The sequence below is a fragment of the Actinoplanes aureus genome, assembly GCF_015704865.1.
Taxonomy (GTDB): Bacteria; Actinomycetota; Actinomycetes; order Mycobacteriales; family Micromonosporaceae; genus Actinoplanes; species Actinoplanes aureus.
In genome coordinates, this window is sequence record NZ_JADQTO010000004.1 from 74,755 (window position 1) to 187,405 (window position 112,651).

A 112,651-nucleotide genomic window follows, 5' to 3' on the forward strand; every position below is an offset into this window, starting at 1 on the left:
CCCGGGGGGGGGGGCCGGGGGGGAGTCTCGCCCCGGGGGCGGCCCGGGGGGGTTGCCGGGGGGCCTCGACGTGTCTCAGGGGCGGCGTTCCGGATCCCGGCTGACGATCTCGCCCTTCTCGTCCACCCAGCCCCGGGGGCGGGCGGGGTTGCCGGCGACCAGCTGGTACGGCTGCACATCCTTGGTCACGACCGAGCCGGCCGCGATCATCGCGTACTCGCCGACCTCGATGCCGCAGATCAGGGTGGCGTTGGCCCCGATCGACGCGCCGCGCCGGACCAGGGTCGGGGTGATCGTCCAGTCCGGGTTCTGCGCGCGCGGTCGCAGGTCGTTGGTGAAGACCGCGCACGGGCCGACGAAGACCTCGTCCTCGATCGTGACGCCCTGGTACACCGAGACGTTGTTCTGGATCTTGACGCCGCTGCCGACCACGGCGTTCGCGTCGAGGTAGACGTTGCGGCCGATGACACAGTCGTCACCGACCACCGCGCTGGACCGTACGTGCGCGAGGTGCCAGATCTTGGTGCCGGCGCCGATCTGGGCGCCCTCCTCGACGTCGGCCGAGGGGTGCACGAACGGTGGCCGATCGCCTGCCGAGGGCTGGTTGGTTTCGGAATTCATGCAGCCAGTGTCGCTGGTCGCCGACCCCGAGTCGCAAGGAGCCCGGTGCTACCCTTGCGCTCTCCTCGACGACGTCACACGGATGGTCTGCGTCCATACATGCCGAACTTTCTGAGCGTAATCGTGCCCGCGTGGAACGTGCAGGGCTACCTCACCGAGTGTCTGGACTCCGTGCTTCGGCAGCAGCGGGTCACCGAGGTGGAGCTCGTGGCGGTCGACGACGCCTCACCCGACCACGTCGGTGAGCTGCTGGACGAGCGCGCCGCCGCGGACCCGCGGCTGGTCGCGCTCCATCTCGACAGCAACGGTGGCCCGGGTGCCGCGCGCAACGCCGGCCTGGATCGTGCCACCGGCGAGTACGTGTGGTTCGTCGACGGCGACGACCGGATCGTCCCGGACTCGCTCGCGGTGATCGAGGCGCGGATCCTCGAGGAGAAACCCGACGTCCTGGTGGTCGGTGTGGCGCGGGAGCGGTGGAACCGCAAGGTCTCGCGCTGGCTCACGCCGTCCGGCCCGCGGACCGGTGCCGAGGCGCTGACCGTGGCCGCCCCGCCGGTCGGCGCGCTGCTGGTGCGCCGGCAGTTCCTCGTCGACTCCGGGATCCGCTTCGAGCGCGGGCTGTACGAGGACGTGTCGTTCGCGTACGCGGTGCTCGCCGCGACCGACAACGTGGCGACCGTGGAGCCGGCCTGCTACGTCCACCGGCTGGACCGGCAGGGCTCGTCGCGGTCCGGCCGTTCCGCCCGGCACGCGGACGCGGTGACGCAGTACGACCGGGCGCTGAGCCTGCCCGTGCTGGCCGCGGCCAGTCCCGAGGTCCGCCGTCGTGCCGTGCACCACGCGGCCGGTGAGCTGTACAGAATCCTGGACAAGGTGCCGGCTAAAGCCCGGCGCGGGATGTTCGACAGGATCTCCGAGCTGCTCCGCAAGCACGAGGCCGGGAGTCCTGCCGCCGGCTCGTACCCGGCCTATCGGGTGTTGCGTGCCGGCCGCAGGCTCGCCGGCGGGCTGATCCGCAAGCCGCGCCGGGCGCTGCGGTCCGGCCGGGTCACGCTGCGCAAGGCCGGCCTGCGGGCGTACTACCACTGGCAGCTGCGACTGCCGATCGACGAGAACCTCGCGGTCTACGGGGCGTACTGGTACCGGGGTTACTCCTGCAACCCGGCCGCCATCTACGAGAAGGCCCGGGAGCTGGTCCCGCAGGTGCGCGGGGTCTGGGTGGTCAAGCCCGGCGCGCAGGCGGTGCCCGCGGACGTGCCGACGGTCGCTCCGGGCACGCGGGCCTATTTCCGTACGCTCGCCCGCGCCAAGTACATGATCAACAACGCGACGTTCCCGCCGTACGTGGTGAAGCGCCAGGGCCAGATCCAGGTGCAGACCCACCACGGCACGCCGCTCAAGACGATGGGCCTCGACCAGCCCCGCTTCCCGGCTTCGCTGAAGAACTTCAACGCCGAGCGGATGCGCCGCAACCTCGACAAATGGGACTTCAGCGTCACGGCCAACCGGCACACCACCCTGCTCTGGGACCGGCAGTTCCCGATCAAGGGGGAGACGCTGGAGACCGGGTACCCGCGCAACGACCGGCTCGCCCTGGCCACCGACCGGGACGTCGCCGCGGCCCGCGCCGAGCTCGGCATCGAGCCGGGTGAACAGGTCGTGCTCTACGCACCGACGCACCGGGAGTGGCACTCCACCTTCACCTCGTTGCTGGACGTGGACGCCCTCGCCGAGGCCCTCGGGCCGAACGCCCGGATCCTCCTGCGCGGCCACTACTTCTACGACTCGCTGGGCTTCCCACCACAGCACCCGCGGGTGCTCGACGTGTCCACCCACCCGTCGGTGGAGACGCTGGCGATCGCCTCCGACGCGCTGATCACCGACTTCTCGTCGGTGATGTTCGACTACGCGGTCCTGGACCGGCCCGTGATCATCTTCGCGCCGGACTGGGAGATCTATCAGGCGGTCCGTGGCGTCTCGTTCGACCTGGAGGCCGAGCACCCCGGTACGTTCGTGCGGACCTTCGACGAGCTGGTCGACGCCTTCCGCAGCGGTGCGATCGACGACGAACCGGCCCGGCGGGCGCGGACCCGCTTCCGGCAGCGGTTCTGCTCGCTGGAGGACGGTCATGCCGCCGAGCGGGTGGTCCGGCGCGTGTTCCTGAACGAGAAGATCGATGGCTGACCTGGTGCCGGGACTGATCAGCGTGATCGTCCCGGTCTACAACGTCGAAGCGTTCCTCCGGGACTGCCTGGACTCGCTGCGAGCGCAGACCTATCGCGAGCTGCAGGTGATCCTGGTGGACGACGGGTCGACGGACGGCTCGGCCGCGGTCGCCGAGGAGTTCGTCGCGGCGGATCCGCGGTTCCAGCTCGTCCGCCAGGCGAACGCCGGCCTCAGCGCGGCCCGCAACGCCGGCATGCCGGTCGCGACCGGGGAGTTCCTCGCCTTTGTGGACAGCGACGACCTGCTGGCCGCGCACGCGTACGAATTGCTGATCGGCGCGCTGGCGGGTGGCGCCGACTTCGCCTCCGGTGGGGTGCTGCGCCTCAATTCGCGCGGTACCCGCAAGGGCTCCCCGCACCGGCACGCCATCACCCGGACCGACCTGGCGGCGCACGTCTCCACAACGGACAGCCTGCTCGCCGACCGGACGATCTGGAACAAGCTGTTCCGCCGGGCCTTCTACGACCGGCACGGATTCGAGTTCCCGGTGGGCCGGCTCTTCGAGGACGCACCGGTCACCGTCCCGGCGCACGCGCTGGCCGAGCGGGTCGCGGTGGTGAACGAGCCGATCTACTTCTGGCGGCAGCGTGAGGGCGCGGCGCTGTCCATCACGCAGACCGGCAAAGACCGGCGCAACATCGTGGACCGGTTCCACTCCATCGACCTGGCCGCCCGCAAGCTGGCCGAGGGCGGTCAGGACCAGCTGCGGAAACGCTTCCTGGAACTGTCGATCGAGGATCAGCTCAGCAACTACTTCAGATACCTGCCGTCCGCTCCGCCGGAGTCCCGGGCGACCTACATGGAGCTGGCCCGGGCGTACCTGGAGCAGGTCGACGAGACGCTGGTGGACCGGCTGCCGGTCAAGATCCGCCGGCACTGGAAGCTGATCCGCGAGGGCCGGACCAGCGACCTGATCGAGCTCATCGACCACGGCTTCCGGTCACCGGCCAAGGCGGTCAAGGCCGGTGGCCTGGAAGCGACCGTACGATCGGTGCGCTGGCAGGACGGCAAGCTCCTGCTGACCGGCGCGGTCCGTTCCCCGGCCGACCCGGGCAGCCGGGTGGGCCGCCTCAAGCTGTTCTGGGCCTCCGGACCGGCCGGCACCCGGCGGATCCCGCTCTGGGCTCGACCGCATCCGGACGGCTTCGCCATCACCCTGCGGCCCGACTCCCTGCGTTCCGGGAAAGGCTGGCCCAAGGGCGACTGGGTGATCTCGGCCGCCATGACCCACGGCTTCAACGTCCGGCGGACCAGGCTGCGGATGCCGCCGAACTGGGCCGAGCCGATGCCGCGTCATCTGGTCGCCCCCGGCGTCTACGTGTTGCCGGCCGTGGTCAACGGTGCTCTGCGGATCTCGGTGGTGAAGGCCGACGGCTGGCTCACCGCGAGCCGGCGTGAGGGCGACGACCTGGTCCTGGTGGGCCGGCTGCGCCGCCCGGCGGAGTCGGCGCGGATCCAGATGTCCCGGGTGCCGGGCGTGGTCGCCGGCACTGTGGAAGCGGAGATCGCCGGGGACGGTCACGAGTTCAGCGCGCGGTTCCCGCTGGACCGCATCGCGCTGGACGTCCGCGACGACAACCACGCGGACGGCCGGTACGCCCAGCGGCTCTTCGTCGAGCTGGTCACCGGCCGGCCGTCCCGCCTGCTCGCCGCCGACGGTTATCGGCCGATCCGGACGGCTCACGGCACCGACGAGGTCTACACCGCCCTCTCCGCGAGCGGCGCGGTCTCGGTCTGCACCCGCCCGCAGGGCCCGGTGATCACCGGCGCCCGGTGGCGGGACGACGGCGTCCTGGAGCTCAGCGGCGACAGCCCGGTGCCGGCGGAGGGCGAGTTGCTGCTGCGCCTGCGCGGCCGGCGCAAGGACCTCGGCCTGCCGCTGCGAGTCGAGGGCGGCCGCTGGGAGGTGGCCGTCGACCCGGCTGCCGTGCCGACGCTGGCCGGCCCGCTGCCCCTGGTCGGCGGTGTCTGGGACCTGACCTTCCGGGCGGCCGGGCGGCACCACGACACGATCGCCCCGCTGGACCTCGCCGGCACCCTAACGCCCGGCCTGCCGCTGGACGGGCCGGAGGTCGACGGCGTACGGGGCCGGCTGCGCTGGGGCCAGCACGAGCACGCGGTGCTGGAACTGACCGTCCCGGAGACCACCCCGGAGGAGCACGCCGGCCTGCTGGCCCGGCACTTCCCGGAGACCGGGCGGGCCGCTCTGCGCGACGTCGTACTGCTCGACGCCGCACCCGGCCGGCGCTTCTTCGACGATCCGGCGGCCGTACTGGCCGAGCTGAACTCCCGGCCGGACGCGCCGCCGGTGCTGTGGACGGTCGACCGCGGCCAGCCGCTGCCGGACGGGGCCGAGCCGGTCGCCCTGGGCAGCGACGCCTGGTACGCCGCGCTCGCCACCAGCCGCTGGGTGGTGGCCAACGACAACCTGCCGCTCTGGTTCCGGCCGGCGCCGGGACAGGTGGTGCTGCGGCTCGGCGGCGGCTGGCCGGTGGCCCGGTCCGGCGCCCTCGCCACCGGCCATCCGCTCGGCCAGAGCCTGGTCGACCAGTTGCGGTCGGACGCGGCGATCTGGACGGCGGTGGCATCGCCGAGCCCGACCGCCACTCCGGTACTGCGCCGGGAGCTCTGCTTCGACGGGCCGGTCCTGGAGTACGGGCGACCGGCCAACGACCTGCTCGCCGCCACGGACCGGGAGGCCGCCCGCACGCAGGTGCTGAACCGGCTCGGCCTGCCCGCCGACACCCGCCTGGTGCTGTACGCACCCACCCGTCGCCCGTCGGACCTGCGCCGGCGCGGCAGCAGCGATCCGGGCCGGCTGCTGGACCTGCTCGGCGTGGTTGCCGGGTTGCCACCGGGTCACCGGTTGCTGATCCGCCGCCATCCCGGCGTGCCCGACGACGTGGCCGACCTGGTTTCCGGCGTCCTGGACGTGACCGCGTATCCCCGGGTGGGCGAACTGCTGCTCGCCACCGACATGCTGATCACCGACTATTCGGCGCTGCTCGCCGACTACGCGGGCACCGGCCGCCCGGCTCTGCTGTACGTGCCGGATCTGGAGGAGTTCGAGGCCTCGCCCGGGCTGAACGTGGACCTGGCGAAGGAGGCCCCCGGGCCGCTGCTGCGTACCTCCGCCGAAGTCGTGGCCGCGTTGCGGGACATTCCCGCGATCGTCGGCGCGCACCGGGCGCGGGCTGCGGGGTTCGCCGCCACACACGGCTCCGGTAGCGAAGGGGGAGCAGCTGCGAAGCTGGTCGACTGGCTGCTGGCGGCTGGGCGTTGAGCCACTATCGTTGCGAGATATGACCCCCATTCCGCTCGCCGAGGAACTCCTCCTCCTCGCGTACGACGATCAGACCGGCAAGGCGTCCGGCTCCCGCATCGGGCTCGATCTGGGCATGGCCGCGGCCGTGCTCATCGACCTGGCGCTGGCCAACCGGATCGCCTACGCGGCCGACGGCTACCTCAAGGTCGTCGATGCCACTCCGCTCGGCGACCCGGTCGCCGACGCCGTCCTGGAGAAGGTGGCGGCGGACGAGCCGCACACCCCCGCGCAGTGGCTTCAGCGGCTCCGGCACCGCCTGCGCATCCGGGTCCTGGAGGACCTGTGCGCCCGGGGCGTGGTGCAGGACGTGGACGAGACCCAGCTGGGCGTCATCCACGTGCACCGGTACCCGACCTCCGACCCGGCCTACGAGGCCGAGATCCGGCAGCGGCTGACGGCCGCGCTCACCGGTGACTCGCTGCCGGACGAGCGGACCGCCGCGCTGGTCACGCTGCTGGTCGCGGCCCGGATGGAGCCGGCCCTGAAGCTGCCGCCGGAGGAGGCCATCCGCGCGCACGAGCGGCTCGAGGAGATCGCCAGCAACGCCGGCTTCCTCGGCGACGTGAGCCTGGAGGACTCCATCGTGCGGCCGAGCGTCGCGCTGGTGGTGGCCACCCTGGGCAAGGCGATCACCGCCGCGCTGGGCGCGCCCAAGCCTCTCTGATCTACGGGGTCGTCCGAGGAGAGCAGTTGCCGCTGCTCTCCTCGAAGCCTTTGGGTCGCGGTGAGCTGTTCACTTTCGGCCTTTGGGGGTACGCCTCCGCGGTCACGCCGAATCGGGGCCGTCCCTCGGCTCCCGCGCGAGCCAGTCGCCCATGCCGGGCCCCGACGCGACCGCCGGGCTTGAGCAGGCGGCCGGTCGGGTCGCCGGCTCAGGTTGGTCGCGGCGGGTTGTCGTTGCTGAGCGCGACCAGCCCCCGCTCAGACGCCCAGCACCGCGGCGATCTCCGTGCGCAGCGTGGCCAGCCCGGCCGCGGCGCGCTGCCGGGCCGCTTCCAGCCCGTCCTCGGCGACCGGTTCGACCACTTCGAGGTACGCCTTGAGCTTGGGTTCCGTGCCGGACGGCCGGATCACCACGCGCACCGCCGCGGTCCGGAACGTGAGCACGTCGTTCTCCGGGAGCAGGTCGATCGCCTCGGTCACCGGAGCACCGAGCAGGGTGGCCGGTGGCTCCCGCCGGGCCCGTCCCATCGCCCGGCCGATCTCGGTCAGATCCTCGACCCGGACCGAGAGCTGGTCGGTGGCGTGCACGCCGAACTCGGTCGCCAGCTCGTCGAGGCGGTCGGCGAGGGTGCGACCGGACGCCTTCAGCTCGGCCGCGAGCTCGGCCACGGTCAGCGCGGCGGTGATGCCGTCCTTGTCGCGGACCAGCGCCGGGGCGACGCAGTAGCCGAGCGCCTCCTCGTAGCCGAACGCCAGCTCCTCGGCGGCCCGCACGATCCACTTGAAGCCGGTCAGGGTCTCCGCGTACGGCACGCCACGGGCGGCACACAGGCGGCCCAGCAGCGACGACGAGACGATCGTGGTCGCGTACGTCCCGGTGGTGCCGCGCCGGATCAGATGGTCGGCCAGCAGCACGCCGAGCTCGTCGCCGCGCAGCGGGCGCCATTTGCCGCCCGGCCCCGGGATGGCCACCGCGCACCGGTCGGCGTCCGGGTCGTTGGCGACGGCCAGGTCGGCACCGGTCGCGTCGGCGAGCGCGAGCAGCCGGTCCATCGCACCCGGCTCCTCCGGGTTCGGGAACGACACCGTCGGGAACTCCGGGTCCGGCTCGGCCTGGTCACCGACGACGGCCGGGACGGCGAATCCAGCGGCGGCGAAGGCGGCGGCCACCGTACCCCCACCCACCCCGTGCAGCGGCGTGTACGCGATCCTCAGGGCCCGGGAACCGCCCTCCGAGAGAACGCCGGCGGCGCTTCGGACGTACCCCTCAAAGATCGTCTCGTCGAGAAGCGTGCCCGGCTCGCCCAGCGGGACCACCGCGAGGCTGCCGACGGCCCGGATGGCCGCCTCGATGCCGGCGTCGGCCGGCGGCACGATCTGCGCGCCGTCACCGGCCGGTCCGCCGAGCTGCCGGCCCAGGTAGACCTTGTAGCCGTTGTCCTGGGGCGGGTTGTGACTGGCGGTGACCATCACGCCGGCCACCGCGTCGAGGGCGCGTACCGCGTACGCGAGCACCGGGGTGGGCAGCGTGCGCGGCATCAGCAGGGCCGGCCGGCCGGCACCGGTGGCGATCCGCGCGGTCTGCTCGGCGAACTCCAGGGAACCGTGCCGGGCGTCGTACCCGATCACCAGCGGTCCCTCGCCGCCCTCGGCGGCGAGCCAGGCGACCAGCCCGGCCGCCGCCTGGGTGACCACCGCGAGGTTCATGCCGTTGGGGCCGGCGCGGAGCCGGCCGCGCAGGCCGGCGGTGCCGAAGGTGAGCGGGCCGGAGAACCGGTCGCGCAGTTCGGCCGCCGTGGCCGGCAGGCCGTCGATCAGCTCGCGCAGTTCGGCCCGGCTCGCCGGATCGGGATCATCGGCGAGCCAGGCCTCGGCCCGGGCCGTCAGGTCAACATCAACTTCGGACGCCATCAGAGTTTGATAGCACAACCGAGCAGCTCTCACTGCTCCAGTTGGTAGGTCTCCAGCATCTTGTCGAAGATCGGCTTGCTCTGCTCGAACTGGCTCTCCTGGGCGGTCAGGTAGAACGAGTAGGCCTTCCCGTCCGTCACGATCGCACCCCACAGGCCGTGCCGGGCGGTGTCGCCCTCGCCGCAGGTGTATTCCAGGACCGCGCCGGAGCGCCCGTCGATCGTCGCCTTCGTCAGCCCGACCCGGTTGTACGGCTTGGGGCAGCTGGTCGCACGCTTCTTCAGACCGTCCTCGGCGACGCCCAGGAAGCTGGTCGGCGTGCCCTTGGAGGTCTCGACGAGGATCCGGACCTTGTGCTTGCCGTCGGCCGGGTCGGCATAGTCGACCCAGTTCCCGGAGGCGTTGCGCTTCCACTCCTTCGGCACCTGCACCGTGATGCCGCGGTCGTTGTACTCCTGCGTCTCGGGCGCGGCCTGGGCGGGCGGGGCGGACGCGGACGGCTGGGTCGCGGCGGATGTCGACGGCTCGCCACCGCCGGTCAGCGAGAACACCAGGATCAGCGCGAGCGCCGCGGCGAGCCCGCCACCCCCGACCGCCAGCTGCTTGTTGCGCGGCCAGGACCGGAATGTGGTGACCGCCCGGCCGGTGACGTCCCGGGCGGTCCGCGTCACGTTCTCCAGCGCCATCCGGCGCTTCGCCGCCGGGGCGGTCACCACTCTGCCCGGGGCGGGCGCGGCGTTCCACGGGTTCTGCGGCGGGATGACGCTCGTCGGGTCGGCGGACGGGATCTGGTGCGCGGGCATGGCACCGGTCGGATAGTGGGCCGCGTTCTCCGGCTCCGGGACGCGCCGCCGTCCGGCCGGCGAGTTCTGCTGCTCCAGTTTCGCCAGGTGGTCGGTGAGCGACTCGCCCGGCGCGAGCATGGCCCGGCCGCCGATCTGGCCGCTGGGCTGCGGCGGGATCTGCTGGGTCTCGGCCGGCGCCGGGCTGACCGGCCGGGGCCCGGACACCACCGAGTACGGGTCGGTCGTCATGTGCGGCGGGCTCGTGCTGGCCAGCGGTCCGGCGAGCTGCTGGCGCAGCATGGTCCGGGCGGTCAGCACGTCCATCCGCTGCGCCGGGTTCTTCTCCAGCAGGCCCATCAGCACCGGGGTCAGCGAGCCGGCCCGCACCGCCGGAGCGGGCGGGTCCTCGACCACGGCGTGCATGGTCTCGATCGGGTCGCCCTTGTCGAACGGCGGACGGCCCTCGATCGCGGTGTAGAGCGTGACGCCGAGCGAGAACAGGTCGCTGGGCGGGCCGAAGTCGTGGCCCATGGCCCGCTCCGGCGAGATGAAGTGCGGTGAGCCCAGCACCATGCCGGGCGTGGTCAGCTGCACGTCGGTCGGCATCCGGGCGACGCCGAAGTCGGTCAGCACGCAGCGGCCGTCCTGGCAGATCAGCACGTTCGCCGGCTTCACGTCGCGGTGCAGCACGCCGTGCGCGTGGGCCACCTCGAGGGCGCCGAGCAGGGCTATCCCGATCTTGGCGACCACCCGGGGGGAGACCGGGCCGTCCTCGATCACCATGTCGGCGAGGCTGCGGGCGTCGAGCAGCTCCATCACGATCCACGGGCGGCCGTTCTCGTGCACCACGTCGTAGACCTGCACGACGGCGGGGTGCTGGAGGGCGGCGGCCGCACGGGCCTCGCGCATGGTGCGCTCGTACATCGCGTCACGGTCGCTCGGGGCCAGGCCGGGCGGGAGGATGACCTCCTTGATCGCCACGTCGCGGCGCAGCAGCGTGTCCGCCGCGCGCCACACCGTTCCCATGCCGCCGTGACCCACCGCGGCGCGCAGCGTGTACCGCCCGCCGATGAGCGTGCCCGGGGCTGCACGTCCGCTGGGGGGAGCGCTGTTGCCACCGCTCCACGTCGGAATCTGAGTCACTGAGGATGCCACCGAGGGGGTATAGGGGCTGTCGACCAACCCCGCTATCTTGCCCGCTGGTGGCCTCTCAACAAAAGTCGCGGGCGGAGTGTTAACCACACTTCCACCGTGGGTAGCCGCAGGGTGGCCCAGGGTTGATCGGTATGAACAGTCAGTGCAAAATCCCTCACTCTGGGCGGCCTGAACGAGCCTTAGGATCATTCGAGTGAATGCAGAGTCGGGGTTCCCCATCCAGCCGGTGTACGGCCCCAGCGACGTGCCTGCGGACGCCGGAACCGATCAGCCCGGTGAATATCCGTACACCCGCGGGGTCTACCCGACGATGTACACGAAGCGGCCGTGGACCATGCGGCAGTACGCGGGCTTCGGCACCGCCGCCGAGTCCAACGCCCGCTACCACCAGCTGCTGGCGGCCGGGACGATGGGCCTCTCGGTCGCGTTCGACCTGCCCACCCAGATGGGGTACGACTCGGACGACCCGATCGCGCACGGTGAGGTCGGCAAGGTCGGTGTGGCGATCGACTCGATCGACGACATGCGCCGGCTCTTCGACGGCATCCCGCTGGACCAGGTGTCCACCTCGATGACGATCAACGCTCCGGGCTCGGTGCTGCTCCTGCTCTACCAGCTCGTCGCCGAGGAGCACGGGGTGCCCGGGACGGCCCTCTCCGGCACGATCCAGAACGACATCCTGAAGGAGTACATCGCCCGCGGGACGTACATCTTCCCGCCGAAGCCGTCGCTGCGGCTGGTGGCGGACACATTCGCCTACTGCCGGGCCGAGATCCCGAAATGGAACACCATCTCCATCTCCGGCTACCACATGGCCGAGGCCGGTGCGACGCCCGCGCAGGAGATCGCGTTCACCCTGGCCAACGGCATCGAGTACGTGCGTGCCGCGATCGCCGCCGGCCTGGCGGTCGACGACTTCGGGCCCCGGCTGAGCTTCTTCTTCGTGGCCCGGACCACGCTGCTCGAGGAGATCGCGAAGTTCCGGGCGGCGCGCCGGATGTGGGCCCGGATCATGCGCGACGACTTCGGCGCCAAGGACCCGAAATCGATGATGCTGCGGTTCCACACCCAGACCGCGGGCGTGCAGCTCACCGCGCAGCAGCCCGAGGTCAACCTGATCCGGGTGGCGATCCAGGCGCTTGGCGCGGTGGCCGGCGGCACGCAGTCGCTGCACACGAACGCGTACGACGAGGCGATCGCGCTGCCCACCGAGAAGTCGGCGCGGCTGGCCCTGCGCACCCAGCAGGTCCTCGCCTACGAGAGCGGCCTCACCGGCACCGTCGACCCGTTCGCCGGCTCGTACGCGGTGGAGGCTCTGACCGACGCCGTGGAGCGCGAGGCGACCGCCCTGATCGACCGGGTCTTCGAGTACGGCTCGGCGGTCGACGCCATCGAGCAGGGTTTCCAGAAGGGCGAGATCGAGACGTCCGCGTACCGGATCGCCAACGAGATCGACAGCGGGGAACGGGTGGTGGTCGGGGTCAACCGGTTCGCCGCCGAGTCGGAGGAGAAGTACGAGCCGCTGCGGGTCGATCCGGCGATCGAGGCGGCCCAGGTGGCCCGGCTGGCGAAACTGCGGGCCGAACGGGACGAACCGGCGGTACAGGCGGCGCTGGCAGATCTGGCGAAGGGCGCCGCCGGAAGTGCGAACGTCTTACCGTTGATGAAAGCCGCGTTGCGCCTCCGTGCCACCGTTGGGGAGGTCTGCCACACGCTGCGCGGTGTCTGGGGCGTCTACCGACCGGTCGAACGCTTCTGAACCGCGAAACGTACTCGTAGTGTGTCGCGTCACCTGCGCGATCCACTACCCGTTGACAACAGGGCGGGCCGGGGCGATCTCCCGTGCGCTTTTACCTGACCGTTACACACGGTGATCAGAAACGGATTAAGCTGTCGCGCGTTGCGAAACCCGACATACCTCGAGAGTGAAGACGGAAGCCGACGTGACTACTGCTCTGACGGCGCCCGAGGGCGTCGAAAAGGCGTGGCCCGGGCCGACACCCGGTGCTGATCCGCTCCCTGGCCAGCTCGACCGCTGGCTTGCCGCGCGGGGTGCCGAGCTGGTAGCGATTCGCCGGCACATTCACGCCCACCCGGAGCCGTCACATTCGGAATTCGAGACCGCCGCGCTGATCGCCCGCGAGCTGGCCGTCGCCGGTCTGAAACCGCGCCTGCTGCCCCGCGGGAACGGAGTGGTCTGCGACATCGGCGAGGGTGACCGGGTCGTCGCGTTCCGGGCGGACATCGACGCCCTGCCGCTGCAGGACCTGAAGGACGTGCCGTACCGCAGCACGGTCGACCGGATGGCTCACGCCTGCGGGCACGACGTGCACACCACCGTGATGCTCGGCCTCGGTCTGGCCCTGGCCCAGCTCAACGAGCAGGGCGAACTGCCCGGCCGGGTGCGGCTGATCTTCCAGCCCGGCGAGGAGGCGATCCCGTCCGGCGCGCCCGAGGTGATCGCCGCGGGCGCTCTCAAGGACGTCGCCGCCATCTACGCGCTGCACTGCTACCCGCAACTGCCGGCCGGGCTGGTCGGGGTCCGCTCCGGCCCGTTCACCGCGGCCGCGGACACCGTCAAGGTCGAGCTCTCCGGCCCCGGCGGGCACACCGCGCGCCCGCACCTGACCGCCGACCTGGTGCACGCGCTCGGCCGGGTCATCGTCGACGTGCCGGCCCTGCTGGACCGCCGGATCGACCCGCGCGCCGGGGTGTCGCTGGTCTGGGGCGCGGTGCACGCCGGCCAGGCGTTCAACGCCATCCCCGGCACCGGCGAGGTGCTCGGCACCGTCCGGATCCTGAACCGGGACGCCTGGCAGCAGGCCCCCGAGATGGTCACCAAGCTGATCCACGACGTGGTCGCGGCCACCGGCGCCGAGGTCAAGGTCACCTACACCCGCGGCGTGCCGCCGGTGATCAACGACCGGATGGCCTCGGCCGTCGTCGCCGGCGCGGCGGGTGCCGCGCTCGGCGCCGACCGTGTGGTCGAGGCCGAGCTCAGCATGGGCGGCGAGGACTTCTCCTTCTACCTGGAGCACGTCCCCGGCGCCATGATCCGGCTCGGCACCGGGGTGCCCGGCTCGGACGTCCGCCTCGACCTGCACCAGGGCGATTTCGACGTGGACGAGCGGTGCATCGGATACGGCGTGCGGGTGATGGCGCACACCGCCCTGGCCGCGCTTTCCACGGGCGCTTTCTAAAACCTTCATCGGGTACGCGTTTCGAACAGTCCCGCCGCCACCGCGCGAGGTGACTGCCACTCCAGCCCGGCGGCGCGGCCGCCGGGCTGATGCGGTGGGTCAGGGCGCGGCGTCCGGCGTGGCCGGTGCCGGCTGGACCGGCGGCTGCCGGCGGCGGAGCCGCCGGATCGTGTAGAAGATCGCCCACGCCGGCACGCCGAGCGCGATGATCCAGGGCAGGAGCGCGCCGAGCACGGTCAGCAGGACCGCCAGTGACGCCTTCAGGGCCTTCCAGCCACCGCTGAGGCCGGCCAGGAAGCCCGGCGGCTCGTCGTTGGGGTCGTTGGCCTGGGTGGCCTCCGGGTCGAGCAGCACGACGGTGATCGTGGAGAGCGCGGTGAGGTCGGCCAGTCGCCGCTTCTTCGCCTCCAGCGACGCCAGGTCCGCCTCCCGGGTCGCCACCTCACGCTCCAGCATCACCAGATCGTTGAGCGACTTGGCCTGGCTGAGCAGCTTCTTGGCGCTGTCCACCCGGGCCTTCTGCACCGAGATCCGGGCGTCCAGATCGACGACCTCCTCGGTGACGTCCTGGGTGTTGATCCCGCGGACCTCCTCGGTGCCGAGCTTGGCGAGCTGGTCCACCACCGAGCTGAACTTCGCGGCCGGCACCCGCAGGGTCAGATTGGCGGTGTCCGAGCCGGTGCCGCTGTGCCGCTCGTCGGCGCCGATGAAACCGCCGGCCGCCGAGGCGATGCCGGTGGCCTGGGCGGCCGCGGCGGTGACGTCCTCGACCCGCACCGTGATCGAGCCGGTGTAGATGATCGAGCGCTGGTCGACGCGCAGGTCCGGCGCCTGAGCGCCGGTGTCCTTGCCCTGGCTGGCGCTGCCCTCGGCCGCCTGGTCCTCGGCGGTGCCGACGGCGGGCGCGGCGGCCGGCGCTCCCGCGCCGGTGCTGGAATCGCTGTCGTCGGCCCCGCAGCCGGCCAGCAGGAGCCCGGTCAGCAGCCCGGCCGCGATGAGCTTGGTGGTTCCCCGTTTATTCATCGGTGCTCCGATCTCGTCGTCTGACCGGTGGGACGTGCGGCACACCTCACCCGGTTCCGGCAGACTGCGAGGTGACCGGTCACGATTCAGCAGCGGAGGGGTCCCGTGCGCGTCACGAAGTTCACGCATTCCTGCCTACGGATCGAGGGTGCCGGGGTCCTCGTCGTAGATCCCGGCGAATTCTCCGAGTCGTCCGCATTGGACGGAGCGGATGCCGTGCTCGTCACCCACGAGCACGTCGACCACCTGGACGTGAAGGCGGTGACCTCGGCGGTGTCCCGGCGGCCGGATCTGCGGATCTTCGCGCACGAGGCGGTGCTGCCGCTGCTCGCCGACGTCGCGCAGGCCACCACCGCCGTCGCTGCCGGCGAGGAGTTCGAGGCGGCCGGGTACCGGGTGCGGGCGTACGGCGGGCAGCACGCCGTCATCCACCCGTACGTCCCGGTCTTCGCGAACCTGGGGTTCCTGATCGCCGGGGACGGCACGAACCTCTACCACCCGGGTGACTCGTTCGCGCTTCCCGATCAGCCGGTGGAGACTTTGTTCGTGCCGTTGAACGCGCCGTGGACGACGATCGCCGAGTCGCTCGAGTTCGTGCGCACGGTCCGGCCGGGCCGGGCCTACGCCCTGCACGACGGGCTGCTCAACCAGCGCGGTGCGGCCATCTACGACAAGCATCTGGAGAGCTTCTCCGATACGAAATATCAGCACGTCGCGCCCGGAACCGTCGTTGACTGACGTGCGCGACGGCACCGAGGTGATCCGGCGGCTCTACGAGGAGCCGCCGGAGGGGTTCGTCGCGACCAGGGCGGCTGCCGTCGAGGAGGCGCGCCGCGGCGGCGACCGGGAGACGGCCAAGCGTCTCGCCGCGCTGAAGAAGCCCACCGTGGCCGCCTGGATGGTCAACCTGCTCGCGCTCAAGCGCCCGGAACTCATCGGCGAGCTGGTCGAGCTGGCCACCGCACTGCGCGCCGCTCAGCGTGACCTCCAGGGCGAGCAGCTCCGAGAGCTCTCCAACCAGCGCCGGCAGTTCGTCTCGGCGCTCGTCGCGGCCGCTCGCAAGCTCGCCGTCGCGGCCGGCGTACCGACTGGGAAGCTGCCGCTCGCCGAGGTCGAGGCGACGCTCACCGCGGCGCTCGCCGAACCGGAGATCGCCGAGCAGGTACGGACCGGCCGGCTGATCCGGGCGGCCACCTACGCCGGCTTCGGTGAGGTGCCCCGGCCGAGACTGCGCCTGGTGACCGGCGATGCCGACCAGGACGACCTGGCGGAGCCGGGCGAGCCGGAGGAGCCGGACGAGCAACCGGAGTCGGAGGTCCCGCGGATCTCGGCCCGGGAGCGGGCCGCGGCCGAGCAGCGTCGCCGGGAACGCGAGCGGAAGCGCCGGGAACTGGACCGGGAGCTGTCCGTCGCGATGGCCGCCGAGCGCCGGGCGGACGACCAGCTGGAACGGGCCGAGGCCGCCGAGCGGGACGCCGGTCACCTGGTCGAGGATCTGGACGCCGAACTCGCCGAGCTGGAACGCCGCCGCACCGAGGCGGTCGCCGACGTGGCCCGGCGCAAGCTGGCCCGGCGTACCGCCGAGCGGGAGTCGGCGGCCGCCCGCCGGCGGGTCGGCGACGTGCAGGCCGCCCTGGACGACCTGGCCGCGGACTGAGCCGACTAACCACTTCGGACGGACGTCGAACGCGGGAGCGTTTTCCTTCGGCGCCCGAGGAGAGCAGAATCTGGCAGGTGACCCCGGAACAGGCAGCGGCCAACGCCAAAGCGGGACTCGCCACGATCGTGGGCGCCTTCGCGGAATCGCCGCAGACGCTGCGCCGTGCCCGGTTGCTGGGCCTCTCCGGCTGGGCGTACCACGTCTCGGCCCGGGCCGGCGCGCTCGGTGACGTCCGCCCGGAGACGGTGGCCGCCGCGCTCGCCTTCATCGCGCCGGAGGCGGTCACCGACGGCTGGGAGGCGACCGCGAAGACGTCCGCCCCGGTCGAGGTCGCCAAGTGGCACCTGCACGAGCTCTGCACCTGGGGCACCGAGCAGCTCGGCGGCTTCCCCCGGCTCTCCCGCCTGCTCGACCTCGCCGCCCGGCTGGTGGACGCGGTGGACCCGGCCGGGCTGCCGCTCTTCGCCGCCTGGCGGGCGATGCCGGTGCCGGACACCGAGCCGGGCGCGCGGGCTGCCGTGCTGCTGCATCTGCTGCACGAGCACCGGCAGGGCATCCACGTGATCGCGGTACGGGCCGGCGGCCTCACCCCGATCGAGGCGATCATCGCCGGGCCGGACGGTGAGACCGGTGCCGTGGCGTTCGGCTGGCAGCCGCCGTACCCGCCGGCCGGCCCGCTGGTCCGGCGGCTGATGTGGGCCGAGGCGGTGGCGAACTCGCTGGCCGGCCAGGCGTACGCGGTGCTGGACCGAGCCGAGCGGGTGGAGTTCGCCGGCCTGCTGGAGTCGCTGAGCCACCGCCTGACCCGCTGAAATTCCGTTGGCAGCCGGACCGGGCGCATGGTCAGATGCCCGGATGAGTGAGCTGCCCACCGGCTGGACCATCCGCCGGCCCACCCTCGACGACGTTCCGGCGATCCTCGAGATGGTGCATGCCAGCGACATCGCGGCGGTGGGCGAGCCCGACTTCACCCTCGACGAGGTGCGCGAGGAGCTGACCGGGCCGAACACCGACATGTCCCGGGACTCCTGGGTGGCCCTCGACGCCACCGGCCGGATCGTCGGCTGGGCGTACCCGCGTAATCCCACCGGCAAGGCCCGCGACTTCATCGAGGTCTACGTCTGGCCGGAGATCGGGCTGGCGGTCCAGCGGCCGCTGCTCGACCTGATCCTGCGACGGATGCCGGAGCGCGCCGCCGAGCTGGGGCACCAGGTCTATGCCGTGCGGGCCGCGGCGATCCCGAACGAGACGGTCTACATCGAGGCGCTGGGCGACGCCGGCTTCACCTTCCTCAAGCAGCACGCCCGGATGCAGATGCCGCTGGACGGTGTGTCCCCGGTCGCGCCGGAGCCGCCGGCCGGCGTGGTCGTCCGGCCGGTCCGCATCGACGACGAGGCCGAGACGCGCCGGTTCCACGCCGTCATCGAGGAGTCGTTCCAGGATTCCGACCACCCCGCCATGGCGTACCAGGACTGGCGTGAGCAGTACGAGGCCGAGTCCGGGGTGGCCTTCGACGAGTGGTTCGTCGCCGAGGTGGACGGCGTCATCGCCGGTGCGCTCCAGTCCGGTGGCAGCGGCGGCGACGAGGAGAACGACGAGGGCTGGGTGAAGTTCCTCGCCGTGCTCCGGCCGTACCGTAAGCGGGGTGTGGGTGAGGCGCTGCTGCGCCGCGCTTTCGCCACCTACGCGGCGAACGGCCGCGCCAAGGCCGGGCTCGGCGTCGATCTGGCGAACCCGACCGACGCCGCGAGCCTGTATCGCAAGGTCGGCATGACCCCGCTCTACCAGGCGAACGTGTACCAGACCACGGTGACCGCGGCCTGAGTCAGACCTCCGGCGACGCGGTCCCGGTCGGGCGCCGGCGCAGCTCCTCGACGTAGTCGTCGGGCGCGCCGGCCTTCTCGGCCGCGTTGGCGATCTCGGAGAGATACCACGCGGTCGGCAGGCCGCCCTCGTAACCGGCGAAGACGTAGACCCAGGCGGAGATGTCACCGTCGAGCGTCGATACACGCACGGTGACCTTCTGGTACGCCCCGGCGGTCACCCCCTCGACCTCGTCGAGCTGTGCCGCGTCCCATGGGTGCACGTCGTACAGCGAGACGAAGACGCGGTCACCAGGCGACTCGACGATCGTGGTCACGGCCCCTTCCCAGCCGATTTCTCCCTCACCGGCGAAGGTGAGGCGCCAGCCTTCGATCCACCCCACGCCGACCATCGGCGAGTGCGGACAGTAGGCCCGCATGCGGGCGGGATCCAGGTTCGAGCCATACGCGGCGTAGTGACGCACGGCGACGACGATAGTCGTAGCAGCGGGTGGTGAGAATATGGAACGTGCGTGTCGGCATGCCTAGTCGGTTTTGCATCGGTTTTCCGCCGCGGAAAAAGCACAGTTCCTGCTTATTGGGAGGGTTTCAGTCGTGAGTCGGATCGTGATCATCGGTGGGGGACCGGGGGGATACGAGGCCGCCCTGGTCGCCGCGCAGCTCGGCGCGGACGTCACCCTCGTCGAGGCGGACGGTCCGGGTGGTGCCTGCGTCCTGACCGACTGCGTGCCGTCCAAGACGTTCATCGCCAGCTCCGAGGTGATGACCGGATACCGCCACAACGAGCGGTTCGGGATCCGGTCGAGGGGCCTCGACGGGGTCAGCGTCGACGCGGTCGCGGTGAACGAGCGGGTCAAGAAGCTCGCCCTGGCCCAGTCGGGTGACATCCAGACCAAGCTGGTCAAGGCCGGGGTCGACGTGGTTCGTGGCCGGGCGCGGCTCGGCGAGGATCGGCTCGGGCACACCCACCAGGTCCTGATCACTCCGGACGGTGGCGAGGAGTACGCGGTGGAGGCCACCACCGTGCTGATCGCGACGGGCGCCACTCCGCGAGTGCTGCCGACCGCCCGCCCGGACGGCGAGCGGATCCTCGACTGGCGCCAGGTGTACGACCTGACCGAGCTGCCCAGTCACCTCGTGGTGATCGGCTCGGGTGTGACCGGTGCCGAGTTCGCCAGTGCCTACCTGGCGATGGGCGTACAGGTGACCCTGGTCTCCAGCCGCGAGCGGGTCATGCCGCACGAGGACGCGGACGCCGCGATGGCGATCGAGCGGGTGTTCCGGGACCGCGGCATGACGATCCTCAGCCAGGCCCGCGGCAAGTCGGTGGTGAACACCGGGGACGGCGTACAGGTCACCCTCTCCGACGGCCGGGTGATCGACGCCTCACACGCGCTGATCGCGGTCGGCGCCATCCCGAACACGGCCGAGCTGGGTCTCGCCGAGTACGGCGTGGCGGTCGGCGACGGCGGTTACGTGACCGTGGACCGGGTGTCCCGGACCAACGTGCCGGGCATCTACGCCGCCGGTGACTGCACCGGTGTGCTGCCGCTGGCCAGTGTGGCCGCCATGCAGGGCCGGATCGCGATCTGGCACGCCATGGGTGAGGCGGTGGCGCCGCTGCGGCTGCGGACCGTCTCGGCGAACGTCTTCACCGATCCGGAGCTGGCCACGGTCGGTGTGTCGCAGAACGAGGTGGACTCCGGGCGTACCCCGGCCCGGCAGGTGATGCTGCCGCTGACCGGCAACGCCCGCGCCAAGATGGCCGGCCTCCAGGACGGGTTCGTCAAGCTCTTCTGCCGCCCGGCGACCGGCCAGGTCATCGGTGGCGTGGTGGTCGCGCCGAAGGCCAGCGAGCTGATCCTGCCGATCACCATGGCGATCGAGAACAACCTCACGGTGGATCAGCTGGCCCACACGATCACGATCTATCCGTCGCTCTCCGGCTCGATCGCGGAGGCCGGCCGGCAGCTCATGCTGCACGAGATTCAGTGAACCTTGTCAACCTGGCCTCGGGCCGGAGGCATCCGGGCCGTTGGCCGGCGCCGGCTGGTGCGGCCCCCACGTTGAGAACGGTTCGGTAGCGACGTCCGTCTTGTCGCCCTCTTCGGTGTTCTTGCCGCCGAAGAGGGCCAGGATCCACCCGGCTGTGCCGAAGATCACTGCGGCGGTCGCCGCGATGGCGAAGAGCCGCCAGGCCGACTGGGTGATCGCGGTGCCGCCCAGGTGCCCGACCAGCCCGCCGTAGCAGGCCCAGCTCAGCGCGGCCGCGCCGTCATAACCGACGAAGAACTTGATCGGATAGCCGGTACGCCCGGCGTTGTACCCGGAGGCCATCCGCCCGCCGGGCACGAACCGGCAGAGCAGCACCACCAGCGGCCCGGGGCGGCGCAGGCCACGGGTGAAGCGTCTCGCCGCCCGCCGGGTCTTGGAGGTGTCGCCGTCCTCGTTCCTCGGGGCGAACCGGTCCCGCAGCGCGCTCAGGCGGCCTCCGGTGGAGCGACCCAGCACGAAGGCGATGGCATCGCCGGTGAACATGCCCAAAGTCCCTACCGCGATGACTGCGGCCAGATCAAGATTGCCGTAGACAGTCAGGGCCCCAGAGGTGATCATGATGGCCTGAATGGGTACCACCGGAATGAGAGCGTCCACCGCGAGGAAGCCGAACAGAGCCAGGTACGCCCAAGCCGGCGTTGCCAACATGGTCAACAGTTCGGTCATCGGCGGGCCACCTCGAGGCTCGGGTCTCTCGGCATTCTGCGTGGGCGTAGCTGAGAGTGCGCTGTGCTCAGCATGCTCCCCGGGTGGTCCCACGCGCGGTGATGACCGACACGCTACGTCCACGTGCCGTTTCCGCGCGCTCCCTTTTCGATCGTTTGGAATCGGCGGGCGTACCGTGGGGGTGCCCGCGCCACCGGGGCCCCTGTTTCCCGGCGACGCGGTCGCGGGCCGCCGGTAGGTCCCGTATCGGCGGCCCGCCCCTTGATCTCCCAGCCAGTGCCGGGTTACTCGATCAGTGCCGGGTTACTCGATCGAACACAGCACCGTGCCGGCGGTGACGGTGGCTCCCGCCTCGACAGTGAGTCCCGCCACAGTGCCGGCTTTGTGCGCCTGAAGCGGCTGCTCCATCTTCATCGCCTCGATGACCACGATGGTGTCGCCCTCGGCCACCTCGTCGCCGTTCTGCACGGCGACCTTGACGATCGTGCCCTGCATCGGGGCGGTGAGCCCGCCGCCGGTCGCCGCGGCCGTGGCCCCCGAGCCGCTCCGCGAGCGGCCCGACGGGCGTTTGGGGGTGCTTCCCGGCGTACCGGAGAAAAGGGTTTTGGGGAGGCGCACCTCAATGCGTCGCCCACCGACCTCGACCACGACGGTCTCGCGTTCGCCGGCCTCGTCAGAGGCCGTGGCGGGCGCGCTGAACTGCGGCACCTCGTTGACCCACTCGGTTTCGATCCAGCGGGTGTGCACCGTGAACGGCTCGCCGGTGAACGCCTCGTCGCGGACCACGGCGCGGTGGAACGGCAGCACCGTGGCGATGCCCTCGATCACGGTCTCGTCCAGGACCCGCCGGGAGCGCTCCAGTGCCTCGGCCCGGGTCGCTCCGGTCACGATGATCTTTGCGAGCATCGAGTCGAAGTTGCCGCCGATCACGCTGCCTGCCTCGACGCCCGAGTCGACTCGCACGCCGGGGCCGGAGGGCCAGGTCAGTGCGGTGACCGGGCCGGGAGCCGGCAGGAAGTTGCGGCCCGCGTCCTCGCCGTTGATCCGGAACTCGATGGCGTGCCCGCGCGGCTCCGGATCCGCGGTGATGGCCAGCGGCTGGCCGGCGGCGATCCGGAACTGCTCGCGCACCAGGTCGATGCCGGTGGTCTCCTCGCTGACCGGGTGTTCCACCTGGAGGCGCGTGTTGACCTCGAGGAACGAGATCGTCCCGTCCTGACCGACCAGGTACTCCACCGTGCCGGCGCCGTGGTAGCCGGCCTCCGTGCAGATCGCCTTGGCGCTCTCGTGGATCTTCTTGCGCTGCTCGTCGCTGAGGAACGGCGCGGGCGCCTCCTCCACCAGTTTCTGGTGGCGGCGCTGCAACGAGCAGTCCCGGGTGCCGACCACCACGACATTGCCCAGCGTGTCGGCCAGAACCTGCGCCTCCACGTGCCGCGGCCGGTCCAGGTAGCGCTCGGCGAAGCACTCACCGCGTCCGAACGCGGCGACCGCCTCCCGGGTGGCGCTCTCGAACAGCGCCGGGATCTCCTCGATCGTGCGGGCCACCTTGAGGCCACGGCCGCCGCCGCCGAACGCGGCCTTGATCGCCACCGGCAGGCCGTGCTGCTCGGCGAACGCCACGATCTCGGCGGCATCCGCCACCGGCTCGGGGGTGCCGGGCACCAGCGGCGCGCCCGCGCGCTGCGCGATGTGCCGGGCGGTGACCTTGTCGCCCAGGTCGCGGATCGCCTGTGGGCTCGGCCCGATCCAGATCAGGTTCTCGTCGATCACGGCCTGGGCGAAGCCGGCGTTCTCGGAGAGGAAGCCGTAGCCCGGGTGTACCGCGTCGGCGCCGGATCGCTTCGCGATGTCGATCAGCTTGTCGATGCGGAGGTACGTGTCGGCGGCGGTATCGCCGTCCAGCGCGTAGGCCTCGTCGGCCTGGCGCGCGTGCAGCGCGTCCCGGTCGCTGTCGGCGTAGACGGCGACGCTGGTGAGGCCGGCGTCCTTGCAGGCCCGGATGACCCGGAGGGCGATCTCGCCACGGTTGGCGATCAATATCTTCCGCACGGCTATGAGCCTAACGGTCGTTCTACTCTTGGGTAGTGTCCGCGACTCGCATGATGATCCTCGGTTTGGTCCAGTGGATGCAGCCGGTGCACGGCTACGACGTGCGCCGCGAGTTGCTGAGCTGGAGTGCCGACAAGTGGGCCAACATCCAGCCCGGCTCGGTGTACCACGCGTTGCGCAAGCTCGCCGACGAGCAGCTGCTGCGCGCGGTGGCGACCGAGCAGGTCGGCGCGCGGCCGGCGCGGACCACGTACGAGATCACCGAGAAGGGCGCGGCGGAGTTCCAGTCCCTGCTGCGTACGTACTGGTGGAACCTGACCGCCACCACCGACCCGTTCATGGCGGCGTTCTCGTTCCTGCCGGCAATGCCCCGGGAGGAGTCGTCGGCCGCGTTGCGTAACCGGGCCACCCAGCTCCAGGGCGGTGTCGAGCAGCTCCGGGCGGCTCTGGGCGCCGACTGGGCGAAGGAGAAGCCGGCCTTCGTGTCGTGGATGTGGGAGCTCGGGATCGCCCGGGCCGAGGCGGAGATCGCCTGGTGCTCGCGGATCGCCGGCCTCATCGAGTCCGGCGAGGACTTTCGTGTCAGCTTTAATAATCAAGTTTGACTAGCTAGATCGATGGTCGTAGGTTGGCCGGATGATTGAGACTCGCGGGCTACGCAAGTCCTTCACGTCCCGCCGGGGACCGACCGTGGAGGCCGTCCGTGGCATCGACCTGGACGTCGCCGAGGGCGAGATTTTCGGTTTTCTAGGCCCCAACGGGGCCGGCAAGACCACCACACTGCGCATGCTGGCCACTCTGATCGAGCCCGACGGGGGCGAGGCCACCATCGCCGGCGCCGACTTGCGGCGCGCACCCGGCGAGGTCCGGCGCCGGATCGGGTACGTGGCACAGGGCGGCGCCACCTGGGACGACTCCACCGCCGTCGAGGAGCTGGTGCTCCAGGCCCGCCTCTACGGCGTGTCCCGCGCCGACGCGCACGCACGCGCCACCCGGGTGCTCGACGCTTTCCAGCTGTCGGAGTACGCGGACCGCAAGTGCCGCACCTACTCCGGTGGTCAGCGGCGCCGCGTCGACATCGCGCTCGGGATCATCCACGAGCCCCGCCTGCTCTTCCTGGACGAGCCGACCACCGGGCTCGACCCGCAGAGCCGGGCGCACATGTGGGGCGAGATCCGCCGGCTGCGCGACGAGGGGATGACCGTCTTCATCACCACGCACTACCTGGAGGAGGCGGACGCGCTCTGCGACCGGATCTCCATCATGGATCACGGGGACATCGTCGCCTCCGGGACGCCGGCGGCCTTGAAGCGCTCCATCGCCGGTGAGGTCGTCCGCGTCTCCCTGCTGCCGGAATTCGTCTCCGCGGCGGCCACGGTGCTGGCCTCGTACAAGACCGACTCCTTCGAGGACTCTCTCCGGCTCCACGTCGACGACGGTGCCGCCGCCATCCCGGACATTCTTCGTCTTCTGGATGCGGCTTCCGTGCCGCTGGCCGGGATCGAGTTGCACCGGCCGAGCCTCGACGACGTCTTCCTCACCAAGACCGGCCGATCCCTGCGGGAGAGTGCGGAATGAAGTTCGTACGCGACACGTGGCTGATCTTCGAGAACCAGATGCGGCTCCTGCTGCGCAACCCGGTCTGGGTCCTGGTCGGCGTCTTCCAGCCGGTGATGTACCTGCTGCTCTTCGCCCCGCTGCTGCGGCCCGCGCTGCAGGTGTCCACCGACGCCGAGGCGTACGAGATCTTCGTGCCCGGCATGCTGGTCATGCTCGCCATCTTCGGCGGCCTGTTCCAGGGCTTCGGCCTGATCGCCGAGCTGCGGGCCGGCGTGATCGAGCGATCCCGGGTCACCCCGGTCAGCCGCCTGGCCCTCCTGCTCGGCCGCACCCTGCGCGACGTGGTCTCGCTGGTCGCCCAGGCGGTCATCATCACGCTGCTGGCGCTCATCTTCGACCTGCGGGTGTTCCTGGGAAACCTGCTGCTGGCGTACCTCATGCTGGCTCTGATCGCGCTGATGACCTCGGCGCTCAGCTACGGCGTGGCGCTGCGGGTCCGCAGCGAGGACGCGCTGGCGCCGCTGATGAACACGGTGGCACAGCCGGTGCTGCTGCTCTCCGGGATTCTGCTGCCGCTCACGTACGCGCCCGGCTGGCTGCAGAACGTCGCCGAGTGGAACCCGTTCTCCTGGGCGGTGGACGGAACGCGGGCGTTGTTCCGCGGCGACCTCGGTGCGCCGGAGGTGTGGCAGGGCCTGGCCATCACCGCGGTGCTCGCCGTGCTGGCCGTGGTGTGGGCGGCCCGGGAGTTCGCCCGCAGCGTCCGCTGACGGCTTGATAGGCAGCCATTTGGCTGCCTATAATGCTTCCTGTGGACGAGGTATTCCGGGCACTCGCCGACCCCGGCCGCCGGCATCTGCTGGACAGCCTGAACCAGACGAACGGTCAGACGCTGCGGCAGCTCTGCGACGGCATGGGCATGGCCCGGCAGTCAGTCAGCAAGCACCTGGCGGTCCTGGAGGCCGCCGGCCTGGTGACCACGGTGCGGCGCGGCCGGGAGAAACTGCACTACCTCAACGCCTCGCCCGTCAACGCGATCGCCGACCGCTGGATCAGCCGATACGACCGGCCACGGATCCGGGCGCTCGCCGACCTGCAAGACGCATTGGAGGGGCCCGGGATGGGGTTCAGCTATACGACGTACATCGCGACCACGCCTGCGAAGCTGTGGGAAGCGTTGACGGATCCCGCTTTCACCAGGCAGTACTGGGGGGTCGAGTTCGAGACGGACTGGAAGCCCGGCTCGGTGATGACCTGGAAGGAGAAAGGTGTCACCATCGCCGACCCCGAGCAGGTCGTGCTGGAGGCCGAGCCGGGGCGGCGGTTGTCGTACACCTGGCACACCACGACGCCGGAGTTCGCTGCCGCTTACGGCTTTGATGACGAATGGCTGGCGGCGGCGGTGCGGGGGAGCCGGTCGAAGGTGACCTTTGATATCGAGAAGCAGGGGGCGGTGGTGAAGTTGACCGTCGTCCATGACGATTTCGGGCCGGAGGATGTGGCGTTTAGGGATGTGGGAGAGGGGTGGGTGTCGTTGTTGGCCAGCTTGAAGACGTTGCTGGAGACTGGGTCGCCGCTGCCCATGCCCTGACCGGTCGGTGCCGCTTTAGCGCGGCGCTGCTTCGGTGGCTGCTCCGCTTTCAGTGGCCGCTTTCAGTGGCTGCGCCGCTTTCAGTGGCCGCGCCGCTTCGGTGGCTGCGCCGCTTTCAGTGGCCGCGCCGCTTCGGTGGCTGCGCCGCTTTCAGTGGCTGCGCCGCTTCGGTGGCTGCGCCGCTTTCAGTGGCTGCGCCGCTTCGGTGGCTGCGCCGCTTTCAGTGGCCGCGCCGCCTCAGTGGTCGCGCCGCCTCAGTGGCCGCGCCTCTTTCACTGCGGCGCCTCTTTCAGTGTCGCGCTGCTCTTGAGCGCGGCGCGATGTCGTCGTTGTCGCGGCAGTGCCGTGCGCGGGCCGGTCAGCGGCGCCAGAGGGCCGTGATCGGGACGCCCATCTCGGCGAGGAGGTTGCGCAGCAGCGGTAGCGACAGCCCGATCACGTTCCCCGGGTCGCCCTCGATCCGTTCCACGAACGCACCACCGCGGCCGTCCAGGGTGAAGGCCCCGGCCACCTGCAACGGCTCACCCGACGCCACGTAGGACTCGATCTCCGTATCGCTAACATCCGCGAAATGCACCACCGTGGTGCCGACCGCCTCCGCCTGCAGCCCGCTGACCAGCCCGGTCAGATGATGCCCGGTGTGCAGCACCCCGGACTTGCCGCGCATCGCCATCCAGCGCTTGGTGGCCTCCTCAGCGTCGGCCGGCTTACCGAATACTTCCTCCTCGAACGCCAGCACCGAATCACACCCGAGCACCAGCACCCCCGGATCGGCCGGCAGTTGGGCCGCCACCGTACGCGCCTTCATCCGCGCCAGAGCGAGGCTCATCGTGTAAGCGTCGTCGGCGTCGACGACGCTCTCGTCCACCCCGCTGACAATGACCTCGGCGTCGATCCCGGCCCCAGTGAGCAGCGCCCGCCGGGCAGGGCTGGCCGAGGCAAGAACCAAGCGGTACGCGATGTCGGTCTGCACGAAAAACGAGACTACAAGCCCCAGGCGGGCAAAAGTGCCCGCAAGCGGCATGTTTCAGCCTGGATCTCACACAAATCGCCGATCCTAGACCTCGCATTGCCGTAGAACTGAGCTGCTGATCGCCGCGCCGATCCTCGGATCAGGATGTGATCTTGCGGTATCCAACTATGCGCATGCCGGGGATCCCGCAGGCGCGGTCCCGGGGTAACTACGGGCGCCGACCCAGCGTCGCGCCGCGCATCCTGTGCGCCTGCAAACCGATCCGAGCGACCTTGGGTGCTTGTTCACCCATGGGCGTGCTCAACCGCCCAAGATCTGTCTGCGCCCGGCAGCGGAAGGTTAGGAATGCTCGCAAAGGGCGTTGATTCCGCCCAAACTTGCGCGAGCGCGCACCCCACCTGGCCAGTTGTCAGCTTGTGCGAGGGGTAGCGCTCAGGCGGAATTCTTTTCAATGGACGCCTGGCGGTCCCTGTGGGCGGCGCCTTCGGGAAACCAGAAACGCAAGAAGGGTCCCGATCGCGATAATTGCTCCACCCCCGCCAAGGACCGCCACCAGTGCGGTGCCACCCTTTTCTGGACGGGGAGGAGCAGCGACATCCTTAGAAGCCGATGGCGTCGCCGTCTCGGAGGATCTTGCACTCGGATTCGCGTTGGAAGTCGCCGGGGGCACATCAGCGGTCAGCGCCTTGACGACGTTCAACACACCAAAGCCACACTCGTCGTCCCGCCCCGGCGGTCCAATATCCGTCGCGGTAAAGGTGAGTCGATAGATAACTTCCTTGGCCGAAAGGTCAGGGAACTTGGATCGCACAAGTGCAGCCGCGCCCGAAACGATAGCGGTGGCTACTGATGTTCCTGCGGTCTTTATGTAGCGATTATTGAGTGCGGTGGTTACTATCTCAGATCCTGGTGCGCAGATATCCACCTCTGGTCCAGTGACTGAGAAGTCGGCATGTTGGCCAGTCCGCTCGATGGCGCCTACCGCTAGAACGTCAGGTATTGCGGCAGGATAGCCCAAAAGTGTGCTCTGGGTGGTATTTCCCGCCGCCGCGACAATGACCGAGTCGGATCGTCCGGCCGCGCTGACTGCGCGGTTTATTGAGAGTGATTGAGGTGCTGCCGCGGACACATTTATGACCTCAGCGCCGTGGCTGGCTGCCCACTCAATTCCAACTGCCAAGTCGGTCCCGCCCTCGTCGGCGCTCGAAGTTCTAATCGGAAGTATCTTGGCCGCGGGGGCAACGCCGAGCACGCCCTCTTTTGCCCCGTGGCCATGTCCAGCTATGGCCCCTGCCATGTGAGTACCGTGACCCGAGCTGTCTGTTTGCCCTGTGCCGCCGCCATCGGCAAGCAAGTCGGTGCCAGGAACAAGGTTCTTCTCAAGATCGCGATGCCGTGAGGTGCCGCTATCGGGAACGCCAACAGTTATGCCAGTACCGGTGGATATCTGGTGCGCTTGGTCGATATTGAGGTATTCGAGAAACCATTGTGCGGCTCTGGTGTTATCTGCGCGAGCAGAATTCCCGGGTGCAATAATCATGGCAGCCGAAATTATGCCGATGCTTACAGCTGCAACTTTGGATCTCATTGGTCGTGGAGACCAATGACGGGGCCAGGATCGATCTTCGCTGGCGGTGCGGGTCGAATGATCGGCGCAATTCCCTGGAGGGTCTCCCAAGGTGTGTCTGGATCCCGACGAGTTGTTCGGTCGTGATCCGTGGCCTTAGGTCCGAGAGGCCTTGGGCTGGGTGCTCCGTGGCCAATAAGGCCTCCGACCGGATTCACCCGCTGTATGCCGGCGCGGCCCGGCGCAGGTTGTCGCGGTGGAGAGGTCGGCATGCTGCCGATGATTCCGTTATGGGGAAAGGGCCGAGCTTTGGTCGCAGGGTCGGGCGCGTAGCTGCCGATGGCCTTGCCTCGAGCAGGCAGCTGACTGAACGCTGAATCGTTGGACCGGGTGGGTGGCGGCGTTGCATTCACGTCGGGCGCGGTTGTGATGGGATTTTTCGGTGACGTTGGAGGTGTGGGATCACCGTTTGGCGTTGGACCCGGGCGCACTTCGCCCAGTACTGGGCCAGAGTGGGGCGCTCGAGAGTCTGGTTTCCCGATGTTGGGCGACGGATTGCTAGGTCTGTCGGAGCCCAGCGCCTCCGCTCGGAAGCGACGCAAGCTTGATTTGCCGTTATTAGTAAGGGACGGTGTTGCGACCGGTAGCGGCGGGTTGAGATAGGCGCCGTCAGGCACAAACTCGCTGCTGATCTCGGAACTAAAAGGAGCCTTGTAGGGTTTCGGTTGGATGATCGAGACCTGGGCCAGAGCGAGCTCCGAACTAAGCGACGACATAACACGCCGAGCCTGTTCCTCAAGCTCCGCCTGCCGTCCCTCCGCGACCGGCGACTGCGGCGGCATCCCCTTGGCCTTGCCCGCACCCAATTGATAGACCCGCATCTCCTCCTCATGCCCGGCCAGCAAAACCTCATTGCCCGCATGCTCACGCTGAATCCCCGCCATCCTCTGGCGGGCCGAGTCCAGCGCCCCCGTCGCCCCGGCCAGGGCCCGGTGGTTCTCCACCGCCGCCTCATACGTATCCCGGAGGCTGGCGATAAGAACGTCGAGCCGCTCCAGATACGCCGCCGCGGCCGGGCTCTTCTCCGGGGGCCAGGCGGCCGCCAGGCCGGCCCGGTAGCGCTCGACGCCGGACAGATGCTGGAGGACCAGCTCGTACGACCGCTTCCACGCGCCGAGGACATGCTGGTGAGTGCCCGGGTCGTGCGGCTCGATCATCGACCACATCTGGGAAACGCGCAGCGCCCACCAATTGGTGCCGCCGCTGGTGCCGCCGCTGTCCAGCATCAAGGCTCCTCGGTGGTGGGGAGGATGCCGGCGGTGCGCAGCCCGGCGTGCACGTCGGTGACCCTGGCCCGGGCGTAGGCGTCGGCGCCGCGATACTTCTCGCTTACCTCACGGGCCGCGGTGGCGAAGCCGTACGTCCCGTTGGCGTAGTTGTAGACGTTCTGCAGGGCGACGTCTTGGGCCCGCTCGTGGGCGGCCCGGAAGAACTGCAACTCCAGGAAGCCCTCGTGCGCTGGTGGCAGCGCGGTGAGCATGGTGTCGCTGACCTGGACCGCCCGTGGGGCGTAATTCTGCTCGACGTCCGCCTTCAGCCTTGCGGCGAACTCCTCCATGGCCAGGATGTCTGCTTCGATGTCGCCGAAGGTGGTGTGACCGTAATCGCGTAGCCACGCCGGACCCAGGTCCTCTTCCGGGATCATCGAGCGAGCCTCCATCGACGCCGAACGAATAATCTCTGTGAGATTAGCCGCTCACAGCGAGTATTTCCGCCCCCTGTGGACAGCGCTCGGAGGCGGCGTTCAGCGCGGCAGTGCGGAGGACCGCCAGGTGCGTGACCTGGTCGTCGGGCGGGCTGATCGGATCCAGTCCGAGGGCGGAACGACCGTCGTTCCGGAATTGACCGAAGTGGATCGAGATGCCAGGATGGCGGCCAACGCTGCCACCTCATGATCGTCTAGGCTTCCCCGTACGACGCTGACCAGCGGTTCCTCATTCATCAGCCGAGCGTACGACGGGTTACCAGAAGTTCGGTGACACGCGTCCCACACTCGGCTGATCAATTCGCGGCCGCTCGACAGAACCAGGTATTTTCTGCGTGATGTCTTCTTCTCCCCCTCTCGTAGTCGCTGATCGGTACCGGCTTGTCGCGCCGCTCGGTCAGGGCGGGATGGGGCGTGTCTGGCGGGCGACGGACGTCGTCCTGCACCGGGACGTGGCGATCAAGGAACTCGTGCCGCCACCTGGGCTGACGCCGGGCGAGCGGCAGGAGATGCGGGAGCGGTCGCTGCGCGAGGCGCGCGCGATCGCCCGGCTCAACAACATCAACGTGGTGCGCGTCTTCGACGTGCTGCGTACGGACGCCGACCCGTGGATCGTCATGGAGTACGTGGCGTCCCGCTCGCTGCAGGACACGCTGGCGGCTGACGGCCCGTTCAATCCGGTGCGCGCGGCCGAGATCGGCCTGGGCGTGCTCAACGCCCTGCGCGCCGCGCACCGGGCCGGTGTGGTGCACCGCGACGTGAAGCCGGGCAACGTGCTGCTCGGCGCCGACGGCCGTGTCGTGCTGACCGATTTCGGTCTGGCTACCGTGCCCGGCGACCCGAACGTGACTCGCACCGGCCTGGTGCTGGGCTCCCCGGCGTACATCGCTCCGGAACGCGCGCGGGACGGCACGGCCGGGCCGGCAGCCGACCTCTGGTCGCTCGGCGCCACCCTGTTCGCCGCGGTCGAGGGGCAGTCACCGTTCGCGCGCCCGTCGGCGATCGCCACCCTGGCCGCGCTGGCCACCGAGAACGTGCCTCCGTCGCGCGCGGCGGGGCCGCTCAAACCCGTACTGAACGGGTTGTTGCGCAAGGATCCCGCCCACCGCATCAATGCGGAGGAGGCCGAGCGACTGCTGTCGCGCGCCGCCGGGCGGCGCGCCCGGGTGACCTTCCCGATGAGCCCGACCATGCGCCGGCCGGGCGTCGGCCGCGAGCGGCCGTCGCTGCCGAGCGGTCCGGGTGGCCCGCCGGTGCTGCCCGGTGCCGGCTTCGCCACCGGCTCGGCGCCGGTGGTGCCCACCCCGCGTCCGCCGGTCACCGCCACCCCGCCGCCGGGCGCGCGGCCCACCTACGCCGCGGGCAAGGCATCCGTCGCCGGCCCGGCGCCGTCCGACGCTCCACCGCGCGCTTCGCGCCCGGGAAGCAAACCCCTGGACGCCACGCGCCTGGATACGCCGCCGGTTTCCGACGAGACAACCAAACTTTCCGGTACGCCCGACGGGCCCCCCAGCCCGGTAAGAGGCGGCCACGGCCACCCGGCGACGCCGGCTGCTCCGCGGTCCGGCGCGCTGCCACCGACCGCCCCGGTCAGCCCGGCGCGGGTCGGCTTCACCGCAGCGGACGTCGCCGCCAACCGGCGCAAGCAGGCCGCACCGGAGCACGAACGGTCCCTGGCTGCCGCGACCGGCGCGTACCCGATCATCGCCAGCCCCGACGACTCGGCGCAGGCCACCACCGTCATGCCGGCCGGCGCTGCTCCGGTGCCCGGCAGTCCCGCAACGCAGACGACCTCGGCTGAGCCGGCTGCTGCACAGGGCACGCAGGCCGAGGCCGCACCGGCCAAGCCGGCTTCCCCGCAGGATGGGCAGACCAAGGACGCGCCGGCTACGGCCGCACCCGCTCAGCCGGACTCAAGCAATGCCGCACCCGCTCAAACCGCGTCAGGCAAGACCGGAACCGCTCAAGCCGCGTCGGGCAAGACCGGAACCGCTCAGTCGAAGTCGGACACGTCCGGGCCGGCCGACGGAGAGTCGGGCAAGCCCGAGACGGCTCAGGCGAAGTCCGGGTCAGGCCCAGCCGGGGCAGCATCCGACTCGGACTCTTCGGAAGCCGAGACGGTCTCGACCGAGCCCGCCGACGCCGAGTCGGACGCTTCTACGCAGAGCAGGCAATCCGGTAAGGACGGGCAGGCCGCCGATGCGGAGTCCGCGCCCGAATCCGTCACCGAGGAAAGGGCTGACACCAAGGCCGGCCCTTCCGAAAGCGCCGACACGCCCGAAGCTGATGCGGCACCCAAGGCCGATGCAGCGACCAAAGATGCAGCGACCAAAGATGCAGCGGCCAAGGATGCAGCGGCCAAGACCGACGCCGCCGACTCCGCGAAGGCGTCAGCGGAAGCAGCCTCCGAGCCGGCCGGCGATGACTCCGCCGACAGCGCGAAGCCCACAGCCGACACCAAGGCCGACCAAAAGGCTGAAGGCGACCAAAAGGCTGAAACAGCGTCCGGCACGAAGGCTGAGCCGGCACCCGCTGCCGACCCCGACCGGACGTCGTTCATCGACCCCGACAAGACCTCCTTCGTCGACCTCACCGCGGTCGTCCCACCGCAGCCGTCCGCCGACGATCAGACCCGGGTGGTCGGCAACGTCGCCCCGGCTACCCGGTTCGCCCGGCCCAACCGCCCGGCCTGGACGCCGATGTCGCAGCGCAAAGTCGTCCGCCGTACCGGAATAACGATCCTCGGAACGACCCTGACCAGGCGGCAGGCCGCCATCGGCCTGGGCATCGTGCTCACCTTCGTCCTGCTTGTCGGCATCATCCTGGTGCAGGCGATGGGCGGCGATTCCGGCGGGCCGACCACGGACTCGGCCAAGCCCGCGGCTGCGGCGACCGGCAAGCCGGGTGCCGGAAAACCGAGCGGCGCGGTGTCGAAGCCGGCTTCCGCCTCGCCGACCGGCGGGATACCGAAGGGCTGGCACACCTACAAGGGCCGGGGCTTCAGCTTCCCGGTTCCGGACAGCGTCAAGTCCTCCGGCGGCGGCACCGGTGTCATGATCCAGTGGAAGAACCGGCTGGTCCGCGTCGACATCATGGACGGGCCGCTCAAGGATCCGGTCAAGTTCCTCCGGGAGCAGGACACCGGCCGCTACAACAGCTACGACGAGATCGGGATCACCGAGCTCGACTTCCACGGCCCGGCCGCCGACTGGGAGTTCTACTACACCACCGACAGCGGCTCCGACCAGCGCGTCGTGCGGCGGGCTTTCCAGCTCGACGGCAAGACGTGGCTGCTCAGCTGGTACACCCAGACGGAGGACTGGGAGGCCGCGAAGAAGGACTTCGCTGTCATCGCGCAGGGGTTCCGAGCGGGGTCGTAGTCACCACCATGAGTGAGATCCGGACGGCTGGGTAGTTATCCGGGATCTCAGATGGAGGTGCATCATGAACTGCCGACGACACGGCAGGAAGCCCACGATCGCACTGTGGATGCTGGTAGCGGTTGCGGACGTCGCGTTGATCGTGGCGGCCGCCGGTCTTGTCACGGTCCTGCTCGTCGTCGCCGGTGTCACGGTGGCGGCCGGTGGCGCGCTCGCCGTGCGTAACCTCGGCCGGCGCGAACCCGACACCGCGAAGGCGGTGCTACGCCGCCGCGCATAGCGTGATCGGCTACAGTCCCCGGCGTGTTGTCGATCGACGGTGTGACTGACCTCTGGGACCAGCTCTTCGGCGCTCAGCCGGACCCGCCTGGCCTTCTCGTGCTGCTCACCGCAGTGGCCGGTCTCCTGGCCGTGGCTCTCCGTCCGGTCTGGCGGGTGGCCCGTAACGCCGTCACCATCGCGCACGAGGGCGGCCACGCCCTGTTCGCCCTGCTGACCGGCCGTAAGCTGCGGGGCATCCGGCTCGAGTTCGACACGTCCGGTCTCACCCTGTCGGCGGGCCGGCCGACCGGTCCCGGCATGATCCTGACCCTGCTCGGCGGCTACATCGCGCCGTCGCTGGTCGGTGTGCTCGGTGCCTGGCTGCTCGGTGGCAACCGGATCACCATGCTGCTCTGGCTCGCGGTCGTCCTGCTGTTGCTCATGCTGATCAACATCAGGAACGCGTTCGGCGTAGTCTCGCTGCTGATCACCGGCGCGATCGTCTTCGTCGTCTCCTGGTACGCGTCACCGCAGGTGCAGGCCGCGTTCGCGTACGCCGGGGTGTGGTTCCTGCTGTTCGGCGGTGTCCGGCCGGTCTTCGAGTTGCAGACGCTGCGTGGCCGGGGCCGGATGCGAGACTCGGACCCGGACCAGCTGGCCCGGATCACCCACGTGCCGGCGCTCTTCTGGGTCGGGGTCTTCCTCGTGGTGAACCTGACCGCCCTGGCCGTCGGCGGGTTCCTGCTGGCCGGTCAGTGGCTGCCGGAGCTCTCCGCGACGTTGTGACCATTCACGGTCGCCGATACCGTGCGTGCTGTGGAGCAGACACCGGGGCTGGCCTGGACGACCGCGGTGATCGCATTCGTGCTGGCCATGCCGTTGTGGCGGTTCTCCATGTACGCGGTCACCCTTGCTCATGAGGGCGGCCACGCGCTGATCGGCCTGCTTCTCGGCGGCAAGCTGGAGAAGCAGAAGATTCGTCTGAACCGGGACGGTGGCGGGGCCACCCACATCCACATCGGCGGCCTCGGCCGGTTCTTCACCCTGCTCGCCGGCTATCTCGGGCCGTCAGCGGTCGGCTTCGCCGGCGTACAGATGCTGGTGCACGGCTTCGACCCGCAGGCGGTGCTGGTGATGAGCCTGGTCTTCGCCGTCTTCGTGCTGATCCTGACCCGTAACGCGTTCGGCCTGCTGGTGGCCGGCGGCACGGTCGCGTTGCTGTGGCTGGTGACCACCCGCGCGCAGGCGGAGGCGCAGCTCGCGGTCGCCTACGTCTGGGTGTGGTTCATGCTGATGGGCGGCTCACGGCAGATTCCCCACCTGTACCAGGGCATGCTCAAGCCGAACAACGGCTCCGATACCGAGCTGTTGCAGAAGCACACGCACATCGGCGACGTAGTGTGGCTCTTCGTCTTCTGGCTCGGCACCGTCGCCGCGCTCGTCTACGGCGGGGCGCTGTTGCTGCGCCACCCGGTCTGACGATCAGAGCGGGATGTTGCCGTGCTTCTTCGGCGGCAGAGTCTCCCGCTTGGTGCGGAGCATCCGCAGTGCCCGGGTCACCTGTGACCGGGTCTGCGCCGGCCGGATGACCGCGTCCACGTACCCCCGCTCCGCCGCGATGTACGGGTTCGCCAGCGTGTCCTCGTACTCCTGGATCAGCTCGACCCGGCGCTGAACCGGATCGTCCGCCGCGGCGAGCTCGCCGCGGTAGAGGATGTTGACCGCGCCCTGTGCGCCCATCACCGCGATCTGCGCGGTGGGCCAGGCGAAGTTGACGTCCGCGCCGAGGTGCTTGGACCCCATCACGTCGTAGGCCCCGCCGTACGCCTTGCGGGTGATCACGGTGACCTTGGGGACGGTGGCCTCGGCGTACGCGTAGATGAGCTTGGCGCCGCGCCGGATGATGCCGTCCCATTCCTGCCCGGTGCCGGGCAGGAAGCCCGGCACGTCCACGAAGGTCAGCACCGGGATGTTGAAGGCGTCACAGGTACGCACGAAGCGTGCCGCCTTCTCCGAGGCCGCGATGTCCAGCGTCCCGGCCAGGCTGATCGGCTGGTTCGCGACCACACCGACCGGCCGGCCATCGACGCGGCCGAACCCGACCACGATGTTCTGCGCGTAGAGCGGCTGCACCTCGAGGAACTCGTCGACGACCGTCTCCACGACCTTCTTGATGTCGTACGGCTGGTTCGGCGAGTCCGGGATCAGGGTGTCCAGCGCCAGATCGTCGTCGCGCACCGAAAGGTCCGCCTCCTCGTCGAAGACCTGCGGCTCGTCCAGGTTGTTCGACGGCAGGTAGGACAGGAGCGCGCGTACGTAGTCGATCGCGTCCTCCTCGTCGCTGGCCAGGTAGTGCGCGTTGCCGCTGCGGGTGTTGTGGGTACGCGCGCCGCCCAGCTCCTCGAACCCGACCTCCTCGCCGGTGACCGTCTTGATCACGTCCGGCCCGGTGATGAACATGTGCGAGGTCTGGTCCACCATGACCGTGAAGTCGGTGATCGCCGGGGAGTAGACCGCACCACCCGCGCACGGGCCCATGATCAGTGAGATCTGCGGGATGACGCCGCTGGCCCGTACGTTGCGGAAGAAGATGTCGGCGTAGAGGCCGAGCGCGACCACGCCCTCCTGGATCCGGGCGCCGCCGGAGTCGTTGATCCCGATGATCGGGCAGCCGATCTTCATGGCCAGGTCGAGCACCTTGACGATCTTGGAGCCGAAGACCTCGCCGAGCGACCCGCCGAAGACCGTGAAGTCCTGGGAGAAGACGCACACCTGCCGGCCGTCGACGGTGCCGTACCCGGTGACCACGCCGTCGCCGTACGGCCGGTTCTTCTCCAGCCCGAACGCGGTGGACCGGTGCCGGGCCAGCTCGTCGAGCTCCACGAAGGACCCCTTGTCCAGCAGCAGCTCGATCCGCTCCCGCGCGGTCTTCTTGCCGCGGGCGTGCTGCTTCTCGATGGCGCGCGCGGATCCGGCGTGCACCGCCTCGTCGGTACGACGGGTGAGGTCGGCGAGCTTGCCGGCGGTCGTGTGGATATCGGGCTGCTCTGTCACGGTGGTCTCCACGCTCGGAAGGCGGCGTTGCGACGAGGATTGTTCACGACGGTCGAGACCGTCAGCCCCACTTGCGGAAAGCGCAACTCAAGGCAGGTCGTGAACAAACCTCGCTCCGTCGATGATCCTAATCGGGTGGCAGTCGCACAGAGGGGGCGTCGCTACGAGTGCGTTTCGCGCGCATTGCCCCATTCGTTACTAACCTCGTGACGAACTGGATGACCGCGGCAGGGCTCGCCTTCATCGCAGGTGGCCTCGCCACGCTGATCAGCTTCCGGGCCATGATTTTCGGCGGCGGTGCCCGTCGCGCGACCCGGGCCGGCGCGTCCGCCCGCCGCCGGCGCTCGCGAAGCACGGCGCCCGGCCCGGTCGCGCTCGAGCCCGAGCCGGTCCGCCCGGTCGCGCTCGAGCCCGAGCCGGTCCGTCCGGTGGCGGAGAGCGAGCCGGTCGTTCCCCTGGCGGAGGGCCGGCGGGGACGCCGGCGCCGGCTGGCCGCCGCCTTCAGCGGACGGCAGGCCGACACCGACGCCGGGCACGGCGCGCTCGCGTCGATCGGCCTGGCCGACGACGAGCCGTTTCTCGAGGACGAATACGCGGAATGCCACGAACCGGAGCCGGAACCGGACGTCGAGGAGGAGGACCGGTACGAGGAGCCGGAGCCACGGCCGGTGGTCGACCGCTCCGACCGCGCCTACGGCGACCGGATCGACGACTGGGTCCGCCCGCACTACCGCGACCTGGACGACCACCTGCCGGCCGGTGACTACTGGACGCCCGTGCCGGACGGCCTCTACGCCGACCCGGAGCCGTCGGCCAGCGGCTACGGCTGGCCGGTTCCGGTGGAGCGGCTGCCACCGGTGCCCGACTACGAGCCGGCCACCGGTTTCGACCTGACCCCGGTGGAGGCCTCGGAGCCGACCACGCTCGTGCCGACCTGGCCGCCGGCCGGGGAGGACCGCCGGATCCGGCTGCCGAGGTCGTGGGCGAAACAGGACGACAAGGCGGACGAGGTGCCTCGCCACGGTCGCGGTGATCGGGCCCGGCCCCGGCCCCGGCCCCGGCCGACCGCTCCGTCCGAGCCGGGTTCCGCGTACGTCAGCCGGCACGCCGCGGGTCCGCACGGCTGACTAGGCTGCCGGGGTGGCTCCTTCGTCGTACGCCGACCTCGACCGGCCTCCGCTCTCCGCCCGGGCGCTGACCCGGGCCTTGGTCGTACCCGGCGGGCTCTGGTCGCGGCTGGACGTGCGCGACGAGACCGGCTCGACGAACGCGGACGCGGCCGAGGCCGCCCGGCGGGGTGAGGCGGAGGGCCTGGTGGTGGTGGCCGAGAGTCAGGTCGCCGGGCGGGGCCGCCGCGACCGGCAGTGGGTCTCGCCGCCGCGGGCCGGACTCACGCTCAGTGTCCTGTTGCGCCCCGGTGTCCCGGCCGCCGGGTTCGCCTGGCTGCCGCTGCTCGCCGGGGTGGCGCTGCGCGAGGCGGTGACCGCGGTGGCCGGCGTGGAGGCCGGCCTGAAGTGGCCGAACGACCTGCTCGTCGGCGACCGTAAGTGCGCCGGGATCCTGGCCGAGGTCTCCGGTGACGCCGTGGTGGTCGGCATCGGGCTCAACGTCAGCACCCGGCTCGAGGAACTGCCCGCGACCACCGGGGTGCCGGCCACGTCGCTGCGGGTGGCGGGCGCCGAGAACCTCGACCGGGATCCGCTGTTGCGGGCGCTGCTGCGCGGGCTGGCCCGCTGGTACGCCGGCTGGTGCGAGGCCGGCGGGGACGCCGAGATGTGCGGGCTGCTGGGGGAGTACCAGCGCGGATGCGCGACGATCGGCCGGACCGTGCGGGTGCTGCTGCCGGGCGGCGGTGAGCTGACCGGTGAGGCGGTGACCGTGGACCGGGACGGGCAATTGGTGATCCGTACGGTGGATGCCGCGGAACATCGGGTCTCAGCGGGTGACGTGCTGCACGTACGCTGACCGCGTGGCGTTCCCGGACGATGTGCTCAGTGACGAGGAGGAGCTGGTCCTCCACCTCCGTCCGCACTGGAAGGCGGCCGTGCTGCCGGTCCTGATGCTGCTCCTGACGCTGTCCGGCTTCATCCTGGCCTGGGTGATGCTGCCGGACACCGAGGGCGGCCGGATCGGCCTGGGGCTGGTCGCCGCGATCATGCTCTGGTACGGGCTGCGGTACGGCGCCCACCCGCTGCTGACCTGGCGCTGCACCCACTACGTGCTGACCGACGAGCGGCTCCTGGTGCAGCACGGCGTGCTCACCCGGGAGCGGCGGGACCTGCCGCTGAACCGGGTCAACGACCACGCGCTGACCCAGTCGCTGCTGGACCGCGTGCTCGGCAGCGGGACGCTGACCATCGACTCGATCGGCGACCAGAGCGCGCGGCTGGCCGGTGTGCCGGGCGCCCCGCACGTGCAGACCCTGCTCTACGAGCTGATCGAGCAGGCTCCCGCCGATGAGGAGGAAGTGGAAGAGGAGGAGGTCCGCTAGCGGGCGTCGAGCTCGGGCTCGAGGTCCAGGCGCGCGACGCTGCCCGGGCGGTCGACCGCGCTCAGCTCGGCCAGCCCGGCCGTGGCGTCCAGCTCGGTGATGGCGGCCTCGTGCCCGTCGACCGGCGGCTTGAGGAAGACGAACGTGCGGTACGCCCAGAACCGGAAGATCGTCGCGATCCCGATGCCGATCACCGTGACGGTCATGAAGAGCAGTTCGTCGTGCTCCTCGGTGAGGCCGAAGCCGTACTTGCCGATGGCGATCGCGCCGGACTGGATGACCATGCCGACCAGGTTGAACCCGAAGAACATCGTGTACTCACGGCGCAGCGCGGTCCGGGAGTGGTTACGGTACGTCCAGTAACGGTTCGCCAGGTATGCCAGCGTGGTGGTGACGACGGTGGCAACGACGCTCGCCTTGACCGCGCCGATCGGCAGCAGTACCAGCGTGATGCCCATGTAGAGCAGCGCGTTGCCGGCGCCGATGATGCCGAAGGCGAGGGCTTCGGGGGCTAGACGGCGCAAGCGTTCCGTCAGCGTACTGGCTGAAGGCATTGGGCAACCTTACGGGACCGGTGGCGGTTACGCCGAGTTGCTGGTGGTGGAGGTTGGCGACGTCATATCCGGAGCGTCGGTGACCCGGAAGACGAACCGCCGGTACGACCAGAAACGGAACAGCGTGCCCACCGCGGTGCCGACCAGCTGACCCGAGATGTTGTCGGCCACCGGGCTCTGCAGCGCCGGCCAGATCTGGCCCAGGCCGTAGTGGCTGATCGTCAGGCAGAGCAGCGCGATGCCCAGCCCGATCGCGTTCAGCACGAAGAACGTCGTGTACTGCCGGGCCATGTGCGTGTGCTCGCCGTGCCGCCAGGTCCAGAACCGGTTGCCGAAGAAGGCGAGGGTCGTCGCGATCACGGTGGAGATGGTCTTGGCGGTCAGCGTCTCACTGCCGGCGTTCAGCAGGATATTGAAGATCACGAGATCGACAGTGAACGCGATGCTGCCGACCGTGCCGAACTTGCCCACCTCACGGGCCAGTCCGAGGAGCCGCGTGCGCAGACCGGTGGCGGGCTGCGGAGGGTTCGGAGGCACGCGTCCGAGGGTACCGGTGGGGGTCACGTGCCGCTGTCTTCGCTGCCGAGTCTTAACCGGACGTCCCGGCATGGTGACGTTGTCGATACGGTGCGTTGACTTCTTGGATCTCGGCGAGCCGTCCCCGGCAGTCGGCACACCAGGACAGGTGCGTACGCATGCGGTGCGCGTCGCGGGCGGCGAGCCGGCCGCGCACCTGACCGCCCAGGTGGTCGCCCGCCCAGCGGCACTCGGGGTGATCCGCAGCGGTCACGTGCTGCTGTAGATAAAGACTGCGCAGCCCTTCGCGGGCGCGGTGGGCCAGCACGGCGACCGCGTTCGGCGTCAGTCCCATCCGCGGGGCCAGCTCGGCCGGCGTGCTGCCCTCCACCTCGGTCTGCCAGAGCACGTCCCGCCAGCGGGGCGGGAGCTGCCGGAACGCGGCCGCGGCGAAACTTCGCTCCAGCCGGTCCAGGGCGGGATCGGTGTACGGCTCGCCGGCGTCGTAGCGGGTCAGGTCGTCGGTGAACTCCAGCCTCCGGTCCAGCTTGGCGCGGTGGTAGCAGACGTGCCGCATGGTGGTGTGCAGGTAGGCGCGGAACGCGACGAGCGGTCCCCGTCCGGCCCGCAGTGTCGCGAACACCTTGGCGAACGTCTCGGCGACCAGGTCGTCGACGTCGGCCGGAACGCGGACCAGCCCGTACGCGAACTGGCGGGCGGCCGCGTGGTGACGCTCGTAGAGCGTCCCGAACGCGGCCGTGTCACCGGTCCGGACGGCGGCCAGCAGGTCGGTGTCCGAGTCCGCGTCGTGGCCCGGCTTCGTCATTCCGCCTCCTGTGGCAGGAACTGCGAGGAAAGCCCGATTAGGTGAAAGTCTAAGGCGTTAAGTCCTTTTTGCGAAAGTTGTCGTCCGCCGGTGTGGCTTTCTGCTCGCGCTGCGCGCAGGTGCGCCGAGAGGCGAAGAATCGATCGTCTACGCGCAAACCGACGATAGATTGTGCGGTTGTCCACAGGTCTTACCGATGAACTCAACGCGGTCTCGGCTTAGGCTGACGTAACTCCCATGACACCGGCCGGACACTCCGGCTGCTCCGTCATTGGTCAGTGCCGACCGAAGGAGCTTCATCTTGTCTCAGCCCCCTACCTCGCATCCCCGCCTGCTGGCCTGGGTGGACGAGGTCGCCGCCCTGACAACACCCGACCGGATCGTCTGGTGCGACGGTTCGGAGGCCGAGTGGACCCGCCTCACCGACGAGCTCGTCGAGTCGGGAGCGCTGGTCCGGCTCGACCCGGAGAAGAAACCCAACTCGTTCTGGGCGCGTACCGATCCGTCGGACGTGGCACGCGTCGAGGAGCGCACCTTCATCTGCTCGGTCGACGAGGCCGACGCCGGGCCCACCAACAACTGGATGGCTCCGGCCGAGATGAAGCAGGTCATGACCGGGCTCTACCGGGGCTGCATGAAGGGCCGGACGATGTACGTCGTCCCGTTCTGCATGGGCCCGCTCGACTCGCCGCAACCGATGTTCGGTGTAGAGCTCACCGACAGCCCGTACGTCGTGGCGAGCATGCGCATCATGACCCGGATGGGGGCCGGGGTCCTGGAGGCCATGGGGGACGACGCCGACTACGTGCCGTGCCTGCACTCCATCGGTGCGCCGCTGGAGCCGGGTCAGCAGGATGTCGCCTGGCCGTGCAACGAGACCAAGTACATCTCGCACTTCCCGGAGACCCGGGAGATCTGGTCCTTCGGCTCCGGCTACGGCGGCAACTCGCTGCTCGGCAAGAAGTGCTACGCGCTGCGCATCGCCAGCGTGGCCGCCCGGGACGAGGGCTGGCTCGCCGAGCACATGCTGATCATGAAGCTGACCTCGCCGGAGGGGCAGGTCAAGTACATCGCCGGCGCCTTCCCGTCGGCCTGCGGCAAGACCAACCTGGCCATGCTCGAGCCGACCCTGCCGGGCTGGAAGGTCGAGACCGTTGGCGACGACATCGCCTGGATGCGCTTCGGCGAGGACGGCCGGCTCTGGGCCACCAACCCGGAGTTCGGGCTGTTCGGCGTCGCGCCGGGCACCGACTTCCACACCAACCCGAACGCCATGCGCACCCTGGCCAAGGGCAACTCGGTCTTCACCAACGTGGCCCTCACCGACGAGGGCGACATCTGGTGGGAGGGCATGGGCGAGCCGCCCGCGCACCTCACCGACTGGAAGGGCCAGGACTGGACGCCGGACTCGGACGCACCGTCCAGCCACCCGAACAGCCGGTTCTGCACACCGATCGAGCAGTGCCCGATCCTCGCCGACGAGTACCACGACCCGCGCGGCGTACCGATCGACGCGATCCTCTTCGGCGGCCGCCGCAAGACCACGATCCCGCTGGTCAGCGAGGCTCGCGACTGGGTGCACGGGGTCTACCTCGGCGCCACCCTGTCGTCAGAGACCACCGCGGCCGCGGTCGGCCAGGTCGGCGTCGTGCGCCGCGACCCGATGGCCATGCTGCCGTTCATCGGGTACCACGCCGGTGACTACTTCCAGCACTGGATCGACATGGCGAAGGGTGCCTCCGGCGACGCCGAGAAGCTGCCCAAGGTCTTCTACGTCAACTGGTTCCGCCGCGGTGACGACGGCCGGTTCCTGTGGCCCGGCTTCGGCGAGAACAGCCGGGTGCTCAAGTGGGTCGTCGGGCGGCTCGAGGGCACGGCCGAGGCGGTGGAGACGCCGATCGGGCACATCCCCACCCCGGAGGCGCTCGACCTGACCGGCCTCGACCTCGACCCGGCCGACCTGGAAGCCGTGCTGAAGGTCGACGCCGAGGAGTGGCTGGCGGAGATTCCGCAGGTCACCGAGTGGTTCGAGAAGTTCGGCGACAAGCTGCCCGCACAGCTGTGGGCGGAACTGGACGCGCTGCGCGCCCGCCTCGAGAAGGCCGCATAGGGCACGATCCCCTGATGGGGATCGATGCCTACGACGTGGCCGTGATCGGCGCCGGCCCGGCCGGCTCGGCGGCGGCACTCGCCGCCCGCCGGGCCGGCGCCCGGGTCCTGCTGCTGGACCGCGCGGACTTCCCGCGCGACAAGACGTGCGGTGACGGCATCGCGGCGGAGGCGGTCGACGTCCTGACCGGCCTCGGCGTCGCGGACGTCACCCACGGATACCGGCCGATCGAGCGGCTCCGGCTGGTCGCGCCGGGCGGGACGGCGGCCGCACGGGACCTGCCGCGGCCGGCGTACACGGTGCCGCGGCGAGTCTTCGACGAACGGCTGGTGCGGGCGGCGGTCGCGGCCGGCGTGGTGCTGCGCCGGCACACAGTAAGAGAGGTGCGCGAGGAGCGCACCGTCGTCATCGACGGCACGTTCCGGGCACACGTGGTGATCGGCGCGGACGGGGCCGGCTCGGTGGTGCGCCGCTTACTCGGGAACGGCCCGAACCCGGCCGGGCACCTGGCGATCGCGATCCGTGGCTACCGACCCACCACCAACACCGGCGAACAGATCGTGGTCACCACCCGGCAGCGCTGGCCGGCGTACGCCTGGGAGTTCCCGCTCGGCGACGGGACCGCCAACGTGGGCTACGGGGAACTGCTGCGCGGGGCGGCGCTGTCCCGCGCGTACCTCAAGGGCCGGCTGGCCGAACTGCTGCCCGGCGGCGAACCGGCCGGCCTGCGCGGGCACCACCTGCCGTTGTCCACCCACCGCCCGGCGCCCGGCCGAGGCCGAGTGCTGCTCGCCGGCGACGCGTTCTCCCTGGTCAACCCGTGCACCGGCGAGGGCATCTTCTATGCCGTGCTGTCCGGGATGCTGGCCGGCACGGAGGCCGCGCGCGGCCCGCGCGATGTGGTGCGGCGCTATCGCGACACGCTGCGGCGGCGCCTCGGCCGGCATCTGCGGCACTCCGGCGCCGCGGCCCACCTCACCGCCTGGCCGCGGGTGGCCGACGCGGCGGTGGGCGCGGCCGCCGCGGACGCCGAGGTCTTCGCCCGGATGGTGGAGCTGGGTCTCGCGGACGGGTTGCTCGACGCTCGCACGATCGGACGCATCGCGGCGAGGTTGGTCTCGTGGCGTACCGTCCCCGCGTGATCGTGCGGTCGGGGTGGTTACGCTTTGCGGTGATGAGTCTGCGTTCCCTGGTTTATTCCTTCTACGAGCGGCGCCTGGCCGGCAAGCTCGCCGGTAAGCCCGTGCCCCAGCACATCGGCGTCATGTGCGACGGTAACCGCCGGTGGGCCCGAGAGATGGGCTTCGTCGACCCCAACGACGGCCACCGGGTCGGCGCCACCCGGGTCAAGGAGCTGCTGACCTGGTGCGACCAGGCCGGCATCGAGCACGTCACGCTCTACCTGCTGGCCACCGACAATCTGCGCCGGCCGGCCACCGAGCTGGACCCGCTCGTCAAGATCATCGAGGATCTCGCCACCGAGCTGGCCGAGGACGGCAACCCGTGGCGGCTGCGCATGGTGGGCGCGCTCGACCTGCTGCCGGCCGGCACCGCGGCGATCCTCAAGGCCGCCCAGGAGAAGACCCGCGACCGCAGCGGCGGCGTGGAGGTCAACATGGCGGTCGGCTACGGCGGCCGGCGCGAGATCACCGACGCGGTGCGCTCCCTGCTCTACGAACACGCCGCGTCCGGCGGCACCCTCGAGGAACTCGCCGAGATCCTCGACGTCGAGCACATCGCCGAACACCTCTACACCCGCGGCCAGCCCGACCCCGACCTGGTCATCCGCACCAGCGGCGAGCAGCGCCTGTCCGGTTTCCTGCTCTGGCAGTCGGCGCACTCGGAGTTCTACTTCCACGACGCCAACTGGCCGGACTTCCGCCGGATCGATTTCCTGCGCGCGCTGCGTTCCTACGGCAGCCGCCAGCGCCGTTACGGCGCATAGATTTTCCCGGTACGCGTCAACCGCGTCCCCAACCACAGCTACGGGGTTCTCGCCGTGCCGCGCGGCCTCCGCCTGCCCTCCCGGCCCCAGCGCGGCCGCCGGGAAACACCACGACGTCGCGCTGCCGCGGTGCCGCAATCGCACGGCAGTGTGCGGAATCCGGACCTTCACGCACAGCTCTTTCCCGGCGGCCGCGTTGGGGCCTTGCGCGACGCGTTGATCGCGTGGGCAGCAGGGGACGGACCGGATTCGGCGTTACGGGCGGTCACGCGTACCGATGAAGGTGCGTCAGTGGACCGCGCACCTTGACCCGGGCGGGTTTCAGAAGCGGCGCAGGCCGTCGGTGAGGAAGGCGGCGACCGCGTCGGGCGAGTCCAGGGTGAGGTCGGCCGCGCTGGACACCTCGGCGCCGGTCTCCGGGTTGGCCACCGCGACGGCCATGCCGAAGAAGCCCGGGTCGACGGCCTCGCGCGCCCGCAGCGCGTCGAACGCCTTGATGTCGGACATGTCGTCACCGAAATACCAGGCGCAGCCGGCGTTGCGGACGCCCTCGGTGATGACCATGCCCTTGTCCTGGTCGACCGGCGGCTTCAGCTCGGCCACCATGCGGCCCCGCTGGATCCGCAGCCCGAGCCGCTCGGCCTGCTCGTGTGCCCAGCGCTCGACCGTCGCGGCCAGCTCGGGGGCGACCCGGTAGTGCAGGGCGACCGACAACCGCTTGTACTCCACCAGGATCTCGCCGGGCAGCTCGGCGCGGGCCTGCTCGGCCAGCCGCGCCATCGCCGGCACGAACTCCAGCGCGGCCGGCTCGGTGACCACCTCGCCGTCGTGCCACACCTCGAGCCCGTAGAGCCCGTAGAGGTCGACGTGCTCGAGCGTCTCGAAACGCGAGCGCAGGAAGCTGACCGGGCGGGCCGAGACGATCGCCACCCGGGCCACGACCGTGGCCAGCCGCTCCAGGACGCCGAGCACGGCGGGCACCGGCTGGGACGCGTCCGGGTCGTCGGTGACGGGGGAGAGAACGCCGTCGAAATCGAAGAAGAAGGTGGTCACGGACGCGCGCTCGGCGGTGAACGCCCACGCCTCGTCGATGCTCAGCGGGTGTGTGGGACGTGCGGTCTCTGCCACGGAAGCCAGACTACCCGCGGATGGTCGTCTTTTATGCGCGACGAATTCGCGTGCGTCGAGCGTCACCCGGGCGTGCCCGATTTTGCGCTCTACCGCAGGACGCGGTTGACCGCTAGCGTTTGAGTCATGGCAAGGGGCCATCCCTAGCCAGCCGGCCGGCCCGGACCTGCGACAACTGCGCCACAGGGCCCGCAATCCGACCCTGTGCAAGTGCCGGCGGCCGGAGGTGGCGGACCGCGGGCGGACCGGGTTGCACGCCCGCTGGAGCAGGCCTGTGACATCTCGCCGTACCGATGCCGGGACCCCCTCAAACCCGGCCGACGCAGTCTCCAGCAGCCGTGCCGGCGCGGGACGCCGTAAGTCCCGAGACCGGCACGCTGACGCAGAACCCGCCCCGGCAGGGCGGGTTTTTGTTCTGGACACTTCGGTCCTGCTGTCCGACCCGGCGGCGTTTCGCCGGTTCACCGACCACGACGTGGTCATCCCGCTCGTGGTCATCTCCGAACTGGAGGGCAAGCGTCACCACCCCGAACTGGGCTGGTTCGCGCGGCAGTCGCTGCGCATGCTGGACGAGCTGCGGATCAAGCACGGCCGCCTCGACCAGCCGGTGCTCTGCAACGACGAGGGCGGCAGGCTGCGCGTCGAGTTGAACCACGCCGACCAGAGCGCGCTGCCGCACGGCTTCCGCGACGACTCGAACGACACCCGGATCCTCTCGGTGGCGCTCGGGCTCGCCGTGGAGGGCCGCGACGTCACGCTGGTCAGCAAGGACATGCCGCTGCGGGTCAAGGCCGCCTCGGTGGGTCTGACCGCCGACGAGTACCGGCACGGTCAGGCCAGCGATCCGACCTGGACCGGCATGGCCGACCTGGAGCTCTCCGAGGAGCAGGTGAGTGGCCTCTACTCCGGTGAGGAGCTGGAGGTGGAGGAGGCCGAGACGCTGCCCTGCCACACCGGCCTGGTGATCCACTCGCCGCGTGGTTCGGCGCTGGCCCGGGTGAACCCGGACAAGACCGTCAAGCTGGTCCGCGGCGACCGCGACGCGTTCGGCCTGCGTGGCCGTTCCGCCGAGCAGCGGGTGGCGCTGGACATCCTGCTCGACGAGTCGATCGGGATCGTGTCGCTGGGCGGGCGGGCCGGCACCGGCAAGTCGGCGCTGGCGCTCTGCGCCGGCCTCGAGGCGACGATGGAACGCAACCGCCACAAGAAGGTGGTCGTCTTCCGCCCGCTGTACGCGGTCGGCGGCCAGGAGCTCGGCTACCTGCCCGGCAGCGAGTCGGAGAAGATGTCGCCCTGGGCCCAGGCGGTCTTCGACACGCTCGGCGCCGTGGTGCACGCCAACGTCGTCGAGGAGGTGCTGGCCCGCGGGATGCTCGAGGTCCTGCCGCTGACCCACATCCGGGGCCGCAGCCTGCACGACTCGTTCGTCATCGTCGATGAGGCGCAGTCGCTGGAGCGCAACGTGCTGCTCACCGTGCTGTCCCGGATCGGCCAGGGGTCCCGGGTCGTGCTCACCCACGATGTCGCGCAGCGTGACAATCTGCGGGTCGGCCGGCACGACGGGGTGACCGCGGTGATCGAGGCGCTGAAGGGGCATCCGATCTTCGCCCATGTCACGCTGACCCGTTCGGAGCGGTCGCCGATCGCCGAGGTGGTCACCGACCTGCTGGAGGAGATCCCCCTGTGAGATGACGCCAGCGCGAGTCTTTGTGCCGAAATGAAGTAGAAAGTCGTGTGACTAAAGTCACAAGACCGCGCTGGCATTTCACATCCACTTCACCTTGCGCCATGGTGTTCGGCGGGCACCTGGCCGATCCACCGCAGGTGTGAGGCGGCGGCCGAAGGGTCGCGGGTGCTCGCGGCGCGGTCCACCGACAGTAACGGTGTGGACGCGCCGCGTCATTGCCCCCGACGAAGGGAATCTTCGTGAAGCGGCTCTGGAGCCGGCTCGGAGTTCGTGCTGCGTCCGTCAGTCTCCTCCTGGCCGGTCTGGTCGGTGGTGTCTACGTCGGGCAGACCCAGGACTTCGAGAAGCAGAGCGCCGAGACGGCGCTCGTCGTCCAGGCGAACGCGGACGAAATTCAGCTTCTGAAGGAGCGGCAGGCCGATCACGCCGCGGCTCGCGCCTACCGGAGCCAGGCGGAGGACGCGGCCGCCACCAAGGCGGCGGCCGAGGTCAAGGCGGCCGCCGGCAAGGCCCGGACGCTGGAGAAGAAGGCGATCGCCGAGGAAAAGAAGGCCGAGGAAGAGGCCGCGGCGAAAGAGGCCGAGGAGAACGGCGGGCCGGTGGAGTACACCGGGGAGATCCCGGCCTCCTGTGACGAGTACAGCGGCAGCCGCAAGATCGGTTGCGCCCTGATGCTCGACAAGGGTTTCAAGCTCGCCCAGTTCCCCTGCCTGGACAAGCTGTGGAAGAAGGAGAGTGGCTGGAACTACAAGGCCACCAACCGCAGCTCCGGGGCGTACGGGATCCCGCAGGCTCTGCCCGGCAGCAAGATGGCCTCGGCCGGCGACGACTGGAAGACCAACCCGGCGACCCAGATCGAGTGGGGTCTCGGCTACATCAAGGGCCGCTACGGCTCACCCTGTGGCGCCTGGGAGCACTCACAGAACGTCGGCTGGTACTGAACCTGACGAACCTCGGAACGGGGCTGCGCGGCACGACGCGCGGCCCCGTTTTGCTGTGATCAAATGTCGGTATGGTCCGAAATGCCGCCTCGCTACTTCTGGCCGCCGCCACCGTCGCCGCGCTGCTGGGCTCGGCGCCCCTGCCCGCCCGGGCCGCCGACGGTGAGCGCCCGGTACGCGAGGTGGTCGGCGGCAAGGTGGCGACAGCCGGCAAATTCCCCTGGGTGGTCCGCCTCTCGATGGGCTGCGGCGGCACCCTGACCGCGCCGCAGGTGGTGCTCACCGCCGGGCACTGCGTCGGCGAGACCGGGCCGAACAAGGGGATCACCGTGACCGCGGGCGTCATCGACCTCAAATCCGACCGAGCGATCACCGTGAAGTCGGTCGAGGTGATCCGGGCCGACGACTTCATCACCGAGACCCGCGGTGACGACTGGGCGGTGGTCAAGCTCGAACGCCCGCTCAACCTGCCGACGATCGACCTGGCGGGGGACGGCACTCCGGACACCGGGACGTTCACGGTGATGGGCTGGGGGCAGACCCGGGAGAAGGCGCTGCGCCAATCACGCCGGCTGCACTACGCCAGCGTGCCCACCATCCCGGACGAGACGTGCGCGGTGGCGTACCGCAAGGCCGGCGTGGAGGTGGTCCGCGACGAGTCGATCTGCGCCGGCCGGCACGGCGTGGACACCTGTCAGGGGGACTCCGGCGGGCCGATGGTGCACCGGGAGAACGGGCGCTGGGTGCAGGTCGGCATCGTGAGCTGGGGCCTGGGATGCGCCCGGGACGGCTATTTCGGCGTCTACACCCAGCTCGCCAAGTTCCGGCCGGCGATCCAGGAGGCCATCCGCAAACTGAGCTGACCCGCTTCCCGGGTGGCCGAGGGTGCGCGGCCCTGCCACCATCGGTGCATGGGGTACGGGTGGCCGGCAGCGCGCGCGGACGAGGCGGCGAGGTTCGGGACGGACGCGTTCTACTCGTCGATCGGACGCGCCTTCGTGACCATGTGCGCGGTCATCCCGCTGCTCTTCCTGATCGAGGCGATCGACGTGGGCCTCGGCCCGGGCACGCTCGATCTGGCCGGCGGCATCATCCCGCGCCACATCGAGGGCGTGGACGGCATCCTGTTCAGCCCGTTCCTGCACTCCGGCTGGGACCACCTCTACGGCAACGCGGTGCCGCTGATCCTGCTCGGCACGTTCGTGCTGGCCGGCGGCGCCCGCCGGGCGATCTGGTCGACCGTCGTGATCGTGCTGGTCACCGGCATCGGCGTGTGGTTCATCGGTGATCCGAGAAGCGTCGTGGTCGGCGCCAGTGGCGTGATCTTCGGATATCTCGGGTTGCTGCTGACCCGCGGCCTGGTCGAGCGCAGCTGGTGGAACTTCGGGGTGGCCGTGTTCATCGGGCTGCTCTACTGGTACCAGCTTTACGGCATCCTCCCCACCGACCCGCGGGTCTCCTGGCAGGGCCACCTGCTCGGCCTGATCGGCGGCGTCATCGCCGCCGTGATGTTCCGCCGCAGGCGCTGACGATGACGTCCGACACCGCCCGCGGTACGCGAGCGATCGCCGGGTTCGGCACCGCGGTCGGCGTGCTCCTGTCCGCGGTTCTCGTCTTCGCGGTCGATGTGTTCGAGGGCCGGGGATGGCGGGACGGCGAGTACGTGTACCTGTTCGTCGTCTTCAGCGTCGCCGCCCTGGTCCTGGGAGGCCTGCTGGCGGTTCTGCCGCAATGGCGATCGTTCGGCAAGGGCCTGGCCATGGGCGGGCTGGTGGGCGTACTGGTCATTCTCGCCGGGATCGTGCTCTTCTTCTTCCTGCTCGTCCGCGACGGCTTCGTGTGGTGACCGGCTTCGTGTGGTGACCGGCTTGGTGACCGGCAGGCCCGCCCGCCGGGCGGACCTGCCGGTTGATCAGCCGAGCGGGACCGTCGGCAGGTGGCCGTCGAAGTCGACGGCGGAGTAAAGCGCCAGCTTCTCCAGGCGGTGGTAGGAGTCGATGACGCGGATCGTGCCGCTCTTGGAACGCATCACGATCGATTGGGTGTGCGCACCGCCGGCGCGGTAGCGGACGCCCTTCAGCAGGTCGCCGGAGGTCACGCCGGTGGCCACGAAGAAGCAGTTGTCGCCGGTGACCAGGTCGTCGGTGGTCAGGACCCGGTCGAGGTCGTGGCCGCCGGCCAGCGCCTTCTCACGTTCCGCGTCGTCGCGCGGCCAGAGCTTCGCCTGGATCATGCCGCCGAGACACTTGAGGGCGCAGGCGGCGGTGATGCCTTCCGGCGTGCCGCCGATGCCCATCAGCACGTCGACGTCGGATTCGAGGCGGGCCGCCGAGATGGCGCCGGCGATGTCGCCGTCGGAGATGAACTTGATATTCGCGCCGGCCTGCCGCACCTCCTCGACCAGCTTGGCGTGACGCGGACGGTCCAGGATGCACACCGTGACGTCGGAGACGCTGGACCGCTTCGCCTTGGCGATGCGGCGCAGGTTCTCGGTGACGCCGGCGTCGATGTCGACGACGTCCGCACAGTCCGGGCCGACGGCGATCTTGTCCATGTAGAAGACCGCGCTCGGGTCGAACATGGCGCCGCGCTCGGCGACCGCGAGCACCGCCACCGCGCCCGGCATGCCCTTGCTCATCAGCGTGGTGCCGTCGACCGGGTCGACCGCGACGTCCACCTCCGGGCCGGTGCCGTCACCGACCTGCTCGCCGTTGAAGAGCATCGGCGCTTCGTCCTTCTCGCCCTCGCCGATGACGACGACACCGCGCATCTGGATCGAGTTGATGAGCTTGCGCATGGCATCGACGGCGGCACCGTCACCGCCGTTCTTGTCGCCACGGCCGACCCAGCGGCCGGCCGCCATCGCGGCGGCTTCGGTCACACGGACCAGGTCGAGGGCGATGTTGCGGTCGAGGTCCTGGGGGACTCGGGCGGGCACGGCGGCCTCCTCGCGACGTTGCGGGGTTGGATGGTTACCCGATCCTGGCATTAGAGGCCGCGCCAAGTCTCTGTTCAGCGACATGGTTAACAATGGGTTGGTGGAACCCGCATCGCCCCCGCAGTCCCAGCCCACCGTGCCGCAGCCTGCCGTGCCGCAGTCCGCCGGGCCGCAGTCCGCCGCTGACCCTGAACCCGCAGGCCGCGCCGAACCGGCCGCCGCCGGCGTGTCGGCGTCCGGTGATGGTCAGCAGGCTTCCAGCAGCGGGCCGGAGGGTGGCGGTGGGCCGCTTGCCGACGGCGGGCCGGAGGGTGGCGGTGGGCCGCTTGCCGGTAGTGGGCCGCTTGCCGACGGCGGGCCGGAAGGTGGCGGCGGGCCGGTTGCCGGTAGCGGGCCGGTCGCCGGCAGTGAGCGGGGCGCCGGCAGCGGGATGGTTGCCGGCAGCGGGGCGGTTGCCGCGCCGGCGGCGCCGCGGCTTGCCGCGCGGGAGGCTCGCCGGCCGCGTGACATGTTCCTCTCGCTGGCGGTCCTGCTGGTGCCGATCGCGCTGATGCTGACCTTCTACCGGGTGATGCTGGACGGCGACAAGCCGATCACGGTCGACCCGGCTCCCGCGTTCCAGCAGGCGTCGCAGGAGTTCGCCGTCGCGCAGCCCGCCGGGCTGGGCGACGACTGGCATGTCTCGTCGGCCACCGTCCGGCACGAGAACGGCGGGGTGACGCTGCGGATCGGTTACGTCGACCCGGACGACGACCCGATCCTGATGGTGCAGAGCACGGTCCCGGCCGCCACCGTGGTCCCGGCGGAGGTCGGCAAGGAGGGCAAACGGATCGGCGCCTTCCGCACCGAGGAACGGACCTGGATGCGTTACTCCGGCCGGCCCGGCGAAACCGCCCTGATCTTCACCGAGACGAACCGGACGATCGTCATCGTCGGCAAGACCGACCAGAAGAACCTGGACACGCTCGCCGCCGCCCTGTCCTGACGGTCGCCGTCCCGGCCCGCCGCGCTGGGCCGAGCGCTACTGGTCGGTGCGGGCGGCCCGGGCCGCCTCGATGCGGTCGCGGGCGCCCTCCAGCCAGCGCTGGCAGACGTCGGCCAGTTTCTCGCCGCGCTCCCACAGCGCGAGGGAGTCCTCCAGACTGCCGCCGCCCTGCTCCAGCCGCTCGACCACGGTGGCCAGCTCCGTGCGGGCCTGCTCGTAGCTGAGGTCCTCGTCGCTCATCAGCTCTCCTTTACCGCTGCTTGCAGCTCGCCGTCGGCGAGCCGGATCCGAAGAAGGTCGCCGGCCGCGACCTCGTCCGCGGCGCGGACGACGTGGCCGTCAGGGCGTTGCACGATCGCGTAGCCGCGTTGCAGGGTCGCCGCCGGCGACAGCGCGCGCAGCCGGGCCACGGTGTGCCGCAGGTCGTCGTCGGCGCGGCGGACCCGGTGCTCGAAGCTACGCCCGGCCCGGTCGCGCAGCGCGGTCACCTCGGCGGCGCGCTGGTCGATGAGCGACTCCGGCCGGGCCAGCACCGGCCGGGAACGCCACGCCTCGATCCGCTGCCGCTCCCGGTCGATCATGCCGAGCACCGCCCGGTCCAGCCGGGCCCGGGCGTGCTCCATCAGGCGCAGCTCGTCGGCGAGGTCCGGCACGATCCGTTTGGCCGCGTCGGTCGGGGTGGAGGCGCGCAGGTCGGCGACGTAGTCGAGCAGCGGTGTGTCGGTCTCGTGGCCGATCGCGCTGACCACCGGGGTCCGCGCACCGAACACCGCCCGGCACAGCGCCTCGTCGGAGAACGGCAGCAGGTCCTCGACGCTGCCACCGCCCCGCGCGATCACGATGACGTCGACGGTGTCGTCGTGATCCAGCACCTTGAGCGCGTCGATGATCTGGGGCACCGCGCCCGGACCCTGCACCAGCGCGTGCAGCACCCGGAACTCCACGGCCGGCCAGCGGCGCCGCGCGTTCATCAGCACGTCGCGCTCGGCGGCGCTGCCCTTCCCGGTGATCAGCCCGATCTTGCCGGGCAGGAACGGCAGGCGCCGCTTGCGCTCCCGGGCGAACAGGCCCTCCGCGGCGAGCAGCCGTTTCAGCTTCTCCAGCCGGGCCAGCAGCTCACCGAGACCGACCTGGCGGATCTCGTCGGCGCGCAGGCTGAGCGTGCCCCGGTTGGGGTAGAACTCCGGCTTGGCGTGCAGGGTGACCCGAGCCCCCTCGGCCAGCTCCGGAGCCCCGGCGTCGAGCACGTCGCGGTGCGCGGTGACGGTCAGGCTCAGATCGGCGGACGGGTCGCGCAGGGTCAGGAACACCACGCCGGAACCGGGCCGGCGGCTGATCTGCGCCACCTGCCCGTCCACCCAGACCCAGCCGAGTTTCGCGATCCAGGCCCCGATCTTCTGGCTGACCACGCGCACCGGCCACGGCTCGTCGGGTGTGCTCTTGACCGGGCCCTTGTCAGGTTCAGTCGGCTGTGTCACCGGGCCAGACTACGTAAGCCCCCCGACATTCTCGTCGGTGCGATCCGGGGTGGCGGCGTACGCGTATGCCTCGGCATGCCCGCCGTAACGGGTCAGATCGACCGGCGTACGCCGCTCCGGCATCCGCCGCTCCACCACGGCGACCAAGGTCAGCAGCACCAGTCCCACGCAGCCCCAGAAGATCACGTCGATGACCAGGTACTTCGGGTCCACGTGCGTACCGGCCCCGGTCCCGAGGAACGGAAAGGGATAGCCGCGCCGCCGCGGGTACGCCGCCATGCAGCACCGCGCGGACTCCGGCAGCGCGCTTAGTCCCAGTCCGGCGAGCGCCACCGGCCAGGCGACGAGATGACCGGCCCGGCTCGAGTTCAGCTTGTGCCGGGTCAGCAGGAGCACCCCGCTGACCGCCAGCACCACGTGGAAGAGCAGATACTCCGCGGTCAGCCCGCCGTCCATCTCGACGGCCAGGTCGAGCAGCCCGATGCCGAGGAAGAACCAGCCGGTCATCACCCGCAGCACGGCCGGGATCGAGGGCCACAGGCCGGCGCCGCGCGCGTCCTCGCCCCTCATGAATCGAGTATCTCGCCCGTTCTGTCCTTTCCGCGGAGAAACCGGCCGATCACCACGGCGACGATCAGCCCGGCGTACGCCCAGACGACCAGGTCCGCGACCAGCCGCAGGACGTCGATGCCCCACCCGTCGGCCTCGGCCAGCAGCCGCGCCTGGCCGGGGTCGTCGGCCACCGCACCGCGATACAGCCACGCGAACGGCCAGCCCCGGTCCTCGGACCAGGCGTACATGCCGCCGAGCGAGGCGGAGTGCGAGGCCAGGCCGACGACCGCCCCGGCCAGTCCGGTCACCGCGGCGACGATCCGGGCGAGGCGGGCCGGCACGCCCAGCCGATGCCAGGCCAGCAGGGCCAGCCCGCCCGCGGCGACGACCGCGCCGATGCCGACATCAGTGGCCGAATCCGTGGACAGGTTCATCACCAGCCAGAACGTCCCGGCCAGAAAGCTCAGGGCGCCGACGGTCACCCGTTCCATGGAGGCCATGTGGTGAGTTTCACCGATCATCGCAAGCCGCCGTGTGGTGCTGATCGCAGAGAAGCGGCCGGGGGAACCGGCCACGTACCATGGCCGGGTGACTGAACCTCGTAAGCGGGTGTTGCTCGCCAAGCCGCGTGGCTACTGCGCCGGCGTCGACCGCGCTGTGCAGACCGTCGAGGAGGCGCTGAAGCTCTACGGCGCCCCGGTCTACGTGCGCAAGCAGATCGTGCACAACAAGCACGTGGTGAACACGCTTGAAGCCCGCGGGGCGATCTTCGTCGAGGAGAACTACGAGGTGCCCGAGGGCGCCACCGTGGTCTTCTCCGCGCACGGCGTGGCCCCCGAGGTGCACGAGCAGGCGCGCGAGCGCAACCTCAAGGCGATCGACGCCACCTGCCCGCTGGTGACCAAGGTCCACCACGAGGCCAAGCGGTTCGCCGCCGAGGACTACGACATCCTGCTCATCGGCCACGAGGGGCACGAAGAGGTCATCGGCACCTCCGGCGAGGCTCCCGCGCACATCCAGCTCGTCGACGGCCCCGACGATGTGGACAACGTCGTGGTCCGCGACCCGGCCAAGGTCGTCTGGCTGTCACAGACCACCCTCTCGGTCGACGAGACGATGGAGACCGTCGCCCGGCTCAAGACCCGGCTGCCGCTGCTCCAGTCCCCGCCCAGCGATGACATCTGCTACGCCACGTCCAACCGGCAGCACGTGATCAAGGAGATCGCCCCGGACTGCGACGTGGTGATCGTGGTCGGTTCGACCAACTCGTCGAACTCGGTGCGCCTGGTCGAGGTCGCCCTCGGCGCCGGTGCCCGGGCCGGGCACCTCGTCGACTACGCGTCCGAGATCAAGGACGAGTGGCTGGAGGGCGCCACCACGGTCGGCGTCTCGTCCGGTGCGAGCGTCCCGGACGACCTGGTCATGGAGGTGCTGGCGCACCTCGCTTCACGCGGCTTCGGCGAGGTCACCGAGTACACCACCGCTGAGGAGCGCCTGACGTTCTCCCTCCCGCAAGAGCTGCGCAGGGACATGAAGGCCGCGGCTGCGGCGAAAGCTAGCTGAGCTCGGGCGCCTGCGGCTGGCGCGGTGTCAACTCCACCTGTACGGGCGGCGGCAGCTCGTCGTCCGCGACGCCCATCTCGGCCAGCTTGCGGGCGCTCACCAGCACCCGCGACTCCAGCGATCCCACCGCCCGGTTGTACGCGGTGACCGCCCCGCCCAGCGCCGAACCCAGCTTGTCCACGTGGTCACCGAGGGTGGACAGCCGCCCGTACAGCTCGCGGGCCAGGCCGTGCACCGCCGCCGCGTTGCGGGTCAGCGCCTCCTGCCGCCACGAGTAGGCGACGGTCCGCAGCATCGCGATCAGCGTGGCCGGCGTGGCCAGCACGACGTCGCGGCGGAACGCGTACTCCATCAGCGTCGGATCCCGCTGCAGCGCCGCGTCCAGGAACGGGTCGGCGGGCACGAAGAGCACCACGAAGTCCGGTGTCGAGTCGAACGCCGTCCAGTACCGCTTGCCGGACAGCGAGTCCACATGCGCCCGCAGGTGCCGGGCGTGCTGGTCCAGGCTGGCATCACGTTCCGGCTCGTTACGGGCCTCCATCGCCGTCAGGTACGCCTCCAGCGGCGCCTTCGCGTCGACCACCACACTGCGCCCGCCGTGCAGCCGCACCACCAGGTCGGGCCGGACCCCCTGGTGATCGGTGGACGCGGTGACCTGCTCGGCGAAGTCGCAGTGCTCCAGCAGGCCGGCCGCCTCGACGACGCGCCGCAACTGGTGCTCTCCCCACCGGCCGCGCACCTGCGGGGCCCGCAGCGCGGCGACCAGCTGACGGGTCTCCATGCGCAGCTCGCCGGAGACCACACCCATGGCCCGCACCTGTTCCCGCAACTCCGCGTACGCGTCCACCCGGTCGTGCTCGAGTTGGGCCACCCGCTCCTCGTACCGTCGCAGGGTGTCGTGCAGCGGAGCCACCGCCCGGGCGACCGCCTCCTGCGACTGCGCGGTCGCCTCATAGGACAGTGCCCGCAGTGATTGCTCCAGCCGCTGCTCCCCGTCGCGGGCCGCCGCGAGGGTCGCCTCCAGCCGGGCGATGTCGGTGGCGGCGCGGGTGCGGGCGGCCAGCCAGCCCAGGGCGGCGCCGGCTACCAGGCAGACGAGAATCACGGCCAGTGTCGAGAAGGTCACCACCGCAGATTGCCAGACAGGTCGTACATGACCGGCGGGGGTACCGTGGAAAACATGACGAGCGTGTTGCTGATCGTGGCCATTGTGGCGGTGGTCGTGCTGGTCATCGCCGCGACACAGCGCACCGGCCAGGCGCGCCGGCAGACCCAGCTCGAGGACGCGCGCGCCGAGGCGCAGCGCTGGTACGAACGGCTCGGCGGCCAGGTGATGAACCTGAGCTCCGAGGACCCGGCGGCCCGCCAGGCGCTCGCTGACGCGAGCGAGCGATACAACGCGGCCGGCGGCCAGCTTCAGCAGGCCAATACGGTACGGCAGTACGAGCTGGCCCGGGAGTCGGCGCTGGAGGGGCTCGCGTACGTGCGGGCGGCCCGGACCGCGATGGGCATCGACCCGGGCCCCGACCTGCCGCAGCTCGCCGGCTCGCAGGGCACCGGGCAGCTCACCCAGGAACGTGAGGTCACGGTGCAGGGGCACGCCTACAAGGCGGGGCCGCGGCCCGGAGCGGACACGCCGTACTACTACCCGGGCGGGCGGGTGCAGGGCCGACCGGTCCCGGCCGGGTGGTATTCGACGCCGGTGTGGAAGACGGCGCTCGGCGCGGGCGCCGGAGTGCTCGGCGGCATGCTGATCTTCGACGCGCTGTTCTCGCCGGGCTTCGGTGACTTCGGCGGTGACGTCGGTGACGTCGGTGACGCCGGCGATTTCGGCGATTTCGGCGGCGACTTTGGCGGCGACTTCGACTTCTGAGCCTCGTTCAGGCTTTGCCGGCGGCGCGCATCCGACGGTCCAGTTCCCGGCGCAGCGCCCGCGGACTCGGCCAGATCTGGGTCAGGTCGGCGGTGAACGCCGGACCGCGCGCGGTGTCGACCAGCAGCGGCTCGCCGTGGTCGGCGTCCTGGACGGGGTGGACGCTGTCCAGGTCGGCCGGCACCACTTCGAGCACGGTGCGCAGACCGTCGCGGCGGATCACCACGGCGGCGACGTCCGGCCAGGCGAGCAGGATCGGGTCGCTGTCCTGGGCGGCCAGCTCGAGGCCGCCGGCCGAGACGCGTACCCAGGTGGGCAGCGCCGCACGCGCGGAGAGCGCGTAGGCGCCGGCCACCGTCGCGCCGATGACCACCGCCTGGAGGGCGGTGACCCACCACGGGTCACCGGAGTCGCCGGCGATCCATCCGACGATGGGTGAGACAGCGAGATAGGCCACCATCAGTGCCGCGAACACCATGATGAAGGTCCGGGCCGGCGAGGACCGGAACAGCACCGCGTCCCGGGCCGGGGCCTCGACCTGCTCCGGTGCGATCGACATACCCCCTATGGTGGACCAACCGATGCCCCCGTCACCGGCGTTTCACCAGGTAACGGGGGCGTGCGGTCAGAACGCGCAGGCGATCACGAGTTCCGTGGTGCGGTCCCGGAGCAGGTCGAGCTTGGTGATCCGGCCGGCCGCCCGGAAGTCGCCGTCGATCAGCTCCAACCGGTCGAGCAGTGCCGCCGGCCCGAGCGCCTCGGCGAGCGGCACCTCGGTCTTCATGGAGACCTTCCGGTCCGACTTGGCCCGCCGGACCTGGCGCAACGCCTCACCGGCGAGGTCCAGCAGCGACGGATCGCTGTCCGGCGCGACCCTGGTCAGCTCATACTTCGTCGGCCAGGTGGCGCGGTGCACGGAACCGTAACGCCACCAGGACCAGACCTCCTCCGTCACATACGGCAGGAAGGGCGCGAACAGCCGCAACTGCACCGCCAGCCCGGCCGCGAGTGCCGCCCGGGCCGAGTCGGCGCCCGGTCCCGACCCGTAGGCCCGGTCCTTGACCAGCTCGATGTAGTCGTCGCAGAACGTCCAGAAGAACGTCTCGGCCGTCTGCAGCGCATCGGTGTGCTGGTACTGCTCGAAGGCCGTGGTCGCCTCGGTCAGCACCTCCGCCAGCCGGCCCAGCATGGCCCTGTCCAGCGGCTCGCTGACCGGCTGCCGCAGCGCCTCGGCCGCACCCAGACCGAGCGCGAACCTCGACGCGTTGAGCAACTTGGTCGCCAGCCGCCGCCCGACCTTGAGCTGGGCCGGTTCGAACGCCAGGTCGGCACCGGGACGGCCGCTCGACGCCCAGTACCGCACCGCGTCGGAGCCGTACTGCTCCAGTAGCGCGAGCGGGGTGACCACGTCGTTCCCCTGCGACTTGGAGATCTTCTTGTGGTCGGGGTCCAGGATCCACCCGGACAGGACCGCCCGCTGCCACGGCAGCACATCGTTCAGCTGGTCGGCGCGCAGCACCGAGGAGAACAGCCAGGTCCGGATGATCTCCTGGCCCTGCGGCCGCAGGTCCATCGGGAAGACCCGGCGGTGCAGATCCTCGTCGGTGCTCCAGCCGGTGACGATCTGCGGGCTCAGCGACGACGTCGCCCAGGTGTCCATCACGTCGGGATCGGCGGTGAACCCGCCGGGCTTGTCCCGCTGTGACTCGGTGAAACCGGGCGGACACTCCGACGAAGGATCGATCGGCAGCGCCGAATCGTCCGGTATGAGAAGCTGGTCGTAATCCGGCTCGCCAGCGTCGTCGAGCCGGTACCAGACCGGGATCGGCACCCCGAAGAACCGCTGCCGGCTGATCAGCCAGTCCCCGGTCAGGCCGGTGACCCAGTGCTCAAACCGGTGGCGCATGCTGTCCGGAACCCAGTCCAGTTCCCGGCCGCGCGCCAGCAGACGATCACGCAGCTCGGGATCGCGCCCACCGTTGCGGATGAACCACTGCCGGCTGGTGACGATCTCCAGCGGCGAATCGCCCTTCTCGTAGAACTTCACCGGATGCGTGACCGGCCGCGGCTCACCCAGCAGATCGCCGGACTCCCGCAGCAACCGGACCATCTCCCGGCGGGCCGCGTTGACGGTCAAACCGGCGAAACCCTGATAGGCCGCCACCGGGACACCCGCCGGCCGGTCAGCCAGGAACCGCCCGTCCCGGCCGAGAACGACCCGGGTCTCCAGGCCGAGATCACGCCACCAGGTCACGTCGGCCAGGTCGCCGAACGTGCAGACCATCGCGATACCCGTACCCTTGTCGGCCGCCGCCAGCGGATGCTCCCGGACCGGGACCTCCACGTCGAAGAACGGCGTCCGCACCGACGTGAGACCGGCGAACCGCGGGTCACCGGGGTGATGGACCAGAGCGACACACGCCGGCAGCAACTCCGGCCGCGTGGTGTCCACCTCGACCGGGCCGTCCGGCCCGTGGAAACGCAGCCGGTGGTACGCCCCCGGCCGCTCCCGGTCCTCCAGCTCGGCCTGCGCGACCGCGGTCCGGAAACCGACGTCCCACAGCGTCGGTGCCTCCGCCGTGTACGCCTCCCCGCGAGCCAGGTTGGCCAGGAACGCCCGCTGCGAGACAGCCCGCGCCTTGTCGCCGATCGTCGTATAAGTCAACGCCCAGTCGACGGAGAGGCCCAACCGCCGCCACAACGCCTCGAACGCCTTCTCGTCCTCAACCGTCAACCGGCCACAGAGCTCGACGAAGTTACGCCGCGAGATCGAGACCGGCTGCTTCGGCGGGGTCGCCGCAGGCTGCCACCGCGGGTCATAGGGCAGCGTGGGATCGCAGCGGACCCCGAACAGGTTCTGCACCCGGCGCTCGGTGGGCAGCCCGTTGTCGTCCCAGCCCATCGGGTAGAAGACCGTCTTGCCGCGCATCCGCTGGAACCGGGCGACCGTGTCGGTGTGCGTGTAGGAGAAGACGTGCCCGACGTGCAACGAGCCCGATACGGTCGGCGGAGGTGTGTCGATCGCATACACATCCGCCCGCTCCTTGGAACGGTCGAACGCGTACGTCCCCTCCTCCTGCCAGCGCGGCGCCCACTTGTCCTCGAGCCCGTCCAGTGACGGCCGCTCGGGGAGACCGTGGCGCCCGGTTCCCGTATCAGTCATGCCGGTCAGCGTAGGGCCGCCGCTTCGTTTCCGGCGAGCCTTTTCAGGCGGCTGTGGACAACGCTTCGGCGCTGGTCGGACGGGACAACCGGGCGCCGAGCCGGTCGATGCCGATGAGCAGCGCGCCGAGCACGGCGAAGTAGACGGCCAGCGTCAGCATCTGCACCGCCACCCCGTCGTAGCCGCCGTGCAGCGCCGGATCGAGGAACGGGTACGGATACCGGTTCGGCGCGGCGGGGAACAGGATCGCGCGGAACACCGACGTCACCCCGTACCCCAGCGGGAAGAGCAACCACAACGGAAGATCGCGCCACGGCGCCAGGCGGCGCGGCCCGAAGGCCGCCCAATCCGCCACCACCATCACCGGAACCACGTAGTGCACCAGGAACAGCGACCAGTTCGCCAACGCCGTGCCCGGATCCGGGTCGGCGAGGCCGGGCAGCGGGCTCGCCCCGTGGTTCAGGACGAAGTGCGAGATCAGGCACGTGATCAGGATCCACAGCGTGACCGGCCCGCGCAGCCGGGGCGCGGGCGCCTCGACGGTACGCCGCCGCACCATCCAGTAGAGCGCCCCGGCGAAGTAGCCCAGCACGATCAGGTTGCTCTGGCACGTGTAGAAGACGATGCGATGCTCACCGGTCAACAGCCCGGCGGCCGCGCAGACGACGATCGCCGTCCGCCACCACAGTTGAGGCCTGAGATAGAACGGCACCGCATCCTCCATGTCGCCGGGCCGATCATGGTAGGACTTCCTTCATCGGTACGCGTCATCGCGGTGTTCCCGGGACCGCCACGCGATCCGGTCAACGGCCCGGGCCGCGCCGCGACCGCCGGGCTCAAGCAGCTGGTCGCGGCACCTGCCCCGAGCTTCAGCCCGGCGGCCGCGTCACCCCCGGCCCGGCAGCCGGATCGCGCGGTGGAGGCAGCACCCCGTAGCTGGGGTTGATGACCCCGCTGACTCGTACTCTGAAAAAGAGTGCTCAGCCGGCGGCCTCGTGCTCGAGCAGCCATGCCTTGACCGGCAGGCCCCACCGGTATCCGCCGAGCGATCCGTCCGTGCGCAGCACCCGGTGGCACGGCAGGATCAGCGCAACGGCGTTGCGTGCGCAAGCGGCTGCCGCGGCGCGGACCGCCGCCGGGCGGCCGGCCAGATCGGCATAGCGGGTGTAGGTGACCGGGTCGCCCGGCTTGATCTGCCGCATCACGTCCCACGCGTGCCGCATGAACTGGCCGTCGGTGTGCTGCTCGACCGGGACCCCGTCCAGCGCGGTCAGGTCACCGGCCAGATAGTCACGGACGGCGGCACGCACCGGGCCGACGTCGTCGTCCGCCTCCACCGGGGCGCGCAGAGCCGGATGCACCAGTCGCATCAGCTCCGGCACGTCGGCGGTGAAGCCGGCGGCACGGACGGCGCCCCCAGCGGTGGTGATCACGGTGAACGGGCCGACAGGGGTGTCCATTGTCGAATGACGAAGCATCACTTTCTCCTCACACGGGGGATCCAGCGTTGCCGATCGCGCGCGATCTTGCGCGCAGGGCTGTGGACAACGCGGGAATGTGGACAACGGTCCGCGCGGGTCTCGGCGCGGGTAGGTTTCAAGCCGCCCGCCAGAGGCGGATCAACGCGTAGGAACGCCAGGGACGCCAGCGTTCTGCGTGCCGGGCCAGGGATCGGGGGGTGTCGGGAAGGCCGAGTGCCGCGGCGCCGCGGCGGGCGGCCAGATCGGTCTCCAGGAAGACGTCGGGGTCGCCGGTGGCGCGCATGGCGACGTATCCGGCGGTCCACGGGCCGATGCCGGGCAGTTCGGTGAGGCGCGCGATGGTTTCGGCGCGGTCGGTGCCGGGTTCCAGGTCGAGTTTGCCGTCGGCCACCGCCTCGGCGAGGGCCCGGATGGTGGCCCGGCGGGCGGCGGGCATGCCGAAGGCGGAGTCGGGGAGTGCGGCGACCGTCTCGGCCGCCGGGAATCCGGTGAGCGGCCCGGCAGCCGCGGAGGAGGAGGACTCGGGGGAGGGGGAGGGGCCCTCGGCCCGACCTCCGGCGGCATCGGCGGCATCGGCGGCCCGCAGGATCCGATGCAACGTGGTCCGGGCCCCGGCCACACTCACCTGCTGCCCGACCACGGCCCGAACGGCCATCTCGAACCCGTCGACCGCCCGTGGCACCCGCACACCCGGCTCGTCCCGCACAACCGCCGCCAACGCCGGATCGCCGCCCAGCATCGCGTCGACCGCGACCGGATCCGCGTCCAGGTCGAGGAGCCGCCGGCATCGGGCCACCGCCGGCGCCAGGTCCCGCACGTCGCTGAGCCGCAGGGTCGCGTGCACCCATCGCTCGCCCGGCCGCAGCGCGATGCTCGCGCTGCCGTGCGGCAAGAGCATTCCCCGGCGGTACGTGTCTCCGTCCAGTTCATCGACCCCCGGCAGGGTCCGCGCCCCCAGGAACTCCAGCAGCGACGCGGCATGCAGCGGCGGCCGGTACGCCAGCCGCAGGTTGATGACTCCCGCCTCGCTCCGCCCGACCGGCCGCTTCTCGCGCAGCTGGCTGGGCGACCCGGCATACACCTCGAGCATCGTGTCGTTGAACTGCCGCACGCTGCCGAACCCGGCCGCGAACGCGATGTCCGCGAGCCCCAGGTCGGTCGTCTCGACGAGGATCCGGGCGGTCTGCGCCCGCTGTGCCCGGGCCAGTGCCAGCGGACCCGCCCCGAGTTCGGCGGTCAGCATCCGGTTGAGGTGCCGTTCGGTGTAGCCGAGCCGGCTGGCCAGCCCGGACACTCCCTCCCGGTCGACCACCCCGTCGCTGATCAGCCGCATCGCACGCCCGACCGTGTCCGCGCGGGTGTCCCACTCGGGTGAGCCGGGCGCCGCGTCCGGGCGGCACCGGCGGCAGGCGCGGAATCCGGCCCGCTGGGCGGCGGCCGCGCTGGGGTGAAACGTGACGTTCTCGCGCTTGGGGGTGACCGCCGGGCAGGACGGCCGGCAGTAGATCCCGGTGGTTTTCACCGCCGTGTAGAAGCATCCGTCGAACCGCTGGTCGCGGCTGTCGACGGCGCGGTAGCAACGCTCGAAGTCCAGCTCCATGCCTTGAGTCTGCTCCGCCGGAGACCGGTTCGGCTGGCGGGATTCGGACATGGAGGGTTGTGTCAACCACAGTTGACGGCCGCCTTCGTGTCAACTACGGTTGACGCATGGAGATTCTGGCGATCCGAACGGACATTCGGTGGCGCACCTACGGCGGCGGCCCCAAGGTCGTGCTCTTGCACGGCGGTATGCAGACGTCGGCCAGCTTCACGAGACTGGCCCGAGCCCTGGCCCGCGACTTCACCGTCTACGTCCCCGACCGGCGTGGCCGCGGCCTCAGCGCTCCGGCCGCACCCGGCCACGGCCTGCGCGCCGAGATCGACGATCTGCGGGCGGTGCTCGACGAGACGGGGGCGCGCAACGTCTTCGGCCTCAGCTCCGGCGCGGTCATCGCGTTGCGCGCGGCGATGGAGCTGCCGATCGACCGGCTCGCCCTGTACGAGCCGCCGCTCAAGTACGGCGTGCACGACCCGGTCGCCTGGCTGCCCCGATACGAGAGGGAACTGGCCCGGGGACGGCGGGCGGCCGCGTTCGTCACCGTCGTGCAGGGCACCGGCGAGTTCCGGCACGTGCCGAGGTCGGCGCTGATCCCGTTCGCCAAACTGGTGATCAGCAGTGGTCAGGGGAAACAGCAGATCGGTGAACTCATCCCGACGATGCGCCTGGACGCGGCGGTGGTCGAGGACGCGGCCGGGCCGCTGGAGACCTATGCGGCGGTGACGGCCGAGACGCTCCTGCTGGGCGGTGAGCGCTCGCCGGCGTACCTCAAAGGGGTTTTGAACGAGCTGGAGCCGGTGCTGCCGCGAGTACGGCGGGTGACCTTGACCGGCGCCGGGCACACCGCCGCCGACAACAGCGGCAAGCCCGCGCTGGTCGCCGCCGAACTGCGCAAGTTCTTCTGAACCTGCCCGCGGCGGAAAACCGAAGCAAACCCGGAAATGGCAACCCCGTAGACTCACAATCCGTGAGCCTCACCATCGGAATCGTCGGCCTGCCCAACGTCGGCAAGAGCACCCTGTTCAACGCCCTGACCAAGAATGACGTGCTCGCCGCGAACTACCCGTTCGCGACGATCGAGCCGAACGTCGGCGTGGTCGGGCTGCCCGACGAGCGGCTGGGAAAGCTCGCCGAGCTGTTCAGCAGTGAGAAGATCCTGCCGGCGCCGGTGAGCTTCGTCGACATCGCCGGTCTGGTGCGGGGCGCCTCCAAGGGGCAGGGCCGCGGCAACGCGTTCCTGGCGAACATCCGCGACGCGTCCGCGATCTGCCAGGTGGTGCGGGCCTTCTCCGACCCCAACGTGCTGCACGTCGACGGCAAGATCTCTCCGGCCGACGACATCGAGACGATCAACACCGAGCTGATCCTGGCCGACCTCCAGACGGTCGAGAAGGCGCTGCCCCGCCTGCAGAAAGAGGCGAAGCTCAAGAAGGAGAAGGCCGCCGCGGTGGCCGCGGCCGAGGCCGCGTTCAAGCTGCTCAACGACGGCGTCACCCTATACCAGGGCGCGAAGGCGGCGGGCATCGAGCTGGAGTTGCTGGCCGAGCTGCACCTGCTCACCACGAAGCCGTTCCTGTACGTCTTCAACGTCGACGAGGCCGAGCTGGGCAACGAGGCGTTCCTGGACGAGCTGCGTGCCCTGGTCGCCCCGGCCGAGGCCGTCTTCATGGACGCGAAGATCGAGTCCGAGCTGATCGAGCTTGACGACGACGAGGCCCTCGAGCTGCTCCAGTCCACCGGCCAGTCCGAGCCCGGCCTGAACCGGCTGATCCGGGTCGGTTTCGAGACGCTCGGCCTGCAGACCTACCTGACCGCCGGCCCGAAGGAGGCCCGCGCCTGGGTGATCCCGGTCGGCGCGACCGCGCCCGAGGCCGCCGGTGTCATCCACTCCGACTTCCAGCGCGGCTTCATCAAGGCCGAGATCGTCAGCTTCGACGACCTGATGGCGGCCGGATCGATGTCCGCTGCGAAGTCCGCCGGCAAGGTCCGCATGGAGGGCAAGGACTACGTCATGAAGGACGGCGACGTGGTCGAGTTCAGGTTCAACGTCTGATCGCGCGCTCCGTCAGGATTCGTTCGTAGCAGACCGACACGTCGGAGCCGATGTAGGCGCCGAAGAGGGGGATCTCGCGGTAGCCCTCGCGCTCGTAGAAGCGCATCGCGTCGGGCTGGGCCAGGCCGGTCTCCAGGCGGATCGTGGTGCAGCCCCGCTCGCTGGCGGCGGACTCCAGGGCCCGCAGGATGGCTGTCGAAACGCCGGTTCCGCGGCCGGCGGGTGCGACGTACATGCGCTTGATCTCGGCGCTGTCCGCATCGAGGCGGCGTAGCGCGCCACAGCCGATCGGCTGGCCGTACGCGTCGACGGCCACCATGAAGACGTCGATGTCGGCGGCGGACGGCGGGGTGCCCGGCTCGTGGTCGTCACCGCCGTAGCGGGCGTCGAGTTCGGCGCGTTGGGCGGCGCGGAGCGCGACACCGGCGCGATCGTCCCACGGTCGCTGTTCGATGATCCAGCTCATGACGTACCTCCTGTCGGAACAGGTGTTACGGTAACACTCGTTACGGAACAGGAGAGGTGCGACGCGTGTCACGGTCCGCGGATCGGTCCGCACAGGGCGAGGCGTTGTCCCGCGCGGTGTGGAGCGTGCTTGCCGAGCAGGGGCTGGAGCGGCTGACCGTGCGAGCGGTCGCGGCCGCCGCCGGATGCACCACCGGCCTGGTCATGCACCGGTTCCCGAACCGGCAGGCGCTGCTGCTGCACGCCCGCCAGCTGCTGCACGAGATCACCCGCAACCGGGTCGAGGAGCTGGAGGCGAGCGCCCTGACGCCCCGGGCGGCGCTGCGTGCCGTGCTGCGGCAAGGGCTGGCGACCGACCCGCAGACCCGCCAGGAGGCCGTCGTCTGGATGGGCTTCCTGGCCGCGGCCGTCTCCGACGAGGGTCTGATCAGCGAGCACCGGCGGAACAACCGCGCCTGGCGCACCCGGGTCGAGCGCCTCACCGCGGCCGCCGCTCCGGACTGGCCCGCCGAGCGGGTCGCCACGGCCGCACTCGCCCTGGTCGCGATGGCCGAGGGGATGGCCGCCCTCGCGGCCGCGGACCCGGAGGCCTTCCCCGCCGCCGAGCAGGAACGCATGCTGGACGCGACGCTGGCCGCCTACGGCCTCAGCGAGTAGGGGTCAGCGCAGGGCGGGGAAAACCGTGCCGGCGATCAGCGCTCCGGCGAGGGCGCCGACCAGCACCTGGGCCGGGGTGTGTGCGGTCAACCGGACCCGGGCCCAGCCGCCGAGTACGACCAGCGGCACGCCGACCAGTGCCACCGGTCCGTAGACAGCGGTCAGCGCGGCCACCGTGCCGGCCGCCACCCCGGCGTGGATCGACATCTTCCACCGGTGTGTGACGAGCGCGAAGACGGCCAGGCCGACACCACCGGCGGCGAGCAGCGCCAGCACCTCACGGGGCGCACCGAGCACGATCAGCAGCGCCAGGCCGGCGACCAGCGAGCCGGTGCCGAAGATCAGCGGGATGCGGCGGTCAGCGCGTTCCGGGATGTGATGGTTGGTGAACCGCCCGGTACGCACGCCGTTCAACACGTAGCCGAGCGGGATGACCGCCGCGAAGAGCGCGCCCGGCAACCCCCACCACCGGGACACGCCGGGTGTGTCGCCGGCGTGCCAGCCGACGGTCAGCAGGAGGGCGGCGACCAGCACCGCCGGAGCGAGTACTTCGGACACGACGCGGGCGATCCGATCCCCCGTACCAGCGTTGAGCACGCCCCATCATCGCAACCCGGAACGGTCAGGCGTCGGAGGCCATCGCGTTGAAAGCCGCCGCCAGGCGGTCCAGGTCCAGCTCACCGAGGTGGTCGAAGATGTGCCGCCGGACGCTGGCCAGGTGTGTCGGCCAGGCCTCGCGCAGCCGGGCCAGACCCTTCTCGGTCAGCACCGCGTTCGCCCCGCGGGCGTCCTCCTGGCAGCGGATGCGGCGCAGGTAGCCCAGCGACTCGAGTTTCGCGGCGAGCCGGGTCATGCCGCTCAGCGACATGTCGCACGCCGTGGCCAGCTCGCTCATCCGCATCAGCTGGCCGGGTGTCTCGGAGAGGTGCCGCAACACCGAATACTCACTCGCGGACATGCGCTGCTCGCGCATCAGATCGGAGTCCAGCGCGCGTGGCATGACCAGCAGGAACCGGCCGAGCGCCCGCATCACTGCCTCTTCCTCCGCGGACAGGGGTGCGAGGGCTGGGCTGCCCTCGTCTGAGCGCGACGACGTGGTGGCGGACATGGCCTCGATCGTACGGCCGCCGCGCACACCCGGGTGCTGTCGATTTTCCGCCTTGCACGAGCAACGCCGGAACCAGGTCGCGGGGCGCGCCCGTCATCATTTCGAGTGACTCGTCGACGCTTGCGCCGGGCCCGCTGAGAGTCACAATGCTCTGGTGCAAAACCAGACAACTAGTGACTCTTGGCAGCAACTGCTCGAAATGCCACGAAAGTCTTGGTGGGCCCGGCTGCCGTTCGGTATCCGGATGACCGCCGCCGCCGGCGCGCTCCTCATGGTGGTCGGTGGCGGGGCGGCCGGCGTGGCCACCCTGGCCGAAGGCGACTCGACGACGCTCGCTGTGCGGCAGCGGTCCGGCACCGAGCCGGACCTCGGTGCCCCGCAGCTGGACGAGGATCCGGAAGTGGTGAGCCGGGAGGCCGCGGCCGCCCAACCGCTGCCCCACCGGCACACGGCCGCGCCCACGCACGCAACCACGACCGACCCGGGAGCCGAGCAGCTCACCCGGGCGCGCAGCGGCGAGGACCGGGCCGACCGGACCGGGCCGCGACCGGCCCGTACGGCCGCCGGGGCACCGGCCGAGCGGATCGCTCCCGCCCAGCCCGCCCCGGCGCCGGTGGTCACCACCCGCACCGATGTGGAGACGCGGCCGATCCCGTACCCCACCCGGCTGGTCCGCGACTCGTCGCTGCCGCGCGGCACCCGGCGTATCCAGGTTCCGGGAACTCCCGGTGAGGAGACGCTGCGCTACCTGGTGACCCTGGTCGACGGCAAGCCGTCCGACCGCCGGCTCGTCGACACCACCGTCACCAAGCAGCCGCAGCCGCGGGTGGTGGCTTTCGGGGCCCGGCGCAAACCCGCCAAGGAGTGCGGGCGTGCGCTGCAGCTGTGCGTGCCGCTCGGCCGCTCGGCGGTCTGCCCGGACCAGCCGGACAAGAAGGAGGAGAGCAGCGCCGTCCAGCTCGGCGGCTCGGTGCTGCTGTCCGACGAGGACCTGGAACTGCTGAGCCCGGAGGCCCTCGACGACGTACGCCTGGAACCCGCCACAGTGTGTTGAGCACCACCGGTGATTGCGTCGCCCGGCACGGGAGACGACCGTGAACGCATGGCACTGACCGACTCCGACCTGATCGGGCTCGCCGACCGGCTGGCCTCCGTGCCCGGCGTCGTCGGGGTGGTCCTCGGTGGCAGCCGGGCGCGCCGGACGCACGCTCCGGACTCCGACACCGACCTCGGGATCTACTACCGGTCCCCGCTCGACACCGGCCGCCTCGGCGAACTGGCCGAGGCGGTCGGCGGGCCGGGTGCCCGGGTCACCGCGCCGGGTGAGTGGGGCCCCTGGGTGGACGGCGGCGGCTGGCTGCGGATCAACGGCGAGCCGGTGGACTGGATCTACCGCGATCTCGACCGGGTGCACCGGTGCTGGGCGGACGCCGAGAAGGGCCGGTACGCGTTCCACGCCCAGGTGGGCCATCCGCTCGGGGTGCCGGACTTCGCGTACCCCGGAGAACTCGCCCTGGGCCGCATCCTGTCGGACCCGGCCGGCGAGCTGGTCACCCTCCAGCGCCGCGCACGCTCCTTCCCGCGCCCGCTGGCCGACGCTCTGGTCACCGGCCTCTGGGAGGCCGACTTCCTGGTTGGGATCGCCCGCAAGGCGGTGTCCCGCGGCGACAGCGCGTACGTCGCCGGCTGCCTGTTCCGGCTGGTCGAGCTCTGCGCGCACGCGCTGCACGGCGCGGCCGGGAAGTGGCTGATCAACGAGAAGGGCGCGGTCGCCGCGGCCGGGTCGTTGCCCGGCGCGCCGGACCGCTTCCAGGCCCGGGTGGACGCCGCGTTCGCCGCGCTGAACAGCGACCCGTTGCACCTGACGCTGGCCATCGACATCGCGGCGGATCTTGTGCTGGAGACCTCCGACGCATGCGCGATGATGTTGCGGTGACTGCCGACGTACCCACCATCCTGGCCACCAGCGCGTTCTTCCGCCGCGGCAAGTACGGTCCGATGAGCCTGCGCCCGGGCGCGATCCACCACTTCGCCGCCGAGCTGGCGAACGCGCGGAAGGCGCCGAAGATCTGCGTGCTGACCCAGGCCACCGGCGATCCGGAGGCCCGGATCGGCGCGTTCTACGCGGCCTTCGCCGGGTCCGAGTTCACCATGTCGCACCTGCAGCTGTTCCCGATGCCGAACGTCGACGACATCCGGGCGCACCTGCTGGCTCAGGACATCGTGTGGGTGGACGGCGGCAGCGTGGCGAACCTCTGCGCGGTCTGGCGGGTGCACGGCCTGGACGAGATCCTGCACGAGGCGTGGCAGGCCGGCGTGGTGATGAGCGGCGTGTCGGCCGGCTCGATCTGCTGGCACAGCGGCGGCAGCACCGACAGCTACGGCCTGGAGCTGCGCGGCTTCACCGACGGGCTGGGCTGGCTGCCGTACAGCAACGGGGTGCACTACGACGCCGAGGAGCAGCGCCGGCCGAAGATGCACGAGCTGATCGGCGACGGCACGCTCGCGGATGGATACGCGACCGACGACGGCGCCGGGCTGGTCTACCGCGGCACCACGCTGGCCGAGGCGGTCGCTGACCGCGAAGGACCGCTGGGGTACGAGTTGAAGCGCGCCGACGACGGTTCGGTAACCGAGACTCCGCTGCCCACCCGCGTCCTGCCGGTTCCGGGGAACTGACGCCGGTACACCCGGCCGTCGTTAGGCTCGAATCGGACCGGGAGCACACGCAACCCGGAGCAGATCGATTCCGTTGAAGCTTCGGAGTCATTCCGTGCCAAGAAGGAGACCGATGTCTGTCACGCGTGGCGGTGAGGGCGGAAGCTGCCGCTGAAGCCAGGGGTGGCCCTCAATGGAGGGCCACCGTGGCAAGCCCCACGAGCACCGCGGACAGCAGGAACGCGAAGGCGAAGATGGCGTTCGCCCCGAGGGCGGCGCTGAGCCGATGTGGTTGACCCCCCTCACCACCTCCGGTGCCGGCCGGGGCCGGATCGAGGTCGTGGCCGAAGAGATCGGCGCGGTATCTGCGGGTCAACGGTCGCTGCAAATGGGTCAGCACCGGTGATCGCCTCCGGGGGGTCGAAGATCGAAGTGCCTGCATCCGTCGGGGTGGAACTCCTGGGCCAGCATGCGGCGGCGGGAAATCGGGGAGCAATGGCTACTCGTGAGTAACCGCCGCGGGTGGGCCGGTTGGCATGTCTCGTCCGCTGATCGGGCCGGTGGCCTCGTACGATCGGACGTCCCGCCCCGTGGCGGGTCACTCTATATAGGTATTTGTCGGTAAGCGCCGGTTAGACATCATTATGTCGATGATGGCCGAGACACCGTCGAAGTATCAGACCCTGTTCAGGGGCACCCTGAACGTCTCGATCGTGCTCATCGGATTGGCCTCCGGCGTCGCCCAGCTCGCCGAGATCCCGACCCGCATCGCCCAGTGGGTGCTCACCGCGGTCTTCCTGGCCTGCCTGCTCTACTTCGTGGTCCGCCTCTGGCAGCTGGCCTTCGTGGTCAAGATCCGGCAGCTCCGCGCCGAACTGCTGGAGACCACCAAGGCGCTCGCCCTGCAGCGGGCCGGCCACCAGCACTACCTCGACGCCATCCAGCGGATCAGTGACCGGGAGAAGCCGCTCTTCTCCGAGACGCTCGAGGTGCTCGTGACGGTCGGTGCCGACGACGACAGCGACCGCATCGTCGAGAAGCGGGTGACCACCCCGGAACCGCTGGTGACACACCGGACCATGCGGCCGATCGTGCCCACCGACGACGACCGGCTGGTGCGGATCGACGACATCTCGTTCAAGGCGATCCGCCCGGTCGCCGGCACGATCACCGCGCTCCCGCTGGAGCAGACCCGCCTGCTGCGGGTGTGGCTGATCTTCGACCCGGCGATGACGACGCCGACCGAGTGGCAGGTCGAGTACCGCCCGGTCGGGCTGTGGCGGCCGCTGCGCGAACGCGGCTGGGACCAGCTGGTCTGGGAGGACCGCCTGCCCACCGCCAGCGGTACGCCGTCCGCGTTCACCCGCTTCGAGGTGACCTTCAGCTTCCCGGAGAGCGACCAGCCGCCGAGCGTCAAGGAGCGCCAGGGGTACGGCCGGATGAGCGAGCCGGTCCGCGATCCGCGCGGCCGGTGGGAGGTGGTGTGGCGCGACGAGAAACCCGCCGGCCGCCGTTACGTCTGGGATCTCACACAGGCGGTCGGCGGGGCCTGAACGGTCAGGAGGCGCGGCTCAGGATCAGGTTGTGCGCGTAGTGGGCCTTGTCCGAGCCGCGGAACTCCACCTCGTACACGTGCGTGCCGACCGTGATGGCGATCGTGCCGGAGGAGAAGAACTGGCCGGCCCAGCTCTTGTTGCTGATCACGCTGACGCTGTGCACCTTCGAGTACGGGATGCTGGTGATCGCGAAGCGCTTACCGACGTACGATCGGTCCTGGATGATGATCCGCCGGGTGGTCAGGCCGATGAAGCCGGTGCCGGCTCCGATCGCGTCGAGGACGGCGATGATCTCTTCCCCGTCGAGCAGGCCGCTCCTGACCTGTTCGAGCTGACCCTTGTTGTCGTACACCACGTCAGTCATGCGGCGCAGCGTAGCGCCCGGGAGATCACGGACGCTGGACCACGGTCCGGTAGAAATCCTCGATCCGCGCGGCCAGCGTTACCTCACCATCGGTAATCGCGGTGCCGTCCTGCGGGCCCAGACAGATCTGAGTGTGACCGTCGATCCGCCGGATACTGGGTCGAATGTGAAGAGTGTCCGCCGCCACTTTGATGCGTTCGGTCAATGCCGCGTGCTGACTGTCGTCACAGGCGATATCCCGGCGGAGCTGGACACCGTCGCGGGTCCATCCGCTCAGCAACGCCAACGCGTCACTCAGATAATCGGTGCCTGTGCTTCCGCGTCGTCGAGCCCGCACTTGCCGCACCCCCCTTAGCGTCGTTGCCGGCTTGTGGCCGAACTGTCGCCGTGTCGTCATGGTCGGTGCCCCACAGTTTCGTCTGTTGGGACGACGGTGTCCACGCCCACATATCCGTGTTTGCGTGACGATCAGGGCAGCAACGGGCAACCTGATCGGTGAACTTTTGTGGGATCTTTGAATCCATGCCGTCGGAACAGTACGTCAGGCCTACGTCGTCACCGAGAGTGATTGTCGCGGCCGTGATCATTACCGCTGGGCGCGTTCTGGCCTGCCAGCGGAGCGCACCGCCCGAGGCGGCCGGTAAGTGGGAGTTCCCCGGCGGCAAGGTGGAACCGGGCGAGACCGAGCACCAGGCACTGGCCCGGGAGTGCGCCGAGGAGCTGGGCGTACGCGTCAAGGTCGGCGACCGGGTCGGGCCGGACGTGCCGCTGGCCCACGGCCGGGCCGTGCTCCGGGTCTACGCCGTCACCCTGCTCGACGGCGACGTCCCGGCCGCGCTGGAGCACACCTCCATGCGCTGGCTGACCGTGGACCAGCTGGGCAGCGTCACCTGGCTGCCGGCCGACAAACCGATCGTGGCCGAACTGCCGGCGCTACTTTCCTGAGTACTGCGACCGCAGCTCCCGCTTGAGGACCTTCATGCTCGGGCCCAGCGGCAGCGACTCGGCGAAGCGGACCTGACGCGGGTACTTGTGCTTGCCCAGGCGCTCGCGGGACCACTCGATGAGCTCCTGTTCGCTGAGCCCCTTGTCGGCCAGGACCACCACCGCGCAGACCTCCTCGCCCTGCACCTCGTCGGCCACGCCGATCACCGCGACCTGCTGCACCGCGGGGTGCCGGGCGATGACCTCCTCCACCTCGCGCGGATAGACGTTGAAGCCGCCGCGGATGATCAGGTCCTTGGTGCGGTCGACGATGCTGATGAAGCCCTCGGCGTCGCGTACGCCCAGGTCGCCGGTGCGGAACCAGCCGTCCACCAGGGCCTCCGACGTCGCCTCCGGCCGGTTCAGGTAACCGGCGAAGACGTTGTGCCCGCGGATCACGATCTCGCCGAGCTCGCCGTCCGGCACGAACTCGATGGTCTCCGGCACCTCCGGCCGGGCGATCTCCACCTCGACGCCCCAGATCGGGTGCCCGACCGTGCCCGGCCTGGCGCCGAACAACGGCTGGTTCGTCGTGGCGGTCGGTGAGGTCTCGGAGAGCCCGTAGCCCTCCCAGATGTGCGACCCGAACGCGGCGGCGAACTTCTCCAGCACGGCCACCGGCAGAGACGCGCCACCGGAGACGCAGAGCTTCAGCTGCGGCAGCTGATCCGCCTTCGCCGCGGCCTCCAGCAGCCCGATGTACATCGTCGGTACGCCGTGGAAGATGGTCACCTTCTCCTTGAGCATCAGCTCGATCGCCGCCTCGCCGGAGAACCGCGGCAGCAGCACCAGCGTCCCGCCCAGCCGGAACGTGGCGTTCATGCCGACCGTCTGCCCGAACGTGTGGAACAGCGGCAGGCAGCCGAGCACCACGTCGTCGCCGGTGAGCGGGTGCACGTCGAACACGTTCACCGCGGCGTTCATCACCAGGTTGAGGTGGGTCAGCATGGCGCCCTTGGGCTGACCGGTCGTGCCGCTGGTGTAGAGGATGACCGCGATGTCCTCGGCCTCGCGGGTCACGTACGTCCGGATCGGCTCGACCCGCGCCGAGATCTCCTCCAGCCGCGCCGGTGCGTTCGGCAGGTCGGCCGGCAGCGGGCCGACGTTCACCAGCCGGGTGCCGGTGGTGTGCGCCGCGACCGCCCCGACCTGCAGCATCGCGGAGTGGGTGACCAGCAGGTCGGCACCGCTGTCGGTGAGGACGTAGCCCACCTCCTCCGCGTTGAGCAGCAGCGAGACGGGCACGACCCGGGCACCGACGGCCAGGGCCGCGTAGTAGACCCGGGGGAAGTCCGCCACGTTCGGGATCATCACGGCGATCGTGTCGCCCGGCTTGATGCCGAGCTCTCGGAGCCCGGCCGCGTACGACCGGGTCTGCTCCCAGAGCTCCGGGTAGGTGATGCGGGCGCCACCGGCGTCGACCACCGCCACCTTGTCCGGGTAACGGCGCGCGGACTCGGCAAGGATTGTCGCGAGGGACAGCGTCGTCATGCTGAGCCTCCTTCGTAAGCTCGGGGAGTGATGTAGGTCGCAGCTGTGCTTAAACTAGCGGCGTAAGTTTTTGCGCGTCCAGTGCTGATTTCTCGTGGGAGTCCCTATGGCCCGGCCCCGGCAGGCGCTGCTCACCCGTGAGCGGATCGTCGAGGCGGCCTCCATGCTGATCGACGCGGAGGGCCTGGACGCGCTCTCGATGCGGCGGCTCGCCACCGAGCTGGGAGTGCAGGGCCCGTCGCTCTACAACCACTTCGCCACCAAGGCGGAGATCGTCGACGCGGTGGCCGAGGCGGTGGTGGCCGAGGTGGACATCTCGGTCTTCGCCGACTGCGACTGGCGCGAGGGGCTGCGGCTCTGGGCGAAGTCGTACCACGCGGTCCTCACCGCCCACCCGAACATCGTTCCGGTGCTGGCCACCGGCCCCGGACGCCGGCCTGCCGGGCTGGCGATGGCCGAGGCCGTCTACGGCGCGCTGATCGAGGCCGGCTGGTCCCGGGCCCGCGCCACCCACATCGGGGCCCTCATGCGCTACCTGATCGCCGGCTCCGCGCTGGGCTCCTTCGCGCTCGGCTTCGCCGTCGACCCGGAGCTGTACGACGAACGCTATCCACACCTGCACCGCGCCCACGAGCTCGCGGCCCACCGTGACGCCATCGACGAGGGCGCCTTCGAACTCGGGCTGGATCTGTTGATCGCCGGCCTGTCCGATCGCTATGACCAGGGGGTACGCCGATGACCTCGGTATTCCGTGACGAGCTCTACATCGGCGACGCGTGGGTGCCGCCGGATTCGAGCGAGCGGATTCCGGTGGAGAACCCGTACACCGAGGAGGTCTTCGGTCATGTGCCGGCCGGCACCGCCGAGGACGTCAACCTCGCTGTCTCCGCCGCCCGCCAGGCCTTGCACAGCTGGGCGGCCACGCCGCCGGCCGAGCGCGGTGCGGCCCTCGGCCGCCTGCATACGGCCCTGGCCGCGCGCGCCGACGAGATCGCCCGCACCGTGGGGCTCGAGCTGGGCACCCCCCTCAAGATCGCCAAGGCGATCCAGGCGGGGCTTCCGCTGACCGTCCTGGCGGGGTACGCCGAACTCGCCGCCCGCCCGGTCGCGGAGGAGACCATCGGCAACTCGCTGGTGGTCCACGAGCCGGTCGGCGTGGTCGGGGCGATCACCCCGTGGAACTACCCGCTGCACCAGGTGGTGGCCAAGGTCGGTGCCGCGCTGGCCGCCGGCTGCACCGTGGTGCTCAAGCCGAGCGAGCTGACCCCGCTGGTGGCGTACCTGCTCGCCGACGCGGCGCACGAGTCGGGTCTGCCGGCCGGTGTGCTGAACCTGGTCACCGGCACCGGGCCGGAGGTCGGCGCGGCCATCGCCGGGCACCCGGACGTCGACATGGTGTCCTTCACCGGCTCCACCGCGACCGGGCGGGCCATCTCGCACGCCGCCGCGGACCGGATCGCCCGGGTGTCGCTGGAGCTGGGCGGCAAGTCGGCGAACGTGATCCTCGAGGACGCCGACCTGGTCAAGGCGGTCAAGGTCGGGGTCGGCAACGCGTTCCTCAACTCCGGGCAGACCTGCACCGCGTGGACCCGGATGCTGGTGCACCGCAGCCACTACGACGAGGCGGTGGAGCTGGCCGCCAAGACCGCGTCCGGCTACACCGTCGGTGACCCGTTCGACGCGGCGACCCGGCTCGGGCCGCTGGTCTCGGCCGGGCAGCGCGAGCGGGTCCGCGGGTTCATCGAGCGGGCCTCGGCCCGGCTGGTGGCCGGCGGGCTGGACGCGCCGGTGCCGTCCACCGGGCACTTCGTCGCACCGACCGTCTTCGCCGACGTCGACCCGGAGAGCGAGCTGGCCCAGGAGGAGATCTTCGGGCCGGTTCTGTCGATCATCGGTTTCAGCGACGACGACGAGGCCGTGGCGATCGCCAACAACTCGAAGTACGGCCTGGCCGGGGCGGTCTGGGGCTCCGACGAGCGGGCCGTCGCCGTGGCCCGGCGGATCCGCACCGGTGCCGTCGACGTCAACGGCGGCGCGTTCAACCCGTTCGCGCCGTTCGGTGGTTACAAGCAGTCCGGCATCGGCCGGGAGCTGGGCGCGTACGGCCTGGCGGAGTTCCAGCAGGTGAAGGCGATCCAGCGATGAGTAGTCACTACATGTCCGGCCTCGTGGTCCGTGCCGAGGGCACCCCGGCCCGGATCGAGGAACTGCGGCTGCCCGAGATCGGGCCCGGCCAGGTACGGGTGCGGATCCGGGCGGCCGGGGTCTGCCACTCCGACCTCTCCATGATCAACGGCACGCTCCGCCCGCCGCACCCGCTGATCCTCGGTCACGAGGCGGCCGGTGAGGTGGTGGAGACCGGCGAGCACGTGACCCGGGCCGCGGTCGGCGACCGGGTGGTGCTGAACTGGCAGCCGGCCTGCCGCAACTGCTGGTTCTGCGACCACGGTGAACCGTGGCTGTGCAGCACATCGCACGGGGTGGCGGCGCTGGAGAACGGGATCACTCTGGACGGTGCGCCGGTCCACGTGACCCTCGGCGTCGGTGCGCTGGCCGAGCAGGTCGTGATCCCGGAGAACGCGGTCGTCCGCGTACCCCCGGAACTTGATTTTGATCTTGCTGCGCTGCTCGGCTGCGCGGTGCTCACCGGAACCGGCGCCGTGCGCAACACCGCCCGGGTGCAGCCCGGCGAATCGGTCCTGGTCATCGGTCTCGGCGGGGTCGGCCTGTCGGTCGTCGCCGCGGCCCGCGCCGCGGGTGCGGCGCAGGTGATCGCGGTGGACGTCACCGAGGCCAAGAAGAGCCTGGCCGAGGCGGCCGGCGCCACCGACTTCGTGGTCTCCTCGGAGAACCTGTCGAAGGAGATCCGGTCGCGCACGGACAAGCGCGGCGCCGACCACGCGATCGAGTGCGTCGGCCGGGCCTCGACCATCCGGGCCGCGTGGCGCGCCACCCGGACCGGTGGCCAGGTCACCGTGGTCGGCATGGGCGCGGCCGACGACATGGTCCAGCTCAGCGCGCTGGAGATCTTCAGCTCGGCACGCACCCTGCGGGCCTCGGTGTACGGCCAGGCGGACACCGACGTGGCGGTACCGGCGCTGGCCCGCGACGTCCTGGACGGAAAGCTGACGCTCGACCACCTGATCACCGACCGCATCCGCCTCGCCGACGTCCCCGCCGCCTTCGACCGGATGGCCCGCGGCGAGGGCGCCCGCTCGGTGGTGGTTCTCTGACGGTTCGTGGGCTGGCGATCGGGGGTTCGGCGGGCGACACTCGTCGGGTGTCGTCCCCCGCCCCGCTGCTGCTCGTCCTCGACGGCAACAGCCTGCTGCACCGGTCCTACCACGCGGCCGCGGCGGAGGGGTTCATCGACGACGACGGGCGGCCGGTGTGGGCGCTGCGCGGGCTGGTCGGGTTCATCGCCCGGGCCGCCGCGCACCTGCGGCCGGACGCGCTAGTCGTCGCGTTCGACTGTCCGGAGCAGTCGGCCCGCCGCCAGGACTTTCCCGGCTACAAGGCGCACCGGCCGGCCAAGCCGGCCGACCTCACCGAGCAGATCGCCGGTGCGCCGGCTCTGCTGCGGGCCGCCGGCGTCTGCACGGTCGTGCCACCGGCGTGGGAGGCGGACGACGTGCTGGCCAGCTGTGCCGCGCATGCTCGTCACCAGGGCTGGCGGTCGGTGCTGATGACCAGCGACCGGGACGCGTTCGCCCTGATCGACGAGACGACCTCGGTGCTCCGGGTGCGCAACGGCGGCATGGACGAGGCGGTGCTCGTCGACGGGGCCGGGTTGTCCGCGCTCTACGGCGTCCATCCCGGGCAGTACCGTGACTTCGCCGCCCTGCGCGGCGACCCGTCGGACAACCTGCACGGCGTCCGCCGCTTCGGCGCGACCCGGGCGGCCCGGTTGCTCGCCTCGTTCGGCACGGTCGACGCGGCCTGGAAGGCGATCGACGCGGGCGACCTGCACACCGTCCGCGAGGTGGTCGGCGACCAGGCCGCCGGGGAGCTGGCCCGGTCCGCCGCCCGCGAGGCGGTCGAGCGCAACCGGCGGCTGATGCGGATGCGCGACGACCTGCCGGTGCCGTCGTTGCGTGAGGCCCGGCTGCCGCTGGACTACCTGACGATCCGCAAGGCGCTGCGGGCCCGGGGCATCAACTTCGGACCGTCACTGTGGGCACTCGTCGGCGGCGCCGAACCGCCGGCCGGGGTGGATCCGGCGCCGGAGGCCCGCCCGTGGGTGTTCCGGAGCGGGCTGAGCGCACGCCGCGACCCGACGCCCGGCCAGATGGCTCTCTTCTGAGGGCTGTCGGGTAACTGATGGAACCGTACGGGTGAGCGCTGCCATGGTTGGCCGTGCTGCTCGAACGGTCGGAGCATCTGCGCGTCCTGCACGCTGCCGCGGACAGCGTGCGAACCGGGCCGGGCGGGGCTCTGGTGCTGCTCGGCGGCGAGGCCGGCGGTGGCAAGACCGCGCTGCTCCGGCGGTTCCGTGCCGAGTGCGATTCGCGCTTGCTCTGGGGCGCCTGCGATCCGCTCTTCACGCCGCGGCCGCTCGGGCCGTTCCAGGAGATCGTGACGGAGTCCAGGCCGCATGAGGTGGCCGCGGCCCTCACCGCCGACGCACGTGCCCGGCCCGGGCTGATCCTGGTCCTGGAGGACCTGCACTGGGCCGACGAGGCGACGCTGGACGTGCTGAGCCTGCTCGGCCGGCGGATCGAGGGCATTCCGGCGCTGGTCGTCGCCACCTATCGCAGCGACGAACTGGAGCGAGGGCATCCGCTGCGCCGGATCCTCGGCGAACTGCACAGCGGCTCGGTACGGCGGCTCACCGTCGAGCCGCTCAGCCGGGACGCGGTGTGCGTGCTCGCCGAGCCGCACGGGCGGGACGGCGCGGAACTGCACCGGGTCACCCGGGGAAACCCGTTCTTCGTCACCGAGGTGCTCGCGGGTGCCGGCGACGAGGTGCCGCTGACCGTACGGGACGCGGTCCTGTCCCGGATCGCCCGGCTGGGTCCGGAGGCGATGGCGGTGCTGGAGGCGGTGTCGGTCGCCCCGCCGTACGCCGTACCGCCTTCGGCCGGCGGCCTGGACGAGGCGCTGCACGCCGGGATGCTGGAGAGCGTGCCGGGCGGGGTGGCGTTCCGGCACGAGCTGGCCCGGATCACCGTGGAGGAGTCGCTCACCCCGCACCGGCGGCTGCACCTGCACCGCTGGGTGCTGCGGACGCTGCTCGAACAACCCGGTGACGCCGACCCGAGCCGGGTGGCCCACCACGCGGACGCCGCCGGTGCCGCCGCGACCGTCCGGATCTGGGCGCCGATCGCCGCCGAGCAGGCCGCGGCCCGGGGCGCGCACCGGGAGGCCGCCGCCCAGTACGCGCGGGCACTGCGCAACGCCGGCCCGCTGCCCGCGGCGGAACGCGCCACGCTACTGGAACGCCGCTCCTACGAGTGCTATCTGACCGAGCAGACGACGGAGTCGGTCGCCGCCCTGCGTGAGGCGATCCGGCTGCGGCGGGAGATCGGGGACCGGCCGGGCGAGGGTGCCGCGCTCACCGCGCTGGCCCGGCGGCTCTGGTGCGGTGGCTTGTCCGACGAGGCCACCCGGGCCGGGAGGGCGGGTCTGCGCCTGCTCGAAGGACTGCCGCCGGGGCCGGAGCTGGCGGAGGCGTACAGCAGCGAGTCGTCGACCTGGCTCAACCTGGAGAGCTATCCGGGCACGATGGAGTACGGCGAGCGCGCGCTGCGGCTCGCCGAGGAGCACGGCGTGCCAGACGTCGTCGTGCACAGCCTCAACAACATCGGCACCATGCAGCTGCTCGCCGGCGAGCCGGAGGGCATCGGGAAACTGGAGCGCAGCCTGGCCCTGGCCGACCGGGCCGGCCTCGAGGAGCACATCGGGCGGGCGTACATCCACGTCGGCTGGGCGATGACCCGGACCCGGGCGTACCACCTGCTGTCCTGGTTGGAGCGTGGTATGGACGCCTGCGAGGACCTCGGGCTGGAGGCGTGGAGCAGCTATCTGGTCGCGTACCGGGCCCGGCACCGGCTGGACACCGGGCGGTGGGACGACGCGGCACGGGACGCCCGGTCGCTGCTGCGCTCGACCGGGCCGGCGCCGCTGCTGCGGATCCTGGCACTCACCGTGGCCGGTCTGGTCGCCGCCCGGCGCGGTGCCGAGGACCCGTGGCCGGATCTCGACGAGGCACGCGAGCTCGCCAAGGGTCAGAGCGAGCTCCAGTACTGTGCGCCGGTCGCGGCGGCGCGGGCGGAGGCGGCCTGGCTCGCCGGGCGCCCGGTCGAGGAGGAACTGGGCGAGACGTTCGAGCTGGCGGTGCACTGGCAGGCGGCCGGCGTGACCGGTGAGCTCGCCTGGCTGCGTGTCCTGACCGGGACGGAGACGGCGGTGCCCGCGCTGGAGCCGTACCGGACACAACTCGGCGGAGACGTCGAGGCGGCCGCCCAGCAGTGGCGGGCACGCGGTTGTCCGTACGATGCGGCGTTGGCCCTGGCCGGCGCGCCGCACGAGGCCGGGCTGCGTGCCGCGCTCGCGGAATTCCAGCGGCTCGGCGCGGGGCCGGCCGCCGCGATCGTCACCCGCAGGCTGCGATCGCTCGGCCTGCGGGACATTCCGCGTGGGCCGCAACGCCGGACCCGGAACAACCCGGCGGAGCTGACCCGCCGGGAGATCGAGGTGCTGGCGCTGATCCGGCAGGGCATGTCGAATGTGGAGATCGCCGAGCGGCTGTTCCTGTCGACGAAGACCGTGCACCACCACGTCTCCGCGATCCTGCGCAAGCTCGGTGTCGCCCGGCGCGGCCAGGCGGCCGCCGAAGCCGTCCGGCTCGGCGTTTTATAGGTACTCACACCGATTCGGCGGGGCGGCCGGGTTCCTAGCGTCGAACCATGACCACACCCTGGCAGATACAGCGGGAACTGATCCGGGCCCGCGAGGCGGACCTGGCCCGCGCCGTGCGGCACCATCACAGGAATGAGACCAGCGGCCGGACAGGTTCTGCACTTCTCCGAGGACTCGTCGATCACGCGCTTCGTGCCGCACGTGGCGGCTACCGCGCAGCAACCCGAGGCCTACGTCTGGGCCGTCGACCGCGACCGGGCACCTGACTACTGGTTCCCCCGGCAATGCCCGCGGGCGATGGCCTGGGTGCGGCCGGAGACCACCGAGGCGGACCGGGACCGCATCATCGGCGCCGGGTGCGGCGAGCGGGTGCACGCTATCGAGTACGCCTGGCTGGAGGCGATGAGAACCACGATCCTGTACGCCTACCGGCTCCCCGCCGACCGTTTCCGGCCGTTCGGGGAGCACGCCCAGGTGGCCATCGAACCGGTGGAGCCGCTGTGCGCCCCGGAACCGGTCGGTGACCTGCTCGAATGCCACGCCCGAGCCGGGATCCAGCTGCGGCTGCTGGACAACCTGTGGCCGTTCTGGGATCAGGTCGTCAGGAGCAGCGTCGGCTTCAGCGGGATCCGGCTGCGGAACTCGCGGCCAGCAGAGCGGTGACGCTGCGGCTGAGGGCGGCCTGCGCGGCCTCGACCGGCAGGTCCATCGACTCCCGCCAGGTCGCCCAGGTCGGCCACTGACTGATCGACGTCAGCGCGTTCAGCAGGTCGTCGTCGCTGCCGATCTCCGCGGCGAAGGTGGTGGTCAGCTCATCGCGTACCCGGGCGACGTGCAACTTGCGATAGCGCTGCAATCCGGCGCTGAACGGCTCCTTCAGCGCGGAGGCCCGCGCCGCGGGCCCGATCTCCTCCAGCAGGCGGGCACGCTGCCGGCAGTACGCCTCAATCCGCTCGGTCAGCGGCAGATCCGCCGGGACGGGCCGGTAGGAGGCGTCCCGCTGTTCCAGGACGCGCTGACCACTCGCGGTCATCAGCGCCTCCATGTCCGCGAAGTGGCTCCACAGGGCACGCAACGACACGCCCGCCAGCTTGGCGATCCGATCGGCGGTCGGGCGCAGGTCGCCCTCCCTGATCAGCTGGAGGTGGGCGTCGACGATCGCGTTGCGGGTCCGTTCCGACCGTGCGGTGCGACCGTCGACGCGGGGCGGTGTGGTCACGAGCCGCTCCGGTAACGCTTCAGCTCGCGGTGCGCCAGCGAGCGCTTGTGCACCTCGTCCGGTCCGTCGGCGAGGCGCAGCATGCGTGCGCTCGCCCAGAGCCCGGCGAGCGGGGTGTCCTGGCTCAGGCCGGCCGCGCCATGCGTCTGGATCGCCTTGTCGAGGATCCACTCCACGGTGGACGGCACCACGATCTTGATGGCCTGGATCTCGGTGTGCGCGCCCTTGTTGCCGACCGTGTCCATCAGCCAGGCGGCCTTCAGGACCAGCAGGCGGGCCTGCTCGATGCGGACCCGAGACTCGGCGATCCAGTCCTGGATGACGCCCTGCTCGGCGATCGTCTTGCCGAACGTGCTCCGGGACAGGGCCCGTGTGCACATCAGCTCCAGGGCCCGCTCGGCCATCCCGATCAGCCGCATGCAGTGGTGGATCCGGCCCGGGCCGAGACGCGCCTGGGAGATGGCGAAACCGCCGCCTTCCTCGCCGATCAGGTTCGAGGCCGGTACGCGTACGTTCTCGAAGATCAGCTCGGCGTGCCCGCCGTGGTCGCCGTCGGTGTAGCCCATCACCGTCATGCCGCGTTTGACGGTCAGGCCGGGAGTATCGCGAGGGACCAGGATCTGGCTCTGCTGCACGTGCCGGGCGGCGTCCGGGTCGGTCTTGCCCATCACGATGAAGATCTTGCAGTTCGGGTTCATCGCGCCGGTGATGTAGAACTTGCGGCCATTGATGACGTAGTCGTCACCGTCCCGCTCGATCCGGGTGCCGATGTTCGTCGCGTCGGAGGAGGCCACCTGCGGCTCGGTCATCGCGAACGCCGAGCGGATCTCGCCGGCCAGCAGCGGCTTGAGCCACTTCTCCTGCTGCTCGGGCGTGCCGAACTCGGCGAGGACCTCCATGTTGCCGGTGTCCGGGGCGGCGCAGTTCAGCGCGGGTGGGGCGACGCCCGGGCTGCGGCCGGTGATCTCGGCGAGCGGGGCGTACTGCAGGTTGGTCAGGCCGGCGCCGTGCTCACCCGGCAGGAAGAGGTTCCACAGGCCGGCTTCCTTGGCTCTTTCTTTGAGAGAGGAGAGCACAGCGGGCGGCTCCCAGCCGTCCGTGTGGAATTCCGATTCGACCGGATAGATGTGCTCATCCATGAAGGCGAGCAGCCGCTTGCGATAGTCCTCGGTCTTCGCGTCGAACTCGAAGTCCATCAGTGTCCTTCCAGCGCTCGGTGGCCCTGCTCGATCAGGACCGGGACCATCGCCCCGATGGTGTCGAAGCCGGTGCCGACCGTCTGACCCTTGGTGTAGCGGTAGTGCACGCCCTCGAGGATGACGGCGAGCTTGAAAGCGGCGAAACCCACGTACCAGTGCAGGTCGCCGACGTCGCGTTTGCTGCGTTCGGCGTACCGGGCGGCCATCTCGTCGAGCGAGGGATGGCCGGGCAGGTCGATCGGGGCGACCGGCTCGCCGTCCCGGAAGAGCAGCGGGCGACCGGCGTAGACCAGCATCAGGGCGAGGTCGCTGAGCGGGTCACCCAATGTCGACATTTCCCAGTCGAGCACCGATTTTACCGATAAGTCGGAACCTACCAGCACGTTGTCCAAGCGGAAGTCGCCATGCACCACGGCACCTGGCCCGCCCGCGGGGATGTCCACGGCGAGACGGGCGTGCAACTCCTCGATGCCGGCCAACTCGCGGCTGCGGGAGGCGTCGAGCTGCTTCTTCCACCGGCGCACCTGCCGCTCGTTGAAGCCCTCCGGACGCCCGAAGTCGCCGAGGCCGATCGCCACCGGATCCAGCGAGTGAAGGTCGGCGAGGGTGTCGACGAGGGTCAGCGTCAGCGCATGGAGGTCGATCTGCTCGAGATCGGCGGCCTCCCGGTAGATCTTCCCGTCGACATGCTCCATCAGGTAGAACGGTGCCCCGATAACGTCGACGTCGGTGCAGAGCAGCACGGGGCTGGGCACCGGGAAGCCGGCCGCGGACAACGCTGCCAACACCTTGTGCTCGCGCCCCATGTCGTGCGCGGTGGGCAGCACGTGCCCGAGCGGCGGTCGCCGCAGCACCCAGCGGTTGGTCCCGTCGGTGACCGCGTAGGTCAGGTTGGAGCGCCCACCGGCGAACATCGTCGCGGTCAGCGGCGGACTGTCCAAATAGGCCTGGAGCCTCGCCAGGTCCAGACCCTTCATGCCGATTGCCCCTGCTCGAAGCCGCGCTGCAGTTTGTTCATGCCACCCAGCCAACGGTCCGGATCGCCCGCACGCAAGCGGTAGTAGTCCGCCACCTCAGCATGCGGGAGGATCAGGAACCCGGTGCCGTCCAGGGACTCGGCGACCAGGTCGGCGACGGCCTCGGGCGCCAGCGCGCCCTCGGCGAGCAGCGCGGCGCTGCCGCTGCCGCGGGCGTTGCCTCGGGTCAGCATGTCGGTGCGCACGCCCTGCGGGCACAACGCCTGCACGATCAAACCCCGATGGGCGTACGTCGCGCGCAGCCATTCCGCGTACGCCAGGGCGGCGTGCTTCGTGACCGAGTAGGTCGCACTGCCCAGCAGGGTCAGCAGCCCGGCCGCGCTCACCGTGATCAGCAGCCGCTTCGGTTCGCCGCTGTCCAGCCAGCGGGGCAGCAGCGCCCGGCTCACGTAGACGTGCGACATCACGTTGACCCCGAAGTCGCGCTGCCACTGCTCGTCCGGCGTGTTCTCGTCGCCGGACGACAGCACGCCCGCGTTTGAGCAGAACAGGTCGATCCCGCCCAATTCGGCCCACGCGGTGTCGATCAGGTTCCGGACGTCGTCCTCACTGGCCGCGTCCCCGGGCACCGCGATCCCGCCGATCTCGTCCGCGACCGTCCGCGCGGCGTCGCCGTTCAGGTCGTTGACCACGACCCGGGCGCCGTCGGCGGCGAACCGGCGGGCCAGGGCGGCCCCGATCCCGCCGCCGGCGCCGGTGACCACTACCCGCTTCACTGAACCGACCCGGTCAGGGTGACGCCGCCGTCGATGACGATGGTCTGTCCGGTGATCCAGCCCGCCTCCGGCGAACAGAGGAATGCGACCGTGGCGGAGACGTCCTCGGGCACGCCGAGCCGCTTCATCGGATACGTGGCCGCCACCTCCTCCTCGCGCCCCTCGTAGAGGGCCGTGGCGAACCGCGTCTTCACGACCGCCGGTGCGACCGCGTTGACCCGGATCTTCGGGGCCAGTTCGACGGCGAGTTCCTCGGTGAGGTGGATCAGTGCCGCCTTGGTGGTGCCGTAGAAGGCGATTCCGGGTGCCGGGCGGACCCCGGAGACCGAGGAGATGTTGACGATCGAGCCACCGGTCTCACCCAGGCCGCCGCGCAACGCCTCCTGCACCCAGCCGAGCGTGCCGATCAGGTTGACGTCGGCCATTTTGCGGGCGGCGTTCAGGTCGAGCGTGGCGAGCGGCCCGTACGCCGGGTTGATCCCGATGTTGTTGATCAGAGTGGTGACCGGCCCGAACCTCTCCCGTACCGCGTCCACCACGGCGGCGCGGTGTGCCGGGTCGTCGCCCTTGCCGGCGACGCCGATCGCCACCTCGGAGCCGCCGAGTTCCTTGACGGCGGCCTCGAGTGCTTCGGCGTCACGACCGGTGACGGCGACCCGGGCCCCTTGAGCTATCAGGCGTTGGGCGATGGCGAACCCGATTCCTCGGCTCGCACCGGTCACGATTGCTACCTGGTCTGCCATCGCCCAACCTTTCCTTGAATTTGCATAGAGGGTGCAGATATTACGCGGCCGGCACGCCGTTCTGCGGCGGTGTCACGGCCTGCGCGGTGTGCGGCGCGACCGGGGCGTCCTTGTCGTCGGTCGTGTACGGGGTCCCGAAGAACACCGCCTTGCCGCCCTCGATCTTGGTGAGCTGGGTTCCGCCGTACCCGGAGTGGTCCGTGTCGGAGAACCGCAGCGGGACCAGACCCGGGCCCTGGAAGCCGTTCTTCTTGACCGCGTCGATGATCCCCTCGCGAGTCAGGTCCTTGCCCGCGGCCTGCAGAGACTGCACGAACAGGTACGCCACCGACATGCCGTAGACGATGTTGTTGTCGAACTCGGCGTTGCCGTTGTACTCCGCGTTGACCTTCTTGTAGAGCTGGATCCACGGGTTGGCCTCGTCGGTGGTCAGCGGCAGGTAGTTGGCCGCCACCACGCCTTCCATCAGCGGCGCGGCGGCACCCAGGGCCTTGCCGACGGTCGTCGGGTCGGCGCCCACGTTACTCACCACGAACTGCGGTTTGAAGGCGATCTTCGCAGCCGTGCCGATCGACAGCGCGGTGAAACCGGGCACCGTGGCCAGCATGACCACCTGGCAGCCGGCCGCCTTGAGCGCGCCCATCTGCGGGCCGACGTTCGGGTTGCTCGTCACGTAGCTCTGCTTGGCCGCCACCGGGCCGAGGATCTTCTCGATGCCGGCCAGGCTGTCCCGGCCGAAGTCGTCGTCCTGGCCGAGGAAGCAGACCTTCTTGCCGGCCAGGTTCTCCTTGACGTAGGTGGCCAGGATCTTGCCCTCGACCGTGTAGTCCGGGTTGAACCCGAACGTGCCCGGATACTTGTCCGGCTGGTTCCAGCTGCGGCTGCCGCTGGCCACGAAGAGGTCCGGCACCCGGTTGGTCTTGAGGAAGTCGAGCACGCCGGTGTGCGTGGGCGTGCCCAGGCCGTTCAGGATCGCGAAGACCTTGTCCTGCAGGACCAGCTCGCGCACCACGGTCTGGGTGTTCGCCGGGTTGTAGCCGTCGTCCTTGACCTTGAGACTGATCTTGCGGCCGTGGATGCCGCCGTTGGCGTTCACGAAGTCGAAGTACGCCTTGGTGGCCGGCGCGATCTTCGAGTAACCGGCGGCTGCCGGGCCGGTGAGCGGCATGTGCGTACCGACCACCACCTCGGTGTCGGTCACGCCCGGGACGTCGGCGCTGCCACTGCTCCCGCCACCCCCGTCGTCGCTGCAGCCCGCGGCCAACAACACGACGGCCGCGAGAAGCGCGGTCGCGGTTCGTTTCATCGGTTCCTCCTAAACAAACGCGTGAATCGAATGGATGCGAGGCCGCCGGGGGCGGCGAGCATGACGACGACGAGCACCACGCCGAAGACCACCAGGGCGAGGTTGCCCTCGAGCCGGTGCGAGCCGGCCTCCTCGGCGAGCGACTGAGAGAGCGTGGGGAGGATGACCAGCAGCAACGCGCCCCAGAGCGCGCCGAACAGGCTCCCCAGCCCGCCGATCACAATGGCCATGACCAGGAAGAGCGAGAGCGTCAGCGGGAAAGCCCCCGGAGAGACACTCTGCGCCAGGAAGGCGAACAGGGCGCCGGCCAGGCCGGCGCAGGCCGCGCTCACCACAAAAGCCAGGACCTGGGTACGCGCGACGTTGATCCCGGCCAGCTTGGCCGCGGTCTCGTCGTCCCGTACCGCCCGCATGTCCCGCCCGAACCGGCCGCGCACCAGCAGGACCAGCGCCAGCACCGTGACCAGCGCACCCGCCCAGCACAGCCAGGCCTGCCAGCGTTCCATCGGGATGGTTCCCGGCGGCGGATCGAGCACCACCGACAGGCCCTGGTCGCTGTTGAACGTCTCGTCGAACGTGCTGGTCACCGACGGCACCACGATCGCCACGGCGAGCGTCAGGCCGGCCAGATAGGGCCCGCGCAACCGGGCCGCGGCCAGGCCGATCACCGCACCCACCGCGGTGGTCACCACGATCGCCAGCAGGAAGCTGAACGGCAGGTTGAGCCATTTGTTCTGGGCCAGCGCGAGCGTGTAGGCGCCGGTCGCCATCAGCGCGCCGTGCCCGAGCGAGAGCTGCCCGTTCAGTCCGGTGAGGACGGTCAGGCCGGCGGTGACGCAGAGGTAGGCGCCGACCGTGGCGAGCTGATAGTTACGGAACGGCGGCAGCATGTAAGTCAGCGCGAGCACCAGGGCCGCGCCGGCCACGATCACCAGGATCGCCGGGATCCGGCGCCGGCGGGCAGACACCGGAGCAGCCAGATCCGGTACGGGCGCACCCGACTTCTGCTTCTGCTTGATGTCGGTCATGCCACCCTCGCCTTCGAGCTGGAGAAAAGACCGCCCGGCTTGCCCAGCAGCACCACGACGAGCAGGAGCAGGACCGCCATCGGGGCGACCGTGGGCTCGACGTAACCGCTGACGTAGGAGAGCAGCAGTCCGACGATGAGCCCGCCCACCACGGCACCGATCGGGCTGTCCAGGCCGCCGACCACCGCGGCCGTGAACGCCGAGATGAAGACCACGTCCATCGCGGTCGGATGCAGGCCCAGCTCGGTCGGGACCACCAGCATCCCGGCGAGCGAGCCGACCGCCGCCGCCAGCGCCCAGCCGAGCGTCAGCATCCCGCCGACCGAGACACCCAGCAGCCGGGAGACGTCCGGCGCGAACGCCGCGGCCCGCATCCGCAGACCCACCGGGGTACGCGTGAACAGCAGGGTGAGTGCCGCGACCACCGCGCCCACCGCGACGAAGACGAACAAGTCGTAGCGGGAGAGCACCGCCACCCCGCCCAGTTCGAAGGCGTCCCGGCTGAACGGCGCCGCCACCGGCAGGAACTCGTTGCCGTAGAAGATGCCGAGCACACCCTGGATCACCAGCACCAGGCCGAGCGCCACGACCACCCCGTTGAGCGGTGACGAGTGGTCCACGAACCGCATCACCACCCGCTCGACCGTGACGCCGAGCACCAGACCGGTCACGATGGCCGCCACGAAGCCCAGCCAGTACGAGCCGGTCGCGTTCGTCACCGAGTAGGCCACGTAGACCGCCGCCACCGCCATCGCGCCCTGCGCGAAGTTGACGATCCGGGCGGCACGCCAGATCAGCACCAGGGCCAGCGCGAACGCGGCGTACACCGCGCCCCGGCTCAGCCCGTCGAAGGTCAGATAGATGAACTCGTTCATCAGAATCCCAGGTATGCGTGACGGAGGTCGGCGTCGTCGCGCAGCGTCGCCGCCTTGTTGCGGACCACCACCCGGCCGAGGGCCAGCACCACGCCCTCGTCGGCGATGGAGAGTGCGCTGCGAACGTTCTGTTCCACGAGGAGAACCGCCAGGCCGGTGCGTTCCCGCAGGTCCCGCAGGAGCGCCATGATCTGGCCGGTCACCTTCGGCGCGAGGCCCAGCGACGGCTCGTCGAGCAGCAGCAGCCTGGGCCTGCCGACCAGCGCGCGGCCGAGAGCGAGCATCTGCCGCTCGCCGCCGGAGAGCTGATGGCCGGCGAACGTCCGTCGCTGCGCCAGCGGCGGAAACAGCTCGTACACTTCGTCGAGGGCCTTCTTCGCCTCCGCCCGGTCCTTGCGCCACAGCCCGCCGAGTCGCAGGTTCTCGTCCACGGTCAGCTCGGTGACCACGCCCCGGCCCTCCGGGACGTGCCCGATGCCGCGGCGCACCATCTGCTCGACCCGTGTGCCGCGCAGGTCCACACCGTCGAAGACGACCTTGCCGCCAGTGCTGCGGACCAGGCCGGAGAGCGTACGCAGCAGCGTCGTCTTCCCGGCCCCGTTCGCACCGAGCACCGCGACGATCTCTCCGGGTTGGACGGTCAGGTTCACGTCGTGCAGGACGGGTGCCGCACCGTACCCGGCGGTGAGGCCCTCGACCTCCAGCAGTGCGCTGCTCATGCGGTGTCTCCTGCCGTTGCCGGGGTACGCGTGACCATCGGCGTTCCTCCTTCTCCGGAGCGTCGTTTCGTGCGGTTTCGCGGGTATGGCTGAGCCAGCCGGTCCGCGAAAGGTGCGAGCTCCGGCTTATTCGTGCGGTGTGGTGTTGTTGCCGTGCGGGCCGCCCGGCCGTCGAATGCGGCGGCCGAGTTGATCCGTGGCGGAAACGGAAGGAACCGGCCGATCAGGCCGCAGCGCCCAGATAGGCGTCGGTGACTCGGGGGTTTTTGCTGATCTCCTCCGGCGTACCGAGTGCGATCGGCTTGCCGAAGTCCAGCACGAGGATCTCGTCGCACACCGACATGACCAGATCCATGTGGTGTTCGACCAGGAGGACCGTGGTGCCGGTCTCCTTGATCAGCGAGGCGAGCCACTGGATCTCGTCGGCGTCCAGGCCGCCGGCCGGCTCGTCGAGCATCAGGATGCGCGGCTTGGCGACCAGAGCGCGGGCCAGCTCGACCCGTTTACGAGTCGCGTACGGCAGGGCTCCGGGACGGGCGCCGGCATAGCGGTCCACACCGCACCGGGTCAGCGCCGCCATGGCCTCCGCCTCGGCGCGCCGGCCGCGTGTCCCGACCATCACGTTCTCCAGGACGGACATGCCGCCGAACTGGCCGACACCCTGCAACGTCCGGGCGATGCCGAGGCCGTTGAGCTGGTGCGGTCGCGGCCGCCAGGGCTGCCCGTCCAGGGTGAGGTGGCCCGAGGTGGGCGGCACGAAGCCGCAGATCACATTGAAGAGCGTGGTCTTGCCCGCGCCGTTCGGCCCGATCACCCCGACGATCCGGCCCGGCGCCACGCGCAGGGAGACGTCGTCGAGAGCGGTCAGGCCGCCGAAGCGGACGGTTATGTTGTGGAGCGCGAGCTCCTTGAGCGGGGGATCTGTTGACATGGAGCCACCTCGCTGGACCGGTGGAAGTCCTGTGTGGAGCGTGAAGGTCAACTATTTACACTTGGAGTGTAACTTTCTCGGCGGACTCGTCAACCACTTGCAATGCCCCTGTTACCTCGATATTTCCGGGCGGTTCGCCGGGTTGGTCCGAGCGCGCGCCGGGTGCCCGTTTCCCGGCGGCCGCGCTGGGCCCGGAGTGGGCAGATGATCGCGCGGCTCGGCGGGACGGCTCGATGTGGTGGGAGGTGTGGCTCGTACCGCTAAGCGACGCCTGCCGGCCGGAACTGGACGCTGATGCGTGGGCCTACGGGTTTCGCCGTTTTCGGAACGGCGTGTTCCCAGGTGCGCTGGCAGGAGCCGCCCATGACGATCAGATCGCCGTGGCCGAGCGGGAAGCGCAGCGTGTCGTGGCCGCCGGCCCGGGGGCGCAGGAGCAGGTTGCGGGGCGAGCCGAAGGAGAGGATCGCGACCATGGTGTCGTGTTTCGCCGAGCGGCCGTGGGTGTCGCCGTGCCAGGCGACGCTGTCGCGGCCGTCGCGGTACAGACACATGCCGGCGGTGACGAACTCCTCGCCGAGTTCCTCGGCGTAATGGCTGTTCAGCGCGGCTTTCGCCGCGTCCAGCGCGGGGTGCGGCAGGGATTCGCGACCGCTGTACCACCGCAGCAGGCGAGGTACGTCGACCACGCCGTCATACATCTTGCGGCGCTCGGCGCGCCAGTCGATGCCGAGCAGGGTCTCGAAGACCGCGTCGGAGCCGTGCAGCCAGCCGGGCAGGTGGTCGACCCAGGCGCCCGCGGTGAGCTGGTGCCGGGTCAGGCCGGCCAGCGGCTCGAGCGTGCTGGCCGGCCCGGACATGAGGTCGAGGATCGACGGCTGGTAGCTCCCGGTCATACCCCCACTTTAGTACTTACGTTCGATTTCGTGGGGCGCAGCACCGAGGCGGCCACCACCGCGGCCAGGATGCCGCCGGCCACGCCGACCAGGGCGGTGAAGGAGAAGGCGTCGACGAAGGCGTTCTGGGCGAGCCGGGCGAGGGTGCTGTCGCCGGTCGCGGCCGCGACGGTGAGCGCGTCACCGATCGATTCGCGGGCCGGGCCGTCGACCTCGTCCGGCAGCGCCGAGCGGTACGCGGCGGTCAGCACCGCACCCAGCACGGCGACGCTCAGCGCGGTGCCGACCTGCTGCACCGTGTCGTTGACCGCGGAACCGACCCCGGCACGCTCCGGCGGCAGCGCGCCGAGCAACGTACCGACCGCGGCCGGGACCGCTGTCCCGTTGCCCATGCCGATCAGCACCAGTGCGGCGGCCAGCGTGAGATAGCCGTCCCCGGGATTGAGCGAGGCGAGCACGCCGAAGCCCGCGGCCATCAGGAGCAGGCCGGCCGAGATCGCCACCCGGGCGCCGAATCGCTTGTCCACCACGACGCCGACGCCGTTGAACGCCATCGCCGTCACCAGCATCGGGATGAACGCGAGGCCCGCCTTCAGCGGCTGGTAGCCGAGCACGAACTGCAGGTACTGGGTCAGGGCGAGCACCATGCCGCCGGCCGAGAAGCCGAGCAGCACGATCGAGAGGCTTGATCCGGCGAAGTTGCGGTTGCGGAACAGCCCGAGCGGCAGCATCGGCTCGTCGGTGTGGCGCTCCCAGACGCCGAACACCGTCAGCGCGACCGCGGCGACCGCGAAGCCGCCCACCGTCTGTGCGGACGACCAGCCGTGCTCCGGCGCGCTGATGATGCCCCAGACCAGGGCGGTCATGCCGAGCATCGAGGTGACCGCGCCGATCAGGTCGGGCCGGCTCGCCGGTCCGCGGGACTCCGGGATGATCACCAGCGCGGCGATGATGCCGAGGATCGCGATCGGGATGTTCAGCAGGAAGACCGAGCCCCACCAGAAGTGCTCGAGCAACAGCCCGCCGAGGGTGGGCGCACCCAGGGCGCCGAGCATCAGCACCGAGCTCCAGATCGCGATCGCCTTCTTGCGCTCGCTCTCGTCGAAGACCGTGGTGAGGATGGAGAGGGTGCCGGGCATCAGGAACGCGGCTCCGGCACCCATCAGGCCGCGTACGGCGATCAGCTGACCGGGCGTCTGGCAGATGGTGGCCAGCGCCGAGGCGCCACCGAACACGATCAGGCCGAAGACCAGGCCGAGGCGTCGGCCGTGCCGGTCGGAGAGGCTGCCGGCGGTGAGCAGCAGGCCGGCGAAGACCAGCACGTACGCGTCAATGATCCACTGAATGTCGGCGGTGCTCGCGCCGAGGTCGAGGATCAGCGACGGGATCGCGATGTTGAGCACCATGTTGTCGACGACGACCACGAGCAGGCTGAGGCACAGCACGCCCAGGATCAACCATCGGCGGGGATTCCGGTCGGGCATCGGTGGACCTCTCTCGAACGGTGTGCGATTGACTCGAACACCGTACACCTAACTCGTACAGTGTTCGAGTGTCGGTAGGATGACGTCATGCCCGACTTCACCGACTCGGTGTGGACCCGTCCGCCACGCACCCGGGGTGACCAGCCCACGCTGACTCGCGAGCAGATCGTGCGTACCGCGATCGAGTTGCTCGACGCGGACGGGGCGGCGGGCCTGAGCATGCGCCGGCTGGGCACCCGGCTCGGTTCCGGCGCCACCTCGCTGTACTGGCACGTCGCACACAAGGACGAGCTGATGGAGCTGGCCGTCGACGAGGTGCTCGGCGAGGTCTACGTGCCGGATCCCGGCGACACCGGCTGGCGGATGGGCGCGTCGGTGCTGGCCAACGGCATGCGGGCGGCGCTGCTGCGCCACCCGTGGGTGATCGGGCAGCTCGGCCTGCGTCCCACGCTCGGGCCCAACGCGATGCGGATGGGCAACCGGATGGTCACCCTGTTCAGCGCCGCCGGATTCACCGGGATGGAGGTGTCGCACGCCTGCGCGGTGCTCCAGGCGCACGCCGTCGGGTCGGCGACCACCGAGTCGGCGCTGGCGGCGTCGCTCCAGCGGGCCGGGGTCGCTCCCCGGGAGGTGGTCCGCAAGCTCGAGCCCTATCTGGAACAGATCGCCGGTGAGTACCCCGACTACGACAGGTGGCGGCGGGAGACCGACGAGATCAACCGGGATCCGTACGCGACGTTCCAGGAGGGCTTCGCGTTCGGCCTGGAACGCATCCTCGACGGGCTCGAACTGTGGCTCAACGCGGCCGGCGCGGAGTGAGAATCACCAGGTAACGGCACGGCTCCCCGGTCGGGTTCCGGTAGGTGCAGGGCGCCGGCGCCCCGAGCTCCAGGCAGTCGCCGGCCGCCAAATCGTGCCGCAGCTCGCCCTCGTGGAAGTGGAGCCGGCCGGCCAGGACGTAGATCTGGTGAGCCGCGATCGCGAAGGCGTCGGCCGGGTAGTCGACCGACGCGCCGCCCGGCAGCTCCACCTCGACCACCTGCACCGAGCCCGCCGCGGGCGAGACCGACCGGCGCTGGTAGCCGGTCTCCGGATCCACCCAGACGGTCTGCTCGGCGCGGCGGGCCAGTCGCGGCGACTCGCCCTCGGTGCGCGCGAACAGCTCGGACAGGGTGAGACCGAGAGCCGCCGCCAGCCGGCCGAGCAGCGCGGCGGTCGGCTGCGCCTCGCCACGCTCGATCTTCGCGATCATCGCGCGGGACACCCCCGATCGGTCGGCCAGCGCATTCACGCTCAGCTCCCGATCGGTCCGCGCGGCGCGCAGCGTGGCCGCCAGTTCCTGGGTGAGGTCGTCCGTCACACTGTCACTATAGTGCGCAGTTGCGTCTACTATTGCGGCATGCTGACGATCAGGGATGCCGGCCCGGACGACGCGGCCGCATGCGCGGCCATTTATCGGCCCTACGTGCTGGACACCGCGATCACCTTCGAGACCGAGCCGCCGACGACGGCCGAGATGTCGGCGCGGATCACGGCGGCCGTCCGGACGCACGCCTGGCTGGTGGCTGAGCTTTCCGACCAGATCATCGGGTACGCGTACGCGGGGCCGTTCGCCGCCCGTCCGGCGTACCGGTGGTCGTGCGAGGTGAGCGTCTACCTGGAGGCCGGCCTCCGCCGCACCGGCGCGGGACGCGCGCTCTACCAGGTGCTGCTGCCCCGGCTGGTGGATCGCGGCTACCGGGTGGCCGTGGCGAAGACGACCCTGCCCAACGAGCCGAGCCTGGGCCTGCACGCGGCGTTCGGCTTCGAACCGGTCGGCGTGCACCGCCGGATCGGCTGGAAGGGCGGCGCCTGGCGAGACGTCGCCATCACCCAGCTCGCCCTGGTCAGCGACGACCTCGACCCGATCGGACCACGCTAGAGAGCCTTCGCGGTCAGGGTCGTGTGCGGCCCAACGTGGGTGCTGTCTGGCGGCCGTTGAGACAGCATTGAGCGTGGGCCAGGACCCTGCCTACGGAAGCTCTAGCCACCGCTGGGATGGCGGTCAGTCGGTGGCGAGGCGGGCGTGGCCGTGCATGTCGTGCCAGCCGTCGGCGTGCCGGGCCACCCCGCGCTTGACGCCCTCGGCCAGGAAGCCGGCCCGCTCGGCGACCCGGCAGGACGCGGTGTTGGCCGTGGAGTGGTTCAACTCCACGCGATGCAGCCCCAGCGTGCCGAACGCCCAGCCGGTGATCGCCGCGAGCGACCTCGGCGCGATGCGCCGCCCCCGGGTAGACGGCAGCACCCAGTACGACACCTCGGCCAGGCCCTCATCCAGGTCCACCCGCCGGAAGCTGATCTGCCCGGCGACCGCACCGTCCTCGGTCACCGCCCAGCCGGCACCGGTCTCCGCGCGCCAGCGCCCGGGCCACTGTGCGATCCAGGCCTGGGCCTCCTCGCCGGTCATGCTCCGGCAGTGCCACCGCTGGATCGCCGGATCCGAATAGCCGGCCAGCACGTCGCGCACGTCCGACTCCTGCCACGGCCGCAACACCAGGCCGTCGTGGGAGAGGACGGGCTGCGGCAGCGCGGCCAGGGCCCCGACCGGAAGGGCGGGCGTGTAGAGGTTCGGCATGCGGCGACCCTACCGGCGGGCTACTTCTCCTTCTCCGGCTCCGGGTGGTGGTAGACGACCTGCTCCGGCGACAACGGGAAGGTGATGTCCTCACCGAACGGCGACAGTCCACCCTGGAGCGGCGCCGCGATCTCGGAGATGTCCATCTGCCCGTCCGGCCCGACCGGCGGGCCCTCCGGCAGGCGCGCGCTGGAGAGCGGGGTGCCGGCGGCGACGCCGGTGACGCCGCCCGAAGTGCTCGGCGCCATGGACTCGGCCGGCTCCAGCTCGTCCCGGCGGAAGATCTTGCGGCCGAGCCAGACCAGCGGGTCGTAGCGGCGGTCGACCACGCGTTCCTTCATCGGGATGATCGCGTTATCGGTGATCTTGATGTGTTCCGGGCAGACCTCGGTGCAGCACTTGGTGATGTTGCAGTAGCCGAGGCCCTGGCTGGCCTGTGCGAACTCCTTGCGGTCGCCGCGGGCGTCGAGCGGATGCATGTCCAGCTCGGCAGCGCGGATGAAGTAACGCGGCCCGGCGAACGCCTCCTTGTTCTCCTCGTGGTCGCGGACCACGTGGCAGGTGTTCTGGCAGAGGAAGCACTCGATGCACTTGCGGAACTCCTGGCTGCGTTCCACGTCGACCTGCCGCATCCGGTACTCGCCGGGTGCCAGGCCGACCGGTGGCGCGAACGCCGGGGTCTCCCGCGCCTTCTCGTAGTTGAAGGACACGTCGGTGACCAGGTCACGGATCACCGGGAAGGTCCGCAACGGCGTGATGGTGATGGTCTCGTCCTCGGCGAACGTGGACATCCGCGTCATGCAGCCCAGTCGCGGATGGCCGTTGATCTCCATGGAGCAGGAGCCGCACTTGCCCGCCTTGCAGTTCCACCGGCAGGCCAGATCGGGAGCCTCGGTGGCCTGCAGCCGGTGGATGATGTCGAGGACCACCTCGCCCTCGTTCACCTCGACCTCGAAGTCACGCAGGTCGCCGCCGGACGAATCGCCCCGCCAGACCCGGAAGCGCCGTTTGGTGCCCATCAGTGCTCCTCCACCTCGGCCAGTTCCTCGTCGGTCAGGTATTTCGACAGCTCACTGCGGTCGAACAGCTCGATCAGCTCGTCTCGCATCCGCGGCACCGGCTTGCGCTCCAGCACCACGTCGCCGCTCTCGTCGAGCGAGCAGACCAGGTTGATGCGGCGCCACTCCGGGTTCATCTTCGGGTAGTCCTCCCGGGTGTGCCCGCCGCGCGACTCCTCGCGCTCCAGCGCCGCTTTCGCCGTGCACTCCGAGACGACCAGCATGTTGCGCAGGTCGAGGGCCAGATGCCAGCCCGGGTTGTAGCGGCGGCCGCCTTCCGCGGACACGTTCGCCACCCGGGACCGGAGCTCGTGCAGCCGCTTGAGGGCGTCGGTCAGCTCACCCGCGCGGCGGATGATGCCGACCAGGTCGCCCATCACCGCCTGGAGGTCTTGCTGAAGCGTGTACGGGTTCTCGCCACCGGTCCGCGCCAGCGGTGCCAGCGCCACCTCGGCCGCGGCGGCGACGTCCACCTTGGACACCTTCGGACGGCCGCCGAGCGCATCCACGTAGGCCGCCGCGTGCTCGCCCGCCCGTTTCCCGAAGACCAGCAGGTCGGAGAGCGAGTTGCCGCCGAGCCGATTGGACCCGTGCATCCCACCGGAGACCTCGCCCGCGGCGAAGAGCCCGAGCACCGAGCCGAAGGCCGCGCCGGTGTCCGGCTCCACCTCGACGCCACCCATTACGTAATGGCAGGTGGGGCCGACCTCCATCGGCTCCTTGGTGATGTCGACGTCGGCCAGCTCCTTGAACTGGTGGTGCATCGACGGCAGCCGCCGGATGATCTGCTCGGCCGGCATCCGACTGGCGATGTCCAGGAACACCCCGCCGGCCGGACTGCCCCGGCCGGCCTTGACCTCGCTGTTGATGGCCCGGGCCACCTCGTCACGGGGCAGCAGCTCGGGTGGGCGGCGGTTGTTGTCTGGATCGGTGTACCAGCGGTCCGCCTCCTCCTCGGTCTCCGCGTACTGCTTGCGGAAGACGTCGGGGACGTAGTCGAACATGAACCGCTTGCCCTCGGAGTTGCGCAGCACCCCGCCGTCACCGCGGACCGACTCGGTGACCAGGATGCCCTTCACGCTGGGCGGCCAGACCATGCCGGTCGGGTGGAACTGGAGGAACTCCATGTTGATGAGCGTGGCGCCGGAGCGCAGTGCCAGCGCGTGACCGTCGCCGGTGTACTCCCAGGAGTTCGACGTGACCTTGTAGCTGCGGCCGACCCCGCCGGTGGCCAGCACCACGGCCGGCGCCTCGAAGAGCAGGAACTCGCCGGACTCCCGGTAATACCCGAACGCGCCGGCCACCCGGTCGCCGTCGAGCAGCAGCTCGGTGATCGTGGTCTCCTGGAAGACCCGGATCCGGGACTCATAGCTCCCGGTCTCCGCGTAGTCCTCCTGCTGCAACGAGACGATCTTCTGCTGGAGGGTCCGGATCAGCTCCAGCCCGGTCCGGTCGCCGACGTGCGCCAGCCGCGGGTACTCGTGGCCGCCGAAGTTGCGCTGCGAGATCCGGCCGTCCTTGGTCCGGTCGAAGAGCGCACCGTACGTCTCCAGCTCCCAGATCCGCTCCGGCGCCTCCTTGGCGTGCAGCTCCGCCATCCGGAAGTTGTTGAGGAACTTGCCGCCGCGCATGGTGTCCCGGAAGTGCACCATCCAGTTGTCGCGACTGTTCACGTTCCCCAGTGCGGCGGCGGCGCCGCCCTCGGCCATCACCGTGTGTGCCTTGCCGAACAGCGACTTCGAGATGATCGCCGTTCGTTTGCCGGCCAGCCGGGCCTCGATCGCCGCGCGCAGACCGGCGCCGCCGGCGCCGATCACGACGACGTCGTACAGGTGTCGTTCGATCGTGGTCATGGTGGCCGCCCTCAGTTGATGAAGCGCAGGTCGGAGTACCACTCGGCGGCGAGACCCATGATGTAGAAGTCGGTCAGGGCCAGCGTGCCGAGAGTGATCCAGGCCAGTTGCATGTGCCGGGTGTTGAGCTTGGAGACGAAGGTCCAGAAGCGATACCGCACCGGATGCTTCGAGAAGTGCTTGAGCCGGCCGCCCGCGATGTGCCGGCAGGAGTGGCAGGACAGCGTGTACGCCCAGAGCAGGATCACGTTCACCCAGAGGATCACGTTGCCGAGGCCCAGCCCGGTCGCCTGCGCCACCGCCGCGTCCCAGGTGTTGATCAACGAGATGATCACCGCGGCGTAGAACGCGTACCGGTGGGCGTTCTGGAAGATCAGCGGGAAGCGGGTCTCACCGGAGTAGCGCTTGTGCCCGTCCGGCACGGCGCACGCCGGCGGTGACAGCCAGAACGACCGGTAGTACGCCTTCCGGTAGTAGTAGCAGGTCAGCCGGAAGAGCAGCAGGAACGGCAGGCTGAAGGCCGCTTCCGGGATCAGGAAGAACTTGGGGAGCGGAGTGCCGAACATCGCCGCGTCACCGCAGACGTCGGTGAGGCAGGGTGAATAGAACGGCGTCAGATAGTGGTAGTCGTCCACGAAGAACCACTGGTGCATGAACACCCGGACCGTGGCGTAGGTGACCCAGGCCGCCAGCCCGACGAAGGTGACCAGGGGAGCGAGCCACCAGCGGTCGGTACGCAGCGTCTTCGCCGCGATCGCCGCGCGTGCCCGGCTGCCGCCCGGCGTCGTTGCCGTCGTCGTCATTCCATCTCCCTGACAGTGCCGTCTCAGGTGCGCCGGCGACTGCCACAGGGCACACGGGTGCCCCACGTCAGCCGTCGCCAAGCGACAGTGATGTGGGGCACACGTTACGCCGAAGGTCCGACACTTCGCGGGCCGGGATCCCCTGCGCGTCACAAAAAGATCATCCCGGCCCGCAAAGACGGTCACCGATGAGTTAGTGGATCTTTCTGGGCGACCGAGTCACTTTCACCCGGAGGCGTTGCCGGTGACGTTCCAGCCCGCCAGATGCAGGGCCGGAGCCGCGTACCGCGCGCGGCCCCACGACTGCGGCAGCAGCACCGACTCGGCGCCGATGCCGAGCACCCGGCCGGGGCCGAGCGCCTGCGGATAGGACTGGGTGAACCGGAGGCCACCGACGGCCGAGACGATCTCGCCGTCCTCCACCAGCCAGACGCCGTTGCGGGTGAGCCCGGTCACCACGAGGCTCTTCGGGTCGAGCACCCGGGTGTACCAGAGGTCGGTGACCAGCAGCCCTCGGCGCATCCGGGCGACCAGCGGCCGGGCCGACTCGGCGATCGGCCCGGCGCCGTCAGCCTCGGCGACCTCGGCGAGCGGGGCCGGCCGCTCCGCCGCCTCCAGGCGCACGTGCGTCGCCTGCGGTCCCCACGACCGGGAGACCGCGGAGGCGTGCCCCGTCGACTCCGTGCCGTCCTGCGCGGCCGACGTCCGGTCGTGCGCCACCGCGGTGGTCACCCCGTCCCGGACCAGGACCAGCGACCGGCGCGGGGTGCCCTCGTCGTCGAAGGGCAGGCCGGGAGCCGGCTCGCCACGGCTGCCCAGCGGTTCGTCCACGATGGTCACCGACGGATCGAACTGCTCCACCCCGAGCTCGGCGAAGGACTGCCGCTGCACATACGCCTTGCCGTTGAACCCGAACGTCGCAAGATTTTCCAGCAGGTCGGCGACCGCGTCCGGCTCGAGGACCACCTCGTACTCCCCGGGTGGGAGCTCGACCGGCTGCCGGGCGGCCCGGGCCTTCGCCGCGGCCCGCGCGCCGAGCACCGCGCCGTCCAGATCGGCCAGCCGGCACGACGCCAGCCGAGCCACTCCGTCGGCCCCGCCGACACGCGCGATGCCGTCCATCGCCGCCTCCGCCGTCCGCCCCTCGACCGCCTGACCGGCGGTGTTGGCGAAGGCGGCTGAGACGTAGACGGTCCGGCAGTAGCCGGCCGTCTCGAGGCCGCCGGCCGCCTGCACGAAGTCGCGCACCCGCTCGGCCCGCTCGGCCGGGGTGGCCCGTGCGGTGGCCTCGTCGAAACCGAACGCCAACCCGGACCGCTCACCGGAACCGGGATGAGCGGCCGAGACGCGCAGCGCCGCCGGGCGGATCACACCCGGCCACGCCGGGTCGGGCGGGCTCACCGCGGCGGCCGCCACGGTCCGCGCCACCAGGGCGCGCAGACCGTCTGCATCGGTCACGGTGGTGGAGCCGCTCGCGGTGCGTCCGTCCAGATGCAGCCGGAGCCGCACGCCGGTGGTCGCGTCCGCCACGTTCTGATGGATCATCGAGTTCGCGAAGCGGGTCAGTGCCTGGGCGTCGTGCCGCACGACGACCTCGGCCTCCGCGGCCCGGCCCGCCACCTCGCGGACCAGCTCGATGACCCGGGTCGCGATCCCCAGCTCGGCGCTCATGCCGCCACCTCCGCGAACTCGCTCGCACGCTCGCTCATCCGTGCACCCCCACCCGTACGTTCGTGAACCGGGCCGGCGCCGCGGGATGACCGGTGTGCCCGATCTGGCCGGGCTGGCCCTTCCCGCAGTTGGGCGTGCCCCAGGCCGTGGTCTCGGAGGAGAGCATGTCCATCGACTGCCAGAACCGCGGGCCGATCCCGGTGTAGGTCGGGTTGCGCAGCATCCGGCCCAGCTTTCCGTTCTTGATCTCGTAGCCGAGCTCGCAGCCGAACTGGAAATTCAGCCGGCGGTCGTCGATCGACCAGGACCGGTTGACGTCCATGAACACGCCGTCGTCGGTGGCCGCGATGATTTCGTCCAGTGTGTGCGGGCCGGGCTCCAGGCCGACGTTGGTCATCCGCACCATCGGCAGCCGGGACCAGCCGTCCGAGCGGACGCTGCCCGCGTAGTCCAGCCCGGCGACCGCCGCCGAGTCCCGCCCGGCCAGCACGCCCACCCAGATGCCGTCACGCACCGCATACCGCTTGGCGGCCGCGGTGCCCTCGTCGTCGAAGCCGAAGCTGCCCAGCCCGCCCGGGAAGGTCGGGTCGATCGTGATGTTCATCAGCTCCGAGCCGTAACGCAGCGAACCGAGCCGGCTCAGGTCCAGCCAGCTGGTCCCGGCGAAGGCGGCCTCCCAGCCGAGGATCCGGTCCAGCTCGATGGCGTGCCCCACCGACTCGTGGATCTGCAGGGCCAGCTGCTCGCTGCCGAGCACCAGGGTGGTCTCGCCGGACGGGCACAGCGGCGCGGTCAGCAGCGCCCGCGCCTCCTCGGCCATCCGCGGCGCGTTGCCCACCAGGTCCAGCTCCTCGACCAGCTCCCACCCCCGGGTGCCGAACTGGCCGCGCCAGGACGGCCAGGACCGCCGCTGGATCTCCCCGTCGCCGAACGCGCTCGCCTCCACCCCGGCGCCGCACTCCCGGATGTGCTGGTCGATGCGGTGTCCCTCGCTGGAGACGAACCACTTGCGGGTGTCCCAGATCGAGTAGTTGGCCTCGGCCATGTCGGCACCCGCGTCCTTCGCCGCGGTGGTGGCCCGCACCAGCAGGTCGCCCTTGCCGGACAGCGGAACCCCGAGCGGGTCGATCACGCAGTCGCTGGACCAGCTGGCGACCACGGCCTTGCCCGGCACCAGCTCGACCGGAGGGCCGGGCACTGTGGCGCTGGCCGCGGCGATCTCCGCGGCCCGCCGGCCGGCGGCCCGGGCGGCCGGTTCGGACAGATCCGGCACGGCGTAGAAGCCCCAGCCGGAGCCGACCAGCGCCCGCACACCGATCCCCGCGCTCTCGTCGGATCCGAGATCCTCCACGACACCGTCGCGGGCCGACATCGTCTCCGTGCGCCGCACCATGACGCGCGCGTCCGCATAGCGGGCGCCGGCGTCGAGCGCGGCCTGCACCGCCGCGCCCGCCTCCTCGAAGTGGCTCATGAACCGACCCTAAGCGGCAGGTGCGACAAGTTCAGCGCGGTGGAAGCAAGTCCGCCGGGTCGATGGTCGCCACCACGGGATCGGTGAGCCGTAGCGGCACCTGTCAGGCGGCCTCCGCATCGTGACTATGCAAAAAGGCCAGCTCCTCGGCGGGTGTGGCCGCCGCGACCGACCTGAAGCCTGCCAGGGTGGCCCCGACCAGCAGAACCGCCGGAGACGAGCCGGCCTCGACCAGGCTGTGGCGGGCGTACACGTCCGCGGAATCGTGCGGGTCGCCGAGATATCGCTCGGCGATCGGAGCCGGCAGCCGGGTCCAGTCGATCACCGGCTCGCGGGCCACCGCACGGTGGAACACCTCCGGCATCCACAGCACGGCGAGGGCGGCCAGCCAGCCGCCGAGCCCGTGTCCGCGTACCGCGACCCGGGTCAGGTCCAGGTCGGGATGCTTGCCGACGAGCGCGTTCAGAGCGTCCGCCTGGTCGGCCAGGACCAGGTCGGCGAGCCGCCGGTGCACCGCCTTCTCGAAGCTCGGCGCGACTCCGGGCGTACCCCGGGAATCTATGCTGACGACGGCGAAGCCGGAGTCGGCCCACCACTGTCGTTCCTGCCACGCCGCGGCGTCCGCGACCACCTGCTGGTGTCCGGGGCCGTCGCCCAGGGTGACCAGCACCGGGAGCCGGGTTCCGGCCACGAAGCCGGTCGGATAGAGCACGGCGGCCGGCAACCTCCGGTCGGTCACCCGCTCGAACACCGGTTCCGGGCGATACGTCAGCTCCGGCGCGTACGACCGCAGCGTCGCCACCCGCGTGTCACCACGCCAGACCTGCTCCCCGGCGACCAGCAGGCCCCCGCCGACGGTGACCCCGTGCGGTCCGCAGCGGACCGGGATCCGGCTCACCTCGGGCCCGCCCCCGCCCAGCGAGGTACGCACCCGGAACACCTCCCGGGCCGCCGGATCACCGAGGTTGCCCTCGACGATCAGGTCCGGTGAACCGGCCGGCCCGTCCTCCCGGGGCAGCGTGCCGGCCACCCGGCGGACGTAGAGCCCGGGCGGGGTGAGCAGGCTGCCGTCGGCGAAGAGGCAGCGCGCGTCGAATCCGTCGTGGGCCAGCTCGCCGCCGACCAGGACCCGGCCGTCCGGCAGATGCCGTGGTGTGCCGGGGATCGGCTCCACCCAGCGGGCGTCGGCGAGTTCGGCGTGTACCTGGGTCTCCCCGGTCCGCGGGTCGACCGAGAGGACCAGGCCGTGCTGCTGCATCCGGCGCAGCACGGTGATCAGCGGGCCGCCGCCGTGCCAGCGGACCTGCGCCAGATAGGGATAGGTCTCCCGGTCCCAGTGCACGTCGACCCAGCCGTCGTCCAGGTCCAGCAGGTGCAGGCTGGCCGACTTGGCGGTGCGTACGGCGAGGATCTGGCCGCCGTCCGGTGCCCACCACCAGCCCCGGGTCCGCCCGAACTCGGCGGCGCCGGTCCCGGCCATCCCCCAGGAGATGGTGCCGCCGTGCTCGCGCCAGGCGTTCCCCGGTTCGCCGGCGAGCAGCCGGTCGCCGTCCGGTCCGGCCACGCGCAGCGCCGCCGAGCCGTACGGGTCAGTGATGTAGCCGATGTCGCGCCCGGCCGGGTCGGGGCGCGGGTCGTGAACCGGCCCGGCGGTCGGGATCGCGGTGACGGTGCCGGCGACGAGGTCGGCGCGGAACAGCTCGCCGGAACGGGCGAAGGCGGCCACGCGGGCGTCGCGGTCGATCGCGTACGAGTCCACCGGCCCCGCCGCGACCAGACGCTCGGAGCCGGCGGCCGTCTCGAACAACCAGAGGCTTGACGAGCGGAGGAAGACGAGCCGTTCGCCGTCGGCGCCGATCCTCACGGTGTGCGGGTACTCCACGTCCACAGCATCGCTGATCAAGACGGTCTCGCGCGGGGCAAACCGTGGGCTCGTCGAGCGAACTGGTCGGTGGTCGCGCGTACAGTATCGGCCGTGACCGCTAGCGAAGAGCTGCCCGCCCGCCGACTGCTGTTGGTTCATGCGCATCCCGACGACGAGGTCATCGGCACCGGCGCGACCATGGCGCACTACGTCTCCTCCGGTGCCCACGTGACCCTGGTGACCTGCACCCTCGGCGAGGAGGGCGAGATCCACGTGCCCGAGTTGGCACAGCTCGCCGCCGGCCAGGCCGACCAGCTCGGCGGTTACCGGCTGGTGGAGTGGCAGCGGGCCTGCGCCGCGCTCGGCGTGACCGATCACCGGATGCTCGGCGGCGCCGGCCGCTATCGCGACTCCGGCATGATGGGCCTGCCGACCAACGACCACCCGCGGGCGTTCTGGCGGGCCGACCTGGACGAGGCCGCCGCCCACCTGGTCGAGATCATCCGCGAGGTCCGCCCGCAGGTCATGATCACTTACGACGAGAACGGTTTTTACGGCCACCCGGACCACATCCAGGCCCACCGGGTCGCGATGCGGGCCGCCGAGCTGGCCGGCGCGGACGCACCCACCAAGATCTACTGGAACGCGATGCCGCTGAGCGTGATGCGCAACGGGATGGACGCCTTCCGCGAGTCGGAGGCCAACCCGTTCGCCGAGGTGGAGAAGGTGGAGGATCTGCCGTTCGGCACGCCGGACGAGGAGATCGCCGCCTGCATCGACGGCACCGACCACCACGCGAAGAAGACCGCGGCGATGCGCGCCCACGCCACCCAGATCCCGGACAACTCCTGGCTGTACGGGATTGCCGGCGACTTCGGCGGCGAGTTCATGGGCGTGGAGTACTACACGCTCGCCAAGGGCGAGCGGGGCCCCGGCTCGGGCCCGTTCCAGTGGGAGGACGACCTGTTCAGCGGCCTGAAGATCACCGGGACGCTGGCCGCGGACACGACGAGCCGATGACCGAGCCCATGACCGAGCCGATTACCGAACCGGTTGCCGAGACGGCGCCGCGGCAGGCCTGGGCCGGCTGGGACACCGTCATCCGCATCGGCGGTGTCGTCGTCTCGATCCTGGCCACCGTGGTCACCGCCTTCATCGAGCTGGAGCTGACCGCTCTGCGCAGCGGCGGCTTCGGGCAGCTCTTCGCCGGCCGGTCGCCGTGGAGCGGCAGCGGCGCGGCGATTCCGCTGGCCATCCCGATCGCGGTCGCGGCTAACCTGGCGATCAGCTGGTTCGCGGTGACCACCACCGGCCGCCGGTGGGCGCTCGGTCCGCCGTGGGCACTCTGGACGCTGCTGATGCTGGCCGCCGCCGGCACCCGGACCGCCGAGGGGGACTACCTGATCGGCGCGACGAACTGGGTGGCTCTCGTGACGATCCTGGTGGGGAGCCTGACCTTCGCCGTCTACTCGTACCGGATGATCCTGCGCCCGACTGACAGGCGACTCTCAGGCAGCGTCTAGGAATCCTCGCGCGCCATCCGCGAAGATGGCCGGGAGATCGAGCACCACGCGTGTCCGTGGCGCTACGATCCCGGCCACGGTTTTCGCATTTCGGCAAAGCGGAGGATGAAGATGAGGGAGCAGCGCTGGTTCCGGATCACGGTGCTGGCGGTCGCACTGTTCGCGATCAACGCGGTGGCCCGCCTGGTGGTCCGGTTCGCCTTCGACGACTCGGCCACCGCGCAGAACCGGGCGACGATCGTGATGTTCGCGCTCATCGCACTGGCCCTCGGCGCACTCACGTTCGTCCGGGCCCAGCGGGAGCGGCCGAGCAGGTGGCTGCCGGACATCGGCTTCGGCGCGCTGGGCGGCATGCTGCTGACGGTCCTGGTCGGCCCGTTCCTCAGCGGCAGCGGCCCGTTCGCCAGCGGCGCGGGCGACTTCTTCGCCCAAATCTGGCTCTACTCCGGCTGCGCGATCGCCGGCACGCTGATCGGCTACTGGGTCGCCGTCATGCTGGGACGCGATTACCGGTCCAAGTCGCTCAAGGCGTTCACCCAGGCCCGCGCCACCCGCCCGCGCCGGGTGGTCCGCCGCTGACCCTCACGTCACCGGGGGAGCTTCCCTGGTCAGGTACGTGTGGTGGGTGCTGAACCCGAGCCGGCCGTAAAGGGCCACCGCGGGCGTGTTGCGCTCCTCCACCTGGAGGTAGGCGTGTGTGGCGCCGCGCTGCGTCGCCCAACCGGCGACGGCCCGCATGACGTGCTGGGCCAGACCGCGCCGCCGCGCGGCCGGCGCGGTCTGCAGCAGGGAGAGGCCCAGCCAGCGGTCCGGCCCGGTGACCGCACCCCGGGCCACCGCGATCAGGTCACCGTCCGCATCGCGGACGTGCGCGAAGACCTTTTCCGGTACGCCGTTCAGGATGCGAAGTGCGGTCCCCGGCAGGGTGCCCTTGTGCTCGGCGACCATGGCGTACCAGGCGTCGGTGGGGGTGTCCGCCAGATCGACCAGGGGCAGGTCGCTCCGGGCCGGGGCGGCCAGCAACGGCGCCAGCGGTGCGGTCTGCACCAGGGTCAGTGGCCGGGCGGTCCAGCCGCGCTCGTCCAGTGCCGCGTTGACCGGAGCGGCGAGCGGCATCGGCGCGTTGATCAGCGGCCGCTGACCCCGGTCGGTGTACCACCGGACGACCGCGTCGATGGCGGCATCCAGCGGCCGGTCGGGGTCGCCGACGGCGAGCGCGGAGTTGGCCCGGCCGGTCCAGTTGTCCGCCGCCCGCAGGATCCAGCCGCCGAGCCGGGAGCGGACCGGAGCGGGCCAGGCCTCGTCGGCGGCGAGTTCGAGGGCGATCACTGCGGCGGCGCGGGGGCGGCGCGCTGGTGGGACCCGTTTCGCGCGGTGCACCTCGCGCAGCGGCACGCGTACCGTCCCTTTGTCGGTGGCGAGTGTGAGATCGGTCTCTGTCAGGTCAACGAGCTCGCCAAGCGCATCCGTGAAGAGCGTGCGCTCCCCGGTTACGCCTACAATTCGCCGTACCACCACCCGGTGTCCCACATCCTGCTGTCGGAGCACGCATTACCTCCCTTGGCGGGAATACTAGGCTCTGCAATTTGTCGTCGGCGGTCCCCGCGGCGTGGCTTTGAAGGGAAAGACCAGTGACCTACATCATCGCTGAGCCCTGCGTCGATGTTCTCGACAAGGCGTGCATCGAAGAATGCCCGGTCGACTGCATCTACGAGGGCAACCGGATGCTCTACATCCACCCCGATGAGTGCGTCGACTGCGGGGCCTGCGAGCCGGTCTGCCCCGTCGAGGCGATCTTCTACGAGGATGACGTGCCGGACCAGTGGAAGGACTACACGAACGCGAACTACGAGTTCTTCGAGGACCTCGGTTCGCCTGGTGGTGCCTCCAAGGTCGGCAAGATCGACAAGGACACGCCGTTCGTGATCTCCCAGCCGCCGCGCGGGGACGAGCACTGAACGTTCGGTCGTCGGCCCTGCCGGACTTCCCCTGGGACCTGCTGGAGCCGGCCAAAGCCATCGCCGCGGCGCACTCCGGCGGCATTGTCGACCTCTCGGTCGGCACGCCGGTCGACTCGGTCCCGCCGGCCGTCCGGCAGGCCCTCGCCGATTCGTCGGACGCGCCCGGCTACCCGCTGACCGCGGGTTCGCCGGCGCTGCGTGCCGCGATCACCGGCTGGATCTCGCGGGAGTGTCACGCTTCCGGTGAGTTCGGCGTGCTGCCCACGATCGGCTCCAAGGAACTGGTCGCTTGGTTGCCGACGCTGCTCGGGGTCGGCCCCGGCGACGTCGTGGTGATCCCGGCGGTCTGCTACCCGACGTACGAGGTCGGCGCCAAGCTCGCCGGCGCCGAGGTGGTCCGGTCCGACTCGCTGACCGCGGTCGGGCCTGATCCGCGCGTCAAGCTGATCTGGATCAACTCCCCGTCCAACCCGACCGGCCGGGTGCTCCCCGTCGAGCACCTGCGCAAGGTGGTGGCCTGGGGACGCGAGCGCGGCGTGATCGTGGTCAGCGACGAGTGCTACGTCTCGCTGGGCTGGGAGTCCGAGCCGGTCTCGGTGCTGTCCGACGAGGTGACCGGTGGAGACTACTCCGGTGTGCTGGCCGTGCACTCGCTCTCCAAGCGCTCCAACCTGGCCGGTTACCGGGCCGGTTTCGTCGGCGGCGATCCGGCCCTGGTCGGCGAGCTGCTCGCGGTCCGCAAGCACGCCGGGATGATCGTCCCCGCGCCGGTGCAGGCCGCCATGGTCGCCGCGCTGAACGACGAGGCTCACGTCGCCGAGCAACGAGTCCGGTACGCGGCACGCCGCGACATGCTGCGCACCGCGCTGGTCAAGTCGGGCTTCGAGATCAGTCATTCGGAGGCCGGCCTGTACCTGTGGGCCACCCGCGACGAGGACTGCTGGGCAACCGTCGACCGGCTCGCCCGCCGCGGGATCCTGGCGGCGCCGGGCGCCTTCTACGGCCCGTCCGCGGCCAAGCACGTGCGGATCGCCCTGACCGCGACCGACGAGCGGGTGGCCACGGCCGCCGACCGGCTCGCCGAGCCGTTCACCGACTGAAGCGAGGGACTCGCCGTGGACAAGCCGATCGTGACCGTCCACGGCGAGGCCCGCCGCGAGATTCCGCCGGAGCAGGCGGTCTTCTCGATCACCGTCTCCTCCTCCGACCGTGACAAGGCTGCCCTGGTCGCCCGCATCACCCGGCGGGCTGCCGAAATCGACGCGGTCCTGGATCGCCGCGGCCCGGCGGTCGAGCGCCGGGAGACCGCCGGCATCCACATGAGCCCGGAGTACAACCGGCGCGGCAAGCGCGCCGAGACCTACGCGGGATCGATCACCACGACGGTCACCGTCATCGACTTCGACCCGCTCGGAGAACTCCTGGCCGAGCTCGCCGCCGGAGAGCTGACCTCGATCTCCGGCCCCTGGTGGCAGCTTCGCCCGGGCAGCCGGGCCGATGCCGGCGTGCGCGGCGAGGCCGTCACCGACGCCCTGGACCGGGCCCGGGTGTACGCGGCCGCGGTCGGTGCCGAGCTGGACCGGATCGTCGAGATCGCCGACGCCGAAGCGGCGCCCGCGTATGAGCTGTTGCGGGGCGCGGTCGCCGAGTCCGACGAAGCCGGCGCCGCATTCGACCTGTATCCCCGGCAGCAGACCGTCGAGGCCCGGGTTCTCCTCCGGGTCAGCATCACGGAGCCGACCGTCCTGCGCGGCTGATCCGCCAAATCCCCGCGCGCGGCCGGGTTGTCGACCAGACTCGGCTGCATGCGCAAGGGCCTCGGGCACCTGCTGCTGCGGGTGGCGAACGTGAATCCGCGAAGTGTGACCACACACTCGGACCGCGTTCTTTATCGATCTATCGGTGTCTTCATCCTGCTCTATGCCGTCTACGCGACGGCGGGCGGTGCCGCGTTCATCGACGCCAGCACCGGCTACTCACATCCCTGGTATCAGTGGCTGGTGGGGCCACTGGTGGCGGTGGGTGTGGTCGCGTACGACCGGGCGGTGGTCGGCCGGGTGGCGATCAACTACGACCGGCTCGACTCGGCGGACCCGCGGCATCTGCTGCGCCCGCCCACGCTCGGGCTCTACCTCGGCCGGCTGGGACTGGCCCTGCTCTTCGCCGTGGTGGTGACCGAGCCGCTGATGCTGGCCCGGTACCGAGGCGAGATCGACGCCCGGCTCGCCGAGGTGCACAGCTCCCAGCTCGAGCAACTGGACCGGGGCGGGGCGGTCGCCGGGTACACCGCGCGGCTCGCCGAGTTGCGGACGGAGTCGGCCGGCGACGACGCGGCCGTACGT

111 protein-coding genes (1 of these 111 cut by a window edge) are annotated in these 112,651 nt (G+C 70.6%); 55 read left to right on the forward strand and 56 right to left on the reverse strand.

Features of this window, described 5'->3' with window-relative positions; genetic code table 11:
* Window positions 1-75 precede the first annotated feature (75 nt).
* The gene (locus tag I4J89_RS09095; RefSeq protein ID WP_196413428.1) at window positions 76-621 is read right to left on the reverse strand and encodes an acyltransferase; all 546 of its coding nucleotides are present in this window, start codon (window positions 619-621) and stop codon (window positions 76-78) included.
* A 99-nt stretch (window positions 622-720) separates the two neighbouring features.
* On the opposite strand from I4J89_RS09095, the gene I4J89_RS09100 reads away from it, so the two are divergent.
* The 3 genes from I4J89_RS09100 to I4J89_RS09110 are packed head-to-tail and all read left to right on the forward strand — an operon-like array spanning window position 721 to window position 6,836.
* Window positions 721-2,805: a bifunctional glycosyltransferase/CDP-glycerol:glycerophosphate glycerophosphotransferase gene (locus I4J89_RS09100; protein ID WP_196413429.1), complete on the forward strand. Its 2,085-nt coding sequence runs from the start codon at window positions 721-723 to the stop codon at window positions 2,803-2,805.
* The gene (locus I4J89_RS09105; RefSeq protein WP_196413430.1) at window positions 2,798-6,130 is read left to right on the forward strand and encodes a CDP-glycerol glycerophosphotransferase family protein; all 3,333 of its coding nucleotides are present in this window, start codon (window positions 2,798-2,800) and stop codon (window positions 6,128-6,130) included. The genes I4J89_RS09100 and I4J89_RS09105 overlap by 8 nt, the downstream gene beginning before the upstream one ends.
* A gap of 19 nt (window positions 6,131-6,149) precedes the next feature.
* Window positions 6,150-6,836, forward strand: coding sequence for a GOLPH3/VPS74 family protein (locus I4J89_RS09110; RefSeq protein ID WP_196413431.1), 687 nt, complete (start codon window positions 6,150-6,152; stop codon window positions 6,834-6,836).
* 257 nt (window positions 6,837-7,093) lie between these two features.
* Here I4J89_RS09110 and I4J89_RS09115 read toward each other — a convergent pair whose 3' ends face one another.
* A complete protein-coding gene (locus tag I4J89_RS09115) occupies window positions 7,094-8,746 on the reverse strand; it encodes a phospho-sugar mutase (RefSeq protein ID WP_196413432.1) in 1,653 nt (550 codons plus the stop codon).
* Window positions 8,747-8,775: 29 nt separating this feature from the next.
* Window positions 8,776-10,674, reverse strand: a complete 1,899-nt coding sequence (locus I4J89_RS09120; protein ID WP_196413433.1) for a serine/threonine-protein kinase — start codon at window positions 10,672-10,674, stop codon at window positions 8,776-8,778.
* Window positions 10,675-10,879: 205 nt separating this feature from the next.
* Between I4J89_RS09120 and I4J89_RS09125 the strand changes: the two genes are divergently transcribed.
* Both I4J89_RS09125 and I4J89_RS09130 read left to right on the forward strand, forming a co-directional pair.
* The gene (locus tag I4J89_RS09125) at window positions 10,880-12,445 is read left to right on the forward strand and encodes an acyl-CoA mutase large subunit family protein (protein ID WP_196413434.1); all 1,566 of its coding nucleotides are present in this window, start codon (window positions 10,880-10,882) and stop codon (window positions 12,443-12,445) included.
* Window positions 12,446-12,629: 184 nt separating this feature from the next.
* Window positions 12,630-13,886, forward strand: coding sequence for an amidohydrolase (locus tag I4J89_RS09130; protein WP_196413435.1), 1,257 nt, complete (start codon window positions 12,630-12,632; stop codon window positions 13,884-13,886).
* A 99-nt stretch (window positions 13,887-13,985) separates the two neighbouring features.
* Here I4J89_RS09130 and I4J89_RS09135 read toward each other — a convergent pair whose 3' ends face one another.
* Window positions 13,986-14,909: a DUF4349 domain-containing protein gene (locus I4J89_RS09135; protein ID WP_196413436.1), complete on the reverse strand. Its 924-nt coding sequence runs from the start codon at window positions 14,907-14,909 to the stop codon at window positions 13,986-13,988.
* 105 nt (window positions 14,910-15,014) lie between these two features.
* On the opposite strand from I4J89_RS09135, the gene I4J89_RS09140 reads away from it, so the two are divergent.
* The 4 genes from I4J89_RS09140 to I4J89_RS09155 all read left to right on the forward strand — a co-directional run bounded on the left by I4J89_RS09140 (window position 15,015) and on the right by I4J89_RS09155 (window position 18,393).
* Window positions 15,015-15,647, forward strand: coding sequence for an MBL fold metallo-hydrolase (locus I4J89_RS09140; protein ID WP_196413437.1), 633 nt, complete (start codon window positions 15,015-15,017; stop codon window positions 15,645-15,647).
* Entirely contained in the window at window positions 15,640-16,566 is a 927-nt protein-coding gene (locus I4J89_RS09145) for a hypothetical protein (protein ID WP_196413438.1), read from the forward strand. The genes I4J89_RS09140 and I4J89_RS09145 overlap by 8 nt, the downstream gene beginning before the upstream one ends.
* 77 nt (window positions 16,567-16,643) lie before the next feature.
* Entirely contained in the window at window positions 16,644-17,381 is a 738-nt protein-coding gene (locus tag I4J89_RS09150; RefSeq protein WP_196413439.1) for an SCO6745 family protein, read from the forward strand.
* 43 nt (window positions 17,382-17,424) lie between these two features.
* The gene (locus tag I4J89_RS09155; protein ID WP_196413440.1) at window positions 17,425-18,393 is read left to right on the forward strand and encodes a GNAT family N-acetyltransferase; all 969 of its coding nucleotides are present in this window, start codon (window positions 17,425-17,427) and stop codon (window positions 18,391-18,393) included.
* A 1-nt stretch (window position 18,394) separates the two neighbouring features.
* Here the strand turns inward: I4J89_RS09155 and I4J89_RS09160 are convergent, their stop codons facing one another.
* Window positions 18,395-18,856: a gamma-glutamylcyclotransferase gene (locus tag I4J89_RS09160; RefSeq protein ID WP_196413441.1), complete on the reverse strand. Its 462-nt coding sequence runs from the start codon at window positions 18,854-18,856 to the stop codon at window positions 18,395-18,397.
* 70 nt (window positions 18,857-18,926) lie between these two features.
* On the opposite strand from I4J89_RS09160, the gene I4J89_RS09165 reads away from it, so the two are divergent.
* The gene (locus tag I4J89_RS09165) at window positions 18,927-20,387 is read left to right on the forward strand and encodes an NAD(P)H-quinone dehydrogenase (RefSeq protein ID WP_196413442.1); all 1,461 of its coding nucleotides are present in this window, start codon (window positions 18,927-18,929) and stop codon (window positions 20,385-20,387) included.
* A gap of 6 nt (window positions 20,388-20,393) precedes the next feature.
* Here the strand turns inward: I4J89_RS09165 and I4J89_RS09170 are convergent, their stop codons facing one another.
* The gene (locus I4J89_RS09170) at window positions 20,394-21,113 is read right to left on the reverse strand and encodes a DedA family protein (RefSeq protein ID WP_196413443.1); all 720 of its coding nucleotides are present in this window, start codon (window positions 21,111-21,113) and stop codon (window positions 20,394-20,396) included.
* A 303-nt stretch (window positions 21,114-21,416) separates the two neighbouring features.
* Window positions 21,417-23,165, reverse strand: a complete 1,749-nt coding sequence (locus I4J89_RS09175) for an acetyl/propionyl/methylcrotonyl-CoA carboxylase subunit alpha (RefSeq protein ID WP_196413444.1) — start codon at window positions 23,163-23,165, stop codon at window positions 21,417-21,419.
* A 35-nt stretch (window positions 23,166-23,200) separates the two neighbouring features.
* On the opposite strand from I4J89_RS09175, the gene I4J89_RS09180 reads away from it, so the two are divergent.
* From I4J89_RS09180 to I4J89_RS09195, 4 genes are read left to right on the forward strand one after another with little or no spacing between them, the layout of a single operon-like run.
* Window positions 23,201-23,770: a PadR family transcriptional regulator gene (locus I4J89_RS09180; protein ID WP_309238241.1), complete on the forward strand. Its 570-nt coding sequence runs from the start codon at window positions 23,201-23,203 to the stop codon at window positions 23,768-23,770.
* A 31-nt stretch (window positions 23,771-23,801) separates the two neighbouring features.
* A complete protein-coding gene (locus tag I4J89_RS09185) occupies window positions 23,802-24,743 on the forward strand; it encodes an ATP-binding cassette domain-containing protein (RefSeq protein ID WP_196413445.1) in 942 nt (313 codons plus the stop codon).
* Window positions 24,740-25,495 (forward strand): ABC transporter permease, encoded by a 756-nt coding sequence (locus I4J89_RS09190; RefSeq protein WP_196413446.1) that lies wholly within the window; start codon window positions 24,740-24,742, stop codon window positions 25,493-25,495. The genes I4J89_RS09185 and I4J89_RS09190 overlap by 4 nt, the downstream gene beginning before the upstream one ends.
* Before the next feature lie 41 nt (window positions 25,496-25,536).
* On the forward strand, window positions 25,537-26,316 hold the full coding sequence (locus I4J89_RS09195; RefSeq protein WP_196413447.1) for an ArsR/SmtB family transcription factor: 780 nt from the start codon (window positions 25,537-25,539) through the stop codon (window positions 26,314-26,316).
* A gap of 358 nt (window positions 26,317-26,674) precedes the next feature.
* On the opposite strand, the gene I4J89_RS09200 is transcribed toward I4J89_RS09195, so the two are convergent.
* The 5 genes from I4J89_RS09200 to I4J89_RS09220 form a co-directional block, all read right to left on the reverse strand.
* Window positions 26,675-27,289, reverse strand: coding sequence for a Maf family protein (locus I4J89_RS09200; RefSeq protein WP_309238242.1), 615 nt, complete (start codon window positions 27,287-27,289; stop codon window positions 26,675-26,677).
* 448 nt (window positions 27,290-27,737) lie between these two features.
* Window positions 27,738-28,877, reverse strand: a complete 1,140-nt coding sequence (gene mycP / locus I4J89_RS09205; RefSeq protein WP_230858636.1) for a type VII secretion-associated serine protease mycosin — start codon at window positions 28,875-28,877, stop codon at window positions 27,738-27,740.
* On the reverse strand, window positions 28,874-30,142 hold the full coding sequence (locus I4J89_RS09210) for a hypothetical protein (protein ID WP_196413449.1): 1,269 nt from the start codon (window positions 30,140-30,142) through the stop codon (window positions 28,874-28,876). Before I4J89_RS09210 ends, mycP begins: the two co-directional genes overlap by 4 nt.
* Complete coding sequence (locus I4J89_RS09215; protein WP_196413450.1) at window positions 30,142-30,561, reverse strand: hypothetical protein; 420 nt, start codon at window positions 30,559-30,561, stop codon at window positions 30,142-30,144. Before I4J89_RS09215 ends, I4J89_RS09210 begins: the two co-directional genes overlap by 1 nt.
* A gap of 99 nt (window positions 30,562-30,660) precedes the next feature.
* Window positions 30,661-30,858, reverse strand: a complete 198-nt coding sequence (locus I4J89_RS09220) for an acyl-CoA carboxylase subunit epsilon (protein WP_196413451.1) — start codon at window positions 30,856-30,858, stop codon at window positions 30,661-30,663.
* 101 nt (window positions 30,859-30,959) lie between these two features.
* Here I4J89_RS09220 and I4J89_RS52290 point away from each other — a divergent pair, with 101 nt between their 5' ends.
* The 4 genes from I4J89_RS52290 to I4J89_RS09240 all read left to right on the forward strand — a co-directional run bounded on the left by I4J89_RS52290 (window position 30,960) and on the right by I4J89_RS09240 (window position 35,741).
* Complete coding sequence (locus I4J89_RS52290; RefSeq protein ID WP_507236525.1) at window positions 30,960-34,001, forward strand: serine/threonine-protein kinase; 3,042 nt, start codon at window positions 30,960-30,962, stop codon at window positions 33,999-34,001.
* Window positions 34,002-34,065: 64 nt separating this feature from the next.
* A complete protein-coding gene (locus I4J89_RS09230; protein ID WP_196413452.1) occupies window positions 34,066-34,281 on the forward strand; it encodes a hypothetical protein in 216 nt (71 codons plus the stop codon).
* A 23-nt stretch (window positions 34,282-34,304) separates the two neighbouring features.
* Window positions 34,305-35,048, forward strand: coding sequence for a M50 family metallopeptidase (locus I4J89_RS09235; protein ID WP_196413453.1), 744 nt, complete (start codon window positions 34,305-34,307; stop codon window positions 35,046-35,048).
* 30 nt (window positions 35,049-35,078) lie between these two features.
* Window positions 35,079-35,741 carry a M50 family metallopeptidase gene (locus tag I4J89_RS09240; RefSeq protein ID WP_196413454.1) on the forward strand — a complete coding sequence of 221 codons (663 nt, stop codon included), beginning with the start codon at window positions 35,079-35,081 and terminating at the stop codon, window positions 35,739-35,741.
* A gap of 3 nt (window positions 35,742-35,744) precedes the next feature.
* Here I4J89_RS09240 and I4J89_RS09245 read toward each other — a convergent pair whose 3' ends face one another.
* Window positions 35,745-37,316, reverse strand: a complete 1,572-nt coding sequence (locus tag I4J89_RS09245; RefSeq protein ID WP_196413455.1) for an acyl-CoA carboxylase subunit beta — start codon at window positions 37,314-37,316, stop codon at window positions 35,745-35,747.
* Window positions 37,317-37,522: 206 nt separating this feature from the next.
* Here I4J89_RS09245 and I4J89_RS09250 point away from each other — a divergent pair, with 206 nt between their 5' ends.
* From I4J89_RS09250 to I4J89_RS09260, 3 genes are read left to right on the forward strand one after another with little or no spacing between them, the layout of a single operon-like run.
* A complete protein-coding gene (locus tag I4J89_RS09250) occupies window positions 37,523-38,443 on the forward strand; it encodes a hypothetical protein (RefSeq protein WP_196413456.1) in 921 nt (306 codons plus the stop codon).
* Between the two features lie 13 nt (window positions 38,444-38,456).
* Window positions 38,457-39,281, forward strand: a complete 825-nt coding sequence (locus I4J89_RS09255; protein WP_196413457.1) for a biotin--[acetyl-CoA-carboxylase] ligase — start codon at window positions 38,457-38,459, stop codon at window positions 39,279-39,281.
* Window positions 39,282-39,285: 4 nt separating this feature from the next.
* On the forward strand, window positions 39,286-39,807 hold the full coding sequence (locus I4J89_RS09260) for a PH domain-containing protein (protein ID WP_196413458.1): 522 nt from the start codon (window positions 39,286-39,288) through the stop codon (window positions 39,805-39,807).
* On the opposite strand, the gene I4J89_RS09265 is transcribed toward I4J89_RS09260, so the two are convergent.
* From I4J89_RS09265 to I4J89_RS09275, 3 genes are read right to left on the reverse strand one after another with little or no spacing between them, the layout of a single operon-like run.
* Window positions 39,804-40,361 carry a GtrA family protein gene (locus I4J89_RS09265; RefSeq protein ID WP_196413459.1) on the reverse strand — a complete coding sequence of 186 codons (558 nt, stop codon included), beginning with the start codon at window positions 40,359-40,361 and terminating at the stop codon, window positions 39,804-39,806. The genes I4J89_RS09260 and I4J89_RS09265 overlap by 4 nt on opposite strands.
* 27 nt (window positions 40,362-40,388) lie before the next feature.
* Window positions 40,389-40,970 carry a GtrA family protein gene (locus I4J89_RS09270; protein WP_196413460.1) on the reverse strand — a complete coding sequence of 194 codons (582 nt, stop codon included), beginning with the start codon at window positions 40,968-40,970 and terminating at the stop codon, window positions 40,389-40,391.
* Window positions 40,951-41,703, reverse strand: a complete 753-nt coding sequence (locus tag I4J89_RS09275; RefSeq protein WP_196413461.1) for a sigma-70 family RNA polymerase sigma factor — start codon at window positions 41,701-41,703, stop codon at window positions 40,951-40,953. Before I4J89_RS09275 ends, I4J89_RS09270 begins: the two co-directional genes overlap by 20 nt.
* Before the next feature lie 301 nt (window positions 41,704-42,004).
* Here I4J89_RS09275 and I4J89_RS09280 point away from each other — a divergent pair, with 301 nt between their 5' ends.
* From I4J89_RS09280 to I4J89_RS09290, 3 genes are read left to right on the forward strand one after another with little or no spacing between them, the layout of a single operon-like run.
* On the forward strand, window positions 42,005-43,813 hold the full coding sequence (locus I4J89_RS09280) for a phosphoenolpyruvate carboxykinase (GTP) (protein WP_196413462.1): 1,809 nt from the start codon (window positions 42,005-42,007) through the stop codon (window positions 43,811-43,813).
* Between the two features lie 14 nt (window positions 43,814-43,827).
* On the forward strand, window positions 43,828-44,955 hold the full coding sequence (locus I4J89_RS09285) for an NAD(P)/FAD-dependent oxidoreductase (RefSeq protein ID WP_196413463.1): 1,128 nt from the start codon (window positions 43,828-43,830) through the stop codon (window positions 44,953-44,955).
* A 32-nt stretch (window positions 44,956-44,987) separates the two neighbouring features.
* Window positions 44,988-45,758, forward strand: a complete 771-nt coding sequence (locus tag I4J89_RS09290) for an isoprenyl transferase (protein ID WP_196413464.1) — start codon at window positions 44,988-44,990, stop codon at window positions 45,756-45,758.
* Between the two features lie 321 nt (window positions 45,759-46,079).
* Here I4J89_RS09290 and otsB read toward each other — a convergent pair whose 3' ends face one another.
* A complete protein-coding gene (gene otsB, locus I4J89_RS09295) occupies window positions 46,080-46,886 on the reverse strand; it encodes a trehalose-phosphatase (protein WP_196413465.1) in 807 nt (268 codons plus the stop codon).
* A gap of 274 nt (window positions 46,887-47,160) precedes the next feature.
* On the opposite strand from otsB, the gene phoH2 reads away from it, so the two are divergent.
* The 5 genes from phoH2 (at window position 47,161) to I4J89_RS09320 (ending at window position 51,360) form a co-directional block, all read left to right on the forward strand.
* Window positions 47,161-48,573, forward strand: a complete 1,413-nt coding sequence (gene phoH2 / locus I4J89_RS09300) for an RNA 5'-3' helicase PhoH2 (protein ID WP_196413466.1) — start codon at window positions 47,161-47,163, stop codon at window positions 48,571-48,573.
* Between the two features lie 239 nt (window positions 48,574-48,812).
* The gene (locus I4J89_RS09305) at window positions 48,813-49,514 is read left to right on the forward strand and encodes an aggregation-promoting factor C-terminal-like domain-containing protein (RefSeq protein WP_196413467.1); all 702 of its coding nucleotides are present in this window, start codon (window positions 48,813-48,815) and stop codon (window positions 49,512-49,514) included.
* A gap of 71 nt (window positions 49,515-49,585) precedes the next feature.
* Window positions 49,586-50,377, forward strand: a complete 792-nt coding sequence (locus I4J89_RS09310) for a S1 family peptidase (protein WP_196413468.1) — start codon at window positions 49,586-49,588, stop codon at window positions 50,375-50,377.
* Between the two features lie 48 nt (window positions 50,378-50,425).
* Entirely contained in the window at window positions 50,426-51,043 is a 618-nt protein-coding gene (locus I4J89_RS09315; RefSeq protein WP_196413469.1) for a rhomboid family intramembrane serine protease, read from the forward strand.
* A gap of 2 nt (window positions 51,044-51,045) precedes the next feature.
* Window positions 51,046-51,360, forward strand: coding sequence for a hypothetical protein (locus I4J89_RS09320; protein WP_196413470.1), 315 nt, complete (start codon window positions 51,046-51,048; stop codon window positions 51,358-51,360).
* 66 nt (window positions 51,361-51,426) lie between these two features.
* Here I4J89_RS09320 and glpX read toward each other — a convergent pair whose 3' ends face one another.
* Window positions 51,427-52,503 carry a class II fructose-bisphosphatase gene (gene glpX / locus I4J89_RS09325; protein WP_230858638.1) on the reverse strand — a complete coding sequence of 359 codons (1,077 nt, stop codon included), beginning with the start codon at window positions 52,501-52,503 and terminating at the stop codon, window positions 51,427-51,429.
* A gap of 49 nt (window positions 52,504-52,552) precedes the next feature.
* Here glpX and I4J89_RS51440 point away from each other — a divergent pair, with 49 nt between their 5' ends.
* Window positions 52,553-53,437 (forward strand): DUF4245 domain-containing protein, encoded by an 885-nt coding sequence (locus tag I4J89_RS51440; RefSeq protein WP_309238244.1) that lies wholly within the window; start codon window positions 52,553-52,555, stop codon window positions 53,435-53,437.
* Window positions 53,438-53,473: 36 nt separating this feature from the next.
* Here I4J89_RS51440 and I4J89_RS09335 read toward each other — a convergent pair whose 3' ends face one another.
* The 4 genes from I4J89_RS09335 to I4J89_RS09350 are packed head-to-tail and all read right to left on the reverse strand — an operon-like array spanning window position 53,474 to window position 55,967.
* Window positions 53,474-53,677: an exodeoxyribonuclease VII small subunit gene (locus I4J89_RS09335; RefSeq protein ID WP_196413472.1), complete on the reverse strand. Its 204-nt coding sequence runs from the start codon at window positions 53,675-53,677 to the stop codon at window positions 53,474-53,476.
* Entirely contained in the window at window positions 53,677-54,915 is a 1,239-nt protein-coding gene (gene xseA / locus I4J89_RS09340; protein ID WP_196413473.1) for an exodeoxyribonuclease VII large subunit, read from the reverse strand. Before xseA ends, I4J89_RS09335 begins: the two co-directional genes overlap by 1 nt.
* Window positions 54,916-54,924: 9 nt before the next feature.
* Window positions 54,925-55,485: a hypothetical protein gene (locus I4J89_RS09345; protein WP_196413474.1), complete on the reverse strand. Its 561-nt coding sequence runs from the start codon at window positions 55,483-55,485 to the stop codon at window positions 54,925-54,927.
* Window positions 55,482-55,967 (reverse strand): hypothetical protein, encoded by a 486-nt coding sequence (locus I4J89_RS09350; RefSeq protein ID WP_196413475.1) that lies wholly within the window; start codon window positions 55,965-55,967, stop codon window positions 55,482-55,484. The genes I4J89_RS09345 and I4J89_RS09350 overlap by 4 nt, the downstream gene beginning before the upstream one ends.
* Window positions 55,968-56,055: 88 nt before the next feature.
* On the opposite strand from I4J89_RS09350, the gene I4J89_RS09355 reads away from it, so the two are divergent.
* Window positions 56,056-57,030, forward strand: a complete 975-nt coding sequence (locus I4J89_RS09355) for a 4-hydroxy-3-methylbut-2-enyl diphosphate reductase (protein ID WP_196413476.1) — start codon at window positions 56,056-56,058, stop codon at window positions 57,028-57,030.
* Here I4J89_RS09355 and I4J89_RS09360 read toward each other — a convergent pair.
* Window positions 57,023-58,156, reverse strand: a complete 1,134-nt coding sequence (locus I4J89_RS09360) for a DNA recombination protein RmuC (RefSeq protein ID WP_196413477.1) — start codon at window positions 58,154-58,156, stop codon at window positions 57,023-57,025. The two genes, I4J89_RS09355 and I4J89_RS09360, sit on opposite strands and share 8 nt — an antisense overlap.
* 54 nt (window positions 58,157-58,210) lie before the next feature.
* Between I4J89_RS09360 and I4J89_RS09365 the strand changes: the two genes are divergently transcribed.
* Window positions 58,211-58,903 carry a hypothetical protein gene (locus I4J89_RS09365; protein WP_196413478.1) on the forward strand — a complete coding sequence of 231 codons (693 nt, stop codon included), beginning with the start codon at window positions 58,211-58,213 and terminating at the stop codon, window positions 58,901-58,903.
* A gap of 7 nt (window positions 58,904-58,910) precedes the next feature.
* On the opposite strand, the gene I4J89_RS09370 is transcribed toward I4J89_RS09365, so the two are convergent.
* From I4J89_RS09370 to I4J89_RS09390, 5 genes are all read right to left on the reverse strand, one after another.
* Window positions 58,911-59,462 carry a hypothetical protein gene (locus I4J89_RS09370; RefSeq protein WP_196413479.1) on the reverse strand — a complete coding sequence of 184 codons (552 nt, stop codon included), beginning with the start codon at window positions 59,460-59,462 and terminating at the stop codon, window positions 58,911-58,913.
* 66 nt (window positions 59,463-59,528) lie between these two features.
* Window positions 59,529-62,066, reverse strand: coding sequence for a valine--tRNA ligase (gene valS / locus I4J89_RS09375; protein WP_196413480.1), 2,538 nt, complete (start codon window positions 62,064-62,066; stop codon window positions 59,529-59,531).
* A 43-nt stretch (window positions 62,067-62,109) separates the two neighbouring features.
* Window positions 62,110-62,778 carry a Pr6Pr family membrane protein gene (locus tag I4J89_RS09380; protein ID WP_309238245.1) on the reverse strand — a complete coding sequence of 223 codons (669 nt, stop codon included), beginning with the start codon at window positions 62,776-62,778 and terminating at the stop codon, window positions 62,110-62,112.
* 268 nt (window positions 62,779-63,046) lie between these two features.
* Window positions 63,047-63,544 carry a methylated-DNA--[protein]-cysteine S-methyltransferase gene (locus I4J89_RS09385; RefSeq protein ID WP_196413482.1) on the reverse strand — a complete coding sequence of 166 codons (498 nt, stop codon included), beginning with the start codon at window positions 63,542-63,544 and terminating at the stop codon, window positions 63,047-63,049.
* Window positions 63,545-63,662: 118 nt separating this feature from the next.
* Window positions 63,663-65,147: a DNA-3-methyladenine glycosylase 2 family protein gene (locus I4J89_RS09390; RefSeq protein ID WP_196413483.1), complete on the reverse strand. Its 1,485-nt coding sequence runs from the start codon at window positions 65,145-65,147 to the stop codon at window positions 63,663-63,665.
* Between the two features lie 107 nt (window positions 65,148-65,254).
* Here I4J89_RS09390 and I4J89_RS09395 point away from each other — a divergent pair, with 107 nt between their 5' ends.
* Both I4J89_RS09395 and ychF read left to right on the forward strand, forming a co-directional pair.
* Window positions 65,255-66,049: an alpha/beta fold hydrolase gene (locus tag I4J89_RS09395; protein ID WP_196413484.1), complete on the forward strand. Its 795-nt coding sequence runs from the start codon at window positions 65,255-65,257 to the stop codon at window positions 66,047-66,049.
* A 62-nt stretch (window positions 66,050-66,111) separates the two neighbouring features.
* A complete protein-coding gene (ychF, locus tag I4J89_RS09400; RefSeq protein ID WP_196413485.1) occupies window positions 66,112-67,197 on the forward strand; it encodes a redox-regulated ATPase YchF in 1,086 nt (361 codons plus the stop codon).
* Here the strand turns inward: ychF and I4J89_RS09405 are convergent.
* Complete coding sequence (locus tag I4J89_RS09405; protein ID WP_196413486.1) at window positions 67,187-67,663, reverse strand: GNAT family N-acetyltransferase; 477 nt, start codon at window positions 67,661-67,663, stop codon at window positions 67,187-67,189. The two genes, ychF and I4J89_RS09405, sit on opposite strands and share 11 nt — an antisense overlap.
* 65 nt (window positions 67,664-67,728) lie before the next feature.
* Here I4J89_RS09405 and I4J89_RS09410 point away from each other — a divergent pair, with 65 nt between their 5' ends.
* A complete protein-coding gene (locus I4J89_RS09410; RefSeq protein WP_196413487.1) occupies window positions 67,729-68,319 on the forward strand; it encodes a TetR/AcrR family transcriptional regulator in 591 nt (196 codons plus the stop codon).
* A gap of 3 nt (window positions 68,320-68,322) precedes the next feature.
* Here the strand turns inward: I4J89_RS09410 and I4J89_RS09415 are convergent, their stop codons facing one another.
* The gene (locus I4J89_RS09415) at window positions 68,323-68,877 is read right to left on the reverse strand and encodes a phosphoesterase PA-phosphatase (protein ID WP_309238246.1); all 555 of its coding nucleotides are present in this window, start codon (window positions 68,875-68,877) and stop codon (window positions 68,323-68,325) included.
* A 64-nt stretch (window positions 68,878-68,941) separates the two neighbouring features.
* Entirely contained in the window at window positions 68,942-69,427 is a 486-nt protein-coding gene (locus I4J89_RS09420) for a MarR family winged helix-turn-helix transcriptional regulator (protein ID WP_196413489.1), read from the reverse strand.
* Between the two features lie 199 nt (window positions 69,428-69,626).
* Between I4J89_RS09420 and I4J89_RS09425 the strand changes: the two genes are divergently transcribed.
* From I4J89_RS09425 to I4J89_RS09435, 3 genes are read left to right on the forward strand one after another with little or no spacing between them, the layout of a single operon-like run.
* Window positions 69,627-70,481, forward strand: a complete 855-nt coding sequence (locus tag I4J89_RS09425) for a G5 domain-containing protein (protein ID WP_196413490.1) — start codon at window positions 69,627-69,629, stop codon at window positions 70,479-70,481.
* A gap of 48 nt (window positions 70,482-70,529) precedes the next feature.
* Window positions 70,530-71,363, forward strand: a complete 834-nt coding sequence (locus I4J89_RS09430; protein WP_196413491.1) for a nucleotidyltransferase domain-containing protein — start codon at window positions 70,530-70,532, stop codon at window positions 71,361-71,363.
* Entirely contained in the window at window positions 71,342-72,106 is a 765-nt protein-coding gene (locus tag I4J89_RS09435) for a Type 1 glutamine amidotransferase-like domain-containing protein (RefSeq protein WP_196413492.1), read from the forward strand. The genes I4J89_RS09430 and I4J89_RS09435 overlap by 22 nt, the downstream gene beginning before the upstream one ends.
* A gap of 169 nt (window positions 72,107-72,275) precedes the next feature.
* Here the strand turns inward: I4J89_RS09435 and I4J89_RS09440 are convergent, their stop codons facing one another.
* On the reverse strand, window positions 72,276-72,461 hold the full coding sequence (locus tag I4J89_RS09440; protein WP_230858640.1) for a hypothetical protein: 186 nt from the start codon (window positions 72,459-72,461) through the stop codon (window positions 72,276-72,278).
* Window positions 72,462-72,735: 274 nt separating this feature from the next.
* On the opposite strand from I4J89_RS09440, the gene I4J89_RS09445 reads away from it, so the two are divergent.
* Window positions 72,736-73,638: a hypothetical protein gene (locus I4J89_RS09445; protein ID WP_230858641.1), complete on the forward strand. Its 903-nt coding sequence runs from the start codon at window positions 72,736-72,738 to the stop codon at window positions 73,636-73,638.
* Window positions 73,639-73,642: 4 nt separating this feature from the next.
* Here the strand turns inward: I4J89_RS09445 and I4J89_RS09450 are convergent, their stop codons facing one another.
* Complete coding sequence (locus tag I4J89_RS09450; protein WP_196413494.1) at window positions 73,643-74,005, reverse strand: PH domain-containing protein; 363 nt, start codon at window positions 74,003-74,005, stop codon at window positions 73,643-73,645.
* 25 nt (window positions 74,006-74,030) lie between these two features.
* Complete coding sequence (locus I4J89_RS09455) at window positions 74,031-74,342, reverse strand: 4a-hydroxytetrahydrobiopterin dehydratase (protein ID WP_196413873.1); 312 nt, start codon at window positions 74,340-74,342, stop codon at window positions 74,031-74,033.
* A 185-nt stretch (window positions 74,343-74,527) separates the two neighbouring features.
* On the opposite strand from I4J89_RS09455, the gene I4J89_RS09460 reads away from it, so the two are divergent.
* Window positions 74,528-74,950 (forward strand): (deoxy)nucleoside triphosphate pyrophosphohydrolase, encoded by a 423-nt coding sequence (locus I4J89_RS09460; protein WP_196413495.1) that lies wholly within the window; start codon window positions 74,528-74,530, stop codon window positions 74,948-74,950.
* Here I4J89_RS09460 and I4J89_RS09465 read toward each other — a convergent pair.
* On the reverse strand, window positions 74,939-76,480 hold the full coding sequence (locus tag I4J89_RS09465) for a long-chain-fatty-acid--CoA ligase (protein WP_196413496.1): 1,542 nt from the start codon (window positions 76,478-76,480) through the stop codon (window positions 74,939-74,941). The two genes, I4J89_RS09460 and I4J89_RS09465, sit on opposite strands and share 12 nt — an antisense overlap.
* Window positions 76,481-76,586: 106 nt before the next feature.
* Between I4J89_RS09465 and I4J89_RS09470 the strand changes: the two genes are divergently transcribed.
* From I4J89_RS09470 to I4J89_RS09495, 6 genes are all read left to right on the forward strand, one after another.
* Complete coding sequence (locus I4J89_RS09470; RefSeq protein ID WP_196413497.1) at window positions 76,587-77,219, forward strand: TetR/AcrR family transcriptional regulator; 633 nt, start codon at window positions 76,587-76,589, stop codon at window positions 77,217-77,219.
* A complete protein-coding gene (locus I4J89_RS09475) occupies window positions 77,216-78,625 on the forward strand; it encodes an aldehyde dehydrogenase family protein (protein ID WP_196413498.1) in 1,410 nt (469 codons plus the stop codon). Before I4J89_RS09470 ends, I4J89_RS09475 begins: the two co-directional genes overlap by 4 nt.
* Complete coding sequence (locus I4J89_RS09480) at window positions 78,622-79,713, forward strand: alcohol dehydrogenase catalytic domain-containing protein (protein ID WP_230858643.1); 1,092 nt, start codon at window positions 78,622-78,624, stop codon at window positions 79,711-79,713. The genes I4J89_RS09475 and I4J89_RS09480 overlap by 4 nt, the downstream gene beginning before the upstream one ends.
* 47 nt (window positions 79,714-79,760) lie before the next feature.
* The gene (locus I4J89_RS09485) at window positions 79,761-80,783 is read left to right on the forward strand and encodes a 5'-3' exonuclease (protein ID WP_196413499.1); all 1,023 of its coding nucleotides are present in this window, start codon (window positions 79,761-79,763) and stop codon (window positions 80,781-80,783) included.
* A gap of 53 nt (window positions 80,784-80,836) precedes the next feature.
* Window positions 80,837-83,341 carry a LuxR C-terminal-related transcriptional regulator gene (locus tag I4J89_RS09490; RefSeq protein ID WP_309238247.1) on the forward strand — a complete coding sequence of 835 codons (2,505 nt, stop codon included), beginning with the start codon at window positions 80,837-80,839 and terminating at the stop codon, window positions 83,339-83,341.
* A 132-nt stretch (window positions 83,342-83,473) separates the two neighbouring features.
* Window positions 83,474-84,004 carry a DUF6886 family protein gene (locus tag I4J89_RS09495; RefSeq protein WP_196413501.1) on the forward strand — a complete coding sequence of 177 codons (531 nt, stop codon included), beginning with the start codon at window positions 83,474-83,476 and terminating at the stop codon, window positions 84,002-84,004.
* Here I4J89_RS09495 and I4J89_RS09500 read toward each other — a convergent pair.
* The 12 genes from I4J89_RS09500 to I4J89_RS09555 all read right to left on the reverse strand — a co-directional run bounded on the left by I4J89_RS09500 (window position 83,961) and on the right by I4J89_RS09555 (window position 95,491).
* Window positions 83,961-84,560 (reverse strand): TetR/AcrR family transcriptional regulator, encoded by a 600-nt coding sequence (locus tag I4J89_RS09500; RefSeq protein WP_196413502.1) that lies wholly within the window; start codon window positions 84,558-84,560, stop codon window positions 83,961-83,963. The two genes, I4J89_RS09495 and I4J89_RS09500, sit on opposite strands and share 44 nt — an antisense overlap.
* Window positions 84,557-85,756 (reverse strand): acyl-CoA dehydrogenase family protein, encoded by a 1,200-nt coding sequence (locus I4J89_RS09505; protein WP_196413503.1) that lies wholly within the window; start codon window positions 85,754-85,756, stop codon window positions 84,557-84,559. The genes I4J89_RS09500 and I4J89_RS09505 overlap by 4 nt, the downstream gene beginning before the upstream one ends.
* Entirely contained in the window at window positions 85,756-86,736 is a 981-nt protein-coding gene (locus I4J89_RS09510) for a phosphotransferase family protein (protein ID WP_196413504.1), read from the reverse strand. The genes I4J89_RS09505 and I4J89_RS09510 overlap by 1 nt, the downstream gene beginning before the upstream one ends.
* The gene (locus I4J89_RS09515) at window positions 86,733-87,512 is read right to left on the reverse strand and encodes an SDR family oxidoreductase (RefSeq protein WP_196413505.1); all 780 of its coding nucleotides are present in this window, start codon (window positions 87,510-87,512) and stop codon (window positions 86,733-86,735) included. The genes I4J89_RS09510 and I4J89_RS09515 overlap by 4 nt, the downstream gene beginning before the upstream one ends.
* Window positions 87,509-88,255, reverse strand: coding sequence for an SDR family oxidoreductase (locus I4J89_RS09520; RefSeq protein ID WP_196413506.1), 747 nt, complete (start codon window positions 88,253-88,255; stop codon window positions 87,509-87,511). Before I4J89_RS09520 ends, I4J89_RS09515 begins: the two co-directional genes overlap by 4 nt.
* Before the next feature lie 40 nt (window positions 88,256-88,295).
* Complete coding sequence (locus I4J89_RS09525) at window positions 88,296-89,561, reverse strand: ABC transporter substrate-binding protein (protein WP_196413507.1); 1,266 nt, start codon at window positions 89,559-89,561, stop codon at window positions 88,296-88,298.
* Entirely contained in the window at window positions 89,558-90,589 is a 1,032-nt protein-coding gene (locus I4J89_RS09530) for a branched-chain amino acid ABC transporter permease (RefSeq protein ID WP_196413508.1), read from the reverse strand. The genes I4J89_RS09525 and I4J89_RS09530 overlap by 4 nt, the downstream gene beginning before the upstream one ends.
* On the reverse strand, window positions 90,586-91,464 hold the full coding sequence (locus I4J89_RS09535; RefSeq protein WP_196413509.1) for a branched-chain amino acid ABC transporter permease: 879 nt from the start codon (window positions 91,462-91,464) through the stop codon (window positions 90,586-90,588). The genes I4J89_RS09530 and I4J89_RS09535 overlap by 4 nt, the downstream gene beginning before the upstream one ends.
* The gene (locus I4J89_RS09540; RefSeq protein ID WP_196413510.1) at window positions 91,464-92,183 is read right to left on the reverse strand and encodes an ABC transporter ATP-binding protein; all 720 of its coding nucleotides are present in this window, start codon (window positions 92,181-92,183) and stop codon (window positions 91,464-91,466) included. Before I4J89_RS09540 ends, I4J89_RS09535 begins: the two co-directional genes overlap by 1 nt.
* 223 nt (window positions 92,184-92,406) lie before the next feature.
* Window positions 92,407-93,114 carry an ABC transporter ATP-binding protein gene (locus I4J89_RS09545; RefSeq protein WP_196413511.1) on the reverse strand — a complete coding sequence of 236 codons (708 nt, stop codon included), beginning with the start codon at window positions 93,112-93,114 and terminating at the stop codon, window positions 92,407-92,409.
* Between the two features lie 260 nt (window positions 93,115-93,374).
* Window positions 93,375-94,007, reverse strand: a complete 633-nt coding sequence (locus I4J89_RS09550) for an alpha-ketoglutarate-dependent dioxygenase AlkB (RefSeq protein ID WP_196413512.1) — start codon at window positions 94,005-94,007, stop codon at window positions 93,375-93,377.
* On the reverse strand, window positions 94,004-95,491 hold the full coding sequence (locus I4J89_RS09555; protein WP_196413513.1) for an MFS transporter: 1,488 nt from the start codon (window positions 95,489-95,491) through the stop codon (window positions 94,004-94,006). The genes I4J89_RS09550 and I4J89_RS09555 overlap by 4 nt, the downstream gene beginning before the upstream one ends.
* Window positions 95,492-95,578: 87 nt before the next feature.
* Between I4J89_RS09555 and I4J89_RS09560 the strand changes: the two genes are divergently transcribed.
* Complete coding sequence (locus I4J89_RS09560; RefSeq protein WP_196413514.1) at window positions 95,579-96,310, forward strand: TetR/AcrR family transcriptional regulator C-terminal domain-containing protein; 732 nt, start codon at window positions 95,579-95,581, stop codon at window positions 96,308-96,310.
* On the opposite strand, the gene I4J89_RS09565 is transcribed toward I4J89_RS09560, so the two are convergent.
* A complete protein-coding gene (locus I4J89_RS09565; protein WP_196413515.1) occupies window positions 96,288-96,851 on the reverse strand; it encodes a helix-turn-helix domain-containing protein in 564 nt (187 codons plus the stop codon). The two genes, I4J89_RS09560 and I4J89_RS09565, sit on opposite strands and share 23 nt — an antisense overlap.
* Window positions 96,852-96,890: 39 nt before the next feature.
* On the opposite strand from I4J89_RS09565, the gene I4J89_RS09570 reads away from it, so the two are divergent.
* The gene (locus I4J89_RS09570) at window positions 96,891-97,412 is read left to right on the forward strand and encodes a GNAT family N-acetyltransferase (protein ID WP_196413516.1); all 522 of its coding nucleotides are present in this window, start codon (window positions 96,891-96,893) and stop codon (window positions 97,410-97,412) included.
* A 123-nt stretch (window positions 97,413-97,535) separates the two neighbouring features.
* Here the strand turns inward: I4J89_RS09570 and I4J89_RS09575 are convergent, their stop codons facing one another.
* The 7 genes from I4J89_RS09575 to I4J89_RS09605 form a co-directional block, all read right to left on the reverse strand.
* On the reverse strand, window positions 97,536-98,105 hold the full coding sequence (locus tag I4J89_RS09575; RefSeq protein WP_196413517.1) for a GNAT family N-acetyltransferase: 570 nt from the start codon (window positions 98,103-98,105) through the stop codon (window positions 97,536-97,538).
* A 20-nt stretch (window positions 98,106-98,125) separates the two neighbouring features.
* The gene (locus I4J89_RS09580) at window positions 98,126-99,124 is read right to left on the reverse strand and encodes a succinate dehydrogenase/fumarate reductase iron-sulfur subunit (RefSeq protein WP_196413518.1); all 999 of its coding nucleotides are present in this window, start codon (window positions 99,122-99,124) and stop codon (window positions 98,126-98,128) included.
* On the reverse strand, window positions 99,124-101,016 hold the full coding sequence (locus I4J89_RS09585) for a fumarate reductase/succinate dehydrogenase flavoprotein subunit (RefSeq protein ID WP_196413519.1): 1,893 nt from the start codon (window positions 101,014-101,016) through the stop codon (window positions 99,124-99,126). The genes I4J89_RS09580 and I4J89_RS09585 overlap by 1 nt, the downstream gene beginning before the upstream one ends.
* 11 nt (window positions 101,017-101,027) lie before the next feature.
* The gene (gene sdhC / locus I4J89_RS09590; RefSeq protein WP_196413520.1) at window positions 101,028-101,819 is read right to left on the reverse strand and encodes a succinate dehydrogenase subunit SdhC; all 792 of its coding nucleotides are present in this window, start codon (window positions 101,817-101,819) and stop codon (window positions 101,028-101,030) included.
* A 225-nt stretch (window positions 101,820-102,044) separates the two neighbouring features.
* Complete coding sequence (locus tag I4J89_RS09595; RefSeq protein ID WP_196413521.1) at window positions 102,045-103,490, reverse strand: TldD/PmbA family protein; 1,446 nt, start codon at window positions 103,488-103,490, stop codon at window positions 102,045-102,047.
* Between the two features lie 34 nt (window positions 103,491-103,524).
* Complete coding sequence (locus I4J89_RS09600; protein WP_196413522.1) at window positions 103,525-104,961, reverse strand: TldD/PmbA family protein; 1,437 nt, start codon at window positions 104,959-104,961, stop codon at window positions 103,525-103,527.
* A 103-nt stretch (window positions 104,962-105,064) separates the two neighbouring features.
* Window positions 105,065-106,864, reverse strand: coding sequence for an alpha/beta hydrolase family protein (locus I4J89_RS09605; RefSeq protein ID WP_230858644.1), 1,800 nt, complete (start codon window positions 106,862-106,864; stop codon window positions 105,065-105,067).
* 72 nt (window positions 106,865-106,936) lie between these two features.
* On the opposite strand from I4J89_RS09605, the gene mshB reads away from it, so the two are divergent.
* The 3 genes from mshB (at window position 106,937) to I4J89_RS09620 (ending at window position 108,927) form a co-directional block, all read left to right on the forward strand.
* A complete protein-coding gene (gene mshB / locus I4J89_RS09610; RefSeq protein WP_196413524.1) occupies window positions 106,937-107,845 on the forward strand; it encodes an N-acetyl-1-D-myo-inositol-2-amino-2-deoxy-alpha-D-glucopyranoside deacetylase in 909 nt (302 codons plus the stop codon).
* A complete protein-coding gene (locus I4J89_RS09615; protein ID WP_230858645.1) occupies window positions 107,842-108,348 on the forward strand; it encodes a hypothetical protein in 507 nt (168 codons plus the stop codon). The genes mshB and I4J89_RS09615 overlap by 4 nt, the downstream gene beginning before the upstream one ends.
* A 111-nt stretch (window positions 108,349-108,459) precedes the next feature.
* The gene (locus tag I4J89_RS09620) at window positions 108,460-108,927 is read left to right on the forward strand and encodes a hypothetical protein (protein WP_196413525.1); all 468 of its coding nucleotides are present in this window, start codon (window positions 108,460-108,462) and stop codon (window positions 108,925-108,927) included.
* Between the two features lie 3 nt (window positions 108,928-108,930).
* Here I4J89_RS09620 and I4J89_RS09625 read toward each other — a convergent pair whose 3' ends face one another.
* Window positions 108,931-109,896, reverse strand: a complete 966-nt coding sequence (locus I4J89_RS09625) for a GNAT family N-acetyltransferase (protein WP_196413526.1) — start codon at window positions 109,894-109,896, stop codon at window positions 108,931-108,933.
* Between the two features lie 83 nt (window positions 109,897-109,979).
* Between I4J89_RS09625 and fdxA the strand changes: the two genes are divergently transcribed.
* The 4 genes in view from fdxA to I4J89_RS09640 are tightly spaced (at most 48 nt apart) and all read left to right on the forward strand, a layout consistent with a single transcriptional unit that may run on beyond the window.
* Entirely contained in the window at window positions 109,980-110,306 is a 327-nt protein-coding gene (gene fdxA / locus I4J89_RS49415; protein WP_309238248.1) for a ferredoxin, read from the forward strand.
* Window positions 110,303-111,409 (forward strand): succinyldiaminopimelate transaminase, encoded by a 1,107-nt coding sequence (dapC, locus tag I4J89_RS09630; protein WP_230858713.1) that lies wholly within the window; start codon window positions 110,303-110,305, stop codon window positions 111,407-111,409. The genes fdxA and dapC overlap by 4 nt, the downstream gene beginning before the upstream one ends.
* 15 nt (window positions 111,410-111,424) lie before the next feature.
* Window positions 111,425-112,066, forward strand: a complete 642-nt coding sequence (locus I4J89_RS09635; RefSeq protein ID WP_196413528.1) for an SIMPL domain-containing protein — start codon at window positions 111,425-111,427, stop codon at window positions 112,064-112,066.
* A gap of 48 nt (window positions 112,067-112,114) precedes the next feature.
* Window positions 112,115-112,651: the start of a DUF4407 domain-containing protein gene (locus I4J89_RS09640; RefSeq protein WP_196413529.1), read on the forward strand. The gene runs 708 nt beyond the window's last position; the window shows 537 of its 1,245 coding nt (coding positions 1-537); the start codon lies at window positions 112,115-112,117; the stop codon falls past the right edge of the window.

Coding starts and splice junctions, on each gene's coding strand:
- I4J89_RS09155 (WP_196413440.1), top strand. CDS start 17,425: ATGAGTGAGCTGCCCACCGGCTGGACCATCCGCCGGCCCACCCTCGAC.
- I4J89_RS09535 (WP_196413509.1), bottom strand. CDS start 91,464: ATGAACGAGTTCATCTATCTGACCTTCGACGGGCTGAGCCGGGGCGCG.
- I4J89_RS09445 (WP_230858641.1), top strand. CDS start 72,736: ATGATGGCCGAGACACCGTCGAAGTATCAGACCCTGTTCAGGGGCACC.
- I4J89_RS09285 (WP_196413463.1), top strand. CDS start 43,828: ATGGGGATCGATGCCTACGACGTGGCCGTGATCGGCGCCGGCCCGGCC.
- I4J89_RS09185 (WP_196413445.1), top strand. CDS start 23,802: ATGATTGAGACTCGCGGGCTACGCAAGTCCTTCACGTCCCGCCGGGGA.
- I4J89_RS09480 (WP_230858643.1), top strand. CDS start 78,622: ATGAGTAGTCACTACATGTCCGGCCTCGTGGTCCGTGCCGAGGGCACC.
- I4J89_RS09505 (WP_196413503.1), bottom strand. CDS start 85,756: ATGGACTTCGAGTTCGACGCGAAGACCGAGGACTATCGCAAGCGGCTG.
- I4J89_RS09315 (WP_196413469.1), top strand. CDS start 50,426: ATGGGGTACGGGTGGCCGGCAGCGCGCGCGGACGAGGCGGCGAGGTTC.
- I4J89_RS09110 (WP_196413431.1), top strand. CDS start 6,150: ATGACCCCCATTCCGCTCGCCGAGGAACTCCTCCTCCTCGCGTACGAC.
- I4J89_RS09190 (WP_196413446.1), top strand. CDS start 24,740: ATGAAGTTCGTACGCGACACGTGGCTGATCTTCGAGAACCAGATGCGG.
- I4J89_RS09570 (WP_196413516.1), top strand. CDS start 96,891: ATGCTGACGATCAGGGATGCCGGCCCGGACGACGCGGCCGCATGCGCG.
- I4J89_RS09395 (WP_196413484.1), top strand. CDS start 65,255: ATGGAGATTCTGGCGATCCGAACGGACATTCGGTGGCGCACCTACGGC.
- I4J89_RS09220 (WP_196413451.1), bottom strand. CDS start 30,858: ATGAATGAGGAACCGCTGGTCAGCGTCGTACGGGGAAGCCTAGACGAT.
- I4J89_RS09575 (WP_196413517.1), bottom strand. CDS start 98,105: ATGCCGAACCTCTACACGCCCGCCCTTCCGGTCGGGGCCCTGGCCGCG.
- I4J89_RS09350 (WP_196413475.1), bottom strand. CDS start 55,967: ATGGCCTCCATGGAACGGGTGACCGTCGGCGCCCTGAGCTTTCTGGCC.
- I4J89_RS09335 (WP_196413472.1), bottom strand. CDS start 53,677: ATGAGCGACGAGGACCTCAGCTACGAGCAGGCCCGCACGGAGCTGGCC.
- I4J89_RS09100 (WP_196413429.1), top strand. CDS start 721: ATGCCGAACTTTCTGAGCGTAATCGTGCCCGCGTGGAACGTGCAGGGC.
- I4J89_RS09430 (WP_196413491.1), top strand. CDS start 70,530: ATGGCACTGACCGACTCCGACCTGATCGGGCTCGCCGACCGGCTGGCC.
- I4J89_RS09435 (WP_196413492.1), top strand. CDS start 71,342: ATGCGCGATGATGTTGCGGTGACTGCCGACGTACCCACCATCCTGGCC.
- I4J89_RS09135 (WP_196413436.1), bottom strand. CDS start 14,909: ATGAATAAACGGGGAACCACCAAGCTCATCGCGGCCGGGCTGCTGACC.
- I4J89_RS09105 (WP_196413430.1), top strand. CDS start 2,798: ATGGCTGACCTGGTGCCGGGACTGATCAGCGTGATCGTCCCGGTCTAC.
- I4J89_RS09525 (WP_196413507.1), bottom strand. CDS start 89,561: ATGAAACGAACCGCGACCGCGCTTCTCGCGGCCGTCGTGTTGTTGGCC.
- I4J89_RS09510 (WP_196413504.1), bottom strand. CDS start 86,736: ATGAAGGGTCTGGACCTGGCGAGGCTCCAGGCCTATTTGGACAGTCCG.
- I4J89_RS09595 (WP_196413521.1), bottom strand. CDS start 103,490: ATGAGCGCCGAGCTGGGGATCGCGACCCGGGTCATCGAGCTGGTCCGC.
- I4J89_RS09365 (WP_196413478.1), top strand. CDS start 58,211: ATGACGAGCGTGTTGCTGATCGTGGCCATTGTGGCGGTGGTCGTGCTG.
- I4J89_RS09095 (WP_196413428.1), bottom strand. CDS start 621: ATGAATTCCGAAACCAACCAGCCCTCGGCAGGCGATCGGCCACCGTTC.
- I4J89_RS09420 (WP_196413489.1), bottom strand. CDS start 69,427: ATGTCCGCCACCACGTCGTCGCGCTCAGACGAGGGCAGCCCAGCCCTC.
- I4J89_RS52290 (WP_507236525.1), top strand. CDS start 30,960: ATGTCTTCTTCTCCCCCTCTCGTAGTCGCTGATCGGTACCGGCTTGTC.
- valS (WP_196413480.1), bottom strand. CDS start 62,066: ATGACTGATACGGGAACCGGGCGCCACGGTCTCCCCGAGCGGCCGTCA.
- I4J89_RS09390 (WP_196413483.1), bottom strand. CDS start 65,147: ATGGAGCTGGACTTCGAGCGTTGCTACCGCGCCGTCGACAGCCGCGAC.
- I4J89_RS09470 (WP_196413497.1), top strand. CDS start 76,587: ATGGCCCGGCCCCGGCAGGCGCTGCTCACCCGTGAGCGGATCGTCGAG.
- I4J89_RS09620 (WP_196413525.1), top strand. CDS start 108,460: ATGAGGGAGCAGCGCTGGTTCCGGATCACGGTGCTGGCGGTCGCACTG.
- I4J89_RS09425 (WP_196413490.1), top strand. CDS start 69,627: ATGCCACGAAAGTCTTGGTGGGCCCGGCTGCCGTTCGGTATCCGGATG.
- I4J89_RS09545 (WP_196413511.1), bottom strand. CDS start 93,114: ATGTCAACAGATCCCCCGCTCAAGGAGCTCGCGCTCCACAACATAACC.
- I4J89_RS09270 (WP_196413460.1), bottom strand. CDS start 40,970: ATGCCGGGACGTCCGGTTAAGACTCGGCAGCGAAGACAGCGGCACGTG.
- I4J89_RS09405 (WP_196413486.1), bottom strand. CDS start 67,663: ATGAGCTGGATCATCGAACAGCGACCGTGGGACGATCGCGCCGGTGTC.
- I4J89_RS09215 (WP_196413450.1), bottom strand. CDS start 30,561: ATGATCCCGGAAGAGGACCTGGGTCCGGCGTGGCTACGCGATTACGGT.
- I4J89_RS09465 (WP_196413496.1), bottom strand. CDS start 76,480: ATGACGACGCTGTCCCTCGCGACAATCCTTGCCGAGTCCGCGCGCCGT.
- I4J89_RS09585 (WP_196413519.1), bottom strand. CDS start 101,016: ATGACCACGATCGAACGACACCTGTACGACGTCGTCGTGATCGGCGCC.
- I4J89_RS09210 (WP_196413449.1), bottom strand. CDS start 30,142: ATGCTGGACAGCGGCGGCACCAGCGGCGGCACCAATTGGTGGGCGCTG.
- I4J89_RS09385 (WP_196413482.1), bottom strand. CDS start 63,544: ATGCTTCGTCATTCGACAATGGACACCCCTGTCGGCCCGTTCACCGTG.
- I4J89_RS09290 (WP_196413464.1), top strand. CDS start 44,988: ATGAGTCTGCGTTCCCTGGTTTATTCCTTCTACGAGCGGCGCCTGGCC.
- I4J89_RS09450 (WP_196413494.1), bottom strand. CDS start 74,005: ATGACTGACGTGGTGTACGACAACAAGGGTCAGCTCGAACAGGTCAGG.
- I4J89_RS09540 (WP_196413510.1), bottom strand. CDS start 92,183: ATGAGCAGCGCACTGCTGGAGGTCGAGGGCCTCACCGCCGGGTACGGT.
- I4J89_RS09275 (WP_196413461.1), bottom strand. CDS start 41,703: ATGACGAAGCCGGGCCACGACGCGGACTCGGACACCGACCTGCTGGCC.
- I4J89_RS09520 (WP_196413506.1), bottom strand. CDS start 88,255: ATGGCAGACCAGGTAGCAATCGTGACCGGTGCGAGCCGAGGAATCGGG.
- I4J89_RS09475 (WP_196413498.1), top strand. CDS start 77,216: ATGACCTCGGTATTCCGTGACGAGCTCTACATCGGCGACGCGTGGGTG.
- I4J89_RS09495 (WP_196413501.1), top strand. CDS start 83,474: ATGAGACCAGCGGCCGGACAGGTTCTGCACTTCTCCGAGGACTCGTCG.
- I4J89_RS09615 (WP_230858645.1), top strand. CDS start 107,842: ATGACCGAGCCCATGACCGAGCCGATTACCGAACCGGTTGCCGAGACG.
- I4J89_RS09370 (WP_196413479.1), bottom strand. CDS start 59,462: ATGTCGATCGCACCGGAGCAGGTCGAGGCCCCGGCCCGGGACGCGGTG.
- I4J89_RS09560 (WP_196413514.1), top strand. CDS start 95,579: ATGCCCGACTTCACCGACTCGGTGTGGACCCGTCCGCCACGCACCCGG.
- I4J89_RS09265 (WP_196413459.1), bottom strand. CDS start 40,361: ATGCCTTCAGCCAGTACGCTGACGGAACGCTTGCGCCGTCTAGCCCCC.
- I4J89_RS09530 (WP_196413508.1), bottom strand. CDS start 90,589: ATGACCGACATCAAGCAGAAGCAGAAGTCGGGTGCGCCCGTACCGGAT.
- I4J89_RS09320 (WP_196413470.1), top strand. CDS start 51,046: ATGACGTCCGACACCGCCCGCGGTACGCGAGCGATCGCCGGGTTCGGC.
- I4J89_RS09115 (WP_196413432.1), bottom strand. CDS start 8,746: ATGGCGTCCGAAGTTGATGTTGACCTGACGGCCCGGGCCGAGGCCTGG.
- I4J89_RS09600 (WP_196413522.1), bottom strand. CDS start 104,961: ATGAGCCACTTCGAGGAGGCGGGCGCGGCGGTGCAGGCCGCGCTCGAC.
- I4J89_RS09170 (WP_196413443.1), bottom strand. CDS start 21,113: ATGACCGAACTGTTGACCATGTTGGCAACGCCGGCTTGGGCGTACCTG.
- I4J89_RS09460 (WP_196413495.1), top strand. CDS start 74,528: ATGCCGTCGGAACAGTACGTCAGGCCTACGTCGTCACCGAGAGTGATT.
- I4J89_RS09310 (WP_196413468.1), top strand. CDS start 49,586: ATGGTCCGAAATGCCGCCTCGCTACTTCTGGCCGCCGCCACCGTCGCC.
- sdhC (WP_196413520.1), bottom strand. CDS start 101,819: ATGACGACGACGGCAACGACGCCGGGCGGCAGCCGGGCACGCGCGGCG.
- I4J89_RS09555 (WP_196413513.1), bottom strand. CDS start 95,491: ATGCCCGACCGGAATCCCCGCCGATGGTTGATCCTGGGCGTGCTGTGC.
- I4J89_RS09550 (WP_196413512.1), bottom strand. CDS start 94,007: ATGACCGGGAGCTACCAGCCGTCGATCCTCGACCTCATGTCCGGGCCG.
- I4J89_RS09345 (WP_196413474.1), bottom strand. CDS start 55,485: ATGAGGGGCGAGGACGCGCGCGGCGCCGGCCTGTGGCCCTCGATCCCG.
- glpX (WP_230858638.1), bottom strand. CDS start 52,503: ATGCCAGGATCGGGTAACCATCCAACCCCGCAACGTCGCGAGGAGGCC.
- mycP (WP_230858636.1), bottom strand. CDS start 28,877: ATGAGATCCAAAGTTGCAGCTGTAAGCATCGGCATAATTTCGGCTGCC.
- I4J89_RS09230 (WP_196413452.1), top strand. CDS start 34,066: ATGAACTGCCGACGACACGGCAGGAAGCCCACGATCGCACTGTGGATG.
- I4J89_RS09580 (WP_196413518.1), bottom strand. CDS start 99,124: ATGGGCACCAAACGGCGCTTCCGGGTCTGGCGGGGCGATTCGTCCGGC.